The following is a 100,749-nucleotide window of genomic DNA, read 5'->3' as shown; positions in this document are numbered from 1 at the left end:
CCAGCGACAATCACGATGATACCGTCGCCGACGATCGCGACACCAGAATCTCATCCAGATTGTCGCGCTGATCTCATCCAGATTGTCGCCCTACAGCCGTTCTCGTATCTACAATCGTGGTAAGGAATCCCTGGGTAGAGCTTTAGGTCTGTTGCGGGACCAGCGCACTTTCCGTCTTCAAAGTATCGGGGTTTGGAAAGCATCCGTATCAAGTATTTCTCCAAGCCCGCTCGGGGGTTCGTCCCCGAGCTTGCTTGAGTTACCTGCTTAGCTATGATCGCCTCGCAACTGGCCGCGTGGCCTTGTCCGGCCAGGCAAAACCAGATTGCGATGGCACCGGCAGAGACCTTGAACATATCTGTCTCACTTCTTTTCCGGCGATATGGCAGCTTCCCGCCCAGCATTCTGGCCAGTCGCGGCGAAAGCAGTGAATTGTGCTTGGTTTCCGAAGAAGACATTGTAGTCGATCGGCTTCTCGAACCCGTCGATCTTCCCCTGTTTGGTGATTTGCCAGATCGTCCAGGGATTGTCGCCGGGATAGCCAGGTGCATCGTCGTGTGTCCTCTCCGCATACCAGAGAGGATATTGGCTGAAATCAGATTGCAGGACGTCGCCAATCCCCTGCCGGGATGCATAGATGAGTGGTTGTTTTCCGTAAGCTTCTTGCACGCGACCCAAGAGATCCTTCAGATTGGCCCGCACGCCATCACGGTCAGTTGCGCACGCGTCGAGGGTTGGTGACCCTGTCACCTTGTACCATTCGAGATCGATGGCTACCGGCAGCAAAGCCTTGTCGGGCGGAGCGACGTCAAGGAGGTTCTTTATCTGACTTTCAGCCGGGCTGCAGTCAAACACATGGATTGCCCCGAACGGCAGTTCGGCCTTGTTCGCATCAGCACGATACCGCGAAAAACGGTCGTCTCTTTGATCCGAGCCGACGCTTGCCCGCTCATAAAGAAACTTGAGCATGCCACTTTTTGCGGCGGCGTCGATATCCGGAATTCCATCAAACGAGCTGAAATCTGCACCCCTTATCAAGTAGTCTTCCGGCAGCGAGAAAACTTTGACACTGGGTTGCCCGATGATCGCCGACCCGGTGGTCTGGAAATCCAGTTCTTGCGGCGGCAGCTCGTCCCCTTTTGTGCTCGCCTGCTTCTCTGCTTCCACCGGGGCAAGGAAGAAGAAGGCACCATTGAAGGAATCATCGGATACTAAGGACCCCACACGCAGCTGTGGACCATATTCGGTCGGATTGGTGTCGGGAATCTCAAGATCCTCCAACGCCATGTCCATTGCTTCCACGACCTGCCCCAGACGAACAATGGTCGTGCCCAAGACCTTTTGAGGTGGACCTGCTTGAGCGGATATGAACTGGGCTCCGTTTGGATCGATTGCACTCTTGTTGATCGCATTCAGGAGTTCTTCGAAAAATACGGTCCCCTTACCATCGGGTGCCCCGCGTGCAAGCTCGTGAGCCTTCGCCGCAGTAACAGCGTGCGAGCCGGGCTCTCTCGGATAACTGAAGTTCGCGCCCTTGCTGGTGATGATCGGGAAAATTCCGCCTGAGTAGCAGGAGCCGATAAGGGCGAGGGTATGATAGGCTTGGTTGGATATTTTCCGAAGGCGGCTCTGCAGATCATCCAGCGAGTAGCTATGCGACGGATCCATATCTGCATCGCCTGTTGTCAGAGCCAGAGCCAGCGCACCAGCGTCATTCTGAGACTGTCCTTCCGCACCATGGCCATCGTACATGAAGAGGAAGCGCGCCCGACGATGGTAATCCGTCACCTGGGGCAGGAAATACTGTTCCAGAAAGAAGTTGATCGCATCCTTCGTTGCTTCCTCGTCCTTGAGGACGATGACCTCATCGAAGTCCTGGGTCTTCAGAAACTCCGTGATGTTCGGCAGGTCTGATTGCACAGATTTCAGGACGCGCTCGTTCGGGTCCGAAAAGCTCGGATATTGGGAAACCGACACCAGGAAAGCGAAGCTTCTGACATCGAGATCGCTGCTGTCGTTCCGGATATAGGCCTTTATCCGCTTGTCGACTGGCGACCCCGGAGGCTTGTAGACGATAAACTTGTCGCAATAGGGGGTGTTCGCCAGAGACTTCGGACAATTTGCGGCCATCGCATCTGTAGAATACGCGAGAAAAAGTCCGACCACCGTGGCGGCACAAAGCTTCAGCAAGAGTGCGGGTGTGGGCCGCATCGTCAGTTAACACCGAACGTCTCGCGGAACTTCGCGTCCGAGCCGTAGAAAATCGAACTGTCAAAGCCCGCCGTCGATAATCCCGGGATCTTGGCACGATCGGTAAATTGCCAAATCACTGTGGTTGAGCCGGGGAGGACGGCAGGCGTTTCGTCGAATTTTCGCTTGGGATTATAGTCTGCAATCCAGATCGGATAGTCTTTAAACTCACCGACTCGTGACAAAGGAATGGTTTTGGAAGAGAACCAGGCCTTCGCGGTGTAAATGATCGGGCGCCGGCCAGTGCGAGCCTCAATCTGCTTGAGGCAATCCAGTGTCTTTGCAATGATTTCATCGGCTGAATGGCCTACCCAGCGGTCAGGATTGGTCTTTGAAACATCCCATTCGAGATCGACGACGGGCGGGAGATCTCCAGTTTTAAGGCCACCATGGAGATTGAGGTAGTCGACAAACGCGTTTGCTTGCTCCTCGCCAGAGGCGTCAGAGGCAGACGAGAGAAAATGATAGGCTCCGCGAGGAACCGCGATACTCGCAGGCAAATTCCCAGCATCCGCCCAGAACTTCTTGAACAGTTTGTCCTTCGACAAGACGCCTTGGGTTGCTTTAATATATATGAATTTGACGTCCTTCTGTTTCAGAAGGGTCATGTCGAGATCGGGGCTCGTGTAGTGGCTGATGTCGATGCCGAAAATGCTGTTCGCCCGAGGCTTATTGTCTTTCAGACGGTCTGTTCTCGCGTCTCTCGGGAACGCGAAATCTGGCGGGATCGCCAATGTCTCATTCTTCGTTTCCGGGGCGTTTGGGTTGTAGGCAGGGATCTCGTACTCTGCGAATAGCTTCGCTCTGGAGGCGTCTTCCGATTGGTCGTCGGGAAGATCTGTCCAACTGCTTTCAGTCCTGGTCTCCTCCGCCAGAAGGCAGTGAAATGGAGCAGTTGCAGTAAAAAAGGATACAATAATCAGGGCAAGTTTCAGTCGCGACCGTCTGATCATGCTTCCCTCCGAGATTTAAATCGTTTTAGGCACGCCTCCGCGATCGCTGAATCGCAGCTCTTCTGAACCGGTTGATAGAGATCTATTTCGCTTTATTTTTGTGATTTTCATTGAACTATAATACAACTATATCGATAGTAAAGAGGAATTAATTTCCTCGTATAAATATTTCATGCGACTAGGGAAAACCATTGATTTGTCAGTGATGTTAGGCTTTCATCCGTTTGGTATTGCAAACCGATAGGATCGGTATTTGCGCGCGATAAGCTTCGATCAATCTACATCAGCGATGTGGAGGTTGGCATGCAACGTTTTCATGCTTTCTGTATCGCTTTGGCGTGGTGCATATTGGTTGCAGCGAGCCAAGCAGCAGCAGAAACCTGCAGAGCTCCCGACAAGGTCACGAGGTCCCCTCCGAACCCCGTGGATCTGTCTATTCCAGACAAGGATGGGCTGAAATTCACGATCTACGACCACAGCTATGCCTTGTTAATCGGCGAGTCCAAGTACAAGCAGAACCGGTTGGATAACGTCCCGGGCGAGCTCGATTCGCTCAAGGCCGCACTGGAAAGCCAATTTTTCGACGTCTCCCTATACCTCGATCTCGACAGCGGGGATTTTTCGCAAACCATTGACTGTTTCATTCGTAAAGTCGCCGGCGACCGGAAGGCGCGGGTTTTCGTCTATGTGAGTGCTCATGGAGCAACGCGCACAGTCACCTTCAAGAACGTCCCCAGGAAAATTGGCTACATCCTCCCGATCGACGCCCCCCTGAAATCGAATGATCCCGACTTTCTCTCAACTGCGCTTCCCAGCAGCCAATTCCTCGAATGGGCAAGATGGCTGGAGGTCAAGCATGCCCTGTTCGTCTTCGACGCCTGTTTCGGTGGAGCAATCTTCGAGAGCAAGGGCGAGAACGGGGACAATAATGTCGCGCCCGACTACATCTATTCCGATTCAGCTCAGTCGCCAGTGCGGGTCTTTTTAACAGCCGGTAGCGAAGATCAGGAGGTTCCCAGTCAAAGCCGGTTCCTAAAACTTCTGATGAGTGCAATTCTGGGCCAGAGCGATGAGGCCGATTCCAATCACGACGGATACGTGACGGCCGACGAGTTAAATGTTTTCCTCGCGAACAACGCATCGGAAAGTCAAACGCCTTCGTCCGGCACGCTGGACGATCCCGATTTCAAGAGCGGCAAGTTTTTGTTCAAGCTCCCGTCCAAGGCAACACCGCTGACCGTGCCAGCTAAGACCGAAACAGCCGCGGTTACGTTTTCTCCGATCTTTGTAAGCGCAGATGGAAACGGAAGAAAAGCTCAACGTTACCAGGTCGAGAAGCTTGTCAGCACGAAAAAGGGTGCCTGCAACGAGAACTGCAGCAACGGGAACGAGTACTCGATTTCCATATCAGTTCCGGAGGAGCTTCCTCCGGCAGCTCTTTTCGACGATCTTGAGCTCACTTGCGTCGATGGATGTAAACAATATCCCGAACTTATCGAGGGCCCCGGCCTTTCCGCCGATAAGCGAACTGGTAGCGTGAGGTTCCGGTCCAATGAAGACTCGGCGCTGTGGAGGCTTAGGGCGACGGTTGCGGTCAAGGACGAAAAGGCCGACCAAGTGATCGTCGTCAATGCTACCAACAATCAGGTCATCTCTGTCGATCCCAATCAGCTTTCCGTCGCCGCCACTCCGGCCCCTATACAGGCCGAGATCGCCGACAAAGTGCATAAGATTGTTCTCGATCTCCAATCGGACGATACAAAAACCCGACGCGGTGCTCGCGTGGAGTTGGCGAAGGTACTTCAGGATGATGATGGCACGCTGGTCGCTCAGCTGATTCGCGGTACCACGACCGGGACCTACCGGTATCAAGTTGGTATCGCTGAAGCCCTCGCGAATATGAAGGATGGCTGGAAATCGGCGGAGTCGGCTTCCAAGGATATTCTCCTCGGCGTAAAACAGCGAGTGAAGGACCCCACGCTAAACGCTTCGATCGATCGGGCGATCAAGAATTTCCGCTCATCCGTCTTTTACGAGGTCGGTCCGGATGGCTGGCTTACAAAGGCGAACCAGTTGCATCCTGCCAAGATGTCATCCGGACCTCTACCCTCATTCGATAGCTTACAACCCGGACAGATCCTGAAGGCGGACTCAGAGATTTATCTTCGTGCCGGCCCTGGCGTGACTTACGGAACATTCGGCGTCTTGCAGACCGGCGCCTGCGTTCGGATCGTCGCCAAGACGGCGGGCGCCAAAACTCCTGGGTGGTTGGACGTCGTTTCCGCGAAATGTGGTTGATCGGCAGTGGCAATGGGGGCGTTTTTCGATTGGCTTAATGAAATGCTTGTCGCCACCGCGATGGGCCTTGCCATTGGAGCCGTTTACTGGCGTCTGCATAGAGGATTTACCTACTCCTTCACCTTCGTGCAGACTTGCGTCCTAACGGTCATCCTTTGCACCGTCATCTCTCGGATCGTCTCGAACGCTTCGTCAAGTTCGATGGCGATCGCATTCGCCTTGGTGGGCATGCTCGGTCTTATTCGGTTCCGTACCGTGGTACGAGATACCAGAGAACTCACGTTTCTTTTTCTCGCAATCACCGCAGGGATCGCGATCGGCAGCGGAAGTACTGTTTCAGGGGTTGGTGGCTGCATAGTTGCGTTGGTCGTGCTGTATGTCCTGGCCAAGGCCGGATTTGGCGTCACGGACACATCCGCGTTTCGCATCAAGGTCAAGTCTAGCTCCGATGAGACCGACTATATCGTCGCACAGCTTACAGACATTACCGAGAGCCTTGATCTAATCTCAACGAAGGTCGACGAAGAAGGCATCTTCGCATGCTCATTCGATGTAGTGACCAACCTCAAGCAAACTCCCTCATTTCTCATGCAAAGGCTCACGGGTGGAACAAAAAAAATCGACGTATCGGTAACTCGACAGGGTCGCAATCGCTCGATTAATGATAAGGACGATGATTGAGTGACAGCGGCTCGCACGATGGCATATTGCGGCTTGAGGCGCTCGGGAACACTGCGACCCTATTCTGATGTTCCGGATTGAAATCAGCGCGTCGGCCCTCGCGGGCGGACGATCCTTTTGCCTCTGCAGACGATCTCTGGCGCCGGGCCGGCGAGCCAGCGACTCACTCGTCGAGCTCGCCGAAGACGACGCCTTCCCTCATTACGGCTCGGAGCGCGCTACTCCACCGCGTGGGTGGACTTGCTCTGCGGCAAAAGCTTTCGCCGGCTGCAGCTCAGGCGCAGCAGGAATGTAAGCCTCACTATCGATATGGTATTCGACGAGGGTGCGGCGCGAACCATTCACCTACCTCTATGTATTTATCTCGCAATGTATAGAATAATAGTTCCTATTTACAGATATATATAAACGTGTAATTCTTATATTTGAGCACGCGTGAATGTTTATCCATCTGGCGTTCCCTAGAAGATGACATGCATAATGGGGACTGATATTGCCTGCTGTTGTAATTGCTACTTTGGCAGCTTGGGGGGCCAAGTCGAACGACTGGATGCCGCTGCAAGCAGTCCGAATGAATTGCGGCCTTTGTAGAAACGAGAAATGGTCGACGTGGATTGGACGGCGTTGTTGGTACGCAGTGTGGCTGGGAGTCCTACGCCAGTCGCGCGCAAATTCGCGCAGTTGCCCTTATCTCGAATGCAGACCGGGAGGGAATCCATGCATTTGTCTCGCGAAACTGCGTCGTCCATCTGGTACGGTCCACTGCGCAACGCCAGGGTTGCGTCCCGATGTCTTCTTTCGTTTATCCTCGTTTCTGCGTCGCCGGCACCAGCGCTCGCGAACTCGCCTTTGAAGAATCAAGTTTTCAAGACAGTGCTCGAACAGGGCTGGTCTGACAACGCCGACGATAACGGAAAGAATGAGCGTCTACCCGGCGCAGCCGTTGTCGAGGTGATACGGGCATACAAGTTGGCGCGCCGCACCGCTCACGACATGGCCGCCACGTGTGCGGTGCGGGACCGCCCGTCCGAGTGCAACACGGCGGATGCGGCCATCGCCGACGCGACTGATGCCTTAGGTGAGCTGACATTAGCGATATCTGTTGCCGAATGGGGTGTCGCATGGGACGGCCCCGCGCCGAAGGATCCCGCTGGGCGAGATTGGGCGGGGCCGAAAGACATCACTGTCGGCAAGCATGTGATGAGCTACGCGCTTGGCGGACTCGGACTGCCGCACCTCGACACGGGCATGGCACAAGATCTTTTCGATGAGATAGTGCAACGCGTTCCGGCCTCAGCGGGCGACCTGAAGCAGTTTCGACAGAGCTTCCGATACGACTCGGTTAGAGCCAGAGGCGGACCATGCTCAGGACGTTCTGCCGTGATCATGACCGATTTGAATGGGGAGCCCTTCCGGCACGATGCCGTTATGTGGGGTGGCCAGAAGTACTGCCATGACCACAACCCGACCAACGAACTTGATCCAGAACGGTGGCAGGTCCTTCGCACTTGGGCCCGCGCGGGGCTTCGAGACAGAGAGGTCCAGCAGTGGATTGTGGATTACTGGCTGCGGAAAGTGTGGCACCCGACGCTCGAACGCCTAGCCTTCGAGAAAAACGTGGACCCGACCAACGAGGCGTTTGTCGTCGCGCGAATCTGGAGCACCTCGAAAGGCGCGGCGGATGCTGCAGTCAAGGCGGCTGGTACCCAAGCCGACCCACGAAAACGTATCGCCAGTGAGCTCGCAAGCTACGGCCACGAGCGCCGACATCAATTAATGCTGCGTCTGGGCACGGTCTACGACAGCATCCAACCGGGAAATTGAGCGCCCGCGCTACTCGATAAACGAAAACTGAGTTTGGCAGGAGAACAACATGCACCCCGCCACCGGGACAGCCTAGCGGGAACAGCTTGCCGTTGAACTTAAATGATCAGGATCGGGACACTCACAGATGAAACGCTACACTATGCTTCTGTTGCTCTGCTTGACGGCGACTTCGTGCAACACCACGGAACAGCAACACGCCAGAGAGATGGCAGATCTCAACTCGACGCTCACGGCCCTAGGCTACGACACGGTTGCACTCCCCTCTACGGCGTTCGGTCCGGGCTCGCTAGTGACGATCGCGAAGGGAACGGGGTTTTCTCTGCCCCTGAAACTCACCTATCTGTGCCGCCCCGACTTCACGCACGCTCCTCCACCAATCGTGGACCCTGCAGCGACGCAGACCGCCTCGCGCTCGCTGAGCACTTCCTTATCGCTCGATCCGGGAACGCTGACGAAGATGGGCCTCGGGGCCAGCCTGAACTACGTCGACTCGGTCACGCTAGAACTGACGGATGTAACCGTCGAGCAACTCGCCCTGGATGATCTTCATCATATTCGAAGCACACTCGGCCCCGACTGCCAGGCGATACTGACGGATTTCTCCTCGAGATCATTGGCCTACCAAACCCAACAGGCAATACGCGCCGACGTGACTTATTCGATCCAGATGAAGAGGGGCGCGTCGGCCGAAGCGAAGGGACTGGTGCTTAAGGCGCTGCTGGCGGCGTTCGGCGGCTCGATCCAGAGCAATCAGGAGCTTAGCGCCTCTGGCAAAGGCCTATTTTACGGATTGGTCCTTACAAAGGTATGAGCCGCGGGGACGGCCAGAGCGTCTTACCGCGACTTTATGTGCTCGCCCTTCGCGGCTAGAGCGCGTCCGTTTTATTCCGGGTCATATCCGCAGGATTTAGCTGTTGCCCTGATGTTCACGTTCTGGGCTAAAATGATCGCATAACGTATCTAACGGAACTAGCCCCATGGCGAACAAAGAAGCTAAGCGTTAACAGGCGCATAGCTATTCGCGCAGCGCGTTTGCGGTTCGAATCCGTTCAAGAGCGTCACAAGGGGAATTGAAGGGTTTTCAGGTTCTATTTTCGTCCGTCGGCCATGTTGTACTCCGAGGCGGCTACTCTGCGAGGCGCACCCCTCTGCCACCGTTCGGCGTAGCTCCCTCATCCAGAAATATGATGCCGCGTTCCTGATAGACTCGCTTGATCGCTTCAATCGTTACCGGCTGCGGACCGCGTGGCCCCATATCGTCCTGTTCGACGCGGCTCACCGTATTGGCCGTGACCTTCGCCAACTCGGCTACCTCCCGGACGCCAAGCTTCAACATTGCACGTGCAGCTCTAGCTTGAGCAGGATTCACGGAGACCTCATATTTATTTCGATACAGGGTATTGACGTACGCTTCGTATTGTTATAGATACACTGTATTCATGGTTCCATCAATGATCCTGGAGTTAACTGGGCGTATTGCGCCCGGTTTGCTGATTTGTGCCCATTAGACGCCATCGGAGTGAATTGCATGGAACTACGCCAGCTATCCTATTTCGTTGCGGTGGCCGAGGAGCTGCATTTCGGCAGAGCCGCAGCCAAGGTGCATATCGCCCAGCCGGCTCTGTCGAACCAGGTGATGGCATTGGAGAAGGAACTCGGCGTGCAGCTGTTCCTCCGCTCGACACGCCGGGTGGAACTGACAAGGGCAGGGGCGGCGTTCTATGAGCGATCGGTGCGGATCCTGAGTGAAGTGGATCTGTCGAGGGAGATCGCAAGATCGGTGGCCGGCAAGGCGGCGAGGAGGATTGCCATCGGCACCGTCTATCCCGCCACGATCGGCGTGCTGCCATCCTTCCTGTCGCGCATTGGCCGCAAATATCCCGATATCCGCATGCATATCGAAAGCGGCACCACCGATGACATCATCCGCCATATCGAGGCAGGCCGCATCAACCTCGGCTTCATCCGGCCGGTGGAGAATATCGGCTCGCTGCGCTTCTTCTCGATTGCCCATGAGCGCTACCTGCTGGCGGTGGCCAAAGAGAGCCCGCTGTCATTGAAGAGCGAGATCGATCTTGAGGATCTGCGCTCCGAGAAGATCATCTCGTTTTCCCGCCAGAACCTCTCCTACAGCGAGCGCTATTTTGCCGAAAAGTTCGAGGAGCACGATCTGACCGACAATGTCACTTACACCTGTGACGACACCTTCTCGCTGGTGTCGCTGGTCTCTGCCGGACTTGGCATCGGCTTCGTGCCGGAATGGACGCAGGATCTGCCGAACCGCGGGTTTGAATTGAAGAAGGTGAAGGGGATCGATTTCAAGATCGGGCTCGGTGTCGCCTGGAACCGGGAAGACCCGACTGCCGGCCGCGACGACATCATCGATATTGCGAGATCATTGGCGCGACCGGGCAGGTGAGCCGGTCCACTTGAAAATTTATAATCCGGACGGATCAGGAGCGGATGTCTGCGACGCTGTCCCGTTCCACCAGTTCCGGGGTGATCGTCACCATCACTGGTTTGACTTCATTGCGTTCAATCATGTCGAGGAGCGCGCGGCAGGCCGCCTGTCCCCATCCTCGTCTAGGCAGCCGAATTGTCGTCAAGGCGGGCGTGACGGCCTTCGAATATTGCATGTCGTCAAAACCGACGACCGATATGTCTTTAGGGACCCTCACACCTAGCCTGCCAAGGCCATGCAAAACTCCAAGCGCCACCTCGTCATTATGCGCGAAGACCGCAGTTGGCCTCGGTCTCATCAGCGCGATTGCCTCTGCGGCGCGCATGCCGAACTCCATTGTCAGGTCTTCGCTCAAGACCAGATTATCGTCGAGGAGCACGCCAGCAGCGACCAAGGCATCGTTGAATCCCTTGTGGCGCTGAAGGATGCCACTGGAACGCAGCGGACCACAAAGCTGAGCGATTCTCCTGTGTCCCCTTGCGAGAAGACACTCAGCTGCAAGTCGTCCCCCCTCGGCGAAGTCTATCGTTACGGTCGGCAGGTCAGCGTTCGGAAATGGATTGCAGCTTATCATCCTCATACCGATGGCCGGCTCGATGCTCTGAAAGTAGCCTACGTTCAGAATAAGCCCGTCGGCCCGGCCCTTCCGTATCATGTCGAAATAGGTTGTTTCGGTCCACGTGCCGCCGCCCGTGTCACCCATCAGGACAATGTAGTCCTTTGATCTTGCCTCCTCCTCGATCCCTTTGAAGAAATCCGCGAAGAACGCGTTGCTGATATCGGATACGAGGACAACGATGGTTCTCGTGGATCCTCTTCGAAAATCGACGGCTAACTGGTTGAATTGGTAACCGACATCTCTCGCGATCGCGAGAATCCGGTCCCTCGTCTGTGGCGTCACCTCACCCGGTTTGGCAAAAGTCCGCGATACGGTCGCCACTGAGACGTTCGCAATCCGGGCTACGTCCCGGAGAGTTGGCCGTCGATTCTCGATTTCAGTCAAGCTGTGCTCACTCTTTACCTTGCCTCCATTCTCCTTCCGCTCACATCGAAGAAGTGGAGATGTTGCTCGTCTGGCTTGAGGCCGATGTCCTCGCCGACGACATAGTCTCTTTGACCGTCCAAATTTGCAACCAATGAACCGATGCCGGGCACTCTCACGTGCATGATCGTGTTGCTTCCTAATCTCTCTATCACTGAAACGGTGCCTTTCCAGGTAGGTTCATTGTTTGAGACCATGATGTGCTCCGGGCGGATGCCGATTGTCTGTGAGCCGAACCGCTGAGCCCATGGGCCGTCAACAAGGTTCATCTTCGGAGACCCAATGAAGGTAGCGACGAATGTATTGGTGGGCCTATTGTATAGGTCCATCGGCGACCCGACCTGCTCGATCCTACCCTTGTTCAATACAACGATTTTATCGGCCATCGTCATGGCTTCGACCTGATCATGCGTCACGTAGATCATCGTAGTGCCGAGCCGGTGATGCAGTTCGCTGAGTTCGACGCGTGTCTCGGATCGCAATGCCGCGTCGAGATTGGAGAGGGGCTCGTCCAGCAGGAAGACTTGAGGGTTTCTGACGATCGCACGTCCGATGGCCACGCGCTGGCGCTGCCCGCCCGACAGTTGAGAAGGACGGCGGTCCAATAGTTCGGTTAGCTTCAAAGTTGCCGCGGCTTCATTGACCTTGGCGCTGACCTCCGACTTTGGCCGCTTCTCCAAGGTGAGGCTGAAACCCATGTTTTCAGCGACCGTCATCTGCGGGTACAAAGCATAGCTTTGGAAGACCATCGCGATGTTGCGTTCCTTGGGCGACAGGTTGTTAGCCACCCGGCCGCCGATCAGCACTTGCCCGGCGCTTATTTCTTCGAGGCCGGCAATCATCCGAAGGAGCGTGGATTTACCGCATCCCGACGGACCTACAAAGACGACGAATTTGCCATCGCCGACAGTCAGATTCACACCGTGAATGACCGGATGGGCGCCGTATGTCTTGACGACATCGACGAGTGCAAGAGCTGCCATATTCTCCTCCTATGCGCGCTTTTGCGCAGCGACGATGTGTTCGACATATCCCGGCCGCGCTCTCTGAAGGCGCGTCGGCTCCGTTCCGGCAAGCATGGCCGCAATATCGTCAACTACCATCTCACCGATAAGATGCCGTCCGCCCCAGACGGCCGCCGCGCGATGGGGAGACAGGATCGAATTCGGCAAGGTTCGAACCGGATGGTCGCTTGCAACCGGCTCACTCGGGAAGACGTCGATGGCGACGCGAATATGCTTGTCGCGCGCCGCCTGCATAAGAGCCTCGAAATCGACCAGATGAGCACGACTGATCAATACGACCAGTGTGCCGCGTTTCATTCGCCTTATCGCGCGTTCATCGATGAGACCCTTGTTTTGATCGGTCGGCGTCGCTGCAACCACGATACAACGGCTGGTATCGATCAGATCGTCCAGTTCCTTGAGCTCGATGCCCGGAACAGCAATCTTCTCGTTGACAAGCCAAGGATCATAAGCGGCGACTTTCGGAGAGAAAGGCTGGAGCAGACGGGTCACTTCACGAGCGATTTGTCCGTAGCCGATAAACCCGACGGATTGATTATAAAGCGAAAAGTCGGTCGCAAGATTATCAGCCAACCAATGCTCATATCCGGCTTGAAATGCCAGATGTTCTTCAATGATGCCGCGGGCTCCAGCGATCATCATGCCAAGAGCCATTTCGGCGACGGAATTTCGAAAGCCCGGGGCGCAGCTCAATACGTGGATTCCGCGTTCGAAGCAGGCGTCGTAGTCGACGCCCCGGCCGAATGTGCCGGACACCTCGATTATGGCCTGAAGGTTCTTTGCGCGCTCAAGGCGTGATCGGTCCATCGACGGACGCGACGCGACGAGAAAGCGCATGTTTTCCAGATTGGCGTCGAGAATGTCCTGCGGCATCGCCCAGTTCGTGCCTCCGATGACCTCGCAGGCTTCAGTCAGTCTGCGAAAGTCAGAAGGGGCGAAAAGTTCTTCAAGCTGGCGCCAGTATTGATCGAGTACGAGAGTTGGTTTCATGTTGGTTCCTATTTGACTGCGCCTTGGGTCATGCCTCGAACGAAGTGGCCCTGGAAAATGAGGAAGAGCGCCACGACAGGAAGGGCCATGATGACCGTACCTGCCGACAGGCCGGCGATGTCGCGTGTTTGCGATCCCTGGAAGAACAACAACCCGACGGCCAGCGTACGATTGGAATCCTGCGGAAGCAGAAGGAGACGCAGCAGGAGGTCGTTCCAGCTCCAGACAAATTCAAGAAGTGCGGTCGTGATGATGACGGGTGTCGACGCCGGCATCACTATCCTTCGATAGATTTGCCACTCACTTGCACCATCGACCTTCGCGGCTTCATGAAGGGCCATCGGGATCTTCTTGAAGTAGGATTCGAAAAGGAAAACGAACACCGGAAGGGCAAGGGCGACGTCGCATAGGATGACACCCAGATGAGTGTTAACAAGACCGAAGGTGCGTACTGTGGTGTAGAGAGGCAACACGATCGCCGAGGCAGGTACCATCATGCCAAGCAGCAGCCAGAGGCCAAGCACGGTCTTGTACCTCAGCTTCAGGAATTGCAGTGCGTAGGCTACCATGGAGGCAAGCACGATCATAACGATCGCGTCCACGACCGATATTACAAGAGTGTTGAGGAAGTAGCGACTGAAGCCGCCAGCGGTCCAGACCCGAATAAAGTTGCCAAATGTCGGATCCATAGGAGGAAGCCAGGCCGAACGGCCCTGCTCCGATGCACGCTTGAAGGATGCGAGGACCGTCAGAATCGATGGGGCAGTCATCAAAGCGGCGAAAATGACCAGGAGGAGGCGGACGATGGGACCCATCTCAACGCTCCCTGCGCTCTTGGAAATTCATGTAGAACGCGGTGACGGCCGTAACGATCAGAAGAAGCGCAACGCTGATGGCGGAACCATACCCATATTCATTTTGGAGGGCGCCGCGCTTATACATGTAGGTCGCGAGGATCTCGCTCGATCTGATTGGCCCTCCCTGTGTCGTCGACCAGACTAGGTCGAACGACTTGAAGGCGCTGGTGAGTGTAAGGATGAAGACGACCGCAGTAATCGGCTTCAGCGCTGGTAGCGTGACGTAACGGAACAGCTGATATCGATTGGCGCCGTCAATGCGGGCGGCATCGTAAAGATCCTCGTCTACGGCCTGAAGGCCGGCAATAAAAATCATCACGCTGAGGCCGATGCTCGACCAGCAGTGCGCCAACGCGAGAGCAGGAAGGACAAGGGCGGGCGATCCAAGCCAAGGTGCCGCGATCGAGTTGAGCCCGATGTCGCGGAGGAGTTCGTTTATTACGCCGTAGGGCTGGTACATCCAGCGCCAGATCACCGCCACCGTCACCGGTGCAAGTACAATCGGAACTGTGATGGCCGTCTGGATGAGGGCGCGACCTCGACCAACGCGTGACAATAAAGCCGCCAGTACCAGGCCAAAGCCGACATTGACGACGACGATGATAGCCGCCCACCAGCACGTGTTCCGGAACGACTCCCAGAAAATGGAATCGGAAAAGAGTTGCCTATAATTTTGAAATCCGATCCAGGTCTTCGCCGGGCTGATTCCGTCCCAGTTCGTGAATGAGTAGCGGATTACCGATAGGGTCGGCATGAATGAAAAGACCAGGTAGAGAATGCAAGCGGGTAACAGAAAGATCATCGGCGTCAGCCAGTCTGGTCGACGCCTTCCTCCTGCCAGGGTCGCAGCCGAAGCAGTCATCTGAAGTTTCCTTGAAGGTGATTAGGGCATCCACCGATCGATACGAGGGTCGGTGGACAGCGGCGTGGGGCGACCTACTTGTTGATGCCGCCGGGTGCGAGAATGTTTCCCGCCTTCTTCGCGGTTTCCCATTCCTTCTCGATCGCTTCCACGAACTGCCGCGGCGTCATGGAATTCAGGAGCAATGCCTGCAGGCCGTCATATGTAACGTTCGTGACGTTTGCCGGCATGATGGTATCGAGGTAGGCGGGGATGGTTCCGTTAGACCTGACCTCGCCAATGCTTTGGTTCATGGCCTGGAGCAGCGACGGAATCTTTGCTTCCATTGACTCTTCTTCGAGAGGGCCAATCGGGACGGTGCCGTCGTTGAGGAGCGTAACTCGGCCTTCCTTACTGAAGAACATGTAGTTGAGGAAGTCGGCCGCCTGATCCTGCTTTTTTGATGTTTTTCGAATGTACCAGCCCGATCCGATTGCTTCGGTGGGGTAGACCTTCTGCCCATCCTCCAATGGCGGCATCTGGAAGACACCGAAACTGGATAGCCGATCCCCCGCCGATTGCACCGCTTGGCCGATGACAAAGGAGCCAGTATACATCATAGGGATCTGACCAGCCCAGAAGGCGTCGAGCGTTTCGGCCTGACCTGTGCCGACCGGATAGGGACCGAAATAGCCGTCTGCAGCCATCTTCTGAAGTTTTTCGGTCGCCTTCAGAAACGGCTCATCCGTCCATGAGCCATCGCCGAAAATCACTTTCTCAATGCCGTCCGGACCGGCGTATCGTCCAAAGAGCATCGATTGGATATGTGAAATCGGCCATTTGTCTGCGCCGCCAAGGCCAATTGGAGTGTCGTAGCCGGCATCTTTCAATTTCTTGACCGCCGCTTCGAAGCTTTCCCAGTTCTTGGGAATCTCGATCCCGGCTTTGGAGAAGATGTCCTTGTTATAGAAGACGGCGGTCGACTCGACCTCGTTGCCGACCGCCCATAGCTTGCCGTTGGACGAGGTCACATTCTCTATCGATTCCGAGATGTTTTTTCCCCAGCCGAATTTCTTGTAATAGGGGGTCAGGTCGGCGACGAGACCTCCTTGGATCAGGGATGCGGGCTGTCCAGGGCCCGTGCCAAACGTGAAGAGATCCGGACCTTCACCCGCCGACAACGCCGGGACAAGTGCAGGATTGAAGATATCCGAGCTGTTCTTGACGATTGAAACATTCACGCCCGGGTGCTGCGAGTTGTAGCTCTCAGCAAGCTTGTCATAGACGTTGGTCGATCCGGGTTCGCCAGCAACCCAAACCAATAGTTCCTCCTGCGCGAGTGCCGGCGTCATCAGTGCAATAGACGCGACAAATCCCAATGCGCAAGCTTTGAAAGCCGTCATCTTATCCTCCCCGATTTTGGCTGCTCCCCGCAGCTAAATCGCAATGTAACCGGTATCATTTGCAAAACAAGAGGGGATAACAAACTTTTTAGCGCATGAAGATATTGGCAGAAGGGCACGATCCTACGGATCGTTCCCTACCTGCAAGTTTCGAGGAGAATCACGCGATCGAATTTTCCAATCGAAGGAGGAACCCCGAAACGCCTCCCTTTAATGTCCATCCGGGAAGCTTTGCTCAAGCGGATCTGTCGCCCGGTCAGTGGCCGGCAAGGCAGCGCGCAGAATTGCCATTGGCACCGTCTATCCCGCCACGATCGGCGTGCTGCCGTCCTTCCTGTCGCGCATCGGCCGCAAATATCCCGACATCCGCATGCATATCGAAAGCGGCACCACCGATGACATCATCCGCCATATCGAGGCAGGCCGCATCAACCTCGGCTTCATCCGGCCGGTGGAGAATATCGGCTCGTTGCGCTTCTTCGCGATCGCCCATGAGCGCTACCTGCTGGCAGTTTCCAAGCAGAGCCCACTGTCCTTGAAGAGCGAGATCGAACTTGCGGATCTGGGCTCCGAGAAGATCATCTCGTTTTCCCGGCAGAACCTCTCCTACAGCGAACGCTATTTCGCCGAAAAGTTCGAGGAGCACGATCTGACCGACAATGTCGCTTACATCCTTGTCGATGAACGGATAGTCGCGGCCGCTCGTCGTCTGACTGATTTTCCCGCGAGCGGTCGTGTTGGCAGAATTGCTGGCACGCGCGAACTGTAATCAACGGCACGCCGTATGTCGTGGCATACGCGGCAACGGAGGCATCTGTTCGTATTCTTCGTCCTTAATGGCGCGCAGGAATGGCCCGACACTTTGCCAACTAGCTAGACTTATAGCTTGATGCCGGAAAACAACGGGTCGGCGGTTCGAACTGGTTCAAGGCGCCCATTGGGCTGTCGGCGCGCTTGCGCGTTGATCCAATCCTTAGGATTTTTTCAGCAGCTCCACTGCGTCCACTTCCAAGACGGAGGCAAGTCGATCTACCACTTCGATCGTCGGGCTGTAAACGCTGCGCTCCAATGAACTGATGTAGGTTCGGTCGAGGTCTGCTCGATGCGCAAGCTCTTCTTGGGACAGGCCTTTGGCCTGTCGAAGCAACCTAAGATTCCGAGCAAACGCTTCGCGTATATCCATAAGCTGAGCCAAGCAGCTTGTAGAGTATCCAACTACGGAGTATACTCTACAAACGGTCAGGGCCTGCTCTTCCGACCGCATCCTGCTGATGGTTCAGAAGGCGCACGCATGGAACTACGCCAGCTATCCTATTTCGTTGCGGTGGCCGAGGAGCTGCATTTCGGCAGAGCCGCAGCCAAGGTGCATATCGCCCAGCCGGCGCTGTCGAACCAGGTCATGGCATTGGAGAAGGAACTCGGCGTGCAGCTCTTCATCCGCTCGACACGCCGGGTGGAACTGACAAGGGCAGGGGCGGCGTTCTATGAGCGATCGGTTCGGATCCTGAGCGAAGTCGATCTGTCGAGGGAGATCGCGAGGTCGGTGGCCGGCAAGGCGGCGCGGAGGATTGTGATCGGTACCGTCTATCCCGCCACGATCGGTGTGCTGCCGTCCTTCCTGTCGCGCATCGGCCGCAAGTATCCCGACATTCGCATGCATATCGAAAGCGGCACCACCGATGACATCATCCGCCATATCGAGGCAGGCCGCATCAACCTCGGCTTCATCCGGCCGGTGGAGAATATCGGCTCCTTACGCTTCTTCTCGATTGCCCATGAGCGCTATCTGCTGGCGGTCGCCAAAGAGAGCCCGCTGTCATTGAAGAGCGAGATCGATCTTCAGGATCTGCGTTCCGAGAAGATCATCTCGTTTTCCCGTCAGAACCTCTCCTACAGCGAGCGCTATTTCGCCGAAAAGTTCGAGGAGCACGATCTGACCGGCAATGTCACTTACACCTGTGACGACACCTTCTCGCTGGTGTCGCTGGTCTCTGCCGGGCTTGGCATCGGCTTTGTGCCGGAATGGACGCAGGATCTGCCGAACCGCGGCTTTGAACTGAAGAAGGTAAGGGGGATCGATTTCAAGATCGGGCTCGGTGTCGCCTGGAACAGGGAGGATCCGACTGCCGGCCGTGACGATATCATCGATATTGCGCGGTCATTGGCGCGGCCGGGCAGGTGAGGGGGGAGAGGGGTCGGTCGTTGATCTGAAACGGCGGCAGCCGCAAGCACGATCTGGCGTCGAAGGGCGCGAGAAAACACCAATAGGTGCCGGTCAAGTCTCGCGGGCACCCAGCGAGCACAGTGCACGCCGTCACTCTCCAAAAGTTGAGTTAAGGACTGGCAGCAGCGTTGTGAATGTTCAATGTCGCCATGCTTCGTATCAGCTGTTGCGAGCCGCCTATCAGGCCGACTCTTAACCCGTTGTTTTCGGGTATTTGAGGGAGGTTAGTCGCTAGACTGATAGCTGGATTCATCAGCGGGAGGATGGCAGCGACTAAGTTACTTCCGTCTCACCGGTTCGGAACGGCCCTGTCCGCCTTCGTGTCGCGTCGAATCGCCATTGGAGTGATCAATACTGTGTCCCGAAAAGCCTTGCCTTCCCACCCGGAAAATTAAAGCTATTAGCTACTTCCACAGGGTGGCATTGTGAGTGAGATGGAGATCAATCCAGTCTTCCCGGTGAGGCTAATACTCTGGATCAAAGGCTTATTCAGAACCCGTCTGTACGTTGTCAAAAATTTTTGGAGAAATGTAATCCGAATTATTTCCGAACTTCCTTGACAAATGATCCGCTTGCCAATAATTCACCGTTAAGTTGCATTTTCTAGCAGGAAATTACGCCGCGGTCGAAGACCTAAACACTTCTTAGCCTTCGAGCGATCTCTGCTGAGCGCCATATTTGCGACCGGCCGAAGGTGGTAGGCCGCGAGGATTCGGATTCTGTCGGAACAGATAATTCTTTGTCAGGAAAAACTAATGCCCTCACCGGCGAGCGTAGATGAAAAGGACGAGGTATCGGACAGAGACATGCGACGGCAACTCTGGACGCTTCTCGCCGCGATGCTAGTAGCGTTTCTCATCGCAGTTCTGGCGTACAGTTTCTTTTTACTGAACGCTGAGGTGGCGTGCTATTTTGCATCCAACAAAATATATATGGGAATTTGGCCGCCGAACCTACGGGATGCCGACGTTCTGCTAAACGCAGGTTACCCGGCGCAAGACAGCTGCATATTACTTTCCACCCGGTCCATGATCGGCGCAGTTATGTTGCTCTATATTGTCTACCTATTTATCAGCCAGGTATGGGTCAGGGATAGGAGATATATTCCTAAGCTCATTCCAATATCGGCATTTCTGATTTTTGGATACATGTACGTATCGACAAAGGCGATTTCTACGGGGCCAGCAACTTTCTATTCTATTAGCACATCCTCGGGTGTCGCAGTAAACATTATAAAGAGTTATGTGAAGATTTGTGGATTGTACTTGGGGGTTTCATTATTGGTTCAACGTATTTTTGCGTTACTTCGCTTGAAATATAACTTAGGCAGGGGGTTTAAATGACGGCTTTGAATAAAGATACTCGCACCGCTCTCAACTACAGACTTGACGGTATATCGACGGTATTTGGGAGGGCTTTGGCTGGAATTGATTCCTTTCATGCTTTAATTTCGCCATCGCTCCACATCGATGATGCGGCAAAATTCTTGAAAGCCGGCGGATTTATTACGGCTGGAATCGGCACTGCCGCTACAATAGCGATAGAAGGTGCGAGATCTGGCTGGTATGGCGTTGGCAAAGGTGTAGTTAGTTCCGGCGTTGGTTTTGTGGCGGGAGCCTACGCCGGCGCTGCTGTAGGCACGGCTATTGGCGGGCCTGTAGGCTTAGCTGTCGGAGGTGTCGTCGGCGCAGCAGTCGGTTTGGTAGCCGGCGAAGTAAGTGGAGATTTATATGACTACTCAGCTGGGTTGTTGAATGAGTATGACCGAGCACCCTTTTCGTATCCGCAATATTCGTGGCGGGCGATCGGTCAGCCGACTGCAATTGATTATGCACTCGAAGATAACGGTTACACTGTAAATGATCCGAACGTCGGTCAACTTTGGAGCGGGTACACCGGGCTCAACACCGGATACGCCACTCCTGCTGAGCTGAACGCTGCTTCTCGTCCAACACCAGCGGCAACGTTTCAATTTGACTTCAGCAGATTAGGCTTGTCACCCAAAACCGAAAGGTTGGATCAGTTTGACAACGCGAGGTTCGGCGAATTCGACAAAGGGAGATTTGGGCCAGCGCCTGTCGTGCCCACGGCGCTCCAGCAGTCAGCCCCGTTCTTTGTGGCCTCGTCAGGAGCTCCATCCCCCGTACCGATTTCAATTTCCGCTCCGGTTATGCGGCCGTCATACGACGTTCCTTTCGCGATGAAGCCGTATACTTCGATTGACGTCAATTCTTCTCAATCATTTCCAGTTCGCAACAACTTCACGGTAGCCGACTATTTCTACAAGTCGTGGGGTAGCTCGGACCAAGGCGGTTCCAGTTGGTCTGGCAGCTCTCGAACCAGTGGGGGACTCTCACCAACTGAACGGGACGAGCGCAATGCGGCCGCGAGGGCTCAATACTCGCCAAATCCTAACAGCATTAGTACCAGCAGGGGGCCAACTTACGCTGCCGATCATTCGAGTCCAAAAAGCTCAAAATCTTCCTCGGGGCCACTACGCGACAATCAGAATACTGCGAGCTACGGAGGCTCCTGGGGACAACGCCGTCCGGTACTCCTTGATTTGAACGGCAATGGGTTGAGCGTCGAAACCCTGTCGACCTCTTCGAAATTCCTGGACCTCGACGGCGACGGCTACCAGCATCAAACCGCGTGGGCCGCCCAGGGCACCGGCGTGCTTGTCATCGACGCAGATGGGGACGGCAAGATCAGCCGGTCGAGCGAATTCGCCTTCACCGAATGGGATTCTGCGGCGACTGGCGATCTCGAGGCGCTGAAGCACATCTTCGACACCAACGCCAACGGCAAGCTCGATGCGGGCGATGCTCAATGGTCGAAATTCAGGGTGGAGGTGAATGGCCAATTGGTCACCCTTGACAGCCTCGGCATCACCTCGATCGACCTGACGCCCAGGGGCAGCGGCCAGACCTTCGAAGACGGATCCGCGATCACGGGTACGACCACCTTTACCCGCACCGACGGCACGACGGGAACGGTCGGCGACGCCAAGCTGGCAAACGATGACGACGCATATATCGTCAAGACGACCAGCGTGACGAAGGCCGACAACTCGGTCGAGAAGACGATTCTTGCCTACAATGCCGACGGCAGCCTTGCCTTCCGCAATGTGGTGACTACCAGCACCGACGGGCGCAGCGTCCAGACACAGTTCGACGATGACGGCAACGGCACATTCGACCGTTCGCAGACGAATGTCCTTGTTGTCGATGCCTCCGGCGTCCAGACGAAGACCGTGTCTAACTTCAACGCGGACGGATCCCTGAAGGACCGCACCACGACGGTCACCAGCGCCGATCATCTGACGGTGACGACGACGGTCGACCAGGACGGCGACGGTATCATCGACCAGCGCCAGACCTTTGTCCTGAATGCTGACGGCTCGACGACAACGACGACGCAGGCGCTCAGCATAAACGGGACAGTGCTGACGACGACGAAGGTGGATTCGTCCGCTGACGGCCTGATCAAGACGACCCGTTACGACGTCGACGGTAACGGCGTTTACGAGCATAGCGCCACCGCGACCACCACGATCGCAGCCGATGGCAAACGCACCACGCAGACCATCGATCGAGCCTCGAACAATACAATCCTCAACGCCGTCGACCAGACGATCAGCGGTGACGGCCGCACCATCACCGTAGGGGTCGACACCGACGGTAACGGCCCCCGCGAAACCAAGACTGTCACAGCGTCCTCGACGGCAGCGAACGGCGACGTAACGCTGGTGAGCTCGGTCTACAACACCAACGCGTCCTCTATCCTTCGTTCGAAGACGACGACGGTCACCACCGCAAACGGCTTGTCCAAGACCACGACGAGCGACGTGGACGGTAATAACACCATCGATTTCACCGATACCGATGTTACCGTCATCGACGCGACCAACCGGACGCAGACGGTTCAGCATCGCACGAAGACGGGGACGACCGGTACGCTGCTGTCGAAGACGGTTACGACGACCAGCCTCGACGGCAAGTCGATCATCATCGTTGAGGACCAGAATGGCGACACCAAAACCGACCAACTGACCACAATCGTGGTCGGCGCCGACGGGACGACGACCAATACGGTCAGCAATCTCAACGCCGACGGCTCGCTGGTCAGCAAGACGGTCAGCGTCTCATCGGTGGACGGCCTGTCGAAGACGACGAGCAGCGATCTCAATGGCGATGGCGTCAACGATCTTGTCGTGACTGACGTCATCACCGGCAATTCCTCTGGCATGCGCTTCGAAGCCGTGACCGCCAAGAGCGCCGACGGAACGCTGATCTCCAAGACATACACGACCACTACGGCCGACAGCCTGACCCAGACCGTCACGACGGATGCCGACGGCGATGGCGTGGTCGACGATACGACGAAGAGCTACATCATTCTCGACGCCACCGGCAAGCGAACGCAGACGGTGAGGAGCACGAGCGCCGACGGAACGCTCAAGTCCCAGGTCGTCACCGAAGTCAGCGCCGATCGCCACAACACCACCATCGTGACCGATGCGGATGGCGACGGCCAGACCGATACCCGACACGTCGAGACGACCACGGCCAATGGCGATGTGACGACGTGGGAGCGGCAATACGCTGCGGATCTATCGACGATCAGCACGACCACGGGCACGGTCAGCGGCAATGGCCTGACGAAGAGCGTATCGGCCGATTTGAATCACGATGGCGTTGCCGATCGGATCACGACCGACCAGACGGTGCTCAATGCCGACGGAAGCAAAACCCAGACGATCTCTCTGACGAGCAGCGATGCCACACGCCTCGAGAAGAAGACCATCGTCACCAGCGGCAGCGGCAAGTCGATCACGACGAACGAGTACATCAACGCCGACGAGGTGGTCGACACGAAGACGACCGATGTGACGACGTTCGACACCTATGGGCTGCAGTTCCAGACCATATCGAATTTTAAGGGAACGACGCTTGCAAATTCGACGAAGGTGACGACCAATCTCAATGGTCTCAACGGCCAGACCGATTACGATCTGGACGGCGACGGGACGGTCGACAAGACTTCCTCGTGGAAGAAAACGCTCGACCCGGCCGGACCAGTCACCACCACGCAAACGGTCAAGGCAGCCGATACCACGCTGATCTCGCAGACGATCACCACGGCCAGCGCCGACCAGAAAACCACCACGATAAGCTCCAAGATCGACAGCGACGCGGTTGTCGATCGGCTGGAAACAATTACAATCGACAGCGCCGGAACGCAGAAGGACGACATCAAGCAGTACAATGCATCCGGCGCCCTCGAAAGCCAGGCCATCGTCATCACCTCGGATGACGGGCTGTCGGAGACGTCAAGCACTGATCTTGACGGCAACGGCATTTTTGAACTGGTCACGACCGATGTCACGGTGCTGAATGCCGACGGCAGCCGCACCGAAACGATCACCAAAAAAGGCGTCGGCGACGCGCTGATCTCGCGGACGACCGCCAATGTCAACGCCAACGGGTTGAGCAAGACGACGAGCTGGGCCGATGCCAGCGGTGCGACCATTCGCTCGATGAGCGATGTCACCGTTCTCAACGCCGACGGTGGCACGACGGAAACATTGTCCTACTTCAAGGCGGGCGGGACTCTGGAAAGCAAGACCGTTACGGCGGTCGCCGACCATGGGCTGACCACCACAGTAACCGTCGATGTCGACGGTGATGGCAATATTGACAAGAAATCGGTCACGGCAAAGCAGACCAGTGGTTCGACGATCCAAACTTTCAGCGATTTCGGTGCCGGTAATGTGCTGAAGGATTCGAAAACCGTCACAACCACTGCCGACGGCCTGACGCAGACCATCGGATATGACAACGACGGCAATGGCACGGTCGACAAGACGACGACCAGCACCACCGTTTTAAAGGCCAATGGCAACAAGGCGACCACGACGAAGGATGTCGTCGCAGGCGTCACCAAGAGCATCACGTTGACCGAAGTATCGGGAGACGGCCTGACCGTGACTACCAAGTGGGACACCGCCGGCACCGGAGGCGGCACGACGTTCGACAAGAGCCGGACTGATGTCACGGTCCTCAACGCCAATGGTTCGAAGACCCAGACGATCAGCTATTTGACCGGCACGACGCTGACCAGCCGCACTCTTGTCACCACGAGCGCCAACGGACTGTCCGTCACCACTCAGATTGATCCGACGGGCGCCGGCTCCTATAGCCAGACGGCAACCGATGTCACGGTCTTGAATGCCAATGGCACGAAGACGAGGACGGTGGAAAGCAAGAAGGTCGATGGTACGCTGATCTCCAGGACCATCACCACCACCAGTGCCAACGGCCTAATAGTGACGTCCAGCCAGGAGCGACCGGGCTTTGGCAACCAGACCGTCACCGATACGACCACGGTACTGGCCGACGGCGCCGTTCGCGAAACCGTCGCAACGACCGACAGCGCCGGAACGCTGATCGGGAAGATTGTCACGCTCACCAGCGCCGATAAGTCGACTGTCACCATCGACCGGGACGGTAACGGCGACGGAGTTGTCGACCAGCATCAGGAGATGGTCATGGCCAATTCCGGCATGCAGACATCGGTAACGACGGACTTCAATGCCGATGGAACGGTCAAGGAAAAGTCAACTGTCGTCATATCCGCCGACGGGCGGCAGACGACGACCACCTGGGATCTCGACGGCAACGGCACGATCGATCGCCAACGGGTGACGAACGTGACTGCCAATGCGGATGGAAGCAGCATCATCGTGATGTCGGATACCGATTTGCCGGCCGGCACCTTGGCTGCGAAGACGACGATCCAGACGTCGGCCGACGGCAGGCTGAAGACGACGTCCAAGGATATCAACGGCGACGGAACGGTCGATCAGGTCGAAACCATTACCGTCGATCCGACAGGCGCCTCGGTGTCCGTGGTCACCAACAATGCGACGGCGCAAAAGGTCTCCAATCTGACGGCGGGCGCCGTATATTGGAGCCAGGCGATTGCCGCCAGGATCGAAACCACGACGTCGGCCGATGGTCGGTCGAAGGTCGCCAAATACGATTATGACGGCAATGGTGTCTTCGAGACCATCATGCAGTCGACAATCCAGGTGGACGGCTCCGTCGTTACGACGGTGACCGAAACCAATGCCAACGGAACGGTCAAGGCAAAGGGAACGATCTCGACAAGCGCCGACGGGGTGGTCACGATGCTGTCGAAGGATACCGACAATAACGGTACCTATGATCACACCGAGACGTCGGTGACGCATGCGGATGGCTCGATCACGCTGACGAAGGTCGATCTGAACTCGAGCGGCGCGCTGACGAAGACGACGGTGGATCAGGTTAACGCTTTCGGCTCGTTGTCATCCAGCATCACCACGGATTCGCTTGGCCGCAAAACCGCACAGACAGTCGTCGCGGCAGACGGTAGCTCTGTGACCACGACCTACGATGGGGCCAGCGGCCAGCAGCTCAGCGTCACGAACGTAACCAAGGGCGGGTTGCTGACATCAGCCACGTTCTACGATCCGCTCAATGCGCAGACGTATAGCAAGGTCGAGCAGCAGTATGACACAGCGGGGCGGTTGAAGTCCGTCAATCAGACCAATGATAACGGCACCCGCTATTCCGTGAGTTATGATCCGGCAAACGCCACCGAATGGACCAATATTCAGTATTCCTATGATACTGCCGGTCGTCTCACGAACCAGACCATTCAATACGACAACGGGTATACGCGGTTCTACGTCTATGACGTAACGAACGCTGCGTCGTGGTCCTATTACCTGGTCATTCAGGACGGCGCGGGCAGGACTCAGCAACAAAGCAATTACTACGACGACGGATCCAGGACAGATATCGCTTACGATTACACCGGATCGTATAACTGGAGTAGTATGGAATACTATTATACTGCATCAGGCAATCTTTCCCTGACATGGCAGTGGATGGATGACACAAGTAAATGGCACAAGATCTACAACGACTATAATAACCAGGAGATATGGACGACAGCGAGTTTGAACTACGACAGGAACGGAAGGCTTACCAGTCGCAATGACACCAACGACGATGGCGGCAGAACGGAGTATGAATACGACTCCAACTCCCCTTACTCGCCTCTGCAATGGTGGAAGCGTTGGGATAAGAACGGGCACGTTATTGCCTCCTACGAAGCTTCCGGCGGCCATAACTCTAGCTCACCCGTCCTCCTGGACCTCAACGGCGACAGTCACATCGATCTTCGTCCCCTTGATCAGCTCGGGATACCGGAAACCTCCTCGGTGGGCTTTGACTGGGACGGCGATGGGCTGACCGAAAAGACCGCATGGGTTGGCCCTAATGATGGCTTCCTGGCGATCGATCTCGGTGCTGACGGCTCTGCCGGGCCTGACGGGATCATCGATCAGGCACGCGAGTTGGCGTTCGCACTGTGGCCTGAGAATGATGGCGCGTCCGACATCTCCGACCTCGACGGCCTCCGTCTTGTCTTCGACACGAACCACGACAATGTTCTCGATGCCAATGATGCCCGCTGGAGCGAGTTCCGGATCTGGCGCGACAGCAATCAGAACGGCGTGAGCGATGCCGGCGAACTCCTAACCATGTCGGAGGCGGGTATTAAGCTCGTCAACCTGATCCCGAACCCGGCCGGAGGCCAGGCCTTCGACGACGGTTCGGCGATCACGGGCACGAGCAGCTACGAGACCACGAACGGTCAGACCCATCTGGTGGCGGACGCAAGCCTCTCCTGGCAGAAGAACACCAACGGTGTCGCTGCGTGAGACTTATGAGGATCGTTTACATGATGGCGACGCACGTCCGATCGATGTGCATCGTCTTGCCTAAAGGCACGCAGGACGGCATCCGTGATCATCACCGCTGATCCCGCCGTTCCCGAAACATCCAAACCCGCAGAACATGAACCCACTGTCGAAGTCGTCGACAGTGGGCTTGCGGCTCTTTGTGCCATTGCGGGCTATTTCCGCATTGCCGCGCAACCGGCCACGATTGCCCGGGATCTGGCCGTAACAGGCTCTTCTGGATCGAACGATCTGCTGCGCGCCGCCAAGAGCCTCGGCCTCAAGGCCCGCGTCGTGCAGGCCCGCGATGGCGGCAAGCTCGCTAACCTTCCCGCGCCATCCATTGCCATGCTCGCAGACGGTTCCTTTGCCGTCTTCGGCGGCCCAATGGGAGATGGGACATTTCGGCTTGTCGATCCGGTTGCCTTCTCGGCACGAACTGTTTCGGCCGAAGAGTTGCTGGCCCAGACTAATGGCCGCTTCATTCTCGTCCAGCGTCGGTTCTCTGGGCCAGGCGCCTCTCCGAAAAGCTTCGGTCTGCGCTGGTTTCTGCCAGCCATCTGGCGTTACCGGCACGCTTTCGGTCACGTGCTGATCGCCTCATTGGTCGTGCAGATCTTTGCGCTGATCACGCCGCTGTTCTTCCAGGTCGTCGTCGACAAGGTGCTTGCCCATCGCAGCTATTCGACCCTGATCGTGCTCGTCGTCGGACTGGCGGCCGTCGGTCTCTTCGACGTCGTGCTGCAATATCTCAGAACCTATGCGCTGTCGCATACGACGAACAGGATCGACGTCGAGCTCGGGCGACGGCTGTTTCGTCATCTGCTCAATCTGCCTTTGAGCTACTTTGAGACCAGGGCGACCGGACAGACGATCGCTCGCGTGCGCGAGCTGGAGACGATCCGAGCCTTCCTTACTGGCCAGGGCCTGTTTTCCGGGCTCGACCTCATCTTCACCATCGTCTTCATTGCGGTCCTGTTTTCCTATTCGTCGAAGCTCGCGTGGATCGTCGTGGCCTCGATCCCTGTCTATATCGCCATCGGCGTGCTGATCCGTCCGCTCCTGAAGGACCGCATCGACGAAAAGTTCGAGCGCGGCGCCTATAGCCAGCAGATGCTGGTCGAAACGGTGGTCGGCATCCAGACCATGAAAGCTGCCGCAGTCGAACCGGTCGTGGCCGCGCAATGGGAAGAGCGGCTCGCCGCGTATGTCCAGTCCTCCTTCGCCGCGACCATGCTTGCGGCCAAGGGGCAGAACGCCATCCAGTACGTCAACAAGATCACCTCGGCCGCACTTCTCTTCCTCGGCGCGCAGGCCGTCATCGATGGCGAGCTGACGGTTGGTGCGCTCGTCGCTTTCAACATGATCGCCGGCCAGGTTTCCCAGCCGATCCTGCGGCTGTCGCAGCTCTGGCAGGACGTCCAGCAGGTGCAGGTCTCGATCGATCGGCTGTCGGATATTTTGAATGCACCGGCCGAACCGCGCCCTGCCGTCGCAATCAGCCTGCCGAAGCCGAGAGGCGCCATTGCCTTCAAGGGCGTGAACTTCCGCTATACGCCCGAGGGACAGGATGTCCTGAAGAACATCAATTTTGCGGTCCGCCCCGGCGAGGTGATCGGCATCGTGGGGCCGTCGGGATCGGGCAAATCGACGCTGACCAAGCTGGTGCAGCGCTTCTATATCCCGAACAGCGGCCAGGTCTTCGTCGACGGCCAGGATATCGCTCAGGTCGACCCCGCCTGGCTTCGCTCCAATATTGGCGTTGTCCTGCAGGAAAACATGCTGTTCAACCGGACGATCCACGACAATATCTGCCTGGTCAATCCGGCAATGTCGCGGGCGGCCGCCATGCAGATGGCCCGGCTTTCCGGTGCCGACGAATTCATCTCGAAGCTGCCGCGTGGTTATGACACCATCATCGAGGAGCGTGGCGCCAACCTCTCCGGTGGTCAGCGCCAACGGCTGGCGATCGCGAGAGCCCTTGCCTCCAATCCGCCGATCCTCATTCTCGATGAGGCGACCAGCGCGCTCGATTACGAGAGCGAACGGATCATCCTTGCCAATATGCGTGAGATCGTCCGCGGGCGCACCGTGATCATCATCGCCCACCGGCTGGCGACGGTGCGCCATTGCGATCGTATCATCGGCATGAAGGATGGCCGTATCGTCGAGGAAGGCACGCATGAGACGTTGCTTGTCCGCGAAAACGGCCTCTATGCGCATCTCTGGCAATTGCAGACGGCGCCGGTCCAGCCATGAACCAGGCCGTCCGTCCGCCAAAGGTGCCGAAGAAGCCGCCGCGCAAGGTGCGCGATCATACGGAGTTCCTGCCGGCCGCGCTCGAAATCCTCGAAACGCCGGCCTCGCCGATCCGGGCGGCGCTGATCTGGTTCATATCCGTCTTCGTGATCCTGGCGATCGTCTGGAGTTATTTTGGCCGGTTTGACATCGTCGCGACCGCGCAGGGGAAGCTGCAGCCGACAGGGCGCGTAAAGGTCATTCAGTCGCTGGAAACGGGAAAGACCGCCTCGATCCCGGTCGCCAACGGTTCGAAGGTCAAGGCCGGCGACGTCGTTGTCGAACTCGATCCGACGGAGGCAAGGGCAGAGGTCGACGCATTGCTCGCAAGCTTGCGATCGCTTCGTGCGGAGGTCGTCAGGCGAATCGCCGCGAGAGCGCAGGTCGAAGCGTGGCAGAGCACCGGTATCTGGAACAGTCCTACTGCTATCTCGATGCCGCTCGACTTCGACGACGATATCCCCGAGCCGATCAGGCACCGCGAGGAGGTGCAGTTTCGCTCATTTCTGGAACAGTTGGCCTCGTCGCTTGCCAATCTCTCCTCGCAAAGAGAACAGCAGCTCGCCTCGCTTGGCCGGTTCAATCGGATGGTCGCTGCCCAGAAGAACCTGATCGCGACGATGGATGATCGTGTGACGATGCGCTCCCAACTCATGGAGTCAAGCGCTGGTCCGCGCGCCGGCGTGATCGATGCGATCGAGTCCAAACAGCGTGCAGAGGCGGATCTCGCCGAGCAGATCGGTCAGGCCGACGAGGCGGCGGCTGCCCTTGCCGTTGCGACCAGCGAGGGTGAGAAAGCGATCAAGACCTTCATTGCCGAAAACGTCGAAAAGCAGACGGAGGCCGCGCGGCAGATCGACGACCAGGAACAGCAGCTCATCCGGGCCCAGAAGAAACTGGACGCCATGACGATCAAAAGCCCGATCAACGGGACGGTTCAGACATCCGCCATCACGACCGTCGGCCAGGTGGTCACGGCGGGCTCGGAACTGATGCGGGTCGTGCCGGAAAACGCTGTGCTGGAAATCGAGGCCTACCTGCCCAACCAGGACATCGGCTTTGTCGCGCCCGGCCAACCGGCGGTGATCAAGGTTCAGGCCTTTCCGTTCACGCGCTATGGGGTGATCGAAGGCAAGGTCACGCGGGTTGCAACCGATGCGATCCCGGAGCCGGATGCACAACAACTTGAGGGTCAGCCAGACAAGCAGTTGCAGAGCGCAATGCCGATCGGCAACGCTCAGCGGGTCCAGAACCTCGTGTTTCCCATCACGGTGATGCCGAACGCTGACAGGATCAATGTCGATGGCACTGCGGTGCCACTGTCCCCCGGCATGGCGGTTTCTGTCGAGATCAAGACGGGAAGCCGGCGCATTCTGGAGTACCTGTTTTCGCCGATTGCGGAAGTCTCATCCGAGGCCTTGAAGGAGCGATGACGCAAAGCCGATGGCAGCATTGGCTGACCGACACACCGCGGATCGGCGGCTATGTCACTGCTCGACGCGCGAACGCAGGCCGCTTCAACACTTGTTGCAGAATTCAATCGGAAAACGTCGTAGGGACTCGTCGCGTCGTCGCCGCGCACTTTTACCCTTTCTGATCGAAACCGTTTCGAGCACTTGCGACCAACGCGCGACTATGGCTTTCTTTTGCCGTCGTTAGGGTTCGCCGCATGTCTGTCCGCTTTCCGGTCGCGTTGATCGCAATTTCCATCTGTTTTGCTGCCGCGAGCACCGAGGCAAAGCTTGCTTATGATGTGCATCAGACGGACACCGGCAGCAAATTTGCCATCATCTCCGGCGCGTTTGAATACTCCGACGATCTCTCGCAGTTTCGAGACCTAGCCGCCCGCGAACACCTGTTTGCAGTTGGGTTCGACAGCCCTGGCGGCAACGTCGCGAAGGCTATAGAGCTAGGGAGACTGATCCGATCACTCGGACTCTCGACGGTTCAGTCTCGCAAGTTCGAATGCGCTTCAGCCTGCTCGCTCGCCTTTCTCGGTGGCGCAAGCCGCTTTGCCGAGCCCGGATCGATAGGTGTTCACAAATCCTCCTTCAGCGACAGCACCGGCGTCCAGGTCGAGGACGCGGTCTCGGCCGTGCAACAGACGACGGCGGAGATAATCGGCTATATGTCCGAGATGGGCGTCGATCCTGGTCTCCTCCAGCTATCGCTTTCGTATGACAGCAACGACATCCGCTACCTGTCCGGCAGCGAGATGGCCAAATTCAGGGTTACTACGCCGAACGCAGCGCGGTTGGCCGCGTCGGAAGCTATTCCTGACAGCCCAAGCGCAGCGCCACAGACGCCCTCCGGCGTGCAAGCGAAGGCGGAGCCTTCGCTGGAGGTCCCAATCGCCCGCGACGGTTGGGTTCGTCATCCGAAGGGGCGGGCGCCGATCAAGATAATGGGAAATCCGGACGCAAAGGACGTCGGTGAGGCGCGCAACGGCGCCGCGGTACAAATCCTCGAAGTACGTGGTGATTGGTACCGGGTCGCGGTCGCGGGCAGAGTTGGCTTCATGCATTATACCTGGGTTCACGTAGCGCAGTTCGAGGAAGATGCTGGTGAGGGCAGGTATGTCCAGGTAGGGAGCTTCAGCTCGCTTCCGGAGGCGGAAGCTTTCGTCAGGAAGTCGCCGGTTCCGCTATCCGCCCATCTTGCCGCTAACGGCTGGTTTGCCGTTACCTTGAAGGACGTCTACGCCGAACAGGACGCCAAGGATGTTTCCACAGCTCTTGAAGGTCATGGCCTTATTGCCAAGGACTCGATGGTGACGATCGGCAATACCTATGTGCGGAAAGTGTGCTGTGAGTGATCGTAGGTTTGAACACCGCTCAAGAATTTAGATGAGTTATGCTGCTAAATTGAATTGTCTGAAAAGCGTAATGACAGGGTCTTTACGGCTCTTGTAAAGATGATGTCGTTACGCTATATGGGGTGCAAACAGGAGTTTGCCATGCCGACCTCACATCCGAACAAAAGCTCGGACGCAAGCGTACCATTGAATATGCGCATCAAGCCTGCGACCCGCAACTTGATCGATCGCGCCGCTGAGTTGCTTGGTAAGACGCGAACGGATTTCATGCTGGAGGCGTCCGAGCGTCGAGCAGAGGAAGTGCTGCTCGACCGCACTATCTTCACGGTAAGCCCCGAAATCTATGCTGAATATCTTGCCCGGCTCGATGCACCCACGCAACCCAATGAGCGTCTGGCGCGCACCATGTCGACCAAAGCACCGTGGGATGAGGCGTGACCCTCAGCGCACCGGCACCCCTGGCCGATCATCATCAGCTAGCCGAGTTTAATTCCGGCGCCCGTGAACTGGACGACTGGCTGCGACGCCGCGCCCGCTCCAATCAAGCGAGCGGAGCATCACGAACTTTTGTGGTGTGCGAGGAGAGCCGCGTCATCGCCTATTACGCGCTCGCCTCCGGCGCCGTCAAACAACCGGAAGCGCCTGGCCGTTTCCGGCGCAATATGCCAGATCCAATTCCGGTCGCTGTGCTTGGTCGCCTCGCGATTGATCAATCCTACCAAGGGCGCGGTATCGGCAGAGCATTGGTGCGCGACGCGGGCCTGCGCCTGCTCAATGCCGCTGAGGTACTTGGCATTCGAGGCATGCTCGTTCATGCGATTTCAGATGACGCACGAGCCTTCTATGAGGCCGTCGGCTTCCTGTCTTCTCCTTCCGATCCCATGATGCTGATGGTCTCATTGCATGACCTCAATAACGCGCTGAACCCATAGGCGGAACTCATCAATAATTTCGGTTGAATGCATTCGATCTCGCTCCTAACTTGCTGAATTTTCCGCAGAAGGTCTCGACCTCAAATAGGGCCGCGAGTTCAATTCCGTTCAAGAGCTTAAATTATCGCCGACGGCAGGAGAGTGGGGGCTGTTTCACGCAAAGGCTAAGTTCAAAGTGCTATGAAAAGTTCTCCAGCACAGCCATAAACGTGTGCCGATCGCCTTGTCCCTCAGTCAGCCGCACCCGTCCCTCGATGTCGGCAAGATGGTGATCCATCAGGTCCTGTGCCTTCCTGAGGTCCTTCGCCTTCAGTGCCTTCACGATCATGCGGTGGTGATCGGCGCCGCAGTCGTCCTTGCGGTCCTCCTCATAGAGAGCCATGACGAGTGAAAGGCGCGCGACGATCTTGGAGAGCATTTCCGTCAGCACCGGGTTGCCGGCGAGATCGGCGAGGACGATGTGGAATTTCCCCGATAGAACAGTCTTCGACTTCTCGTCACCGTGGTGATGGATGTGTTCTTCCTCGTCCGTCAACCGCTCCAGCGCATCCAGTTCGTCGGATGTGGCGCGGAGGATGACGAGTTCGAGCAGCATACTTTCCAATTTGCGGCGCGCCTCGAAGAGGTTCTTGGCCTGCTCGATGCTCGGTTCGGCGACAAAGGTGCCGCGGTTCCGCTTGCGTTCCAGCAGATGGTCGCTTTCGAGCACGCCGAGCGCGCCGCGGACGACGGTACGGCTCACGCCGAAATGCTCGGCGATCGCCTCTTCAAGGATCTTGGTGCCCGGCTTCAGCGCGCCTTCTCCGATCGCCGCCGCCAGTGTATTACGGATGCGCTCGGAGACATCGTCATGATCGGCAGTATCGGCCGTGCCATTGGTGGCAGGGGCAGCTTTCAAGTTTTGTCGACGCGTTTTCTTCATAATACCCTCTAGGAGTTCGCGCCCTCGCAAACCGCATTGATCGGATCGATAACGGCATGCTGTAATTTTTTCCATAAGAAAGTTCGTGCGCAACTCGATGTTGCTAGATCCAAGCGTGACGCTGGCGGCCGGACGCCGCCAGCGTCACGCTCACGGCTAGGCAGCCTTGCGGTTCGTTGCCACCGGGGTCAGGGCAATCCCATTGTTCTTGCAGATCGTCTCGATGTGTCGTGCCGACTGTTTGATGAAGGCGATTGCCTGGTCGAAGCCGTAGGACTGGTACTCGTAGGTCGGATAGCCGTACTGGCTGGCTTCGTAGGTCTCCCAGTCCGGGATTTCGCCGGATGCGACGCGCGTCTCATAGGCATCCACCAGGGCCATGTACGCGTCGAGTTCTTCGGCCGTGAGATCGGGATGGCCGGCGCGCCAGATCGGGTCGTCGATTTCGATGCACTGTCGCGGGTTGGCCTTGCGCGGCTTGTCGGCGACGGAGGCTGCGACCTCCAGCGAGAGGTTGAGCGCGGGGTTTGCTTCGGCAAGGATCGGCAGGATCGTTTCGAAATCGACGATGCCGCCGCCAACGGGGCGGGTCTGGAAGTCGAGGCCGCCGGGAGCGCGGCCGACATAGGCGTCCTTGATATGCGTCTGGCGGACATAGGGGGCGAGGCGTTTGGCTGCAAAGACCGGATGCTCGGCGCGTTGCAGGCCATTAGCGGTGTCGAAGACAGCGCCGACGCAGTCAGCGCCGACCTTCTCGATCACCCTGAGGATCTCGAAGGAGGTGATCTCGTCATGGGTCTCGATGTTCAGGTGCGCGCCATGGGCGCGGGCGACGGGCGCAAGCTTCTGCAGCACCTTCTCGATGCCGATCAGCTGGTCTTCCCAGGTAATGTCGGTGCGGAAGCGGTCGTTGGCGAGACGGCCACGATATTCGGACTTGAAGTTGCCGGGCGCGACCCAGAGTTCGAAGCAACCGATGGCGGCGCTCGCCTCGATCATCCGCGTGAAGCCGGCGATGATGTCGCCATCGCCGGCGGCGCGAAGGGCAGGTTCCTCGGCGCTGCAGTAGGGGTTGATCTTGCCGACGCCGCTTTCGAGATAGAGGCCGAGCTCGTCGGCCTTCGCCCGGATGTCGCGCAACTCGCCGATGTCGAGCGTCGGGCTCATGTCCAGCGCGGTGGAGAAGAAGATGCCGGAAAGGCCGAGCTCCTTGACGAGGTCCAGGCTGCCGAGAGGACCGCGCTTCCTCGATTCTGGCAGTTTGATATTGTCGATGCCAAGCTTCACGTCATGCTCCTTGTGGTTTCCTTGCAGGCCTCGCTGCTCTGGCGAGGCCCTTGGTTATTGGTTGGCGCTCAGGCGCGTTTCGTGGTGCGGGACTTGTCGGCGCCGTTGCGGCATTTCGGCTGGAGGCTCTTCTCGAGGTAATGCTGGCCGATCGACGCCACTGTGGTGATCGCGAGGTACCAGACGGAGGCGACGAACAGCAGTTCGATCACCAGGAAGTTGCGGGCGTAGATGACCTGCGCCTGTGTCAGCAGATCCTGCATACCGATGACGGAGACGATGGCGCTGGCTTTCAGCATGCCGATCGCCTGGTTGCCGGTCGGGGGCAAGATCAGGCGTGCCGCCTGCGGCAGGATGACGGTGCGGAATGTCTGCCGGGGCTTCAATCCGAGTGCCGTCGCCGCCTCGCGCTGCCCGCGGTCGATGGCAAGAAGCCCGCTGCGGATGATCTCCGACATGTTGGCGGCTTCATGCAGCCCGAGCGCCAGGAAGCCCGCCAGCGCAGGTGTAACGAGATCGTTGATCGAGATGCTGTAGTGGCCCACCCCGACCTGCGGGATGAAGAGCGCGATGTTGAACCAGAGGAAGATCTGGACGATCAGCGGCACGCCGCGAAACCACCAGACGAAGCCTGCGGCAATCGCTTTCAGAACGATGTTTGTCGACGTTGCCATCACGGCAAGAAGGCAGCCGAGCCCAATGCCGAAGACCATGGCGCCAGCCGTCAGTTCCAGGGTCAGCAGCACGCCGCGCAGGATCTGGGGGTGCACGAGATAGCGCGGGATTTCCGACCACTGCACGCTCTGGCTTTGCGCGAGGACGCTGCCGAGGAGCACCAGCGCGAGGATCGCGCTGGCACCGGTTGCGAACTGTCCCCACTTGATCGACCGCATGGCCGGTGGCGGCAGGCTCATTGTCGTTGTCTGTGCGGAGAACAGTGCCATGAGGTTTACTCCGCGGGCATGCTTGCGGCGTCGTTGACCTTGACGGTCTTCACCGCGAGCGGGCCGAGGCTCCACTTTTTCATGATCGTCTCGTAGGCGCCGCTGTCCACCATCTGCTGCAGGGCGGCGACGACGGTGTCACGGAGCTCCGGATTGTCCTTAGATATCAGCATGCCGAGATAGCCGACGGCGAGACGGATTTTCGGAAGCGCCTGCAGCCCCTTGCCGTTGCCGGTCTGGTGTTCGGTCGTGTAAACGCTGGTCGCATAGCCGTTGACGGTGGCATCGGCGCGACCGGTGCGCACCGCCTGCAGCACATCAGGCATCTTCGGGATCGCCATGATGTCGATCGGTGTCTTGCATTTTGCAGAGGCGGCCTCAACCATCTTGCCCTGGAAGGTGCCGACGGGAACGGCGACCTTCTTGCCGCAGAGGTCTTCCATGCTCTTGATGCCGAGCGGATTGTCCTTGATCGTCATGATCGTGGTGGCGTCATACATGTAGTCGATGACATCGACCTGCTTTTCCAGTTTCACGTCGTCGTTGATGCCGGAGATCGTCATGTCGAAGCGTTTGGACAGGATGGCGGGAACGATGGCCGCGCCGGCGCCGACATCCGTCATCTGGACATTGAGCCCCAGGATGATACCGAGAGCTGCGGCGATATCGGCGTCGATGCCGACAAGCTTGCCGTCATCGTCGTGGAAGCTGATCGGCGGGGTCAGGTCGGTCGCGACCTTCAGTATGCCTGATGCCTTGATGGTAGCCGGAAGGCTGTCCGCCAGCTTCTGCGTCAGCGCCACGCCGGGGAGTTTGGAAACCTCAGCCCCTTCCATCTTCTCTGCAGCGCCTTCTGCGGCATGGGCGGACAGCGCCATGAGAGTAACGAGCGCGGTGGCGATGCCGGCCTTCAGGATTGTCTGCACGTTCTTCATGGGATCCCCTTTTTCGATTTCGCATGCATGAATTTTCTGGGATCTTCCAAGCAATCGCCGTGCCAGTTCCACCTTCGCGGCATCAAGCAATTGAATGTGAACGAATAAATCATTCTGGCGTTTCTCCGAACAAAGTTTCGCATATTATTTCGCATATTCATTCGAAATAAGGATGATTAAAAAAACGCCCTTGCGTCGATTTTCTGGGCGACAACCGCCTCAAGCCTCGCCTTTTTCCTCCTCTCTGTTCTTTTCCTGATGGATCATGGCCGGCGAGATCGCTTGCATCCCGCCTGGCGAGGCGGCCATCAGGTCGATAAGTGAGCAGAATTCTGCACGACATCAAACCTCTATGGCAAAACTTTAGACAAACAAAATTCCGAAACTAAAGTCGAAAGTTCGTAATAAGAAAGCTACGAAACTTTATAAATCGTAAAAATCGTCATATAATCAGTTACTTGAATTTTTCTCTGTTGCCATCATTCGAGTCTGGCACGGCCCTTGCAATTCCCTTTCGATGAACATGCTCCGGCGTCGGAGCGCTCATTGCCACCACGCAAGATCAGGGAAGCCACATGCTGGACATCGCAAAGACTACCGATCGCAAGCGGCTCAGTGTTCGGGGCGTTACCCATAGCTATGGCGGCCAGAATGCCGTTAGCGACATATCCTTCGATATCGAGGCCGGCGAGATCGTTGCGCTCCTGGGACCGAGCGGCTGCGGCAAGTCGACGGTGCTGAGGGCGGTCGCCGGCCTCATTCAGCCGAAGGCGGGCCGCATCGTGCTCGGCGACGACGACCTCGCCAATGTCTCCGCCCGCGCACGCGGCATCGGAATGGTCTTCCAGAACTATGCCCTGTTCCCGCATCTGACAGTTGCGGAAAACATCGCCTATCCGCTCGCCTGCCAGAAAGTACCGCGTGCGGAGCGAAACGCGCGGGTCGAGGAGATGCTCTCGCTCGTCCGGCTCGATGGCTATGGTAACCGCCTGCCGCGCGAACTCTCGGGTGGGCAGCAGCAGCGCGTCGCCGTCGCTCGCGCTATCGCGGGCCGCCCGTCGCTGCTGCTTCTCGACGAACCCTTCGGCGCTCTTGACCGGGCGTTGCGCTTCGATCTGCAGGTCGAGCTCCTTCATCTGCAGAAGACGCTGGGCATCACCACGCTGATTGTCACCCACGACCAGGAGGAGGCCCAGAGCCTCGCCAGCCGCCTGGTGCTGATGAACAAGGGTAATGTCGAGCAGATTGACACGCCGATGGCAGTCTACGACAGGCCGAAGACCCTGTTCGTCAACACCTTCATCGGCCAGACCAATGTTCTCCATGGCACTGTTGCCGAACTCGGCGAAGGCAGCACGGTCATCGCTCTGAAGAGTGGCGAAAACCTTGTCCTGCCGCGCCGCCTGAGCTTCACCACGGGCTCGGATGTCACCATCACCTTCCGGCCCGAAGAGGTCCGCCTGATGACGCAGCCGGGCGTGAACGCGCTTGCCGCGCGTGTCACCGTTTCCGTGCCGCTCGGTCCGACGCTGATCCACGACCTCGTGCTTGATGACGGCACGGGTCTGCGCGCCTCCGAGGTTCGCGGTCCCGGCACGGCGATTCCCGATATCGGCGCCCAGCTCTTTGCAGAGATCGACACCCGCAGGTGTCACGCATTTCCGGCTGAACCGGAAAGCATCCAGTGAATGCCAACAACGGAATGACATCAACAACAACCAACAGAGGTGACAGCATGAACGACTTCAAAATGACCCGCCGCCATTTCGGCCTTCTCGCTGCCGGCGTCGCCGCAGCCTCCGCAATGCCCTTCGCTGCCCGTGCAGCGGCAGGCGAAACCGCGATTGCCGCGACCTTTCCGGGCAACTGGGAAGACGGCTATCGCAGCGTTCTCGGCCCGCTCGTCAAGGAAGCCGGCTACGGCCTGACGATCGCCCCGTCGATGGCGCAGGATCAGCTGGCCAAAGTCATGGCGAGCCCCGGCAACCCGCCTTACGACACGCTGCTGATGTCGCCCGGTCAGATGGCCGTCGCCATCGACAACGACATCATCCAGAAGATCGATCCGAGCCGCCTGAAGAACTGGGGTATGCTCGATCCGGCCTTCCAGGGTGAATACGGCCCGACGGTTACCATCGAGGTCAACGGCATCGCCTACAATCCCGACCTCGTGCCGCGCCCGAAGGGCTATCGCGATCTGTTCGAGAACAAGGCCTATAGCGGCCTCGTCTCCTGGACCGGCTTCGGCTCCAACACGGCCGTCATGGCCTATACGGAAATGGCGAAGATCTTCGGCTCCGGCCCGAACGACATGGACGCGGTCTTCAAGCTGTTCAAGGATCATCCTGAACATCTGAAGGGCGTCGTCGATAGCACCAACCACCAGATGACGCTGTTCCAGCAGGGTGAAATCGCCGTCTTCATGTGCTCGACCGGCAACGTCGCCCGCCTGAAGTCGATGGGTCTCAAGGCCGAATATGTCGCTCCGGAAACCGGCGCTCCGGCCGCTCCGGTCAACATCCACCTGACCAAGGGCGCGAAGAACCTCGACGCCGCCTATGCCTATATGGACGCCGCCATCTCCAAGGCTGCGCAGGACAAGCTGAAGCTGCCGCCGACCGAGATGTTCCCGACCAACAAGGACGTCGCCCTGACGCCCGAGATCGAAGCCTGTGTGACGCGCGAGCAGCTCGGCAACATGGTCTATCCGGACTGGGTTGCCATCAACAAGAACCGCGCCGACTGGATCCGCCAGTTCGACGCGCTCGTCGCGGGCTGAGGCCGAGCCGATGAAGGCGGGCGGTTTTCCATACGTTATCCCGATGCTGCTGCTGTCGGTGGCGTTCTTTGCGACGCCGCTCGCCGTTCTCGTCGGCTATAGCTTTACCGGCTCGGCAGGGCCGACACTGGCCAATTATGGTCAGTTCTTCGGGGACGCGTTCAATTTTCGCGTTCTCGTCAACACGGCGCGACTGGGGCTAGAGACGGTTTTCGCCACGACGCTGCTCGGCGTGCCGATCGCGCTGCTCTACTGGCACAGCGGCAAGACGGCACGGCAGGTGATCATCTTCCTGACGCTTGTTCCGATGCTGACCAGCAATGTCGTGCGCACCTTCGCCTGGATTGTTATCCTCGGGCGGCAGGGACCGATCAGCGTGGCGCTTATGGGGCTCGGCCTGACCGGTAGCCCGATCAGCTTGATGTTCACCGAACTCGGTCTCGTCATGGCCATGTGCCAGATCGATCTACCGCTGATCATCCTACCGCTGGTCGCCATCCTGTCGCGTACGCCGGTGCAATATACAGAGGCGGCGCAGGTCTCCGGTGCCGGTCCGTGGCGCATCTTCGTGACCGTGCTGATCCCGCTGATGCTGCCAGGCCTTTTGGCCGGCTGGATTCTGGTCTTTGCCAGCACCAGCAGTTCCTTCGTCACGCAGGCCGTCATCGGCGGCGCGCGCAACGTCTATGTTCCGCAGCTCATCTATCGCGAGGTCGGCACGCTGTTCGACTGGCCGCTGGCATCGGCGATCGCCGTCGTGCTGCTTCTGTCCACCGGTTGCCTGCTCGTCGCGATGACCATGATTTCCCGTCACAGGAGACTTGTCGGCCATGGCTGATAGACGCAAAAACCCCATCCCCGGACTGCTCTACAAGCTCTTCGTCTTCGGTTTCGGCACTTTCGCCGTGATCTATCTGGTGGCGCCGATCGTCATTGCTCTGACAATGTCCTTCACCTCGGGCCAGACCCTGAAATACCCACCCGACGGCTTCTCGCTTCGCTGGTACGAGGCACTGCTCGATCCTGTTCGCTCCGCGACGGAACATGCGGCGGCCTTCAACTCGCTGAAGATCGCCGGTCTCGCGGTTCTCGGTTCGCTGCTCTTTGCAGTGCCCGCTACGATCGGCATGAGCCGGATGCGCAAAGGGGCCGTCGGCGCAATCGAGCCGCTGCTTCTGTCGCCGCTGGTGCTGCCAAGCCTGGTCTACGGTCTGGCGGCGCTGATCGTCGCCAACTTCGTCGGGCTGCAACCCTCGCTCTGGCTGACAGTCGCCGGCCATGTCGTCGTCTTCGGGCCGCTAATGTACCGCGCCGCCTCCGTCGTCGCGCAAGGACTCAATCCTTCGCTCGCCGAGGCATCAACCGTCATGGGCGCGTCCCGGTTCACCACGCTTCGTCGGGTAACGCTGCCGCTGCTGATGCCGGGCATTCTCGCCGGCGCCTTCCTGGTCTTCATCCAGTCGCTGGACAATGTCTCGATCTCGCTCTTCCTCGCCGATGCCGAGACCACCGTTCTGCCGCTGCGCATGTTCGCGCTGATCGAGGAATCGCTCGACGTTCGCGTCGCCGCGATCTCGGGCATTCTCATCGGCCTCACCCTGATCGTCATGCTCGTCGCAAGGCGCGTTCTCGCGCCGCGGCAGGCCTGACCAATTTTGATAATCGGGAAGGAAAACACCTATGAATATTAGTTCGAGCCAGTCAGGCTCCTATCGCGTCGGATCGCTGCTCGCCGATTTCCAGCCGGATTTCGATTTCGATGCGCCGCTGCCCCTGCCGACCGAGGAATTCGAGGATCGCCTGCGCCGCATCCGCCGGCAGGCCGTGGAAGCCGGGCATGATGCGCTGATCGTCCATACCGGCAGCGTCGGCTGGTTCCATGCCTCCAACCATTATCTGCGCTACATCTGCGACTGGATACGCGAAGGTGTGCTGATCATCCCCACAGACAGCGACAAGCCGCTGACGCTTCTGTCCTTCTTCACCCAATCCGTCCTTCTGCCGCCCGGCGGTGAACCTGTTCTGGTCGAGGATATCTGGCAGATCGGCCCGATCGGTCGCGAATATGCCGACCGCCCGGGCGACAGCGTCGTCAAGACGGCCGAGAAATGCGCCGAACTTCTGGCCAGCATGGGGCTCGCGAAAGTCCAGGTCGGCCGCATCGGCGACCGGACGTCGCTGACCTTCTGGGCGGCACTCGATGAACTGATGCCGAAGACCAAGTTCGTCGCCGACAATGCCATTCTCGACCGGATGCAGAAGGTCCGCTCGCCGCGCGAAATCACCATATTCCGGGCCGCCGCCCAGCTCATCAGCATCGCCACCCAGGCGGCCTATCATGTGGCAAAACCCGGCGTGACCGACCATGAAATCTATGCCGCTTTCACGCAGGCGCAGCTCACCTATGGTGGCGAAACCGGCGACGGCTACCAGATCGGCATCAACGAGTTCGGCACCCATTGCGGCAAGCCATACGGCCATGTCGTGCGGCCCGGCGACTTGATCAATCTTTACGTCTCCAACGTCACCTATCGTGGATATACCGCCCAGACCGCCCGCATGATCGCCGTCGGTGGGATCACCAAGCGACAGGAAGAGGTGCTTGAAGCCTGCACCGAAGGCGTCAAGCGCGCCGAGAAGCTGATCCGCCCCGGCGCCCTGGTGCGTGACGTCAACAACGCTGCCTTCGAGCCGATGATCGAGCGCGGCATGCTGATCTCGCCGGAAGCACGCAGCATGCCCTACAACTGGGCGCCGATGGACGACGGGAGCGCCCGCCTCATCCCGCGCCAATATGTGAAGAACATCGACTGGGAGGCACAGGGCCGCAAGCTGATGCATGTCTACCCGGCGACCCATGGGCCGCATAACCCCAATCTCGGCCACTCGGTGGGCATGGCCGGCGGCCAGAACAGCTTCAACATTTCCTCCCACAATTACGACCGGATGGAGGAGGGCATGGTCTTCGTGCTCCATACGCAATGGCTGGAGCCGCTGTCGGCCGGCTGCAATGTCGGCGACATGTATGTCGTCACCAAGGACGGGTTCGAGAACCTCTCCCGCCACACCCCGCTTGAAACCCACCGCATCGCTGCCGAGGCCTGATATGTACGATCATACCCATTTCGACTTTTCCAGCCTCAATGAGCGCGAGCGCTACAAGATCCTGATCGGCACGGTGATCCCGCGGCCGATCGCGTTGGTGACGACGATCAACAGGCAAGGCCAGCCGAACGCCGGCCCATTCAGCTTCTTCAACGTCCTCACCCACGATCCCGCGATCGTTGCCATCGGCGTCGAGAACTATTCGGACATGCGCTTCAAGGACACGGCACGCAACATCCGCGAGACCGGCGAATTCACCGTCCATATCTGCGACAATGCGCTCGTCGACCAGATGGAGGTCTGCGCCATCAAGTTCGGCCCCGAAGTCGATGAGATGGAGGAGGCAGGCCTCGCAACCGTGCCCGGCCAGATGGTGCGCAGCCCGCGCATCCTGGCAGCCCCGGCCGCCTTGGAATGCCGCCGCCACACGACCCTGCAGGTCGGCCCGGCCCGCGAGATCATCCTCGGCGAGGTCGTCGGCGTCTTTGTCCGCAGCGATGCGGTGAATGCTTCGAACCTGCATATCGACCAGCAGATGATGGATGCCGTCGGCCGCATGGGCGGGCACACCTATGCCCGCACACGTGACCAGTTCGATATCAAGACGCTGACGCCACAAGAGTGGGAAGGCCGGAAGAACGTGTCTAAAGCGGCTGCCGAATAAGAGGACACTTGCCGCTGAGTTCATAGACTTAAGCTTCGCGGGGCGGCTAATTGCAGGGGTCGAAGGTTCACATCCCATCAAGAGCCTAAGCCCAGAGCCTTAACGTGAATATTGACCAGAACGATGACGCCGTGCGACCTTGGGGTGGTGATCGAGATGACGCCGAGGCCGGCAAGCGAGGAGTGATCGACGCCTGCATCTCTAGGCGCGGCGCCTCTGGTTCCCACTGAACATGCCACCTCGGTAAACCTCCGCCGCAGGATCCATCGAGAACAGCAAGACGTCTGATTCAGCCCATGCGGTAAGATCGTCATATGCACCGGTCGAAAATACGCTTTGCCCTTCCGATATAACCTCGCCCGCGATGGCGACCTTTCCACTGTAGACGTAGAGTAAGGTGTTTCTTCCAGTTTCCTCGGCTGGCAGCCGCAGATGGACCCCTTCAGCGATACGGGCGTCAAAGACGCGGACGTCAGATCTGACCTTCAACGGTGCAGCGCTCGGTCCGGCGATGAGCCGCCAGCTATCGACGCTGTCTTCCTCCGGGAACTCATGGAACTGTACCATCGGCTCCAGATCGGGAGCGTTCGGTCGCAGAAATATCTGCAGCGCGCGCACCGGACGATCACCGAGCATCAGCTCTTCATGCTGAAAGGTATGCCCGGCGTTCATCATCATGAAGTGGGTCTTGCCGAGCGTCTTTTCGTTTCCCACCGTGTCGCGATGGAGCATCTCGCCGCCGCGAATATAGGTCAGGATTTCGTCGTCCTTGTGCGGGTGCATGCCATGAGATGACCCGGCTGCATCTCGGCGCGATCGATCCTGCCGATCGGGCCGATACCACTGTCGTCCGAAGTCAGCGCCAGCCCCGGATATAGGATCTCGACGCCGAAGCCTTGACTGAAGTCGCCGCGTACGCGGCCGGCGGCAATCTTGGTAATGGTCATTGTTGTGCTCCTTTCATTCGTGCGCGGGCTCTATTGCCCGCGCCGAACGCGCTTGTCGTGCTCAATGGTAGTTCAGGATGCCGACCAGCTTCTGACCGAGCGGGCTCGTCCAGTCGACGGCAAGCTCGGAAATGATCTGGTCAACGGTTGTAATGATTGCGCCGGCCTTCTCCATGCGGCGCAATGCAATGTCGTCGCCGTATTTGGTGTAGGAAGCCGACGCGTCTGCCGAGACCTGGACCTCGTAACCTTCGTCGAGCATCTGCAGGACCGGAAAGGTGACGCAGATCTCAGTCGTCACGCCGGCAACGAACAGCTTCTTGCGACCGGTCGCTTTGACCGCCTTATTGAAGCCGTCGTGGTGCATGGCGTTGACGATGCCGGGACGCTTGATGCGGGCTTCGAACGCTTCGGGCAGGATTGCTTCGAGTTCCGGCAGCAGCGGGCCTTGGATCTGGTCTTCCATGCTGGAGGTGAGAATCGTCGGGATATTGGCGGCCTTGGCGATGCGAGCAAGTTTCAGCGCGTTCTGCTTGACCAGGTTGATGTCGTGCGAGTGCGTCCAGGCCATGGTGCCGATCTGGTGGTCGATCAGCAGCATTGCTGAATTCTCGGGGGTAAATACGTCCTTATGCATTTTCGTGTTCCTTTTCTTTGCTCGGCGGCTGTTGGTGAAGTTGGTTTCGATCCGCTCGATGACTGGAATTTAGCGTTGCGATCATCGGCACAGTAGCTCTACGATGAGCCACTCTATAGAACGAAAAATGGAACACCGGGATGATCAGCTTCGAGGACATGCAGACCTTCGTGGAGGTGGCGGACGGGGGCGGCATCACGGTGGCCGCTCGGCGTCTCGGCCTGCCGAAGTCGATCGTCAGTCGACGGCTTGTCCGGCTTGAAAGCGAGCTTGGCGTCCAGCTTCTGGCGCGCACCACCAGAGGTGCATCCCTCACCGAAGCTGGGGTCTCCTTCCGAGAGCACGCCGCCCGCATGTGTCTGGAAATGGACGTGGCGCGCGAGGAGATGCTTCCAACCGGAGAGCTGCGAGGACGCCTTCGCGTGGCGGTCCCCTCGTCCTTCGGTCCTGGGCACTTCGCCCCGGCACTGGCCGAGCTCGCCCGCCTGCATCCGCTCCTGCAGCTCCACGCGCATTACAGCGACCGCTACGTCGATCTGGTGGCGGAAGGCTTCGACTGCGGCATCCGCGTCGGCTACCTGCAGGATTCGAACCTGACCGCGCGCAAGATTGGCACCTTTGCGGCAGGCCTTTTTGCAAACCCGGAGTATCTGCGTGTCCACGGCGTTCCACAGAAGCCGTCAGATCTTCTCGACCATCAGGCCATCTTGCAGGGGACCGAAAGCTGGAGGGTTTCCGACGGCACCCGGACCGTGGTCGTCAGCGCTCAGGGACGGTTCAAGGCCGACAGCGCTGCGGGCATCGCCGAAGGGACGGCGGCGGGGCTGGGCGTGGCAGCGCTACCCGTGGTGATCGCTCAGAATTACCTGGAAGCCGGAACCCTTGTGCCGATCATGACGGACTACAGCCTGCCGAAAATTGGGGTCTACATCGTGCGCCCGCCTGGGTCACACGTGTCGCGGAAGGTCCGGGTTCTGATCGACTTCTTCGTCGAGAGGTTCTCCGCAAACGCGGTGGCTGGCTAGAGCAACGAAGGCTAGTATTACGTGGCCGAGCGCCGCTCCTGGAACGCGACGCCCCAGTCGCGCATGGCTATCAGCACGGGTGCCAGAGTCTGCCCGAAGGGCGTCAGAGAGTATTCAACGCGCGGCGGAACCTCTGCGAAGACTTCGCGGGCGACGATCCCGTCGGCTTCGAGTTCGCGGAGCTGCATCGTCAGCGAACGCTGGCTCGGGTCACCGACAAGCCGGCGCAACTCGCCGAACCGTCGCGGCCCGTCCAGCAGCCGGTAAATGATCATTGGCTTCCATTTTCCCCCCGTAACGTCGACGGTGGTTTCGACAGGGCACTTCTGGCCAGAAGTCATTACATGCTCCAATAGTGTATTTTCTATACCTATAGGCAAAATTGTTGCCTACTTGCAAGTTCGCCTGTGTCGCGTCAGTTGGAAGCAGTATATTCAGAGGTGCGTCATGCGAGCTGCTTTCTACGACCGACAAGGCCCTGCAAAGGAGGTGCTCGCCGTCGGCGAGCTCCCCGATCCGCAGCCGGGAGCGGGAGAGGTCCGGGTGAGGGTGGTCGCGTCAGGCATCAATCCCTCCGACATCAAGACGAGAACCGGATTTGGCGGCAAGGCCATGCCGTTTCCACGGATCGTGCCGCATCAGGACGGCGCGGGCGTCATCGACGCCGTCGGTCCCGGCGTGCATCTGTCGCGCGTCGGCGAGCGCGTCTGGATCTACATGGGCCAATGGGGTCGTGCGTTCGGTACTGCGGCGGAATTTGTCGTCGTGCCCTCCGTGCAGGCCGTCAGGCTGGCCGACAACGCATCCTTCGAGATCGCAGCGGCGCTCGGCGTTCCAGCGATGACAGCGCATCGCTGCCTCTTCGCCGACGGAGACCTGCGCGGCAAGCGAGTCCTCGTCCAAGGAGGAGCAGGCGCCGTCGGCAATGCAGCGATCCTTCTTGCGAAGTGGGCGGGGGCATGGGTGGCGGCGACGGTGAGCCGTGAGCAGCAAGCGGAGGTCGCGCGTGCGGCGGGCGCCGATCTTGTCGTCAACAGGCGCGAGGAAAATGTCGCTGCGGCCGTCCGATCAGCCACCGGCGGCAATGGCGTCGATCGCATCGTAGACGTCGATATCTCCGCCAACATCGACGTAGCAATCGCCTCTCTCGCCCGCGACGGTGTCGTGTCGGCCTATTCGACGGAATCGCCAGATGCGAAGCTGACGATTCCGTTCTTCCCGGCGCTGCTGGGCGGCTTCTCGTTCCGTTTCGTCTATGTCTACACCATGCCGGAATCCGCGATGAGGCAGGCAGCCGATGAGGTTTCGGCCTGTGCCGCATCGGGGGTATATGCTCCGCTGATCGCGAAGACATATGCGCTTGACGAAGTGGCCGAGGCACACGAGTTGCAGGAGAGCGGGAAAGCTGTCGGTAAGATTCTCCTCCGAATCCAGAACGCGTGATGCGATCCCATCAAGCTAGCTTATGAGGCGATGACGGCTTTCGGCTCCAGGAACGCCTCGAGGCCGAACACGCCATACTCGCGACCGATACCCGACTGCTTGAACCCACCAAAAGGAGCGAGAGGTTCATGGGGGGCGCCGTTGACGACGACGCGGCCGGACTCCAGGCGATCCGCAAGCGCCTGCATGCGCGCGACATCGGTGCCATGCAGGTAGGCCTGAAGTCCATACGGCGTGTCGTTGGCGATGGACACGGCTTGGTCCTCGTCTCGATAACTGATTACCGACAGGACCGGCCCGAATATCTCCTCGCGCGCGATACGCATCTGGTTGTTGACGTGAGTGAATATGGTTGGCTTCGTGAACCAGCCTCGCTCCAATCCGGCAGGCCGTCCGAGACCACCCGTCAGGAGGCAGGCGCCCTGTCGTGTCCCCAGCTCGATATAGGACTGGACCCGGTCGTACTGCTTTTGACTAACCATCGGTCCGATCATTGCGTCCGGATCGTCGGGGGCGCCGATCTTGAATGTCTCGATCTCTTGCTTCAGCCTGGCCAAAACGTCGTCGAGCCGATGGCTGGGAACCAGAATTCGGGTGCCGGCAATGCAGGCCTGGCCGCTGTTGATGAACCCCATCCGCAGTACGGCGGGAATAGTCGCGTCCAGGCCGGTATCGTCGAGAATGATGTTCGGGCCTTTGCCGCCGAGTTCCAGCGTCACGCGCTTGAAGGTGTCGGCCGCGTTGCGCATGATTTCCCTGCCAACCGCGGTAGAGCCGGTGAACGTCACCTTCGCGATATCAGGATGCCGGCTGAGCTCTGCGCCGACGACATTGCCGAGCCCGTTGACGATGTTGAATACACCCTTCGGCAAACCCGCTTCATGAAGGCACTCGGTGAGGATCTGCGTCTGTATCGCGCTCATCTCGCTGGGCTTGATGACGATGGTCGTGCCGGCGGCGATGGCGGTCGCAAGCTTTGAGGTTATGAAGCCGATATTGCTGTTCCAAGGCGTGATGGCGGCGGCAACGCCAGAGGGCTGCATGAGGACGCGGGCGCGGCCCATCTGTCGCTCGAATTCATAATCCTCCAGAACCTTCGCCATGGTCAGAAAGCTTGAAGCAGCGTGGGGAATAGCGAACCGGGTAACGGTCTGAGGAGCACCATATTCGAGTGCCATCGCTTCCGTTAGGTCGGAGGTGTGCGCCGCGACGGCTGCGTTCAAACGCTTAAGCATCTCGATACGCTCGGCCTTCGTCGTCCGTGAGAACGCCGGGAAGGCACGTTTCGCGGCGGCGACAGCCTCACGTGCATCTTCGATGCCGCCAAGCCGGACTGTGCCGATCTTCTCCTCTGTCGACGGATTGTAAAGATTGGCGGTCTCCGATCCCTTCGGTGTGACGAAGCCTCCGTCGATATAAATCTTGTCGATGATGGGCATCTCAAACTCCTTTTGCTGTTCTGTCATATCTGGCACTTCGACCCTGTCCTGATAAGGAGGTCAAATATGCCCAGCCTGATAGGAGATTACGGACAATGATGCGCGGCTCACTTGCTGAACTTGAGGCTGTCCTTGCCGTCTCGTCTCGAGGCGGGTTCCGGGCCGCGGCGCGGGAGCTCGGAATATCGTCGTCGTCGCTGAGCCAGCAGATCGCTGCGCTGGAGACCCGCATGGGCGTCAGGCTTTTCAACCGCTCGACCCGGAGCGTGGTCCTTTCAGCCGCGGGAGAGCAGTTCGTCGCAAGCGTCGGACCGGCGCTAGAGGCGATCCGCAACGCCGTCGAGCATATCGATGAACATCGGGCAGAAGCCACGGGCACCTTGCGGATCAATACATCCGTCGGCGCAACGCGGATGATCCTGACACCGTTGATCCTGGAGTACATGCGCCGGAACCCGCAGATGGGGGTGGAGATCGTCACGGAGGGTGCGCTGGTCGATGTCAACGCAAAGGGTTTTGACGCCGGGATCAGGATCCGAGAAGCCGTTCCTCCCGACATGGTGGTCGTCCCGATCGGCGACAGCATCCGACCGGCCATTGTCGGGTCGACCGATTACTTCCGCCGCTATGGAAAGCCGGAGGTCCCGGCAGAGCTCCAAAACCACTTGTGCATTCGTGCACGAATGGCGAGCGGAACCATCTATCGCTGGGAGTTCGAGCGGCGAGGCGAGAGCTTCGCGCTCGACGTTCCCGGCAGGCTCGTGCTCGACGATAGCGATCTGATGCTCCGGGCCGCGCGTGAGGGGGCGGGGCTAGCCTACCTGAGTGAGTGGCAGGTCGAAGATGATCTTGCTGCCGGTAAGCTGGAGCAGGTTCTTGCTGACTGGACCCCGCCTTATCCCGGCTTATGTCTCTACTACCCCGGAAGGCGCAATCTGCCGGCGAAGCTTCGCCAGCTCGTCGACTTGATAAAGGAACTGCGGACAACCGGAACGATGTGAGCCGCTGTTCAGCTTGGGAGATCGCCCGACGGGATGGATGCGAAGTTCACCTTTCATCCTGGCGCTACCGAACTATTCCGCTCAGCGTAACAGTCCAGTGCCGAACATGAGTATTCAGCCGCGCGGTTGCGCATTGCATCCTGTGTTCACGGATCGGGAACGAGCCCGGCCTTCAATCAGGAGCGATCACATGAAACTTTATCACCACCCGCTGTCAGGTCACGCGCACCGCGCCCGGCTCTTCCTTTCTCTGGTCGGGCTCCCCCACGAGCTGGTCGAAGTCGATCTGAAATCTGGCGCCCACAAGCAGCCCGACTTCCTTAAGATGAACCCCTTCGGGCAGGTCCCGGTGCTGGCGGATGGCGATGTCTTCATTTCCGATTCCAACGCGATCCTGGTCTACCTCGCCAAGAAGTCGGGCAAGACGGAATGGCTCCCGGAAGATGCAAAAGGGGCCGCCGACGTTCAGCGCTGGCTCTCGGTTGCAGCCGGTGAAATTGCTTACGGTCCGGCAGCTGCGCGTCTGGTGACGGTCTTCGGCGCCAAGTTCAACCCAGAAGAAGTTATCGGCCGGGCACATACCATCCTTGGCCGGATCGAGAGCCATCTGCAAGGGCGCGAATGGCTGGTGGGCAACCGTCCGACCATCGCCGACGTCGCGGTCTACAGCTATGTCGCACGGGCCCCAGAGGGCAACGTCGACCTCAGCGCCTATCCGTCCGTGAATGCCCTGCTGCGCCGGGTCGAGCAACTTCCGGGCTTCGTCGATTTCGTCAAAACGCCGGCCGGTCTTGCCGCCTGAGCCTGGACAGGGCGTGCGGCACCTCGCACGCTCTTCGCCTCTTTTTCTGGAGAACAGAGATGTCCGTGAAGCTTACAAGATTGCCGACGTGGCATGAAGGCGAGACCTTTATTCAGGAAAAGCTCGGCGTAAAGGAACGCATGGCCTCCGTCGGCCAGCGTGTCGTTCGCGATTTCATGCCGGACCAGCACCGTGACTTCTACGCCCAACTCCCCTTCATCGTTCTCGGGAGCGTCGATCAAGCAGGTGACGCCTGGGCGACCGTTATCGAAGGCCAGCCGGGGTTCATGTCGTCGCCTTCGCCTGCCATCCTAGACATCCTCGCAAGCCGAGATCCCAGCGACCCGGCAAGCGAAGGACTGGCGGACGGCTTGCCGATCGGTCTTCTCGGGATCGAGATGCACACACGCCGCCGCAACCGTATGAACGGCTTTGTCTCGACGATCGATGGCGGTTTCCGCGTCGATGTCGACCAGAGCTTTGGAAATTGTCCGCGTTACATTCAGCTGCGCGACTTTACATTCGAACGCCAGCCCGAGACTTCGTTTCAAGGTGAGGTTGAGGAACTGCCCGCCCTCGATGACGAGGCGCGCGCGATCATTCGGGAAGCCGACGCCTTCTTTGTCGCGTCCTACGTTGATCGCGAGGACCGGCGCCAGGTGGATGTGTCCCACCGGGGCGGCAATGCGGGGTTTGTCCGCGTTGGTGACGATGGCGTCATGACGATCCCGGATTTCGATGGCAATCTCTTCTTTGCAACGTTGGGCAACATCCTGATGAACGGAAAGGCAGGACTTCTGTTCGTGGATTTCAACACCGGCGATATGCTGCAGATGACGGGCAAAGCCGAAGTCATATTCGACTCCCCCGAGATCGCCGCTTTCCAGGGGGCAGAGCGGTTCTGGACATTCAAGTCGACACGGATCGTACGTCGCCGCAATGCACTGGCGTTGAGATGGGCTTTTCAGAAGGACGGCTGGTCGCCGAGTTCCCTGATGACAGGCAGCTGGAGCCAAGCGGCCGACCGTCTCCGCGCCGCAGAGTTTGCCAAGAGCTGGCGGCCAATGACCGTCACCGCGATCGTTGATGAAAGCGCGACGATCAAGTCTTTCCACCTCCAGCCAGGCGATGGCGCAGGGCTACTCCCGCACGCGGCCGGTCAGCATCTGCCCATCCGCATAAAGCTGCCCGGCGAAAATAAGGCGGTCATTCGCACCTACACGCTCTCGGTCGCGCCGTCCGACGGGATCTACCGCATCAGCGTCAAGCGCGATGGTCAGGTATCTCAGTTCCTCCATGATCGCATCGCCGTTGGCGATGTCATCGAGGCGCGCGCGCCGGCCGGCCACTTCAGCATAGACGCGCGTTCAACCCGTCCGGCGGTGCTTCTTGCAGGCGGCGTCGGCATTACGCCGATGCTCGCGATGCTCCGTCATATCGTTTACGAGGGGCTCCGCAAGCAGCGCGTCCGCCCGGTGACGTTATTCCATGCGTCCCGTTCCAAGGCCGATAGGCCGTTCGATCAGGAGATCGGGGAACTGGTCGGTGCGGCCAAGGGCGCCGTGCGGCTGGTCAGGATCCTCAGTGACACCACGGATGCCGAAGAGGGCAGGGATTTCGATGCCGCAGGGCGGATCGATATGGCGATGCTGACGCGGTTCCTTCCCTTCAACGACTACGATTTCTATCTCTGCGGGCCTCCCCAGTTCACACAAGGCCTCTATGACGGACTGAGGGCTCTCAACATTGCTGACGATCGCATTCAGGCTGAAGCCTTCGGTCCGTCGTCGCTGGTCCGCACAGGGCAACCCACACCAGCCCTGATGTCTCCTGTCGCGCAGCCGTCCGAAAAACCTGTGCCCGTCGTGTTCACGAATTCCCTGAAAGAGGCACGGTGGACACCTGGTTCCGGCACTCTCCTGGAACTTGCCGAAGCGCGTGGCCTCGACCCCGAATTCAGCTGCCGCGAAGGCAACTGCGGCACGTGCCGGACCAAGCTCGTCAAGGGTGCCGTCGCTTACGTCAAGCAGCCCACCGCGAAGATCGACGCGGATGAAGTGCTTCTCTGCTGCGCTGTTCCCGCAGACCAGAACGGCGGCCTGCAGCTCGCTGTCTAAGGGCCGATTGCTGCGTCCGACGTAATGGACCCTTGTTCCCTTTCGATGTTCAGCAAGCCGCCCCACCAGGTCATATTCAATCCCAAGGGAGCGACGTCTCCCTCAACCAAAAAAGGAGAATACAATGTCACGCATTCCTACCCCGGCAACGATCGACGACGCTCCGGAAGCCTCTCGTCCGATCCTCGAGACCATCCAGAAGCAGATCGGCTCCGTCCCCAACATCTTTCGTCTGGTTTCCAACAGCCCCGCAGCGCTGTCGGGCTTGACGTCGCTCCAGGGCGCACTTGGCAAGGGAAAGTTGCCGCCGGCCACCCGCGAACGCATCGCCCTCGCCATGGCTGAAGCAAACGGCTGTGACTATTGCTTGTCCGCCCACACCTTCACCGGCAGGAAGTTCGCCAAGCTCGACGAAAGTGAAATCGTTGCCAACCGAAACGGCACATCCAACGATCCTAAGGCAGCGGCCGCTGTCGAGTTCGCCCGGGCTCTGACGGTCGCTCGCGGGTCCGTCGCGCCAGCCGAAATCGCCAAGGTTCGCGATGCCGGCTACAGCGATGCCGAGATCGTCGAGATCATCGCCCATGTGGCCCTCAACACCTTTACGAACTACGTGAACGAGGCCCTCGACACCGAGATCGACTTCCCCCGCATTGACACTGCTGCCTAAGGCCAAGCCTGGAGGCGGCGCAAGACTTACCGCCTCCCGCCCCGCGGTCAGAAATCATCCCGAGAGGAATTTTACCATGTCCCGTCCACCGCTTCCCCCATTCACCAGAGAGAGCGCGATTGAAAAGGTCCGTCTTGCAGAGGATGGCTGGAACAGCCGCGATCCCGCCAAAGTGGCGCTTGCCTATACGCTCGATACCCGTTGGCGCAATCGCGCCGAGTTCGCGAAGAACCGGGCCGAGGCCGAGGCTTTCCTGACCCGCAAGTGGAATAAGGAGCTCGACTACCGCCTGATCAAGGAACTCTGGGCCTTCACCGGCAATCGTATTGCCGTCCGATACGCCTACGAATATCGCGATGACAGCGGCCAGTGGTTCCGTGCCTATGGCAACGAGAACTGGGAGTTTGCCGAGGATGGCCTTATGCGGGAACGTCATGCAAGCATCAACGAACACCCGATCGCTGAAGTCGATCGCAAGTTTCGTTGGCCGCTGGGCCGCCGCCCGGACGACCATCCTGGCCTGAGTGATTTCGGCTTTTAGACGGCTGAGCCAGGAGATGGAAAAATGGCCGGCTCGTCAATCGGTGCTCGCATAAGGCTTTCAATAGAGCTTGCTCTCACGGGAGCCAACGCGAGCAAATCGCTGCTGGCGAAACAAGAAGAAGCCGGTCGTGCCCTTGGCATGACAGGCGCAGAGATGGATGTTGCCAGGCAAGGTTCCAGCTTCGATTTCGAGACTTCGGTCGCGGTCTCGCTTGCTTTGAATGCCTGTCGGGAGACGCACCAGCGCGCCCTGCGCGCCGGTCTTTCCGAGGAAGCCTGCGCGGAGATAGAATTCATCTCGCAGGCTTGCCGTTCTCAATCGGATGATCCCGTGCCTCTTGAGGCTTCGTTTTTAAGCCCCTAAGGTCTTGGAATTTCGACCGGTTCGGGGGAATGGATGGATCGCTGGCAAGCAATGAGGATCTTTGTAAAGGTCGCCGAAACCGAAAGTTTCGCGGACACCGCACGCCAGATGTTCATGAGCGCACCGGCTGTCACACGTGCCGTTGCCTCGCTCGAAGATCTTATTGGTGCGCGCCTACTCGTGCGAACCACCCGCTCGGTGAAGATGACCGAAGCAGGCGTTCGCTATTTTGAAGATTGTCGCCGGATCCTCGCCGATATCGCAGAAGCAGAGGCGGCTGCCGGCGGTTCCTACGCCACGCCGACAGGGACTCTCTCCATAACCGCGTCCGCGCTGTTCGGCCAGATGTACGTTCTTCCGATCGTGACAAGCTATCTCGACACCTATTCGACCATGAGAGCGAAGACGCTATTCATCGATCGACCGGTCAACATCGTCGAGGAAGGGATCGACGTCGCGGTGCGTATCGGTCATCTTCCGGATTCCAATCTCTCGGCCGTCAAGGTCGGAAGTGTTCGTCGCGTCATGTGCGGTTCTCCGAAGTACTTCGAGCGCTACGGCGTTCCGAACTCGCCAACCGATCTGAAGGACCACCGCATCGCAGCATCGACCGCAGCCTGGGCTTCACCTGAGTGGAAGTTTCGCGACGATCTGCGAGTATCCGTGGATGCAGCTTTACAATGCAACACCAACGAAGCGGCGATACAGTCTGCGCGCGAGGGATGGGGCCTGACCAGGGTTCTCAACTACCAGATTGGCCCAGCGCTCGTTGCTGGAGAGCTACAGATCATCCTCAGTGAATTCGAAGAACCACCTTTACCCATACACATCCTTCATCCGGAGGGTCGGCACGCTCCAGCAAAGGTTCGCACTTTCGTCGATATGGCTGCAGCAAGGCTGCGCGAGAACCGCCTTTTCAATTAGCCCTTCAATATCACCGAGCTAGGCCTAAGCTCGTGGAGCGAACTGCGTCCGCCCGCCGTCTCTTTGCGCGGGATTGCCGTTTGACCAGACAACATCCGTGGCCAAGAAGCGCAATAGTCGTACCGTAAGTCGATCCCTAGCTGCGATCCGTCGGTGGGCGTTAAACAACGCCGATACTACCGTAGCGATTCATCCAAATGGCCGACCGCCTAGCCACACTCATACCATCAGATGTAATAATCCCTTGTCGAATACGAACGTTCTCCTTCCAGGCCGAACGAGCGATGTTGGCTGCGGGCAACAAGCCGCCCACAACCACTCCTGAGGAGAGCTACAATGTCTCGCACTCTTGCCGCCCTGCTTTTCGCATCCGCCAGCATCTTTGTTACAACCCCCGCAAGCATGGTGTTCGCCGAAACGCCGGCGATTTCCCAGCAGGCATCTGCAACGGTTCACTATCGCTCCGTGAAAATCGACGGCGTCAACGTGTTCTATCGCGAAGCCGGTCCGGCCGACGGCGCCGTCGTCGTCCTGCTTCACGGCTTCCCGACATCGTCGCACATGTTCCGCAACCTGATCCCGCTGCTCGCTGACCGCTACCGCGTCATCGCTCCTGACTATCCGGGCTTCGGTCAGAGCGATGCGCCCGATCACACCAAGTTCGAGTATTCCTTCGGCCACTATGCCGATATCATCGATACGCTGCTGACCAAGCTCGGTGCTACCAAATATTCGATGTATCTCATGGATTATGGCGCACCCGTTGGCTACCGGCTGGCGCTCAAGCATCCGGATCGCATCACCGGAATGATCGTCCAGAACGGCAATGCTTATGACGAAGGCATCCGGGATTTCTGGAACCCGATCCGCGCCTACTGGAAATCAGGGGCAACCAAGGACCGGGAAGCGCTCTCGGTGCTCGTTGCACCGGAGACAACCAAGTTTCAATATACCGATGGCGTCAAGGATCTGACGCGCATCAGCCCCGATAACTGGGTCCACGACCAGGCACTGCTCGACCGGCCAGGGAACAAGGATATCCAGCTCGATCTGTTCTACGATTACCGCACCAACCTGCCGCTCTATCCGCAGTTCCAGGCATTCTTCCGCGACCGTAAGCCGCCGACGCTGATCGTCTGGGGCAAGAACGACAAGATCTTCCCGGAAGAGGGCGCGCATCCCTATCTTCGCGATCTTCCCGAAGCAGAGTTCCATCTCCTTGATACAGGCCACTTTGCGCTTGAAGACAAGCTAGACGAGATGGCTCCGCTGATCAGGAGCTTCCTGGATCGCAAGATTGCAAAGTGAAAACGGAGTGAGGCTCCCGCACCGGCTGAGAACAGTTCGGGAAGCCTCCTCCACAAGCCTCTCTTCATGGGCAGCCATTTGTTCTATACGCTTGCCGCATCTCTCCTCCCGCGGCAGGCGTTTTGGTTTGCCTTGAGATGGAAATATTGGTCATCATTACCGTCGGCTCTGGTTTGGCGATCGCAGGGACAGGTCGTCGGTTCAGATCCCATCAAGCGCGCTGGGACCGACTAAAATGCGGGTGGCGCCACCACGATGCGGTGCTTGTTGGGTATACGTCTGCCGCAGGACAGAGCAGGTAGCGGGCGTGAGACAACCAACAGAGTTTTGAAAGTAACTTCTCAAAGTCGACCGTCGTTGTATTCGATCAGATCCCAGAGATTGCCATAAAGGTCCTTGAACACGGCCACGACGCCGTAATCTGCTTGTGCCGGCTCGCGCACAAATTGAACGCCCTTCGCGGTGAATGCGCGATAGTCCCGCCAAAAATCGTCGGTTCTTAGGAACAGGAAGACGCGGCCGCCTGCCTGGTTGCCGAGCCACTGCGTCTGATGAACGTTCGATGCGCGAGCGAGCAAGATCGAGCATCCCTGGGCTCCAGCCGGTCGAACGACCACCCAGCGTTTGTCCTGCGCCGGCTGATACGTGTCTTCGACAAGATCAAAGCCAAGCTTCCCTACGAAGAAGGCGATTGCCTCGTCGTATTCTCGAACGAGTAAAGCGACATGCGTGAGGGACTGGGACATGAGGTTCTGGTAATAAGTGGAAGTGGCACTTCTCCGCCGGCGCTTATCTCCGCTGGGTGTCATCGCATTCCTGCCTCTGCAACGCCTTTCGGAAGGAATACGAGACACACGAGCCCAAGAGTAGCTGACAGGAAGCTCGCCAAGGCGAGCGGCCACCACCCCGAGTTAAGGAAGGGTGCAGCAGCGGCAGTGCCTGCCGCTGTAAATCCCAGGATACTCGCCACGACCAGCGCGGCGCCTCGCGAGTGATCGCCCTTCGACGCGATGATCGCTTGATGGAAGCCGATCGGACCTCGGATGCCGAAGCCAGCATTCGTGATCACCCAGACAGGTATGATGACGCCAAGGCTCCTCCCACCAAATCCGACGTAGGCCAGGATCAGCGCGAAACCCGCGAACAGGCCTGTCGTTCCGATGAAGATCATGCGCTCCACTCCGAACCTGCCGGCCAGCTTACTCGAGAGATTGGAGGCGAGGATGAAGTTCGCAATCCCACAAACCTGCAAGAGAATGAAATCCCCGATGTTGCCGCCCATAACCTCAGTCATGATTACGGGGGCGCCGAAGACGAAGACGAGGATCGCCGCTAGCGAGAAGGCCTGGCTTAAGGCGTGCCGGAGAAAGGCCGCCTCGCGCATGATAGACGCGTAGGTGCGATGGCTCTCTAGGGCTTCTGCCCGATCCGGAAGCAGGTGTCCGTACGCGATGCTGGCGGCGGCACAGAGGGTCGCCAAAATGGCGAGGACGACAAAGGACATCTCCCACCCGCCAGCTTCGAGCAGGAAAACGCCTGCTATGGGGGCGAGCGCCGGAGTGAGGGATTCAATCGAGCCCAGTCGCCCGAACATGCCGGCTGCCTTCTCGCCAGTGAAAAGGCCCTGGATGAAGCCCGGCGCGAAGACTGCCGGACCGGAGCCGAACGCGCCCTGGGCGAACCGAAGCGCAACGAGCCACTCCAAGGACTGCACCATCACCGATGTGATCGACGTGATTGCAAACAGCGCCAGCGACCAGATTAGGAGTTTGCGAGCCGAATACCTTGCGCCGAGTTCGCCAAAGGTCAGCAACCCGACAAGCGTCCCCGCCGCATAGGCGGCAAGCACCATCTGAGCGAGGGCTGGGGTTCCGCCGAGCTCCCGCGGCATTATCGGGACGGCTGGTAGAACGAGGTCGGTCCCGGCGATGCCAAGTATCGTGCCGCAGGCGACGAGAGTGAACATGAAGGCGGGAGATGCAGATCGGGTCATGGCCGCAGATACCATTCGGGCATGATCAAAACCATCACGCCACGTTTATAACGGTCTTCAAATTCGTTGATGGATGCAGACGATAGGGCCCGCCCAGTGCCCCAACGTTCGGATGCCCTGGGCGTCAATCGTCTTAGACGACGTCCTTGGCGCATGACATCCTGGCGTCCTGTCGGCCGTGAACTAGGCCGACAAGACGTTTCTCGGCCAGCAAGGTGCCATCAGGCCTTTGCCGCCACCGGAAGACGAAACGGCGCCCCGAGGCGATTGAACGCGTTCATCGCAGCGATCGTAATCGTCAGATCGACGAGATCCTTCGGTTCGAAAGCGGCGGCAGCGGCGGCATAGGCCTCGTCGGAGGCATGGGTCTGGCTGACATTCGTGACTTCTTCAGCCCAGGCCAGTGCTGCTCGCTCCTGCTCGCCGAACAGGTGAGGCACCTCGTCCCACACCGGAACAAGCGTGATCTTATCGACGGACATCGTCTTGCGCAGATCGCGACCATGCATGTCGATGCAATGGGCGCAGCCGTTGATCTGCGACACGCGCAGGAAGACGAGATGAACCAGCTCTTCAGGCAGGTTCGTCTTCTTGGTGACGTAGTGATGGACGCCGAAGAGCGCCTTGGCACCCTCGGGGGCGACTTCGGACCAGTTCATGCGGGACATATCGTTTTCCTTTCTCGTGGACACGGTTCTCCGTTCGCCGGAGAAACCGTCGTTGCTTGTGCAGTAGGGGAGGGTGTAGGTCTGGTAGGTAGCGCTACGGCTTGCGCGGTGTCGTCAGGGCGGTGTCATCGGTATCGACGACGAAGACGGCGAGCAGTTTCGCCGGCTCGGTCTTGCTGGCGTTAGCGCTGACGTCGTGGCGGTCGCCCGGCAGCTCGGTGAAGTTTTGACCGGCGATGAAGGTCTTCGTCTCGCCACCGTTCACGGCGCTTTGGATGGCGCCTTCGAGAACCGTCGCGTAGATCAGCGCGGACTTCGCATGCGTATGGGCTGAACTATAACCGCCGGGTCCGTACTCCACGAGCACGCCCTTGACGCTCTTGCCGGGAACGTCCGGAAGAGGATGCTCGTAGACCAGAGTCACCTTGGCGTCTTTCGTGTCGTATGCGAGTCCCGGCTTTGCGACGTCGTGAGCGGAAGCCGTGGTCAGCGAGGCAGAGAGTGCCGCGGCGGCATAGAGGATTGTCTTCATAATCGTTCTCCTTGTGCTGTGGGAGCTCACGCCCGAAGCCATTCGGCTAGCGTGATCGCGCCCTTGATGTAGTCTCCGCCGGGAACCAGTGAGCCGGTGACAACGGGGGCGCCGAAGTAGTCGACAGCCGCGTCGGCGTTGACCGGACGAGCGTCGCTCTTGGCATCGAGATAGGTCCGGATGAAGGATTCGAACGGTCCCCGTTCAGGCCCGGCAAGATCAACGGATCCGTTCTTCGGCTCGCTGAGCGCGGCTTCCACCAAAGCAGCGGCGACGTCGTCGGCCGCGATCGACTGGAAGTCGATATCCGGCACTTTCACCGCGCCGTCGGCCGAGTAGGCGTCCACCAGCGTCTCCATGAACTCGTGGAACTGTGTCGCACGCACGATGGTGTAGGCCTGGCCCGATGCTGCGACGGCCTCTTCTTGGGCGAGTTTGCCGGCCATGTATGGGTTAGCGGCGAGGCGTTCCGCGTTGACGATTGAGAGGACGACGTGATGACGCACGCCCGCGGCCCGTTCGGCGCTCGTCAGGTTCCGGCTCGACGTGCCGAAGAAGTCGTTGATGACGGCCTTGTCGAAGGACAGCATGTTCGACACGTCGATGACGGCGTCAGCGCCCACGAGGGCTTCGGCTAGTCCTTCGCCCGTGTAGGCGTTGATGCCGTTGCGGGAGCTTGCGACGACGGCTTCGTGACCGGCGTCCTGCAGCAGTTTCACTGCCTTCGAGCCGATCAGGCCCGTGCCGCCGATAACGACGACCTTCTTCATCTTGGTCATGGTGCTTTCTCCTATGACGAGGCGCGATTGCCCGTCCTGCGTTCGTGGAGTTCGAGGAAGGCGCATCCGCGGGCGGCGATACCGCCGTCGTCGTCTGCACCAAGGTTCGCCAGAAGGTCTGCGACGGACACCTTGGCGAGTTCTGCGCGATAGGCCTTCTCGGCCTTCAGCATCGCGGCGTTAATCTGGCAGGGCTTTGTAAAGTAGCGCTGCGGCAGAGGGTTCGGCCCCCGCTGGCGGATCTCGGCGCACCGGAAGGCGGGCGCCGGACCTTCAACCGCGAGGACGATGTCCAGGAGACTGATGTCCTTCGGCGTCTTGGCCAGACGGTAGCCACCTTTCGGTCCAGGCGTCGTCACGACGATCCCGGCGCCGGAAAGCGCCTGCAGGTGCTTAAGGAGGTAGCTCGTCGAAACGCCGTGGAGTTCGGCCAGTGCTGCTGCAGACAGTACGCCGTCGTCCGAAAGGCCCGCCAGGAAAGCCGTGCAGTGAATGGCTTGCTCCACGCCTTCGCTTAGTTTCATGTTGCATCTCCTAATCGTGGATATAAAATATCTATGATTAGGCTGGTGTCAATCCCCGATCACGTCGTGTGCTCACAATTCATAAAATGAGATCACAAAACGGGTTTTGGGTGCGGGTGCCTCGCCATAGTCAGGATGCTCGTATTTCCCATCTGCTGACGGGATATTCATACTGCGCCAAGAAGGATGAGGCAGGCGCGATGCCTCTGTTGCAAATATTTCAGACGGCAGCGAAGAAGCTTTCTCGGGTGCGATCATACGGGTTTGGCGTCGAAGTTCTGTTCGAGCATTGCCGCCACCTCGGGTAGCGTTTGGATCAGCCCCTAAGGCCCGTTGAACGATTTAAGCCCCTCCACGAATGCGCCGATTATGCCGTAGCAATCGGTACGGAGAACACTGCGAGGCCGCGCGGCCTGCGGGGCGAAGATCGGTAAAAAGGGGCGCAGACGCCCCTTTTTATTTTCGATCGGCCACAAACGGCCGTGGCATGGTTCATCCACGCCGGATTCGGATCAGCCCTTGATAAAAGCCAGCAGATCCTCGTTCAGCACGTCGGCGTTGACGGTAAGCATGCCATGCGAGAAGCCCGGATAGGTCTTGATCTGGCCGTTCGGCAGAAGCTTGATCGACTTCCTGGCAGCATCGGCAATCGGCACGATCTGGTCGTCTTCGCCATGGAGGACGAGTGTCGGGACGGTGATCGCCTTCAGGTCCTCAGTCTGGTCCGTTTCGGAGAAGGCCTTGATGCCGTCATAATGAGCCTTCGCGCCGCCCATCATGCCCTGACGCCACCAGTTCTGGATCACGCCTTCCTGAACCTTGGCGCCGTCACGGTTAAAACCGTAGAATGGGCCGGCCGGAACATCGCGGAAGAACTGCGCACGGTTGGCGGCAAGCGCTGAACGGAAGCCGTCGAAGACTTCGATCGGCAGGCCTTCAGGATTGGCGGCGGTCTTGACCATCAGCGGTGGGACCGCGGAGACGAGGACAGCCTTGGCAACAAGGCCGGCCTTCTGGCCGAACTTTGCGACATAGCGGGCAACTTCACCGCCGCCGGTGGATGGCCGATATGGATGGCATTCTTCAGGTCGAGTGCCTGGACGACGGCGAAAGCGTCGGCTGCGTAGTGATCCATGTCGTGACCATCGGCGACCTGGGCAGATCGGCCGTGGCCGCGCCGGTCGTGAGCGACGACGCGATACCCCTTGGAGAGGAAGAACAGCATCTGCGCGTCCCAGTCATCCGACGACAGCGGCCAGCCGTGGTGGAAGACGATCGGCTGTGCGTCCTTGCGCCCCCAGTCCTTGTAGAAGATTTCAGTGCCGTCCTTGGTTGTTACAAAGCCCATGTCGATATCTCCTTGCGATGAATTGTTAGTCGAAGAGTTGTGTGAGAAGGCGAGCGCCGGGATGCTCACGCCGGCAAGCGCGATGCTTCCGATCAGTACGCTGCGCCTCGACACGAAAAACCGATCTTTATCGGATGCCATTGCTTTCTCCTGTCGCGCTGTGTTTACGAATTCCGTATTTGACAAAGAGAAAGTATCGCCATCTTCTGGCAGAAACACGTGGCGGAAATGACTTTATCCGAGGCAAAAGTGGCAAAATGCGAAAAGCCTGATTTCATAGAAGTGGGGTTGCTGATCTACCCGGATTGTCAGTTGGCCGCTGTCTATGGACTGACCGACCTGTTTCGCGTCGCGAGCGACTGGTCGACGGATCTACAAGTGCCGACAAGCCTTCGCACCATCCGCGTCAGCTACTGGAAGATGGAGGACGGTGATGTGTCCTGTACATGGGACTCACGCTCGGGAATTCCGCATTCGCTGAGCTACGTTATTGCGCCACCGAGCATCATCATGCCGGAGAAAATGCAGAGCATGAGTCCCGCCTCGCGATGGCTCGCTTCCCAGCATGCGCGTGGGGTCACCGTCTGTTCAATCTGTGCCGGAGCGTTCGTTCTAGCCGAAACCGGGCTCATCGACGGTCGGCGCGCCACGACCCACTGGGCTTTTGCCGAAAGGCTTGCCGAGCAGTTTCCCAATATCAACGTCTCACCGGACAATATGATCATCGATGATGGTGATGTAATCACCGCCGGCGGTATTCTCGCCTGGGCGGATCTCGGCCTGCTGCTTGTCGAGAAGCTGCTCGGACAGGCCGTGATGCTGGAGACGGCACGCTTTCTCGTCGTAGATCCACCGCGTCGCAGTCAGAGCCAGTACAAGGCTTTTCTTCCGCGCTTCGATCACGGCGATATGGAGGTCCTGCAGGTCCAGCATCAGTTTCATGCAACACCGGAGCTACAGAAATCGATTGGCGAGTTGGCGGAGAGCGTGCATCTTTCAGAGAGGACGCTCCAGCGACGATTCTACCGTGCGACGCGGCTTAAGCTAACCGAATATCTGCAGAATGTGCGCATCATGAAGGCGCGGCAATTGCTTGAGACGACAAACGCTTCGGTCGAGAGCATCGCATATACAGTCGGTTATGCAGATCCAGCCGCATTTCGGAAGATATTTGGCCGGCTGACGGGCGCCAAGCCAAACGTCTACCGCGGCGATGCGCGATTCTAATCATCGGCAAATTGATGCCTTTCCAGGTGATCGACGGGCCGCCAGTTTCTTATTGGCAGCTCGCGCCGTGCGCGGGCACCGGCGCGAATGGACCAGGACGGAGCGCGGCGCGTAGAAGCCGAAATCGTTGAGCGACGAATAAGAAACGGGAGTTAAGTGTCTTCTGAGGCCGCCAGTCTTAAGACAAGCGCGATCGAATGTAACGGTCGAGGGTTCGGCTCTCATCAAGGCGAAGACGCTGATCGGCCATGGCGTCCGCAGCACCGGCGGCTTGCGCCCGACAACGGGTAACCCGGCGTTTAACGCGCTTTCCCTTATGCTCCCAAACCAGCTCATGCCTTTCGCACTCGCAGTTGAGCCAGGGCCAAGAGAGCCAGTGCGGTACAAGTCACTCAAGCTCGTGTGGCCGGCGGACCTGCAGTCAGCAGCTGTCCCTTCATTGCCAAACGAATTGTTGCCATCGCAATGATCAGCACGACTAGATTGGCAGAGATAAAGAGCACAGGTGCGATAACGATGGTAGCGCCGTGATCGCCTTTGACAGCCAGCAGCATGCTGGCGGCGGCCAGCGCCGTCGACCCAAAGGTGAAGGCCCAGAACGATGGTGAGAAACCTTCTTCCATAATCCACGGTAGCATCCGCACGAGTAAGATCGCCTGCAGCATCGCATAGCCGAGCAACGCGTGCGCGAAGATGTCTGGAAGACCGCCGCCGACGGAAAGGTAGGCAACAGCGCCAACGGCTGGAGGTGCTAGTTGGATCCCCAGTGTGGCACGAACACTGGCTGGCATCATCGGTCCAGAATAAAGGCGATGGAGTAGGACCGATTCGATTGCGAGCCACGAAAACAAGGCGGCGCCGAAGGCTAGCTGACCCCAATCTGGTGCACCAAACAGGGCTGCCGTGGTTCCGGTCACGAAACCTCCTGCGACCGCCGGCAGGTAGAGCACTGGCGTTGTTGCTCCGATATCCCGCTCGCCTCTTAACAAGAGCCCGGTGCGCCAGATAGCGAACGCTAACGTATAGGTCGCACCTAAAGCAAATAGCCCGGTGGCGAATGCTCTTGAATAAGGTAGCATCCCTTGCGCGACGAGCATGGTGGCAACCCCGCCAAGACCTATGAAACAGCATTGGACTGGATGCGCCGCCTCAGCTTTGGCCATGGCCGGTCGAAGAACCCATTTTGCCATATAGAGGATGGAGACCAATAGCCAGGTGGCGGCTGCTGCGAACGTTAAGAGCTCGCCGATCAACTCCGGCAGACCCCACAGGTTGTGCGCAAGCCGCCATGTATTGGCAAGGCCTGCTAATCCGAGAACCATGCCAAAGAAAGATGCAGGGATTAGCGGCAATTTGCTAAGCTCCATCACGATTTTACCCTCTTCTACGCTTTGGGGACATCAGCTTGGTTACATGCATCTGCCCAGCATATCGACTTAATCTCTAGCCTCCCGTGAGGCTGCGAGCGCTAAGGATCCGTGTATGTTTGCAGGTGCGTTCAGTTGCTGAGCGATCTGGGTCATTTCGGCGCGACGCTTGCCCTAGCCACCAAAACCACACGCTCACGACGTAGACTAGTCCAGTGGCAAAAGCAGGTGTGACGTCGTCTTCGTGTTGGACTGCCTGACGCGGATACTGATTGTCGCCAATATCCGCTCGAGTTTTGTGCTAAGTCAGGTGGAATATACAAGACGCTACCGACATGACATCTGCGGTAGCGCCGGTGTCTAACCTGTCATGCGGATGGAGGCGGATCAATTGTTGTAGCTTTCCAGATCTTGTCGAGAGCCAAGGCTACCAGTTCCATCACTGCGGCAGCCGCACCGATCATCCAGACATCACCCAATGCGATGATCCCCGCGCCGATTGCGCTACCGATGGAAAAGCCGAGATACATGGTGGACGTGTTGAGGGAGAGCGCGACCGAGGCTTGGCCCTGGCCGCCCGCAACGATCAGACGGGCCATCTGGGCGGGAGAGAAGGACCAGACGCTGAAGCCCCATCCGGCGACGGCGAGAAGTGCCAGAGAGACGGCAGCCTCCGGCAATGCTGTGGCTACCGCCAAAGCTGCGAAAGAGAGGGCGAGCACGACAAGCGAGATGCTCGCGACCTTGAGCGATCCGAAGCGATCGTTCAATGCGCCGCCGGTGAAAACGCCGAGTGCCGCGAATATGCCCCAGAGCGTGACGGTTGCCGCAATGCCCCTGTCGGCGAAGCCCAGCGTCTGGGAGAGATAGGGGGCGATATAGGGATAGGCCGTGTAGGCGCCCATCGACCAGAACAGTGTCACCGAGAGGAGTTTCAGAACGGGAGCCTGGCGGATGACGCCGATACGGTCAGCAATGCTTACGATGGCCATATGCGCACCGGCATTGCGTCCAACGCCTGTCAGGATGCCGATGATCGCAATGGCTCCCATGGCGGCAACCATAAGAAATGTCGAGCGCCAGCCGAATGCATGGCCAATGATCGAACCGAGTGGCAGGCCGAGCGCAATCGCAATGGTCATGCCGCCGCTGACGATGGCAAGCGCACGCCCCCGTTTTTCTGTCGGTACAATCATGCCGGCAAGAGCATTGGCGTTCGGCGCATAGAGACCGGCGGCGACAGCCATCAGGATACGGGCACACATCAGCGTGCCGAACCCGGGCGCGAAGGCCGCAATCAGATTGCCGACTGTGAATATCGTCATGGCAAGCAGCAACGTGTCCCGCCGGCGCAGCCCGCCGGTAATGACCGTTGCGATAGGAGAGCTGAGCGCTAGCACGAGGGTAAAGACAACGACAAGCATGGCCGTCGCGGAAAGGCTCATGCCCAGATCGGCAGCGATGGTCGGCAACAAGGGAGCTATCATAAAACCCTCGGTACCGATTGCGAAAGTACCGAGTGCCAGGACCCATGCCGGCAGCATGGATGGCTCGGGCTGCCCCGAATGCTCGCCCTTCAAGGGAATGGCGGATTTCAGATCATGTTTCTGCAGCAAGGTAACCTCCTGCCGAATGCCCGGCTGCCCGTTCGGCAACCGGGTGGCGGCCTGTCTCTGTCAAACGGGGATCGGGTTGGCAGCGAGAGCCTCGTTGAAGGCGTTGAAGAGCGCGTGCTCCCCGCTGCCCGGATTGTCGCGGATGGCCTTGATTTCCTCGACATAGATTTCTTCGGATTCCGTGCCGAGGCCCTTCATGGTCTTCTCGATGAAAATGTCGAGCGGCATGGCGCGAGGATCGCCGCTCTTCTTGACGAGGTCGGTATCGACCCACGGCGGCGCGATTTCCTGGACGCTGACATTGGTGCCGCGCAGCTGGAAGCGTTGCGATAGCGCATAAGAATGCAACGCTGCCTTTGTGGCGGAATAGACTGCGGTGGAAGCGAGCGGCAGATAGGCCAGAACCGACGTGTTATGGATGATCGTGGCCTTCGACTGAGCCTTGAGATGGTCGATAAGAGCCGAAGTCAGGCGGATCGGACCAAGCAGGTTCGTGTCGATAATCCGACGTGACTGAGCGTCATCAATCTTTGCGCCCGCGTCATCAAAGGGCATGATGCCGGCATTGTTGACGAGGACATTGAGCCTCGGGTAGTCGCGGATCAGCAGCGTTGCGACGCGATCGATATCGGCCGGATCGGCAATGTCGAGCTCTATGCCTTCCATGCCCGGATTGGCTGCGGTCACCTCATCGAGCAACGCCTTGCGGCGGCCGGCGATGATGACCTTGTTGCCAAGGCGATGGAAGGATTCCGCCAATGCGCGGCCGATGCCGGATGTGCCGCCAGTGATGAAGATCGTGTTGTTTTCGAGTTGCATGGGTCTCTCCTTTGAACCGAGCGGCTGAAGGCCGCGCTTCGATGGAGAGATCTTGCATCAAGTCATCTATGTCTGAAATGACGCATAAACGTCAATTCAGGACATTACGCTGATCGACTGCTCGGCGTCTCCATGGCAATCGTCTCGCGCGGATCCATCCCGCGTGGTTTGCCATAGAGACTGATATTGGCGTCACCCCAATATTTAAGGGCGAGCAGGATCGGTTCCATGCTGCGGCCGAGCTCTGACAGCTTGTACTCTACCTTTGGCGGCACCTGAGCATAGACTTTGCGTTCGATCAGGCCGTCGTCCTCAAGCTCGCGCAACTGGTTCGTTAACATGCGGGGGGTCACGTTGACGATGTGTTTGCGCAGTTCGTTGAACCGCAGTGTCCCTGAAAGCAGGTGAAAGAGCACGACCGATTTCCATTTTCCGTCAATGAGGCCAACGGCAGCCTCAACCGAGCAACCGGGAGAACAATCGAAGCGCGAATGGCGAACTTTGGCCATAACAGTATCCTTTTTGATACTACGTGTGTGATTTGTGCGTATTGCGTGCTTTCGATAATAGCCCATTTTAGCTCCATATCAATCGACACGGCAGTCGATCATCAAAGGAGCACATCATGAAGGCCATCGGTTATAAGGCACCGGGAGCTATCGAGCGCGAAGACGCATTGCAGGACATCGAGCTTCCCCGGCCGGTTCCGGCAAACCGGGACCTTCTCGTTGAGGTGAAGGCCATTTCGGTCAATCCGGTCGATACCAAGATCCGCAAGGGCGCAAGTCCGGAAGCTGGACAGTGGAAGGTGCTTGGCTGGGATGCTGCCGGCACTGTCGTGGAGACCGGACCCGCAGCGAAGGATTTCAAGATCGGCGACGAGGTATTCTATGCCGGCTCTTTGATCCGCCCCGGAGCCAACAGCCAGTTTCACCTGGTCGATGAACGAATTGTCGGGTTAAAGCCGAAATCGGTTTCCGATGCTCAGGCCGCGGCCCTGCCGTTGACGGCCATCACGGCCTGGGAAATGCTGTTCGACCGGCTGGATATCCGCAAAAGCGTGCCGGGTGCGGCAAACGCCATCGTGATCATTGGTGGTGCTGGCGGGGTGGGCTCGATCGCCATTCAGCTCGTGCGGGCGCTGACCGATGTCACCGTCATTGCCACAGCCTCGCGGCCTGAAACGCAGGACTGGGTGAAGACGCTTGGCGCCCATCATGTGATCGATCATTCCAAGCCGATCGCCGAGCAGGTGGCAGCTCTGGGCATTGGCGCCCCGGCCTTTGTATTCTCGACAACCGAAACCCATCGCCATCTCAAAGAAATCATCGAGCTCATCGCGCCGCAGGGCCGGTTCGGGCTGATCGATGATCCGGAAAGCCTCGACGTGCTTGGCTTCAAGCGCAAGGCTGTTTCCACTCATTGGGAGCTGATGTTCACACGCTCGATCTTCGAGACCGCCGATATGGCCGAACAGGGCAAGCTGCTGAACGAGGTGTCTCGTCTGATCGATGCTGGCAGTATCCGCACGACCGTGACCGAAGTCTTGTCGCCCATCAATGCCGCAAATCTGCGCAAGGCGCATGCCGCCATCGAAAGTGGGCGAACAAAGGGCAAGGTGGTGCTCGAAGGGTTTTCCGACTGAGGCAGCCGGATCTTGAGGCGGTGATCGCTCACAGTCGTTCACCGCCTGAGCTACTTGCAGTGACTTTCAACGAAAAAGGATGACCGTCATGAGTGCTCAGCCCTCTGACCAAATTGAACTTATTGCGCTTTTGCGCGCGAAGCCGGACAAACGCGTAGCCTTGTTCAGTGCACTGGCTGCCATCGTGCCTGACGTCCGCAAGGAAGATGGATGCCTACGATACGATCTTCACGTCGATCGCGACAATCCGGAAATGGCGGTCATGATCGAGAGCTGGCGGGATGAGGCCGCTCTCGCTGCCCACGCCGCCGGCGCGCCGTTTCAATCACTGGCCTTGCGTCTGGATGAGCTGCTTGCCGAACCTCTGCGTTTGCAACGCCTCCAGCATCTAGCCTGACAGCGCAAATTCACACCTGAAGGGAAAGGAAAAGGTTTATGACTTTGCTCAAAGATCAACGCGTCCTGGTGATCGGCGGCAGCTCCGGTATCGGACTTGCGGTCGCCGAAGCCGCAGTCGCCGCAGGCGCGCATGTCACCATTGCCTCTCGCTCACAAGATAAACTGCTCGCCGCCATTGAGAAGCTGGGACCTGGGACCGATAGCGCGGTATTGGATACCACGGATGAGCCGTCGCTTCAGAGCTTCTTCGTGTCACGGAAGGCTTTCGACCACGTCGTGGTCTCAGCGGCACAGACGCCGACTGGTCCACTGCGCAAGCTAGCTCTTGCCGATGCCCAGGCGGCAATGGAGAGCAAGTTCTGGGGCGCCTATCGGGTTGCGCGTGCGGCCCGCATCGCGGAGCGGGGCTCGCTGACATTGATCTCCGGCTATCTGAGCGAACGGCCATCCGCGTCCTCGGTTCTGCAAGGAGCGATCAATGCAGCGCTTGAAGGTCTGGCGCGTGGTCTTGCGCTCGAATTTTCGCCGGTGCGTGTCAACACCGTGTCACCCGGACTGATCGATACGCCGCTGTGGTCGAAGATGGCCGACGATGCCAAGGCGGCGATGTTCTCTCGCGTGTCGGAAAACCTGCCGGCAAAGACCATCGGCAAGCCTGAGCACATCGCCAAAGCGGTGCTGTTCCTCATGACCACGCCATTCGCCACCGGGTCGAACGTGCGGGTTGATGGCGGCGGTGCGATCGCCTGAGCGTGGTCGGATACTTTGTAGAGGCGAAGCAAAGATAGGGAAGATCACCATGTCTGATCAAAGCACTGCAACATCCGCCCGTTTCGACATCCTGGCGATCATGAATGAGTTTCCGCAAACAGCGGAGACGTTGCTGGTGGATACGTATCTGCGCGATACGCCTGCGGCAAGCTCAAGGGTGTTTCGCGTCTACAAGGGGACGCCGCCGCATTACCACCGCGGCAGCGATGAGTATCTTTATGTCCTCTCCGGGCGGGGCACCTTCTGGATGGAAGACCCTGCAACGGCGGCCGAGTTCGAGCCCGGACAACTCCTGTTCTTCGAACGGGGCACCGTTCATGCTCTGCCCACCATCCTTGAGGAACCGGTTGTCTTCCTTTCGGTCGATACGCCACGGCGCGACCCAACAGACATTGTCTTCGTGAACAGTGCAGACGGATCGCCCGAAACCTTTATCGCCTCAAAGCACGGTTGAGCGAGGATTTCCGCTCGTAAGCCAATCAAGGAAACGTAACCCGTGGTACGAACCTGGTTTATTACCGGCGTCAGCAGCGGCTTTGGTCGCGAGATGACCGAGCCGCCAGCCGCTCGGGGATCCGATCAAAGTAGTTCAGGCCATGATTGTCTCGGTTGATCAATCGCCGGCGCCCCGTCGGCTGGTGCTCGCAGTGATGCCTATGGCGCGATCACATGGGCGCTCAACGAACGGCTGGCCGAGGTGGAGCTGCAGAGGATAGCGCCGCCGCCACGGACATCGTTTAACCGAGAGGAGGGAGGGGAATGCCGGTGCCGACCATTCCCCTCCATGATGCTTATCAAGCCGTCTGGCTATGCGCGGAGTATCTGCCTGCCGGTCGGGCACTGGACAGATGCGGAAGCATGGCTGCCCTGGCGGCCTCCCAGTCATCCCATTCGGCTGGATCCATGAGGGAAGGAATGGTAGCGAACTCGCCGCGGTCAAGGCCGACGAGCGCAGCATCGACGAGATCCTCAGCCGACATGACCCATTCGGTCGGCAGGTTGCTCGCGGGAAGCCCGGCAATGTCCCAGAACTCTGTTCCCGTTGCCCCGGGGAGCACGACTTGAACATTGACCCCTGTCTCATGCAGCTCCTTGCGCAGAGATTGGCTGAAGGCCAGCACGAAGGATTTGGTGCCGCCGTAGACACCGTTGAGGATCTCCGGTCCAATGGCGACAATGGAGGAGATATTGATAATGGTGCCCTTGCCGCGCTGCCTGAAGAGCGGAACGATGGCGTAGGTGAGACGCATCGGTGCCGTGACATTGATTGCAACCATGGCCTGCATTTCCGTGACTGCGGCAGTCTCCAAAGGTGCGGCACTACCGAAGCCTGCATTGTTGACGAGATGCGTAATGGTTTCGTCCTGTGCAATAACCGTTTCCACCGCAGCCAGGCCGTCTTCCGTGCCAAGATCCGCGGCAAGTGTCCTGATCGACACGCCGTAACGCTCCGTCAATGCGGCGGCGACATCCTTCAAGCGGGCGAGATTGCGCGCCACCAGAATGAGATCATGGCCGCGCCGGGCAAAGCGGTCGGCATAGACGGCGCCGATCCCGGATGATGCACCTGTTATCAGAACGGTGCCGTGTGTGTTGCTCATTTTTCGCTCCTTTGATGATGGATTGGAACGTCCAATCCATGTTTCGATGGAGGGACATTAGCCGTAGACAGTTATGGCTGAAATGACATAGAAACAGCAAAACAGGACAGGGGAAGTAACATGCGCCACATTGGCTTCATTATGGAGAATGGGTTCCAGGTGATGGGTATGGCCGCATTAAGCGCCTTTGAATTCGCCAACGAGACCCTCGGCAGCGAGGTATACCGGCTGACCGTCATGTCTGAGAACGGTGGTTCAATTCGGTCGTCGCTTGGCATCGGCATTGAAACACAGCCGCTCATGGATTTCCCGGATACGTTGATGGTCGTCGGCGAATTGCTTCCTAAGCCTGTCTCTCCGGTTTTGAGGGATTACATCGCCCGCGCGGGGCGTGAGAGCCGGAGGGTGGCCGGCGTCTGCACCGGCGCATTTTTGCTGGCCGAGGCTGGTCTTCTGGATGGAAAAAGCGCCACCACCCACTGGGCTCACGCGCGCAGCCTGCAGGAACGGTTTCCCAATGTCCATGTCGATGACGACCGCATCTTCATCCAGGACGGCTCGATCTGGACGTCGGCGGGCATGAGTTCCGCTATCGATCTGACGCTGGCACTGATAGAGGACGATCATGGTGCCGAGCTTTCGCGATCCATTGCGCGCAAGCTGGTGGTGTACCACCGGCGGCCAGGAGGGCAGTCGCAGTTTTCGGCGCTCCTGGAGCTGGAGCCGCGCTCGGACCGGGTGCGGCGTGCGCTTGTCTATGCCAAGGAACATCTTCGAAATCCGCTAACGGTGGAGGAACTGGCGGAAGCCGCAAGCCTCAGCCCGCGCCAGTTTAGTCGCCTGTTTCGCGAGGAGACGGGGCAGTCGCCTGCTAAGGCCGTGGAGCGCCTGCGGCTCGAGGCGGCAAAAGTGATGCTCGAAGACGGTCGTCATCCCCTCGACATCGTTGCCCGCGATACCGGCTTTGCTGACCGCGACCGGATGCGTCGAGCATTCTTACGCTTTTTCGGCCAGCCGCCGCAGGGCCTGCGCCGCAGCCTGAAGCTGATAGAGGGCGTCGAAGACCCTGATCTGGTGCATTGACGCCCGCGTCCTGAATTGACGGTTCTATGTCATTCAAGACGAGGCCGACCAGATCTATTTTCTTTCATCAGGAGACCTCACAGCGGGTGATGAAAGGAAAACCTCATGTTCTCTTCCAGATACAATGATGGAATCGAGACCAGCCATGGCCGGCTCGCCATCCGCCTCGACGGACCGCAAGGAGGCATCCCGCTCCTTCTCCTGCAGCGCTTTCGAGGCACCATGGATGATTGGGATCCGGCTTTCATTGCAGCGATTGCCAAGGATCGCCGCATCATTCGCTTCGACAGCGCCGGCGTTGGACGATCGAACGGCACCGTGCCGGCGACCATCGGCGGGATGGCAGCCATCGCTGCCGACGTCGTGGCAGTGCTCGGGTTGTCTCAGGTTGATGTCCTCGGCTGGTCGTTGGGTGGAGCGGTTGGCCTGGAGTTTGCACTGAACTTCCCACATCTGGTCCGCCGGCTGATCGTCGCGGGCTCAAGTCCCGGACCCGTTGCAGAAGGTCCGCAGCAACATCCACGCGTGCCGCACGTCATGACGAAGAGCGAGAATGACGAGGACGACTTTCTTTTCCTGTTCTATCCATCAAGCGAATGCGCCACCGCCGCAGGCCGCTCCTCTCTCGCCCGTATCCGGTTACAGCCCGATTGTGGACCGGCAACGTCACCGCTAGCACTGATGATGCAGGTGAAGGCGATCTCTTCCTGGCCCGGCATATTGCACCGGGCGAGCGAACTCAGGCTGCCCATACTGGTCACCAATGGCGCGCATGACGTGATGATCCCGGCCTTTCGCTCTTACGTGCTGTCGCAGCAAGCACCCGATGCCAAGCTCATACTCTATCCGGATTCGGGTCATGCATTCCTGTTCCAGGAAATTGAAAGCTTCTCGCGCGACGTCGAGCAGTTCCTGGAAGGCTGAATTAGAAAACTCGTCACAAACCGACCAATCCACGATCCCACCAAGGAGAATGATCATGTCTGCCATTACCACTCTTTCCGATGAAGACGTCACGCCGCATGTTGCCGAAGTCTTTGCCGGCGCGAAGGCCTCCATGGGCAAGGTGCCAAATCTATTCCGCGTTCTCGCGCATGCTCCGGCCGCGCTGGATGTGTACACCGGCAGCAAGCGCCTTCTGCATGATGGTGTGCTGAGCCCGCAGGCTCAGGAGCAGATCGCCATCGCTATTGCGGCTGCCAATGGCTGCGACTACTGCCTTGCCGCCCACACCGGTGCGGCACGTGCAGTCGGTGTTTCCGCAGAGGACCGCGCCTCAGCACAGAGTGGCCACACCTCGGACGCGAAAATCCAAGTCGTCCTCGACCTGGCACTTGCCATCAACGCGACACATGGACAGGCTTCGGCGCCAGCTCTTGAAACGGCGCGCTCCTATGGATTGTCGGATGCTGAGATCCTGGAAACTGTAGCGCATGTCGCAATCAATATCCTGACCAATAGCGTCAACAACATCGTCGGAACGACGCTTGATTTCCCGAAGGTCGAACGCGTCTAGATCCTAGCGCGACACGATTAATAAGGCGAATGGCGGCCGAAGTGGTGCGGCCGCCAACTGTCGTCTTTCGCTCTCTAACAGGGTCGGCAGTCCTGCTCCCATCAACTGCCACACCGTAGGCCCCAGTTGCTGTGGTCAAGCCCGCGTTTCAAGAACAAGAAAGCTCCAACGGATGTCGGGGCGACCGAGCATATCGTCTCTTTCCATAACATTGATCGCGTGGAGGTCGTGAGATGCAGCAAGCTTGATCGTTTCCTCGGCCGAAACATCAAACATCCTCCGCCCCGCGGGAACGGGGCCGTGGCGTAAGGACATGCTGATCCTACCATCGGCATGGAGCAGCCCCGCCACAGATCTCATAGCCAAGCGCCGCTCCTCAGCGTCCAGATGCATCCAAACCGCCGTCAGCAGGATGAGGTTGAAGCGGCTTTGAGCCGCATGTAGCTGCCGCAGATCAGGAAGGTGGTCGGCACCCATTCGATCGGCTGTCCGGCATGTAGGCGCATTCCTTCGTGTCGAAGCTCATCAGTTGGCTCTACCGCGACGACTTCATGACCAAGCGCAGCGAGTGCTGCGGCGTCCCGTCCTGTGCCAGCGCCAATGTCGAGGACACGCGCTGACTGTCGCGGGAAGAGGTGGATCACGTCACGGTGCACTTCATCGAAGGTGATACTCTCATATTGATGTGCCAACGCCTTTGCATCCCTGCCGTACCCCAGCGTTCCTTTTATCATGCCCTTACCTCAAGGTCCGGTGAACCACTGAAAGTATCGTCCGCTCTCTCCTGCGCTTCATTTTCTCTCAGGATCAAATCAAGTTCCTCAATCTGCTTCTGGCTGAAGACAGCGATGCCTGCTTGCTTCAGAAAGCTCGCGGTCACGCCATTGCCGGAGATGGTGTTGCCTTGGAAGGAACCGTCATAAACAAAGGAACTCCCACAGGAAGGACTGCCATCGGTAAGGACGGCGTATTTGCATCCATGTGACAGAGCCAGTTCAAGAGCGGCGGCCGCGCCGTCGATGTAGAGACTGGTCACGTCCCTCCCGGTTTGTTCGAGTACAGATCCTTTGCCTCGCAGCACATCTTCGCCGGATCCTGTCGTCAACTCAGCAGACGGTCGCGGTGTTGGGAAGCCAACCGTGAGCTCGGGACATATAGACACGATGCGGCCCTCGCTCTGCCACCGGTCCAGTACCGGATGCTCGGCAAGCTTGTAGCTTCCGTCGTAGCGGACGTTCCGGCCCAGCAGGCACGACGAGACGAGAACTTTTCGGATCATCGAGGCGTCCGGTGACGGAGTGCAGAGGGTCCTTTGCCTTGCGTTCCAAATGGGTTCAGAGGCTTCTGTAGCAGTTGTGGCTTGCCCGTTGCTACCTCGACGAAACCCGCGGCGGTGTAAAATCGATAAGCTGTTCTGGTGCTACTGACGCGGAGCGCGCTTATTGTAGTCCTCCTCGCAGCGTTCTCCATCTCGCAGAGCATCATCTTGCTAACACCGCGGAAGCGAAAGTCTGGGTGGACGTAGTTCAGCAGGATCTCGCCGGCGGAGCTCATCAAGCAGACGCCAGCAAGCAGGTCGCGGTCCTCGACGATGTAGAAGAAGGGCTGTGTCTCCAGCCAGCTCATCCACGATCTAGATGTCTTGTTCGCCGTCCAGGCGTCTATAGCTGACGCGTCGCCTCCATGATCCATGCTGCATAGATCCGTGATCGAGCGGCGAAGGAGGGTGGCACCTTCCTCGGCGTCCAATGCCGTAGCGGGTCTTATCCTCATGCGCGATCCTCCAGCACGTCGTGGCGATCGCACCGGCTAGTGGGCGACGAGACCACCAGGAACACAACGTCGTTCTCACTATTGTTGCGCACCTGATGCGGCTTGCGCGCTGCGACCTCAACCCCTTTATGCGACAGGAGCTCGTAAGTCTGCCCGTCCACTTCCAGCGAGAGCGCGCCGGAAAGAACGTAGAAGAACTGTCGCGCGTGGACGTGATAGTGCCGAGTCTCGGCAGTGCCTGGCGGCATCCGCTCCTCAACGACGAGGAGATCCTCTCCTTGAACGAGCGGCCAGCCGTCGCACCTGTCTCCCCAGGTATAGTGGGGTGCAGTCTCTCTCCCTATAATCATGCTTCCCTCAGATCGCGCCCTCGAGCGCCACCAAAGCTGCGCCTCCCATCCCGTTCACGAGGATGTGCCGATGATCTGCACGGGAGCTCGGCGAAGCGGGCTGAGCAGGTCCGCCGGGCACTTCCTGCTGACGACAAGCACATCGACCTCATCGAGGCCGACAACGCTGTAGGCGGATACGGCACCGAGCTTTTCCCGTGAGCCAAGCACGATGGTCTCCGCAGCCTGGCGGCAGATCGCCCGCTTCACCGCTGCTTCCTCACGGTCTCCAGTTGTCAGGCCGTGCTCCGGATGGATGCCGGTCACGCCCATGAAGTACAGGTCCGTGCGGATCTGGCCGATGGCTTCGATGGCAACTGTGCCGACAGAGACGTTTGAATGCTTGAAGATGCGACCGCCGATCAACTCCACGTCCACGCCCGGATGATCAAGAAGCGCGGTTGCGACGTCGGGGCTGTGGGTCACAATGGTGGCCTTCAGGGCCTTCGGCAGGGCGCGTGCGAGCCTGATCGTCGTCGTGCCACCGTCCAGGAAGACGATTTGTCCCTCTTTGACCATACCGGCGGCGATCTTGGCGATCTCCGCCTTGTCGTCGGCGGAAACATTACGGCGTGTCGGAAGATCTGCGAGCGCCTTGGAGGCTGGAAGAGCGCCGCCGTGCACGCGTTGAAGCAGTCCTTCGCCTGCCAACTCCCGAAGGTCGCGGCGGATGGTGTCTTCGGAAAGCCCCAGCTTCTGGCTGAACTCCTTCGCAATGATCCGGCCTTCCTTGCCGAGACTGTCGAGGAGCAGCGCCTTGCGCTCAGTGGTCAGCATGTGGAGCTTCCTTTTGAAATGAATTCTTCGGGGACCTTTGCAATCTCCATTGCACCTGGCTCCAGTCCGCAGTGGCTCGTCAGTTTAGCCTCCCGATTGACTGCAGGAATTCCTGAATATGGAACCTCGCCGCGGAGCGCCCCTTGTCCGCGATGTAGAACCCGTGATCGCACCCGCGTAGGACGATGTGCCGAACAGCAGTTCCAGTTGCCCAGTCTTTACTCGGTGCAAAAGGATCGTGCTCCCCTGTCACAACAAGAGTTGGGACCTGTATATTTTTCGGATCCTCGTAACGTAGCCTTGTCGAGCCAATGCATATCAGAGCCTCGACTTGCATGCCCAAGCGAACAGCCTTCCATAGCAGCGTGCCGCCGGCACTGTAGCCCGTTCCTATAGCCACTTGGGGATACGTCTGGGCAAGCCTTGATGCAGCAAAGCCATATCCACCGTCCACAAGTGCTTGATGAATACCCTCTTCGCATTTTGAAGGGATTAGCAGGTCGCGGATATCCACGCGCCGAACGGGCTGCGTTGCCGTTAGTTGACGCAGACACTGACCAGGGGCGGGTGCATAGTGGATGTCGCCAATGATTATTTCGTTCCAGTTCATTGTTGAGGCTTCCGGCCGTTCCACCATTCCTGCTGATTGTTCTCTTCATGTTGCACGAATCGAAAAAGCATGCAATATCGCGCACTCGATGAGGGAGAGCGTGAATGTCTGTTGCAGATCGAGTTAGGGTCGAGCAGGTGACCACCCTGTCGGACGACTGGTATGTCCTGAAGAAGACGATCTTAAGCTTCCGACGGACGGACGGACAGTGGCAGAGGCAGAGCAGAGAGACTTACGACCGCGGCAATGGCGCGACGATCCTGCTCTACGATTTGCAGCATCGGAAGGTCTTACTCACGCGGCAGTTCCGCTACCCTGCTTTCGTCAACGGGCATGATGATCTCCTGATCGAAACACCCGCCGGACTTCTGGACAAGGCAACTCCGGAAGAGCGGATCCAGGCGGAGGTGGAGGAGGAAACCGGGTACCGCGTCAGCGATGTGAGGCAGGTGTTCGATGCGTTCATGAGCCCTGGCTCGGTGACGGAGCGCCTGCACTTCTTTGTGGCGGCCTATTCGGCCGCTGATGAAGTCTCCGAGGGCGGGGGCAACGCAGATGAAGGGGAAGACATCGAACGTCTAGAGCCGACAATCGAAGAGGCGCTGGCGATGATCGCCGATGGCCGCATCCGTGACGGCAAGACCATCATGCTTCTTCAGTATGCGGCGCTGCACATTTTCAAGGAGGCCGCATGTTCACCCTGAGAGCGGCAAAAGGCGAAGATCTAGCGCGCAACTTCGAGATCTGGCGCACTTCGGTTCAGGCGACGCACGACTTCCTCTTGCCGAAGGACTTCGCGGAGATCGCTGAGCTTGTCGAGAAGTCGTATTTGCCATCGGGCAACTTCACAATCGCGGTTGACGCCGACGACCTAGCCCACGGGTTCATCGGCGTGACCGGAGATCATGTCGATGCCTTGTTCGTCCACGCCGGAAGCAGGGGAAAGGGCGTGGGCCGCCTTCTTCTTGAGACGTTCTCGTCGGATCGCGACGAGGTGACAGTCGATGTGAACGAGCAGAATAGCTCTGGCAGGATGTTCTACGAGAAGATGGGCTTTCAGATCACGGGCCGTTCCGACTTCGACGATGCGGGTCGCCCGTACCCGCTCCTGCATATGCGGTGGAGGCGGACATGACGGATCTCGTACCGCTTGATCGGGAGAGGGATGCAGAGGCTGTTCTTCAGGTGTTTCGGTCTGCCACGGATTACGTGCTTCTTGAAACCGGCTCGTTGCCGACGATGGAGAATGTGTGGGAGTTCCTCGATGATGCACCGCCTGGCCAAGCCTCGGATGACGTACTCAAGCTCGGGATCGTTGGTGCAGGAAAGCTGATGGGTGTAGCGGATCTGGCTTTCGGTTATCCGAGTTCCGAAGACGCATATATCGGCCTGATGCTCATCGACAACACGGATCGCGGAAAGGGTTTCGGACGAGCCGCCCTTGCGCAGCTAGAGTTGCTGGCAAAGGAGAGAAAGGCAACAAGGCTGCTTCTGGCGGTTCTTGAAGACAATGTGACGGCGGCGCGGTTCTGGGAAGGGAACGGCTTCAGCCTGGAGCTGCGCACCGAGCCCGTTGTTCTCGGGAAAAAGACGTGTGTCCGTCTGAGATACGTGAAGCAGCTCTCCCAAGTGAACTTTTCCATCCGTATGTACCGTCCGCAGGATCTGGACAGCGTGATCGATGTCTTCATCCGCGCGATCCGCGAAACTGCCGCCAGGGACTATTCGCCCGCGCAGGTTGATGCATGGGCACAGGCCGATCGGCAGCTATGGTCACAGCGCCGGATGAGCAGGCCTACATGGGTCGCAGACGTTGATGGGAAGCCCATAGGCTTCATTGATCTGGAGCCTGATGGTCACATCGACATGATGTATGTCGATCCTCGATATCTGGGGCAGGGGGTGGCGAAACAACTCCTGCAGACGGTGGAAGCACAAGCTCGCACGGGCAGCCTGCAGAGACTGTACTCAGAGGTCAGTCTGACCGCACGTTCATTCTTCGAAAAAAATGGCTTCCAGGTGGTCGAGCCAGAAACTGTGTTTCGAAGCGGCGAGTACTTCGATCGGTTCAAGATGGCGAAGGACTTGACGTGAAGCGGAAAGCGGCGTTTCCGCCGATCCTGCCCGTCAGTCAATCTGGACTTGTCGGGGGCTCTGCGGACGTTTCGATTAGGAGCGAATTCATGAAACGGCTTGCAGGCAAGCACTGCGTCATCACAGGAGCTGCGCGAAGCATCGGGCTGGCTATCGCGGAAAGGTTCAGTGCTGAAGTGAGCAGGTAATCCTGCGCGACAGCACAGTCTGGGATGGAGCGGCAGCGGCGCAACGTCTTGGGTGCGAGTTCCTGGAGCTTGATGTTCGCGATGAGGAAGATTGGGCTCGCTTGGAGAAGCACGTTCCGGAACTCGATGTCATGGTGATCAATGCTGGAGTACGGGCTTCGATGAGGCGTACGGGACGGTTACGCTCAAGGATGACGTGGTCGCGACAGAGGAGGCAATCGCCAAGGCGAAGCATCCAGTGATCCTGGTCGGCCATTCATACGGCGGCTCGGTCATTACCCAAGCTGGCAATGACCCAAAGGTCCGCAGCCTTGTTTATCTGGCCGCCTTCGCTCCGGATGAGGGCGAGTCCGTCGCCAAACTGGCAGAGAAGAAAGTGCCGGGCGAGCCAAGCGCACCGCTCCTGCCGCCTAAGGATGGCTTTCTGATCGTTGATCCTGCCAAGTTTGCTACCGCGTTTGCCGGCGACGTGGATGCCAAGACGACGGCATTCATGGCCAATGCTCAGCTTCCTTGGGGATTGGGCGCCGTTGGCGGCGTCATCACCAAGCCTGCCTGGAAGGGCAAGCCCAGCTACTTCCTTGTGGCGACCAATGACCGGATGGTGCCGCCTACGGCCCAACGGGACATGGCGAAACGTGCTGGCGCCACGGTGAAGGAAATCGCGAGCAGCCACGCCGTGATGATGTCTCACCCGGACGTAGTAACTGCCTTCATTGAAGGTGCGGACGGGGCGTCAAAATAGGTGGACGCAATGCTTGGGCGTCCAGACAATCGAGCTGCCGACACCCCTTTCTGGATCCTCAATCACGCATAGAAAAGCCCGCCCGATCACGAGTGACCGGGCGGGCGCTATAGAATGAACGCTGCGATAGCGCACTGCCAGCCCGATTAGCACAAGGTGAAACGGGTTGAGGAAGGAAAGCAGCGTCGCTTGCCTGTTGTCAGACACGCTTGACTATAAATGCATCATCCGGTACCAAGGCGGCCGAGACCTAACTCTGTCTCCGTAGGCGTTACCGTCATCCAACGCGTCCTTTGTCGAGGGGTTCCCAGCAGGGAAAACTCGGCGATCTCAACAGGACGCTTATCATGACCTTAACACGAAGTGACGCATTAACTCCGCCTGCCGTTTCCACATTCTCCGCTCTTTCTCCAATTGTTGTCGCGGTCTTCCTGGGCTTTCTTGCCTTCAGTGTTCCCCTCGGCGCCTTGTCTCTCGAGATTGGCCATCGACTTGGCTTCGACGCGGTCGTTGTCGGTGCAGTGATTGGGCTGCAGTCCCTGGCGACCCTTGTGACGCGCCACAAGGCGGGCGGACTCGCTGATCATCGTGGGCCGCGTTTTGCAGTCCTCTGGGGGCTGCCGATCACAGCCAGTTCCGGCCTATTATATGACCTCTCGACGCTTCCCCTCGGCGCCGACGGAAGTCTCGCGCTCTTGGTGTTGGGACAGTTGATCATGGGCCTCGGTCAAAGCCTCTTTCTCACAGGATTGATGAGCTGGGGCATTGCCCGAATGGGTGAAAGCCGCACCGGAAAGGTGATGTCTTGGACGGGCATTGCCATCTATGCGTCCCTGGCCGTCGGCGCACCAGTAGGCCTTGCCGTCCAAGCTGCATACGGTTTTGCCGTTGTCGGAGCTGTAGTTTTGATCGCGCCTGCTGTCGCATTCACCTTATCCCTGTTCCTGCCCCCGACGCCTGCATCCGGAACTCATCGCGTTCCTTTCCACCGCGTTATCGGCTTGATCTGGAAGCCCGGCCTTGTGCTTGCCCTTGCAACCGTTCCGTTCGCGGTGATGGAAGCCTTCCTACCGCTCTACTACACGGCATCCGGCTGGTCAGAGCCCGGCGTCGCCCTATTTGCTTTCGGCGCCGCCTACATTGTTGTTCGCCTGATCGGCTCAGGTTTCGCGGATCGTTTCGGTGCATCTCCTGTCGCGATATGTTCTCTGTGCCTCGAAGCCGTTGGGCAGGCATTGCTGTGGCTGGCTCCTGTTTCAGTCGTTGCCGTGGCTGGCGCTGCGCTCACAGGTGCCGGGTTTTCGCTGATCTTTCCATCAATGGGAGTTCTTGCGACCCGATCCGTTCCGCCGGCGCAGCGCGGGCGTGCAGTGGGTAACTTTATCGCCTTCTCAGACATGGCGCTCGGAGTGACGGCTCCCGCCGTTGGATTGCTCTCCCAATCATCCGGCATCGCAAGCGCTTTCCTCGTTGGGACGTGCGCCACATGCGCTGCCGTTGTTCTGCTTCCATCGGTGCGGGCCCAAAGCCAAGCCTGAACCACGAAATGAGCGGCTGCTTACGCAGTTCTTCAATCACATGCCAGAGCAAGATCCGCGCCTTCGTGGCCTACAGCGGCTTGCGCTATTCTCTCAACAAAACATCTGGAGCCAACAACATGAACATCACAGGCAATACCATCCTTATCACAGGCGGTACGAGCGGCATTGGACGGGCTCTTGCTGAGGCATTTCATCGCCTCGGCAACCGCGTCATCATTGCTGGTCGCCGGCAGCCCCTGATCGATGAAATCACCGCCAAGCATGAAGGCATGGTCGGTCTTCAGCTCGACGTAGACGACCCAGCCTCCCTGTCATCGGCGGTCGCACATATCCGTTCCCGATTTCCTGAACTCAACGTCCTCATTGCCAATGCCGGGATCTCGAGATCCGAGGATCTGGCCGCCGACCATTGGACTGCATCTGACGCAGAGGCAATTGTGCGCACCAACATCCTGGGTGTGCTGCACTTGACTGCGGCATTTCTTCCCTTGTTGAAAAGGAACCCGGATGCCACCATTATAGCGACAAGTTCCGCGCTTGCTTTCGTGCCCCGGGCCGACTTCCCGACCTATTGCGCGAGCAAGGCATTCCTTCACTCCTGGCTAACCTCTCTGCGCCACCAGCTGCGCAAGATACCTGTCGAAGTGCTCGAACTTTCCCCTCCTTACGTGCAGACGGAACTCACCGGAGCCGCGCAAGCCTCGGATCCACGCGCCATGCCGCTCGATGCATTCATTGAAGAGGTGATCGAGATGTTGAGGCAAGGTGATCACCCTGGCGGGGAGATCCTGCTGGCGCGGGATCAGCCGAGGCGGCGAGCGGAGCGTGACGGTACCTACGATAGCATCTTCGCCGCCATGAACCCTAGCTAAAGGCAGACAAGATGCTTCTCAAGTCAATCTTCTTCGCCGCGGCATGTGCCGTGGCGGCCCTTCCAATGCCTGGTTCCTGTTCCGACGGCCAAACCGTCGATGACCGTCTTGCCAAGCGCCTAGAGAGTGGGCGGCGAGGTCTGAACCGAAACAAGGCCCGCAGCCTGTCCCCCGGTCGCAGCAAGGAGCGAAGTGCCGGGACGGCAACTATGCGCCAACTGCACTCATTGCTTTGACGACATAAATCTTTATGGTGACCGCGACACCATCCACGGCCAAGGTTCCGTTCGCAGGGAATTTTCGCCTAAGCGTTCCACAAACAAATCCACGACAACTCCCGCGTCCCTGTGCCGAATGCAAGCATTCGGACGGACGTTTATATTTCACGGGTGCATCAATGAGCAAACTCGTACTTCTCTCCGGCTGCTCAGGCGGAGGTAAATCGACACTTCTCGCAGAACTTGCCAAGCGAGGTTTTGCCGTCACGGAGGAACCGGGGCGTCGCATCGTCAAACAGCAACTCGAAAGCGCCGGCGACGCCTTGCCATGGGTCAACATGGCCGGGTTTGCTCAACGTGCAATTGGGATGGCCGTCCAGGACTTGCAGAATGCTCAAAAACAATCTCGCTTGACCTTTTTTGATCGAGGGCTCATCGATGCCGTCGCCGCTCTGCACCATGCAACGGGGGAGGCAATTTCGAACGATCTGGTCGCTCAGAACCGCTACCATGACGAAGTCTTCATGACCCCTCCATGGCCTGAAATCTATCACGCCGATGCAGAGCGACGTCTCAAAATAGAGGACGCAATTGCCGAATACGAGCGCCTCAGACAGGTATTCCCAGCGCTCGGCTATAGAGTCCGGGTGTTACCTAAATTGGCTGTCGAGCAACGCGCGGATTTCGTTTTAAGGCATTTGCCTCGGGAGCTGTTCTTATGAGATCGGCTTCCTGTTGATGTCCGCCGTGCACCAAGACCGACTATGGAAGGAGTGTCGTATCCGAAGATCGGCTTGGGTGGTGATCATAAACTCCGGTCGAATCGTCCCTCCCGGCAACCAAGGTTCTTTGCTTACCAGTCTGAGTTCTCATAGCGAAAGGAGCGGGTCGTCGGTTCGATTCCTCTCAAGAGCTGCATTATTTCCGTTGTTAAAAGCTGGTGGGCTCGAGGGTGCGATGGCCTCTCGCCTACCTCATATCGCTATCTAGCATGCCACCGACTTTTGTTGTTTCAATCGGCCGCCACGGGAATTTCAATTGGTCAAGGCTTGACTTTCAATTGGTCATCACCGTAGTTTCAAGCGGTCACCAATGGAATGAAGCTATGGTGCTGTATCCAAGGCTCGTTGAGCAACGCGTTGCCGACGCCATGTCAGACACGCGAGTCGTTCTGATCGTAGGTCCCCGACAATCAGGCAAAACGACGTTGGCCAGGAAGATGGCCAACGAGGGGATGGAGTATTACACGCTGGACAACGGGACGACCCTGGAGGCAGCACAACAGGATCCAGTTGGCTTTGTAAGGGGTATGGACCGCGCCATTATCGATGAGATTCAGCGCGCTCCCGAGCTGTTGTTGGCGATCAAGGAGAGTGTGGACACCGACCAGCGCCCAGGGCGTTTCCTCCTGACCGGTTCAGCCAATCTTATGACGCTGCCACGCGTGGCAGACTCGCTCGCAGGGCGCATGGAGGTCGTTCGATTGCTGCCGCTTGCGCAAAGCGAGATCAGAAGGTCCGGCAGCAGCTTCCTGCGTGACGCCTTTCAAAACGAAGCAAAGGCCGGAGAACCAATCGTCGGAGACGACCTGATGGCTGCGGTTCTGGCCGGTGGATATCCCGAGGCATTGGGCCGCAAAACCTTGAGCCGCAGACAGGACTGGTATGCGGATTACATCCAGGCGATCGTTCAACGCGATGTTCGCGATGTTGCGCAAATCGAGCAGATTGCTCAAATGCCGCGACTGCTACGCATTCTGGCAGAGCATTCGGGCCAGCTCGTGAACTATTCCGGGATCGGGGCTGCAATCGGGATGAACCACATCACAACGCAAAAATACGTCGGAATCTTCGAGAGCCTGTTCCTCGCTCGAACCGTGCAACCTTGGTTTTCCAATAAACTGAAACGCCTGACCAAGACACCCAAAATACATTTCCTCGATTCTGGTCTTCTCGCATCCCTTCGTGACCTCTCTCTTGAGCGCCTCCGCGACGACAGGGGCCAGTTCGGGGCGTTGCTGGAGACTTTCGTTTTTGGGGAGATCCTCAAACTCGCCAGCGGTGGGCAAACTCGCTTCGAGTTTTCGCACTTTCGGGACAAGCAGCAGAACGAAGTCGATATCGTCATCGAAGACAGAAGAGGGCGGATCGTCGGTATTGAGATAAAAGCGGCGGCAACCGTCTCGAATTCCGATTTTTCGGGGTTGCGAATTTTGGCCGAAGCGTCCGGAGAAAAGTTTGTTTCGGGTATCGTCTTGTACGACCATGACAGGGTGATCCCTTTCGGGGAACGTTTGTCCGCTGTTCCAATATCGGCATTGTGGCGTTAGCGCGTAAGAATTTCGCTTCAGTCTCCAGACTCGAGCATTGAAGCTTCGACGGGTTTCGATAACAACTTGGCCTTATGTTCGATTCCCATCAAGGCGACCATCGTTTGCGCACGTTGTAAAGCAAGTTGCTTATATTTGCTTTGGCTTTCGTCCTGCTCTCATCGGTTTCGGCCGATCCCCGGTGGGAGGCTCAGAGAAGAATTCAGAAATATCCGCAACCAGAGCGAGGGCTAATCTATCGAGGAGATCGACCGAAGCGTTGTGCTTTCCTCTCTCCAGATCACTGATAACGGTTCGGTCCACCTGAGCGTCGACAGCAAGATTCTCCTGGGTGATGTTCCGCAGGGAGCGAAGATTTCGCAGATTCCAAGCTATGCGCGCACGAGTGTCCATAGCCCATGGGCACCATCTTGCATTGCATTAATCCATGGGATATAACCGACATATTATCACAACGTCGTCGCTTGTGCGTCGCGATGGTCACTGTCTGCGAGGGCAGGTGGGGCAAACCTATGGAATTACGCCAGCTATCCTACTTCGTTGCGGTGGCCGAGGAGCTGCATTTCGGCAGAGCTGCAGCCAAGGTGCACATCGCCCAGCCAGCTCTGTCGAACCAGGTCATGGCGCTGGAGAAGGAACTCGGCGTGCAGCTCTTCATCCGCTCGACCAGGCGGGTGGAGCTGACAAGGGCAGGGGCGGCGTTCTATGAGCGATCGGTGCGGATCTTAAGTGAGATCGATCTGTCGAGGGAGATCGCGAGGTCGGTGGCCGGCAAGGCGGCGAGGAAGATTGCCATCGGCACCGTCTATCCCGCCACCATCGGCGTGCTGCCGTCCTTCCTGTCGCGCATCGGCCGCAAATATCCCGATATCCGCATGCATATCGAAAGCGGCACCACCGATGACATCATCCGCCATATCGAGGCAGGCCGCATCAACCTCGGCTTCATTAGGCCGGTGGAGAATATCGGTTCGTTGCGCTTCTTCTCGATCGCCCATGAGCGCTACCTGCTGGCGGTCGCCAAAGAGAGCCCGCTGTCATTGAAGAGCGAGATCGATCTTGAGGATCTGCGCTCCGAAAAGATCATCTCGTTTTCCCGTCAGAACCTCTCCTACAGCGAGCGCTATTTCGCCGAAAAGTTCGAGGAGCACGATCTGACTGATAATGTCACCTACACCTGCGACGACACCTTCTCGCTGGTGTCGCTGGTCTCGGCCGGCCTTGGCATCGGCTTCGTGCCGGAATGGACGCAGGATCTGCCCAACCGCGGCTTTGAATTGAAGAAGGTGAGGGGGATCGATTTCAAGATCGGCCTTGGTGTCGCCTGGAACCGGGAGGATCCGACTGCCGGCCGTGACGACATCATCGATATTGCGCGGTCGCTGGTGCGGCCGGGGAGGTGAGGGGAGGCACCGCCGGCCACAGATCGTGATGGGACTACCGAGGTAACGATGTATCAACCTTAACGTTGCTAAATTTAGACCTGAGCCATTCCGCGATAATATCCGCTCGATCGGGGCAGCTAATGCGGTCACCGGAAACAACTTTCGGGGCACGGTTGTAGAGAATTATACCATGCGCAGAAAGTTCGACTTCATATTCCAATATCAGGTCATCCTCCTCGTATCTTACTGTATGACGATGAGGCATTGAAATCTTATGATCAGTCATTCTAGAATCCTTGGATCATCTTCACGCCATCATTCAATGATGTCCCATTTCCTATCGTTACTTGCTGTCCGCTCGTTGAACGGATTGTCACTCAGAGCTGGCTCGGGAATCTGTACAACTAGGATAAGTGGAATTTCTGCCTGAATTCGGCTTAGATACCAGGAACAAGACGAGCGCGCCGGAACCATAGCCCGGCTTTCAAGGCGAAGGTGGCACTTGCCGCCATCAGAGGTGAGCTTACGCTGGTGGAGTAGTCCCAGCAGTTCGATGTGCACGCCAACCAGATCAAGCAATGGAAAGACCAGCTCCTTAAGGGTTTACAGGAGTTTTTGGCGATGAAACCAAGGCCGAACCGGCCGGTCCAACCGTCGATGTCAAACGCTTCATGCCAAGATCGGCGAACTGACACTGGAGAACGATTTTTTATCCGGTGCGCTCGGCAAGGCGGGATTGCTGGGCGGAAAGAAAATGATGAACCGCGAGTTTCTCGGCTTCAGCCGTGGGAGCGTCTATTATCTACCGCGTCCATTGTCCGACGGTGATCTGGCCTTGATGCGTCGACGAACTGCATCTGGACTACCCGTTTGCCGGAAGTCGAATGTTTCAAGGGCTCTTGAGGGGAGAAGGGCTGGAAACTGGGCGGCTGCACATCGCCACGCTGATGAAGAAGATGGGCATCGAAGCGATCTACCGTCGGCCGAACACCTCCAAACCAGCACCTGGGCACAAAATCTATCCCTATCTTCTGCGCAAGTTGGCGGTTACCCGACCCAACCAGGTGTGGGCAATGGACCTGACATCTATTCCGATGGCACGGCTTTGTCTATCTCTGCGCCGTCGTAGATTGGTTCAGTCGCCGTGTGCTCTCATGGCGGCTGTCGATCACGATGGAAGCGGCCTTCTGTATCGCAGCAGTCGAGGAAGCTTTGGTCCGTTGGCAAACCCGGCATCTTCAATACGGACCAGGGATCGCAGTTTACCTTTGTCGACTTCATGGCGGTGCTGAAGAAGGCGGAAATCCCCATCTCGATGGATGGCAAGGGTGCGTGGGGGGACAACGTGTTCGTCGAACGGCTCTGGCGTTCGATCAAATAGGAAGTCTACCTCCACGCCTACAAGACCGTGTCCGAAGCCCGCATCGGCATTGGCCGATATCTGACCTTTTAAAATAGCCGACGCCCACATTCATCCCTTGACCGGCATACACCGGATCAGGCCTACTTCAACGCGCTGGCACCAATGACGGTGGCGGCATAATCGAGGCGGAAATCCACTTAGCGAAACGCCCGAAACTGTTCAGACAAACTGAGCCACCTCTGACACCCCGCTGCACGCGTTGGCGCTCCTGGACGCCGCTGCCGAGATCATCGAAAAGATGCTCGACGAGTCGCCGGCCTAAACAACCAGCCATTCGAGCTTCTCGTATTCGGTTGGTCCTAAACCGATAGATTTCATGAAGTCGTTTAAATAACAATAGTGACCGGCCCCAGGAACCTCTGACCAATGAGCGGGTCCGATTTCACTTTCCTTTAGCCATGTCTCTTCAGATTCCTCGCATACGAAAATAATCTCACCGGTCGTTTTTACACGCACAGGAATGACCCAGCCTTGATTGCAGTTGGGACACCAATGTTTTGTCATGGCCATGGATATGCTGACCTTATCTCTGAACCGTCAACGTTCATCACAACAATGCAGATATTTGTCTCCGACGACGGATGCGTATAAACGCGCTGCGTTGTGCGGTCCAGACACAGTGGGTTCGAGGGAAGGTAACCACGCTTGGTTACCTTCCCTCGTGCTTACTGGCGCTTTTTGCGCCAGGGCGCATTCTTCTGCCAGTCGCCCGCCATGATGCTTCCGTACGGGATCACTTCGTCGACCACCTCGGCAAGGCCGAAGTGGTCGATCTGTGCCCGCACATTGGCAGCGCTCTTATAGGCGCTCGGCAGTTCCGACACGTCGGCAAAGCCGGAGAAGAAGCGGACGTCGAGGCCGCTTGTTTCCTTATCCAGGATGGCTGCGATGTTATTCGGACTGAGACCACGTGAATCTGCCCCATACTCCGCCGACAACTGCCGCATATGCGCGCTGCGCGAGACGTTACGGCCGGCGCCATGCGGCGAGAAGCCGAGGCCATGAGCGGCATTCGTTCCGCGAACGATCAGCACCGGCTCCGCCATGTTGAGCGGAATGATGGTGAGATCCGTGGCATCGTGCGCCCAGTTATCAAACGCCGGCGTCGCTCCCTTTCCATGATAGAACAGTCCATCCGACTTCCGGAAAACAAAATTATGTTCATTCCAGAAGCGATCCGAAATCTTGGACGAGAGCTTTTCCGCCGCCATGTCGTGCAGGACATAGTGGTTTTCCTTCGTCCACTGACGGATCGTCTGCAAAGCTGACCAGTAGAGGTCGCCTTCCTCGGTATCCGCCGGAATCCAGGCGTTCTCGCGATGGGTCTCGGGCGAGATCTGCTCGCGGAAGCGGTTGGCAACCTTCATGCCCCTATCGTAGAGCCGTGCACCCGGAGCGCGCGATCCGTGATGGGTGACGAGCGCGGTTTCACCGGTCGACTTCATCGTGCCGACATAGGCGAAATGATTGCCGTCACCTTGGGTCGCAAAGTGCTCGATGCCGGCGCTCAGCGCTCCATCGCGCAAATACGGGTTCTGCTCGAAAGCCGATAGCGTCGCCCCCGAAGGCTTGAACTGCGCGCCGCGCGGACGGCCGCCGGGGCCGAAATGCGTCACGGCCTGCACGGCGTCCATCAGCGATTTCGGATGGACGCCTGAAAAGATCGAGATTGCCATCGAGCAACAGATATCGGCCGAATGCATGCCGGGATGAATTGCTTCGGAAGCGACGACACCACCGACCGGAATCGTGCCGATTGGACCCGCCGGGCAGGCGTCCGGCATGATTGCCGCGGCACGGACGACTGGCGTGCGCACCAGAGCGCGCATCGTCGCGTTGACCTTCTCGACATTATCCTGCTCAAAAGCGTTCTCGGCGCGGATGTTGGAATAGATCGCGATATCGTTATCGGCCCTGAGAGCCAACGTCGGTCCGGGCTGGAATGCCTTTGCCACCTCCAGCGCGTCCGCCATCGAGCCGCCGTTCCCCAAAACTGCATTGGCCGCGTCGAGCGCCTGACGAAACCATTTTCCCTGGCTCATGCAGGCATCGATCAAATCCTGTCCGCTCATTACCGTTGTCATTGTCTTTTCTGCGTCTGCAGTCCTTCTGTTACGTTGCTTCCTTTCACACCCCTTGGGCGACGAACTTTCGAGGACCGTTACCGTCGCTCTCAGCTGGTTCGTGCCAGAGACGTTTCAAGCGCCGTGCCAGTTTGATCGTATGAGGGGGAGAAACGCGGCGAATTTTCATTATAGATTTGTTTTTATTGACGAAAAATTTCGGATCCTCGCTTTTTAATCTCAGGTTGCGAAAATTGCTCTCCGCAGAATATTATTGTTTCCTATAAACTCATTATAAATTTGGATAAGCCATGAAGCGACGGGTCGCCATCAGCATATTGGGAACGACCCTGGATGCGGGAAAATGGGACAATCGCTGGAGCCGTTGGCGCCCCACCGTAGCCCTTTGTCAACAGCCAGGACTGTTCATCGACCGGCTGGAGCTGATCCACGACAATCATGCTCAGCCTCTGTGCCAGCGTATCGTCTCGGACATTGGCACGGTTTCGCCGGCGACGGAGGTGCGCAGCAATGTCATCAATTTCCGCGATCCGTGGGATTTTTCCGAGGTTTATACCAGCCTCAGGGACTTTGCCCGCGGCTACAGTTTTGATCCTGATACGGAAGATTATCTCGTCAACATAACCACAGGCACGCATGTGGCGCAGATCTGCTGGTTCCTGCTGACCGAGGCGCGCATCATTCCCGGCAGGCTGCTGCAGCTCTCGCCGCCACGCGATCGCGAGGCCGAGCCCGACATTATCGGCACGCACCGGATTATCGACTTGGATCTTTCCCGTTACGACGAGATCGCCAAGCGCTTCGCGTCGGAACGGGAGGATGCAGCCTCGTTCTTGAAGTCCGGCATATCGACGCGCAATGCCGCCTTTAACCGTATGATCGACGAGATCGAGAGAGTAGCTATCCGATCGACTGCACCCGTTCTCCTGACCGGCCCGACAGGTGCCGGCAAGTCGCAGCTTGCTCGCCGGATTTACGAGCTGAAGAAGGCTGAGCGGAAAATCAATGGCCCGTTCGTCGAAGTCAACTGTGCGACGCTGCGTGGCGACCAAGCCATGTCTACGCTATTCGGCCATGTGAAGGGTGCCTTTACGGGTGCAGCCGGCGAGCGTGCGGGCCTTCTGAAATCTGCGGACAAGGGCGTGTTGTTCCTTGATGAGATTGGCGAACTCGGTCTTGACGAGCAGGCTATGTGCCTGCGTGCAATCGAAGAAAAAAGATTTTTGCCTGTCGGCGCCGATCGCGAGGTCGCCGCAGACTTCCAACTGCTCGCAGGCACCAATCGCGATCTGGGCGAAGACGTTCGCAATGGGCGGTTCCGCGAGGACCTCTATGCCCGGCTCAATCTCTGGACTTTTCAGCTGCCGGCACTGCGCGAGCGCAAGGAGGACATTGGACCGAACCTCGACTTCGAACTCAGGCGCTATCTGGAGCGGGAAGGCGAAAACGTCACCTTCAATAGGGAGGCGCGTGAACGCTATTTGACATTCGCGACCGGCCCGCAGGCCGTCTGGAATGCTAATTTTCGCGACCTGTCGGCCTCGGTAACTCGCATGGCGACGCTTGCGCCACACGGGCGTATCACGACCGACGTCGTTGACGACGAAATCAAGCGTCTCAAGGCGTTTTGGCGCCGCACAACCGATGATGATGGAACCATTGCAATCATTGAGGATGTGTTGGGTGCAGAAGCTGCCGCTCGCCTCGATCGATTTGACGCGGTGCAGCTTGCGGCGGTTCTTCATACCTGCCGCGGCCACGCAACGGCGAGCTCTGCCGGCAGAGCCTTGTTTGCGGTCTCGCGATTGGAAAAGAAAAGCAACAATGACGCAGATCGTCTGACGAAATATCTCGCGCGCTTCGGCATAAGATTTGAGGACGTCACACGCCGGTGATAGCAAGCTATCTGCGCCTTGGCGTCCGCGTCGTTCCCGGACATCTCGACCGCCGCGCGGCGCTGTCGGCTGCAATTCAGGCGGCGACGACGTCCGACGACTGCGCTGCAAAGGTCAGAAAACCACGGTTCCTCGGTTCCCAATCCCTTCAGTTGCAAAAGCGTGTAATAACAGGGGCGGCGGTTCGGATACCTTCAATTGCCCGATAGCCGAATTACGCTGCCGGCGGTTCGATTCCCTTCAAGACCTTCACCCTGCGATAGATTCTGATTTGGAGCTGATTAGCTCGCGCATCCGCCGGACCAGATCGTCCAAGATGGTGATACGCTGTCCGCCTGATGGCCGAATTGCGAAGTAGGAGACGTCGATCCTTGGCTCGAAGGGGATCGCGACAATATCGGCTCCCGCGGCGCGAAGACTTGTATAGTCGACGACGCCTATTCCCATTCCGGATGCCGCAAAATGGCAGCAATTCAGCATGGACGTTTCCATCGTGCTTGCCGGTGGATACTCCGCACTGGCAAAGGCGCGATCCAGAGCGAGCCTCAGCGGTGAATTCTTGCCGGGGATCAGGACGCGTTCGTCCTGAAAATCGGCCGGTGTGATTATCCGTCGCGATGCCAATCTATGACCCGGAGCCATGGCGGCGACAGCAGGCGCGCTGTGTAGCAGGACTGCATTCTTGTCGCTCATGCGGGGGGAGCTGAAGACGAAACCGAGATCGTAGCGGTTCTTTTCGACCATGTCCCAGATATGACGGCTGTTTTCGACATCGATCACCAGCGGAATGTCCAGACGATTGCCGATGACGTCGATGATCGCCTGCTGCAGGTAAGGGCGAACCAGCGAGGTGACGCTGCCGATCCTGAGCACAATATTTTTGTGTCGGCGGATATCGTCGGCTGCCTGGGCAATCTGGTCCAGTCCGAGATAAAGCCGCTCGACCTCCCGAAAAAGCTGTGTCGCCTCGGCTGTCGGCACCAGCCGCGCGCCCACCCGTTCGAAGAGGGTGATCCGGACGATCTCCTCCAGGTCGCGAATGAGGCGGCTGACCGCGGGCTGCGTCACGTTCATTGCCTCTGCGGCGGCGGTAATGCCGCCCGTCATCATCACGCTTCTGAAGGCTTCGACCTGTCGTGGTTTCAATCGCATTGCTCAAACACTCCCATAACATTAGGGCATGGACTGAACACCAAATGCAATTTTTCTTTTCTTTGTGGACGTTTTATTTGCGTCTCCAATCCGCAGGGAGAGCGCGGATATCGGAAACTCGGAGGAGCTCCATCATGAAATTCCACGCGATCGCAGCCACATTGGCAGCGTCTGTTTTTGCCGTACCCCTCACAGGCTACGCCAGGGATCTGACTGTCGGGCTTGCTGCATCGACCACGTCCATGGATCCGCAGTTCTATGTCGTCGGCCCCAATAGCGCCATGGCGCGCAATATGTTTGACGGCCTCGTCAACCAGGATGCCAAGCAGCAGATCCAGCCGGCGCTCGCAGTCTCCTGGAAGACAATCGACGACGCGACCTGGGAATTCAAGCTGCGCCCGAACGTCAAGTTCCACGACGGAAGCGATTTTACCGCTGAAGACGTCGTCGCCAGCATCAAGCGCGTCCCCCTGGCCTCGAAGAATAGCCCGAGCTCGTTTGCAGCCTATGTGAAGGCAATTACCGAGGTCACTGCCGTCGATCCGCTGACGGTGCGCATCAAAACGGACGGCCCGACGCCGCTCTTGCTCAACAATCTGAGCCGCATCGCCATCCTGCCGGCCGAGATGGAAAATACGACAACGGAAGAGATGAATTCTGGCAAGGGTGTCATCGGCACCGGTCCGTTCAAGTTTGTTTCCTGGACGCCGGACGACAATGTCGTCGTCGCTCGCAACGACGATTACTGGGATAAGAAGGCCGCCTGGGACAAGGTGATGTTCCGGGTGTTCAAGAACAGCAGCGCCCGCGTCGCCGCCATCCTGTCCGGCGATGTCGACATGATCGAGAGCATCCCAACTGCCGACACGCGCAAGCTCCAGGCGTCCGACAAGCTCAAGGTCGTCAATGTGGCGGGCAACCGGATCATGTACCTTCACATGGACCAGGGCCGCGAGGAATCGCCCTTTGCAAAGGGGCCCGACGGCAAGAACCCGCTGTTGAAGCCGGAAGTGCGTCGCGCGCTTTCGCTTTCGATCAACCGCGAAGCACTCGTCGACCGCATCATGGACGGTCAAGGTGTGCCGGCCGGTCAGGTCGTCCCCGAAGGCTATTTCGGTTACGATCCGAACATCAAGGTCGATCCTTACGACCCGAACAAGGCCAAGGAGCTTTTGGCCGGTGCCGGATATCCGAATGGCTTCTCGCTGACCTTCCATGCCTCGAACGACCGTTATCCGAACGACTCCAAGGTCGCACAGGCGATCGGCCAGTTCTTCAGCCGCATCGGCATCAAGACTCAGGTGGTGACGCTGCCAGGCAGCGTCTACTTCACTCGTGCGTCCAATCTGGAGTTCAGCTTCATCATGGGCGGAGCGGCCGTCGAGACCGGCGAAGCTTCCGGTGTGCTCGGCCCGATTCTCGAGACCTATGGCGAGAAGGCGGGGCAGGGCAATCGCGGCCGCTACTCCAATCCGGCGTTCGACAAGGCGCTGAGCGAAGCCCGCGGCACGCTGGATGACGCCAGCCGCGAGGAGCTTCTGAAGAAGGCGACCGAGATCGCCATGACAGATCTCGGCGTCATCCCGGTCTTCTATCTGGCCAACACCTGGGCGATCAAAAACGACCTTTCCTACGAAGGCCGTTCGGATGCCTACACGCTTCCTTATTACGTGAAGCCGAACTGATCCGGAAAGCGGTAGTCCATCATGTCTTTCAGCGGTGTATTTCCCTACCTCGTTTCGCCGGTCGATCAGTCGGGTGCGGTCATGGAAACCGTGCTGACCGACCTGGTGGATCACCTGATCGCCGAGGGCGTCCACGGCCTGACGCCGCTCGGCAGCACCGGCGAATTCGCCTATCTCTCCCAAGAGCAGCGGCGCCACGTCGTCGACACGGTGATTTCGGCCAATCGCGGCCGCGTGCCCGTTGTCGCCGGCGTGGCGTCTACGTCGACCAGCGATGCAGTCGCACAGACAGAGTATATGGTCGAGGCGGGAGCGGATGGCATTTTGGCCATCCTCGAGGCGTATTTCCCGATCAGCGATGAAGGTGTCGAGGCCTATTTCACCGCGATCGCCAAGGCTGCCCGTGGTCGCCCGATCGTGCTTTATACCAATCCGCAGTTCCAGCGCTCGGACCTCACCTTGCCGGTCATCGAGCGGCTGAGCCGTATCGAGAACATCCGGTACATCAAGGATGCCTCGACCAATACGGGACGTCTTCTCTCCATCATCGAGCGCACCCGCGGCCGGATCGAGGTGTTTGCCGCCTCCGCACACATTCCGGTCTGCGTGATGATGATTGGCGGGGTCGGCTGGATGGCCGGTCCCGCCTGCATTGTGCCGCGCCAGAGCATCGCCCTTTATGAAGCCGCGAAGGCAGGGAACTGGGCAAAAGCGATGGAACTGCAGCGACCGCTTTGGCGCGTCAACGAGATCTTCGCGAAATATTCGATCGCCGCCTGCATCAAGACGGCGCTCGAACTTCAAGGTTTTCCGGTCGGCGTGCCGATGGCGCCACAGATGCCGCTCGGCGAGGCTGCCCGTGCCGAGATCCGTGCGGTTCTGGGCGATGTCGGCGCGCTCTGAGCCCCAGCCGTCTGACCAACAATCCAAAGGCGATTTTGAAATGAACCTAATTCCGATCATTGTTGACTGCGATCCGGGGATCGATGACACAATCGCGCTCTTGACCGCTTTCGTTTCGCCGGAACTCGAGATACTGGGCATCACGCCTGTTTGCGGCAACCAGCCGCTTGAACGCACCGTTCGGAATGCCCTGCAGATCTGTGAACTCGGCCGCAGGACGGATATTCCGGTCTATGCCGGATGCTTCCGGCCGATGCTGCGGGAGCCGATCTACGGTCAGTTCCACGGCAAGACCGGGCTCGGCAATACGGTGCTGCCGGATCCAGTGAAGACGGTGGAGAACAAGTCTGCCGTAGACTTCCTCATCGACACGCTGGCTGCCGCGGCTGCTTCGCAGAGGCGCATCACCATCTGTTGCCTCGGTCCTATGACCAACGTAGCGGTGGCGCTGCGGATGACCCCGCAGATCGCCGAGGGGATCGAGCGTATCGTGATGATGGGCGGTGCCTATCGCGAGCCTGGCAATCGTACGATGACAGCGGAATTCAACGTACTGGCCGATCCCCATGCGGCGCATGTGGTCTTTTCGAGCGGCATCCCGATCGTCGCGCTGGCACTCGATGCGACGCACCAGGTCATGCTGAAACCGGAGCATGTCGCGCAGTTTTCGAGCGTCAGCGGCCGTATTTCGCAAACGCTTGCCGAACTGATGGCCTTCTGGGACCGTAACGACGTGCGCCGTTACGGATCGCGTGGCGGTCCCCTCCACGATCCGCTGGTGATCGCCTATCTGCTGGCGCCGCATCTTTTCGAAACGCAACGCGTCCGCGTGTTCGTCGAACACGAGAGCGAACTGTGCATGGGGCAGACGGTCGCCGACTGGTATGGTAAGAGCGGTCTCGAGCCCAATGCGGACATCGTGATCAGCGTCGATGTCGAAGGGATCATCGGCCTCTTTCTCGATCGCCTTTCCCGCTATGCCGAAAAGGTCGTCGCATGAACCGTCACCGGATCATCATCGATGCGGACCCGGGTGTCGACGATGCGGCCGCCATCCTCATGGCACTGGCGTCGCCCGAAATCGACGTGCTCGGCTTGTCGGTCGTCGCCGGAAACGTGCCGTTGAAAGATACTCTCACCAACGTCTGCAAGATCGTCGGTGTGTCAGGACGCGCGGATGTCCCCGTTCATGCCGGGGCGCCGGGTCCTCTCGTCAGGGAACAGGTCTTCGGCAAATATGCCAGGATCGGCTCGTTCGGCGATGAACTGATCGCCCGAGGCGGCATCGTGCCCGCTGAGGAGCACGCCGTTCGCTTCATCGTCCGCTCGGCGCGCGCGGCAGCGGAAGCCGGCGATCCGATCACCATCTGCGCCATCGGGCCGATGACCAATATCGCGCTCGCCCTCATCCAGCATCCCGACGTGACGCGCGGTATCCGCCAGATCGTCTCCATGGGAGGCGCGTTCACTGCGCTGGGCCACCGCACCCCATGGGCGGAATTCAATATCTATGCGGACCCGCACGCAGCCGAGATTGTCTATCGTTCCGGCGTTCCGATCGTGGTCATGCCGCTCGACATGACCTTCCAGGCGCTGTTCACGGCGGAACACTTCAAGTGTTTCGGCGATCGCGGGGGTGCAGCCGGCGGCGCGCTCTACAATCTCTTTTCGACCTTCGATCGCAGCGACATCGCGCGCTTCAAACGGCCCGGCGGGCCGATCCACGATGCGACGACGATCGCGTGGCTGATCAGGCCCGAACTTTTCACCAGCCGCAAGGCGACCGTCGGCACGCAGGTAACAGGACTCACGATGGGCTATACCTATGCTGATTTCTACCAAAAGATGGACCGCGTGCCGAATGCCACTGTGGTTACCGACGTCGACGAAGCTGGATTCATCAATCTGTTGGTCGAGCGCATCTCGCTTTACGGAAGCGCTGCGTCCGGTCCGACAACACCGGGAGGCATGAATCTATGAGCGGATATCTCCTGAGCCGATCGATCCAGACCGTTCTGACCCTATTCGTGATGTCGGTCCTGGTCTTTGCGGGCCTCTATCTCGTCGGCAACCCGGTCGACGTGCTGCTGAGCCCGACGGCGACGCCGGCCGAGCGCCTGCAGGTCATCCAGTCCTTCGGCCTCGACAAGCCGGTCTGGGAACAATACTGGCTGTTTCTCACCAGGGCGCTTTCGGGCGACCTCGGCAATTCCTTCGTCTTCAACCAGCCGGCATTGACGCTGATCCTCAACCGCATGCCGGCGACGCTGGAGCTCGCCTTCGTGGCGCTGGTGATCGGTCTCGTTTTCGGAATTCCGCTCGGCGTCTATGCGGGCCTGAAGCCGAAGAGCCTCGTCTCCAAATCGGTCATGACCTTTTCCATCCTCGGCTTCAGCCTACCGACGTTCTGGATCGGCCTGGTGATGATCATGCTGTTCAGCGTGCATTTCGGCTGGCTGCCGGCATCCGGACGGGGTGAGACGGTGCCCGTTTTCGGCGTGCCGATCAGTCTCTTCACCCTGGATGGCCTGTCGCACCTTCTCCTGCCGGCCCTCAATCTGGCACTGTTTAAAATCTCCCTCATCATCCGCCTGACAAGGGCCGGCGTGCTTGAAACGATGCAGCTCGATTTCGTGCGTTTCGCCCGTGCGAAGGGTCTGCCCGAGCGCCGGATCGTCATCGTGCACGTGCTGAAGAACACGCTCATTCCGCTGATCACCGTGATCGGTCTGGAGCTCGGTTCGCTGATCGCGTTTGCCGTCGTGACGGAGACGATTTTCGCCTGGCCGGGCATGGGCAAACTCATCATCGACGCCATCGCCGTCCTCGATCGTCCCGTCATCCTCGCCTACCTCATGATCACGGTCGTGATGTTCAGCGTCATCAATCTCCTCGTCGACCTCCTCTATTCGATCGTCGACCCGCGCGTTCGTCTTGAAGGGAATTCGTGATGAGCCAGGAAAAGAATGCCGCAATCTCGGTCCATGCCCGCAGCGCATCTGGCGAGGCGCGTTCTCGCTCTCCATTCCGTCAGGTGATCTCCGCCCTCCTGCATGACAAGCTCGCGCTTGTCGGCATCCTGCTGGTGCTGGCCTTTGTTCTGGCCGCCCTATTCGCGCCTTTGATCGCGCCGCAGAATCCTTACGACCTGTCGCAGCTCGACATCCTTGATGGCCGCCTCCCGCCCGGCTCGCAGAGTATGGGCGGCATGGTCTACCTGATCGGCACGGACGACCAGGGGCGCGATCTTATGA

Annotated in this window: 91 protein-coding genes and 4 pseudogenes (1 of these 95 cut by a window edge); 54 read left to right on the top strand and 41 right to left on the bottom strand. The window is 58.5% G+C overall.

From position 1 onward, the window contains the following. Positions 1 to 363 precede the first annotated feature (363 nt). Together EV281_RS27325 and EV281_RS27320 are read right to left on the bottom strand one after the other, a co-directional pair. Entirely contained in the window at positions 364 to 2,211 is a 1,848-nt protein-coding gene (locus tag EV281_RS27325; RefSeq protein WP_132657538.1) for a GH25 family lysozyme, read from the bottom strand. A gap of 2 nt (positions 2,212 to 2,213) precedes the next feature. Continuing rightward, the gene (locus EV281_RS27320; protein ID WP_132657536.1) at positions 2,214 to 3,203 is read right to left on the bottom strand and encodes a GH25 family lysozyme; all 990 of its coding nucleotides are present in this window, start codon (positions 3,201 to 3,203) and stop codon (positions 2,214 to 2,216) included. A 303-nt stretch (positions 3,204 to 3,506) separates the two neighbouring features. On the opposite strand from EV281_RS27320, the gene EV281_RS27315 reads away from it, so the two are divergent. From EV281_RS27315 to EV281_RS27300, 4 genes are all read left to right on the top strand, one after another. Then, on the top strand, positions 3,507 to 5,501 hold the full coding sequence (locus tag EV281_RS27315; protein ID WP_132657534.1) for a caspase family protein: 1,995 nt from the start codon (positions 3,507 to 3,509) through the stop codon (positions 5,499 to 5,501). 12 nt (positions 5,502 to 5,513) lie between these two features. Further along, the gene (locus tag EV281_RS27310; RefSeq protein ID WP_132657532.1) at positions 5,514 to 6,182 is read left to right on the top strand and encodes a DUF4956 domain-containing protein; all 669 of its coding nucleotides are present in this window, start codon (positions 5,514 to 5,516) and stop codon (positions 6,180 to 6,182) included. 717 nt (positions 6,183 to 6,899) lie between these two features. After that, a complete protein-coding gene (locus tag EV281_RS27305) occupies positions 6,900 to 8,006 on the top strand; it encodes a hypothetical protein (RefSeq protein WP_132657531.1) in 1,107 nt (368 codons plus the stop codon). Between the two features lie 127 nt (positions 8,007 to 8,133). Further along, positions 8,134 to 8,820, top strand: a complete 687-nt coding sequence (locus tag EV281_RS27300; protein ID WP_132657529.1) for a hypothetical protein — start codon at positions 8,134 to 8,136, stop codon at positions 8,818 to 8,820. A 315-nt stretch (positions 8,821 to 9,135) separates the two neighbouring features. On the opposite strand, the gene EV281_RS27295 is transcribed toward EV281_RS27300, so the two are convergent. After that, on the bottom strand, positions 9,136 to 9,312 hold the full coding sequence (locus EV281_RS27295) for an XRE family transcriptional regulator (protein WP_245508372.1): 177 nt from the start codon (positions 9,310 to 9,312) through the stop codon (positions 9,136 to 9,138). Between the two features lie 225 nt (positions 9,313 to 9,537). Between EV281_RS27295 and EV281_RS27290 the strand changes: the two genes are divergently transcribed. Continuing rightward, positions 9,538 to 10,428, top strand: a complete 891-nt coding sequence (locus tag EV281_RS27290) for a LysR family transcriptional regulator (RefSeq protein WP_132657525.1) — start codon at positions 9,538 to 9,540, stop codon at positions 10,426 to 10,428. Between the two features lie 34 nt (positions 10,429 to 10,462). Here the strand turns inward: EV281_RS27290 and EV281_RS27285 are convergent, their stop codons facing one another. The 6 genes from EV281_RS27285 to EV281_RS27260 form a co-directional block, all read right to left on the bottom strand. Further along, the gene (locus EV281_RS27285; RefSeq protein WP_132657524.1) at positions 10,463 to 11,473 is read right to left on the bottom strand and encodes a LacI family DNA-binding transcriptional regulator; all 1,011 of its coding nucleotides are present in this window, start codon (positions 11,471 to 11,473) and stop codon (positions 10,463 to 10,465) included. 14 nt (positions 11,474 to 11,487) lie between these two features. Next, positions 11,488 to 12,495 (bottom strand): ATP-binding cassette domain-containing protein, encoded by a 1,008-nt coding sequence (locus EV281_RS27280; protein ID WP_132657522.1) that lies wholly within the window; start codon positions 12,493 to 12,495, stop codon positions 11,488 to 11,490. A gap of 9 nt (positions 12,496 to 12,504) precedes the next feature. Then, on the bottom strand, positions 12,505 to 13,527 hold the full coding sequence (locus EV281_RS27275) for an NAD(P)-dependent oxidoreductase (RefSeq protein WP_132657520.1): 1,023 nt from the start codon (positions 13,525 to 13,527) through the stop codon (positions 12,505 to 12,507). Between the two features lie 8 nt (positions 13,528 to 13,535). Then, positions 13,536 to 14,129: a carbohydrate ABC transporter permease gene (locus EV281_RS27270; RefSeq protein WP_207896901.1), complete on the bottom strand. Its 594-nt coding sequence runs from the start codon at positions 14,127 to 14,129 to the stop codon at positions 13,536 to 13,538. Between the two features lie 214 nt (positions 14,130 to 14,343). Next, positions 14,344 to 15,246 carry a sugar ABC transporter permease gene (locus EV281_RS27265; RefSeq protein ID WP_207896900.1) on the bottom strand — a complete coding sequence of 301 codons (903 nt, stop codon included), beginning with the start codon at positions 15,244 to 15,246 and terminating at the stop codon, positions 14,344 to 14,346. A 74-nt stretch (positions 15,247 to 15,320) separates the two neighbouring features. Then, complete coding sequence (locus EV281_RS27260; protein WP_132657517.1) at positions 15,321 to 16,628, bottom strand: extracellular solute-binding protein; 1,308 nt, start codon at positions 16,626 to 16,628, stop codon at positions 15,321 to 15,323. A gap of 247 nt (positions 16,629 to 16,875) precedes the next feature. On the opposite strand from EV281_RS27260, the pseudogene EV281_RS27255 reads away from it, so the two are divergent. Beyond that, a pseudogene (locus EV281_RS27255) lies at positions 16,876 to 17,298 on the top strand (LysR family substrate-binding domain-containing protein); the annotation flags it as partial. Continuing rightward, a pseudogene (locus tag EV281_RS31865) lies at positions 17,293 to 17,505 on the top strand (type II toxin-antitoxin system RelE/ParE family toxin); the annotation flags it as partial. The pseudogenes EV281_RS27255 and EV281_RS31865, both read left to right, overlap by 6 nt. A 96-nt stretch (positions 17,506 to 17,601) precedes the next feature. Here EV281_RS31865 and EV281_RS27250 read toward each other — a convergent pair. Continuing rightward, positions 17,602 to 17,811 carry a helix-turn-helix transcriptional regulator gene (locus tag EV281_RS27250; protein WP_132657515.1) on the bottom strand — a complete coding sequence of 70 codons (210 nt, stop codon included), beginning with the start codon at positions 17,809 to 17,811 and terminating at the stop codon, positions 17,602 to 17,604. 108 nt (positions 17,812 to 17,919) lie between these two features. Here EV281_RS27250 and EV281_RS27245 point away from each other — a divergent pair, with 108 nt between their 5' ends. The 7 genes from EV281_RS27245 to EV281_RS27210 all read left to right on the top strand — a co-directional run bounded on the left by EV281_RS27245 (position 17,920) and on the right by EV281_RS27210 (position 33,688). Beyond that, complete coding sequence (locus tag EV281_RS27245) at positions 17,920 to 18,810, top strand: LysR family transcriptional regulator (RefSeq protein ID WP_132657513.1); 891 nt, start codon at positions 17,920 to 17,922, stop codon at positions 18,808 to 18,810. A 2,620-nt stretch (positions 18,811 to 21,430) separates the two neighbouring features. Continuing rightward, on the top strand, positions 21,431 to 27,625 hold the full coding sequence (locus EV281_RS27235; protein WP_245508371.1) for a hypothetical protein: 6,195 nt from the start codon (positions 21,431 to 21,433) through the stop codon (positions 27,623 to 27,625). Between the two features lie 84 nt (positions 27,626 to 27,709). Beyond that, on the top strand, positions 27,710 to 29,902 hold the full coding sequence (locus EV281_RS27230; RefSeq protein WP_281027636.1) for a type I secretion system permease/ATPase: 2,193 nt from the start codon (positions 27,710 to 27,712) through the stop codon (positions 29,900 to 29,902). Then, positions 29,899 to 31,374 (top strand): HlyD family type I secretion periplasmic adaptor subunit, encoded by a 1,476-nt coding sequence (locus EV281_RS27225; RefSeq protein WP_132657509.1) that lies wholly within the window; start codon positions 29,899 to 29,901, stop codon positions 31,372 to 31,374. Before EV281_RS27230 ends, EV281_RS27225 begins: the two co-directional genes overlap by 4 nt. 236 nt (positions 31,375 to 31,610) lie before the next feature. Beyond that, positions 31,611 to 32,756 (top strand): hypothetical protein, encoded by a 1,146-nt coding sequence (locus tag EV281_RS27220; protein ID WP_132657507.1) that lies wholly within the window; start codon positions 31,611 to 31,613, stop codon positions 32,754 to 32,756. Between the two features lie 141 nt (positions 32,757 to 32,897). Further along, the gene (locus EV281_RS27215; RefSeq protein ID WP_132657505.1) at positions 32,898 to 33,194 is read left to right on the top strand and encodes a DUF1778 domain-containing protein; all 297 of its coding nucleotides are present in this window, start codon (positions 32,898 to 32,900) and stop codon (positions 33,192 to 33,194) included. After that, positions 33,191 to 33,688, top strand: a complete 498-nt coding sequence (locus EV281_RS27210) for a GNAT family N-acetyltransferase (RefSeq protein ID WP_132657504.1) — start codon at positions 33,191 to 33,193, stop codon at positions 33,686 to 33,688. The genes EV281_RS27215 and EV281_RS27210 overlap by 4 nt, the downstream gene beginning before the upstream one ends. Positions 33,689 to 33,866: 178 nt before the next feature. Here the strand turns inward: EV281_RS27210 and EV281_RS27205 are convergent, their stop codons facing one another. The 4 genes from EV281_RS27205 to EV281_RS27190 form a co-directional block, all read right to left on the bottom strand. After that, positions 33,867 to 34,610: a GntR family transcriptional regulator gene (locus EV281_RS27205; RefSeq protein ID WP_132657502.1), complete on the bottom strand. Its 744-nt coding sequence runs from the start codon at positions 34,608 to 34,610 to the stop codon at positions 33,867 to 33,869. A gap of 156 nt (positions 34,611 to 34,766) precedes the next feature. Then, complete coding sequence (locus EV281_RS27200; protein ID WP_132657500.1) at positions 34,767 to 35,897, bottom strand: sugar phosphate isomerase/epimerase family protein; 1,131 nt, start codon at positions 35,895 to 35,897, stop codon at positions 34,767 to 34,769. Between the two features lie 68 nt (positions 35,898 to 35,965). Continuing rightward, complete coding sequence (locus EV281_RS27195; protein WP_132657498.1) at positions 35,966 to 36,841, bottom strand: amino acid ABC transporter permease; 876 nt, start codon at positions 36,839 to 36,841, stop codon at positions 35,966 to 35,968. Between the two features lie 5 nt (positions 36,842 to 36,846). Then, positions 36,847 to 37,776, bottom strand: coding sequence for an ABC transporter substrate-binding protein (locus EV281_RS27190; protein WP_132657496.1), 930 nt, complete (start codon positions 37,774 to 37,776; stop codon positions 36,847 to 36,849). Between the two features lie 575 nt (positions 37,777 to 38,351). On the opposite strand from EV281_RS27190, the gene EV281_RS27185 reads away from it, so the two are divergent. From EV281_RS27185 to EV281_RS27160, 6 genes are read left to right on the top strand one after another with little or no spacing between them, the layout of a single operon-like run. Beyond that, positions 38,352 to 39,464 carry an ABC transporter ATP-binding protein gene (locus EV281_RS27185; protein WP_132657494.1) on the top strand — a complete coding sequence of 371 codons (1,113 nt, stop codon included), beginning with the start codon at positions 38,352 to 38,354 and terminating at the stop codon, positions 39,462 to 39,464. 47 nt (positions 39,465 to 39,511) lie between these two features. Next, entirely contained in the window at positions 39,512 to 40,555 is a 1,044-nt protein-coding gene (locus EV281_RS27180; RefSeq protein ID WP_132657493.1) for an extracellular solute-binding protein, read from the top strand. A 10-nt stretch (positions 40,556 to 40,565) separates the two neighbouring features. Further along, complete coding sequence (locus EV281_RS27175) at positions 40,566 to 41,393, top strand: ABC transporter permease (RefSeq protein ID WP_132657491.1); 828 nt, start codon at positions 40,566 to 40,568, stop codon at positions 41,391 to 41,393. After that, the gene (locus tag EV281_RS27170; protein ID WP_132657489.1) at positions 41,386 to 42,204 is read left to right on the top strand and encodes an ABC transporter permease; all 819 of its coding nucleotides are present in this window, start codon (positions 41,386 to 41,388) and stop codon (positions 42,202 to 42,204) included. The genes EV281_RS27175 and EV281_RS27170 overlap by 8 nt, the downstream gene beginning before the upstream one ends. Positions 42,205 to 42,235: 31 nt before the next feature. Next, positions 42,236 to 43,660: a Xaa-Pro peptidase family protein gene (locus EV281_RS27165; protein WP_132657487.1), complete on the top strand. Its 1,425-nt coding sequence runs from the start codon at positions 42,236 to 42,238 to the stop codon at positions 43,658 to 43,660. 1 nt (position 43,661) lies between these two features. Then, the gene (locus tag EV281_RS27160) at positions 43,662 to 44,324 is read left to right on the top strand and encodes a flavin reductase family protein (protein WP_165911966.1); all 663 of its coding nucleotides are present in this window, start codon (positions 43,662 to 43,664) and stop codon (positions 44,322 to 44,324) included. Between the two features lie 201 nt (positions 44,325 to 44,525). Here EV281_RS27160 and EV281_RS27155 read toward each other — a convergent pair whose 3' ends face one another. From EV281_RS27155 to EV281_RS27150, 3 genes are all read right to left on the bottom strand, one after another. Then, a complete protein-coding gene (locus EV281_RS27155) occupies positions 44,526 to 45,107 on the bottom strand; it encodes a pirin family protein (protein ID WP_245508370.1) in 582 nt (193 codons plus the stop codon). After that, complete coding sequence (locus EV281_RS31860) at positions 45,077 to 45,271, bottom strand: hypothetical protein (protein WP_245508369.1); 195 nt, start codon at positions 45,269 to 45,271, stop codon at positions 45,077 to 45,079. Before EV281_RS31860 ends, EV281_RS27155 begins: the two co-directional genes overlap by 31 nt. A 61-nt stretch (positions 45,272 to 45,332) precedes the next feature. After that, positions 45,333 to 45,908, bottom strand: coding sequence for an isochorismatase family protein (locus tag EV281_RS27150; protein ID WP_132657484.1), 576 nt, complete (start codon positions 45,906 to 45,908; stop codon positions 45,333 to 45,335). Between the two features lie 140 nt (positions 45,909 to 46,048). Between EV281_RS27150 and EV281_RS27145 the strand changes: the two genes are divergently transcribed. Continuing rightward, complete coding sequence (locus EV281_RS27145) at positions 46,049 to 46,933, top strand: LysR family transcriptional regulator (RefSeq protein WP_132657482.1); 885 nt, start codon at positions 46,049 to 46,051, stop codon at positions 46,931 to 46,933. 17 nt (positions 46,934 to 46,950) lie between these two features. Here EV281_RS27145 and EV281_RS27140 read toward each other — a convergent pair whose 3' ends face one another. Beyond that, a complete protein-coding gene (locus EV281_RS27140) occupies positions 46,951 to 47,274 on the bottom strand; it encodes a helix-turn-helix domain-containing protein (RefSeq protein WP_117195553.1) in 324 nt (107 codons plus the stop codon). A 106-nt stretch (positions 47,275 to 47,380) separates the two neighbouring features. On the opposite strand from EV281_RS27140, the gene EV281_RS27135 reads away from it, so the two are divergent. Further along, positions 47,381 to 48,376, top strand: coding sequence for an NADPH:quinone reductase (locus EV281_RS27135; RefSeq protein ID WP_117195552.1), 996 nt, complete (start codon positions 47,381 to 47,383; stop codon positions 48,374 to 48,376). A gap of 20 nt (positions 48,377 to 48,396) precedes the next feature. Here EV281_RS27135 and EV281_RS27130 read toward each other — a convergent pair whose 3' ends face one another. After that, complete coding sequence (locus tag EV281_RS27130; RefSeq protein WP_132657481.1) at positions 48,397 to 49,815, bottom strand: aldehyde dehydrogenase family protein; 1,419 nt, start codon at positions 49,813 to 49,815, stop codon at positions 48,397 to 48,399. A gap of 98 nt (positions 49,816 to 49,913) precedes the next feature. Here EV281_RS27130 and EV281_RS27125 point away from each other — a divergent pair, with 98 nt between their 5' ends. The 5 genes from EV281_RS27125 (at position 49,914) to EV281_RS27105 (ending at position 54,946) form a co-directional block, all read left to right on the top strand. Then, positions 49,914 to 50,816, top strand: a complete 903-nt coding sequence (locus tag EV281_RS27125; RefSeq protein WP_207896903.1) for a LysR family transcriptional regulator — start codon at positions 49,914 to 49,916, stop codon at positions 50,814 to 50,816. Positions 50,817 to 51,006: 190 nt separating this feature from the next. After that, complete coding sequence (locus EV281_RS27120) at positions 51,007 to 51,618, top strand: glutathione S-transferase (protein WP_117195549.1); 612 nt, start codon at positions 51,007 to 51,009, stop codon at positions 51,616 to 51,618. 59 nt (positions 51,619 to 51,677) lie between these two features. After that, the gene (locus tag EV281_RS27115; protein WP_132657477.1) at positions 51,678 to 53,735 is read left to right on the top strand and encodes a pyridoxamine 5'-phosphate oxidase family protein; all 2,058 of its coding nucleotides are present in this window, start codon (positions 51,678 to 51,680) and stop codon (positions 53,733 to 53,735) included. A 124-nt stretch (positions 53,736 to 53,859) separates the two neighbouring features. Beyond that, positions 53,860 to 54,405, top strand: coding sequence for a peroxidase-related enzyme (locus EV281_RS27110; protein WP_132657475.1), 546 nt, complete (start codon positions 53,860 to 53,862; stop codon positions 54,403 to 54,405). A 76-nt stretch (positions 54,406 to 54,481) separates the two neighbouring features. Further along, the gene (locus EV281_RS27105) at positions 54,482 to 54,946 is read left to right on the top strand and encodes a DUF1348 family protein (protein WP_117195546.1); all 465 of its coding nucleotides are present in this window, start codon (positions 54,482 to 54,484) and stop codon (positions 54,944 to 54,946) included. Between the two features lie 60 nt (positions 54,947 to 55,006). Here the strand turns inward: EV281_RS27105 and EV281_RS31295 are convergent, their stop codons facing one another. After that, the gene (locus tag EV281_RS31295; protein WP_165911965.1) at positions 55,007 to 55,267 is read right to left on the bottom strand and encodes a hypothetical protein; all 261 of its coding nucleotides are present in this window, start codon (positions 55,265 to 55,267) and stop codon (positions 55,007 to 55,009) included. 78 nt (positions 55,268 to 55,345) lie between these two features. Here EV281_RS31295 and EV281_RS27095 point away from each other — a divergent pair, with 78 nt between their 5' ends. After that, complete coding sequence (locus tag EV281_RS27095) at positions 55,346 to 56,236, top strand: LysR family transcriptional regulator (protein WP_132657473.1); 891 nt, start codon at positions 55,346 to 55,348, stop codon at positions 56,234 to 56,236. A 336-nt stretch (positions 56,237 to 56,572) separates the two neighbouring features. Then, a complete protein-coding gene (locus EV281_RS27090) occupies positions 56,573 to 57,544 on the top strand; it encodes an alpha/beta hydrolase (RefSeq protein ID WP_117195543.1) in 972 nt (323 codons plus the stop codon). Positions 57,545 to 57,885: 341 nt separating this feature from the next. Here the strand turns inward: EV281_RS27090 and EV281_RS27085 are convergent, their stop codons facing one another. The 7 genes and pseudogenes from EV281_RS27085 to EV281_RS27055 all read right to left on the bottom strand — a co-directional run bounded on the left by EV281_RS27085 (position 57,886) and on the right by EV281_RS27055 (position 63,388). Next, positions 57,886 to 58,290: a VOC family protein gene (locus EV281_RS27085; protein WP_117195542.1), complete on the bottom strand. Its 405-nt coding sequence runs from the start codon at positions 58,288 to 58,290 to the stop codon at positions 57,886 to 57,888. A gap of 59 nt (positions 58,291 to 58,349) precedes the next feature. After that, complete coding sequence (locus EV281_RS27080) at positions 58,350 to 59,552, bottom strand: MFS transporter (protein ID WP_165911964.1); 1,203 nt, start codon at positions 59,550 to 59,552, stop codon at positions 58,350 to 58,352. A gap of 206 nt (positions 59,553 to 59,758) precedes the next feature. Next, entirely contained in the window at positions 59,759 to 60,205 is a 447-nt protein-coding gene (locus tag EV281_RS27075; protein WP_132657470.1) for a carboxymuconolactone decarboxylase family protein, read from the bottom strand. A gap of 94 nt (positions 60,206 to 60,299) precedes the next feature. Continuing rightward, entirely contained in the window at positions 60,300 to 60,737 is a 438-nt protein-coding gene (locus tag EV281_RS27070; protein WP_112435184.1) for a cupin domain-containing protein, read from the bottom strand. Between the two features lie 26 nt (positions 60,738 to 60,763). Further along, the gene (locus EV281_RS27065; protein ID WP_117195539.1) at positions 60,764 to 61,516 is read right to left on the bottom strand and encodes an NAD(P)H-binding protein; all 753 of its coding nucleotides are present in this window, start codon (positions 61,514 to 61,516) and stop codon (positions 60,764 to 60,766) included. Between the two features lie 11 nt (positions 61,517 to 61,527). Beyond that, complete coding sequence (locus EV281_RS27060; RefSeq protein WP_112435186.1) at positions 61,528 to 62,040, bottom strand: Rrf2 family transcriptional regulator; 513 nt, start codon at positions 62,038 to 62,040, stop codon at positions 61,528 to 61,530. 512 nt (positions 62,041 to 62,552) lie between these two features. Then, positions 62,553 to 63,388, bottom strand: a pseudogene (locus EV281_RS27055) (alpha/beta hydrolase). Between the two features lie 249 nt (positions 63,389 to 63,637). Between EV281_RS27055 and EV281_RS27050 the strand changes: the two are divergent. Beyond that, positions 63,638 to 64,615 carry a GlxA family transcriptional regulator gene (locus EV281_RS27050; protein WP_312862194.1) on the top strand — a complete coding sequence of 326 codons (978 nt, stop codon included), beginning with the start codon at positions 63,638 to 63,640 and terminating at the stop codon, positions 64,613 to 64,615. A gap of 392 nt (positions 64,616 to 65,007) precedes the next feature. On the opposite strand, the gene tehA is transcribed toward EV281_RS27050, so the two are convergent. The 4 genes from tehA to EV281_RS27030 form a co-directional block, all read right to left on the bottom strand. Continuing rightward, a complete protein-coding gene (gene tehA / locus EV281_RS27045; RefSeq protein WP_132657570.1) occupies positions 65,008 to 65,982 on the bottom strand; it encodes a dicarboxylate transporter/tellurite-resistance protein TehA in 975 nt (324 codons plus the stop codon). A 368-nt stretch (positions 65,983 to 66,350) separates the two neighbouring features. Continuing rightward, entirely contained in the window at positions 66,351 to 67,598 is a 1,248-nt protein-coding gene (locus EV281_RS27040) for an MFS transporter (protein WP_207896899.1), read from the bottom strand. A gap of 60 nt (positions 67,599 to 67,658) precedes the next feature. Next, the gene (locus EV281_RS27035; protein WP_132657466.1) at positions 67,659 to 68,417 is read right to left on the bottom strand and encodes an SDR family NAD(P)-dependent oxidoreductase; all 759 of its coding nucleotides are present in this window, start codon (positions 68,415 to 68,417) and stop codon (positions 67,659 to 67,661) included. Between the two features lie 104 nt (positions 68,418 to 68,521). Beyond that, positions 68,522 to 68,926 (bottom strand): helix-turn-helix domain-containing protein, encoded by a 405-nt coding sequence (locus EV281_RS27030; RefSeq protein ID WP_132657465.1) that lies wholly within the window; start codon positions 68,924 to 68,926, stop codon positions 68,522 to 68,524. Positions 68,927 to 69,042: 116 nt separating this feature from the next. Between EV281_RS27030 and EV281_RS27025 the strand changes: the two genes are divergently transcribed. The 4 genes from EV281_RS27025 to EV281_RS27010 all read left to right on the top strand — a co-directional run bounded on the left by EV281_RS27025 (position 69,043) and on the right by EV281_RS27010 (position 71,686). Beyond that, complete coding sequence (locus tag EV281_RS27025; RefSeq protein ID WP_132657463.1) at positions 69,043 to 70,062, top strand: zinc-binding alcohol dehydrogenase family protein; 1,020 nt, start codon at positions 69,043 to 69,045, stop codon at positions 70,060 to 70,062. A gap of 88 nt (positions 70,063 to 70,150) precedes the next feature. Then, positions 70,151 to 70,459, top strand: coding sequence for a putative quinol monooxygenase (locus EV281_RS27020; protein ID WP_132657461.1), 309 nt, complete (start codon positions 70,151 to 70,153; stop codon positions 70,457 to 70,459). Between the two features lie 38 nt (positions 70,460 to 70,497). Beyond that, positions 70,498 to 71,211 (top strand): SDR family oxidoreductase, encoded by a 714-nt coding sequence (locus tag EV281_RS27015; RefSeq protein WP_132657459.1) that lies wholly within the window; start codon positions 70,498 to 70,500, stop codon positions 71,209 to 71,211. A gap of 49 nt (positions 71,212 to 71,260) precedes the next feature. Next, positions 71,261 to 71,686 carry a cupin domain-containing protein gene (locus tag EV281_RS27010; RefSeq protein WP_132657457.1) on the top strand — a complete coding sequence of 142 codons (426 nt, stop codon included), beginning with the start codon at positions 71,261 to 71,263 and terminating at the stop codon, positions 71,684 to 71,686. A gap of 340 nt (positions 71,687 to 72,026) precedes the next feature. Here EV281_RS27010 and EV281_RS27005 read toward each other — a convergent pair whose 3' ends face one another. Next, the gene (locus EV281_RS27005) at positions 72,027 to 72,833 is read right to left on the bottom strand and encodes an SDR family oxidoreductase (protein ID WP_132657455.1); all 807 of its coding nucleotides are present in this window, start codon (positions 72,831 to 72,833) and stop codon (positions 72,027 to 72,029) included. Positions 72,834 to 72,953: 120 nt separating this feature from the next. Between EV281_RS27005 and EV281_RS27000 the strand changes: the two genes are divergently transcribed. From EV281_RS27000 to EV281_RS26990, 3 genes are all read left to right on the top strand, one after another. Continuing rightward, positions 72,954 to 73,916, top strand: coding sequence for a GlxA family transcriptional regulator (locus EV281_RS27000; RefSeq protein WP_132657453.1), 963 nt, complete (start codon positions 72,954 to 72,956; stop codon positions 73,914 to 73,916). A gap of 105 nt (positions 73,917 to 74,021) precedes the next feature. Beyond that, a complete protein-coding gene (locus EV281_RS26995) occupies positions 74,022 to 74,840 on the top strand; it encodes an alpha/beta hydrolase (RefSeq protein WP_132657452.1) in 819 nt (272 codons plus the stop codon). Positions 74,841 to 74,895: 55 nt separating this feature from the next. After that, positions 74,896 to 75,432 carry a carboxymuconolactone decarboxylase family protein gene (locus EV281_RS26990; protein WP_132657450.1) on the top strand — a complete coding sequence of 179 codons (537 nt, stop codon included), beginning with the start codon at positions 74,896 to 74,898 and terminating at the stop codon, positions 75,430 to 75,432. A 404-nt stretch (positions 75,433 to 75,836) separates the two neighbouring features. Here EV281_RS26990 and EV281_RS31485 read toward each other — a convergent pair whose 3' ends face one another. The 6 genes from EV281_RS31485 to EV281_RS26960 all read right to left on the bottom strand — a co-directional run bounded on the left by EV281_RS31485 (position 75,837) and on the right by EV281_RS26960 (position 78,981). After that, entirely contained in the window at positions 75,837 to 76,166 is a 330-nt protein-coding gene (locus EV281_RS31485; protein WP_207896898.1) for a methyltransferase domain-containing protein, read from the bottom strand. Then, complete coding sequence (locus EV281_RS26980) at positions 76,163 to 76,711, bottom strand: DUF523 domain-containing protein (RefSeq protein WP_132657448.1); 549 nt, start codon at positions 76,709 to 76,711, stop codon at positions 76,163 to 76,165. Before EV281_RS26980 ends, EV281_RS31485 begins: the two co-directional genes overlap by 4 nt. Continuing rightward, the gene (locus EV281_RS26975; RefSeq protein WP_132657446.1) at positions 76,708 to 77,205 is read right to left on the bottom strand and encodes a GNAT family N-acetyltransferase; all 498 of its coding nucleotides are present in this window, start codon (positions 77,203 to 77,205) and stop codon (positions 76,708 to 76,710) included. The genes EV281_RS26980 and EV281_RS26975 overlap by 4 nt, the downstream gene beginning before the upstream one ends. After that, the gene (locus tag EV281_RS26970) at positions 77,202 to 77,555 is read right to left on the bottom strand and encodes a cupin domain-containing protein (protein ID WP_132657444.1); all 354 of its coding nucleotides are present in this window, start codon (positions 77,553 to 77,555) and stop codon (positions 77,202 to 77,204) included. The genes EV281_RS26975 and EV281_RS26970 overlap by 4 nt, the downstream gene beginning before the upstream one ends. 54 nt (positions 77,556 to 77,609) lie before the next feature. Further along, complete coding sequence (locus EV281_RS26965) at positions 77,610 to 78,371, bottom strand: DeoR/GlpR family DNA-binding transcription regulator (RefSeq protein WP_132657443.1); 762 nt, start codon at positions 78,369 to 78,371, stop codon at positions 77,610 to 77,612. 79 nt (positions 78,372 to 78,450) lie between these two features. Then, a complete protein-coding gene (locus tag EV281_RS26960) occupies positions 78,451 to 78,981 on the bottom strand; it encodes an alpha/beta hydrolase (protein WP_132657441.1) in 531 nt (176 codons plus the stop codon). A gap of 104 nt (positions 78,982 to 79,085) precedes the next feature. Here EV281_RS26960 and EV281_RS26955 point away from each other — a divergent pair, with 104 nt between their 5' ends. The 8 genes from EV281_RS26955 (at position 79,086) to EV281_RS26915 (ending at position 86,968) form a co-directional block, all read left to right on the top strand. After that, entirely contained in the window at positions 79,086 to 79,685 is a 600-nt protein-coding gene (locus tag EV281_RS26955) for an NUDIX domain-containing protein (protein ID WP_132657440.1), read from the top strand. Next, complete coding sequence (locus EV281_RS26950; protein WP_132657438.1) at positions 79,673 to 80,116, top strand: acetyltransferase; 444 nt, start codon at positions 79,673 to 79,675, stop codon at positions 80,114 to 80,116. The genes EV281_RS26955 and EV281_RS26950 overlap by 13 nt, the downstream gene beginning before the upstream one ends. Then, positions 80,113 to 81,075 (top strand): GNAT family N-acetyltransferase, encoded by a 963-nt coding sequence (locus tag EV281_RS26945; protein ID WP_132657436.1) that lies wholly within the window; start codon positions 80,113 to 80,115, stop codon positions 81,073 to 81,075. The genes EV281_RS26950 and EV281_RS26945 overlap by 4 nt, the downstream gene beginning before the upstream one ends. A 279-nt stretch (positions 81,076 to 81,354) precedes the next feature. Then, a complete protein-coding gene (locus tag EV281_RS26935; RefSeq protein ID WP_132657434.1) occupies positions 81,355 to 82,008 on the top strand; it encodes an alpha/beta hydrolase in 654 nt (217 codons plus the stop codon). A 347-nt stretch (positions 82,009 to 82,355) separates the two neighbouring features. Beyond that, positions 82,356 to 83,546 (top strand): MFS transporter, encoded by a 1,191-nt coding sequence (locus tag EV281_RS26930; protein ID WP_207896897.1) that lies wholly within the window; start codon positions 82,356 to 82,358, stop codon positions 83,544 to 83,546. A 65-nt stretch (positions 83,547 to 83,611) separates the two neighbouring features. Next, on the top strand, positions 83,612 to 84,421 hold the full coding sequence (locus EV281_RS26925; RefSeq protein ID WP_245508368.1) for an SDR family NAD(P)-dependent oxidoreductase: 810 nt from the start codon (positions 83,612 to 83,614) through the stop codon (positions 84,419 to 84,421). A 397-nt stretch (positions 84,422 to 84,818) separates the two neighbouring features. Then, positions 84,819 to 85,361, top strand: coding sequence for an AAA family ATPase (locus EV281_RS26920; protein WP_132657432.1), 543 nt, complete (start codon positions 84,819 to 84,821; stop codon positions 85,359 to 85,361). Positions 85,362 to 85,744: 383 nt separating this feature from the next. After that, positions 85,745 to 86,968, top strand: coding sequence for an ATP-binding protein (locus EV281_RS26915; RefSeq protein ID WP_132657564.1), 1,224 nt, complete (start codon positions 85,745 to 85,747; stop codon positions 86,966 to 86,968). Positions 86,969 to 87,097: 129 nt separating this feature from the next. Here EV281_RS26915 and EV281_RS26910 read toward each other — a convergent pair whose 3' ends face one another. Next, on the bottom strand, positions 87,098 to 87,361 hold the full coding sequence (locus tag EV281_RS26910; RefSeq protein ID WP_132657430.1) for a helix-turn-helix transcriptional regulator: 264 nt from the start codon (positions 87,359 to 87,361) through the stop codon (positions 87,098 to 87,100). Positions 87,362 to 87,480: 119 nt separating this feature from the next. Between EV281_RS26910 and EV281_RS26905 the strand changes: the two genes are divergently transcribed. After that, positions 87,481 to 88,371 carry a LysR family transcriptional regulator gene (locus EV281_RS26905; protein WP_132657429.1) on the top strand — a complete coding sequence of 297 codons (891 nt, stop codon included), beginning with the start codon at positions 87,481 to 87,483 and terminating at the stop codon, positions 88,369 to 88,371. 423 nt (positions 88,372 to 88,794) lie between these two features. Next, positions 88,795 to 89,896 (top strand): annotated as a pseudogene (locus EV281_RS26900) (IS3 family transposase). 545 nt (positions 89,897 to 90,441) lie between these two features. Here EV281_RS26900 and EV281_RS26890 read toward each other — a convergent pair. Further along, positions 90,442 to 91,848: an RtcB family protein gene (locus EV281_RS26890; RefSeq protein ID WP_132657562.1), complete on the bottom strand. Its 1,407-nt coding sequence runs from the start codon at positions 91,846 to 91,848 to the stop codon at positions 90,442 to 90,444. 302 nt (positions 91,849 to 92,150) lie between these two features. Here EV281_RS26890 and rtcR point away from each other — a divergent pair, with 302 nt between their 5' ends. Next, a complete protein-coding gene (gene rtcR / locus EV281_RS26885) occupies positions 92,151 to 93,755 on the top strand; it encodes an RNA repair transcriptional activator RtcR (RefSeq protein ID WP_132657427.1) in 1,605 nt (534 codons plus the stop codon). Between the two features lie 249 nt (positions 93,756 to 94,004). Here the strand turns inward: rtcR and EV281_RS26880 are convergent, their stop codons facing one another. Beyond that, positions 94,005 to 94,907 (bottom strand): LysR substrate-binding domain-containing protein, encoded by a 903-nt coding sequence (locus tag EV281_RS26880; protein ID WP_132657425.1) that lies wholly within the window; start codon positions 94,905 to 94,907, stop codon positions 94,005 to 94,007. A 134-nt stretch (positions 94,908 to 95,041) separates the two neighbouring features. Between EV281_RS26880 and EV281_RS26875 the strand changes: the two genes are divergently transcribed. The 6 genes in view from EV281_RS26875 to EV281_RS26850 are tightly spaced (at most 40 nt apart) and all read left to right on the top strand, a layout consistent with a single transcriptional unit that may run on beyond the window. Next, complete coding sequence (locus EV281_RS26875) at positions 95,042 to 96,592, top strand: ABC transporter substrate-binding protein (RefSeq protein ID WP_132657423.1); 1,551 nt, start codon at positions 95,042 to 95,044, stop codon at positions 96,590 to 96,592. A 21-nt stretch (positions 96,593 to 96,613) separates the two neighbouring features. Next, on the top strand, positions 96,614 to 97,495 hold the full coding sequence (locus EV281_RS26870) for a dihydrodipicolinate synthase family protein (RefSeq protein WP_132657421.1): 882 nt from the start codon (positions 96,614 to 96,616) through the stop codon (positions 97,493 to 97,495). A gap of 40 nt (positions 97,496 to 97,535) precedes the next feature. Next, positions 97,536 to 98,495: a nucleoside hydrolase gene (locus EV281_RS26865; protein ID WP_132657420.1), complete on the top strand. Its 960-nt coding sequence runs from the start codon at positions 97,536 to 97,538 to the stop codon at positions 98,493 to 98,495. After that, the gene (locus EV281_RS26860) at positions 98,492 to 99,475 is read left to right on the top strand and encodes a nucleoside hydrolase (RefSeq protein ID WP_132657418.1); all 984 of its coding nucleotides are present in this window, start codon (positions 98,492 to 98,494) and stop codon (positions 99,473 to 99,475) included. The genes EV281_RS26865 and EV281_RS26860 overlap by 4 nt, the downstream gene beginning before the upstream one ends. Beyond that, positions 99,472 to 100,446: an ABC transporter permease gene (locus EV281_RS26855; RefSeq protein WP_132657417.1), complete on the top strand. Its 975-nt coding sequence runs from the start codon at positions 99,472 to 99,474 to the stop codon at positions 100,444 to 100,446. The genes EV281_RS26860 and EV281_RS26855 overlap by 4 nt, the downstream gene beginning before the upstream one ends. Next, positions 100,446 to 100,749, top strand: partial view of an ABC transporter permease gene (locus tag EV281_RS26850; protein ID WP_207896896.1) — the 5' end (the start) only. The gene runs 632 nt beyond the window's last position; only the first 304 of its 936 coding nucleotides appear in the window; its start codon is at positions 100,446 to 100,448; its stop codon lies off the right edge, out of view. The genes EV281_RS26855 and EV281_RS26850 overlap by 1 nt, the downstream gene beginning before the upstream one ends.

This window comes from Rhizobium sp. BK418 (genome assembly GCF_004341105.1).
Taxonomy (GTDB): Bacteria; Pseudomonadota; Alphaproteobacteria; order Rhizobiales; family Rhizobiaceae; genus Rhizobium.
Note: the sequence above shows the minus strand (reverse complement) of the source record. Positions and strands in the feature narration are given on the sequence as shown.

Bases quoted from the DNA above. Each gene is read 5' to 3' on its own strand.
- EV281_RS27205 (WP_132657502.1), bottom strand. From the start codon at position 34,610: ATGAAGAAAACGCGTCGACAAAACTTGAAAGCTGCCCCTGCCACCAAT.
- EV281_RS26975 (WP_132657446.1), bottom strand. From the start codon at position 77,205: ATGAGGATAAGACCCGCTACGGCATTGGACGCCGAGGAAGGTGCCACC.
- EV281_RS27325 (WP_132657538.1), bottom strand. From the start codon at position 2,211: ATGCGGCCCACACCCGCACTCTTGCTGAAGCTTTGTGCCGCCACGGTG.
- EV281_RS27155 (WP_245508370.1), bottom strand. From the start codon at position 45,107: ATGCACCCGCACAAGGACGACGAAATCCTGACCTATATTCGCGGCGGC.
- EV281_RS27170 (WP_132657489.1), top strand. From the start codon at position 41,386: ATGGCTGATAGACGCAAAAACCCCATCCCCGGACTGCTCTACAAGCTC.
- EV281_RS26860 (WP_132657418.1), top strand. From the start codon at position 98,492: ATGAACCGTCACCGGATCATCATCGATGCGGACCCGGGTGTCGACGAT.
- EV281_RS26905 (WP_132657429.1), top strand. From the start codon at position 87,481: ATGGAATTACGCCAGCTATCCTACTTCGTTGCGGTGGCCGAGGAGCTG.
- rtcR (WP_132657427.1), top strand. From the start codon at position 92,151: ATGAAGCGACGGGTCGCCATCAGCATATTGGGAACGACCCTGGATGCG.
- EV281_RS26875 (WP_132657423.1), top strand. From the start codon at position 95,042: ATGAAATTCCACGCGATCGCAGCCACATTGGCAGCGTCTGTTTTTGCC.
- EV281_RS26970 (WP_132657444.1), bottom strand. From the start codon at position 77,555: ATGATTATAGGGAGAGAGACTGCACCCCACTATACCTGGGGAGACAGG.
- EV281_RS27160 (WP_165911966.1), top strand. From the start codon at position 43,662: ATGTACGATCATACCCATTTCGACTTTTCCAGCCTCAATGAGCGCGAG.
- EV281_RS27120 (WP_117195549.1), top strand. From the start codon at position 51,007: ATGAAACTTTATCACCACCCGCTGTCAGGTCACGCGCACCGCGCCCGG.
- EV281_RS27125 (WP_207896903.1), top strand. From the start codon at position 49,914: ATGCGCGGCTCACTTGCTGAACTTGAGGCTGTCCTTGCCGTCTCGTCT.
- EV281_RS26880 (WP_132657425.1), bottom strand. From the start codon at position 94,907: ATGCGATTGAAACCACGACAGGTCGAAGCCTTCAGAAGCGTGATGATG.
- EV281_RS27290 (WP_132657525.1), top strand. From the start codon at position 9,538: ATGGAACTACGCCAGCTATCCTATTTCGTTGCGGTGGCCGAGGAGCTG.
- EV281_RS27190 (WP_132657496.1), bottom strand. From the start codon at position 37,776: ATGAAGAACGTGCAGACAATCCTGAAGGCCGGCATCGCCACCGCGCTC.
- EV281_RS27135 (WP_117195552.1), top strand. From the start codon at position 47,381: ATGCGAGCTGCTTTCTACGACCGACAAGGCCCTGCAAAGGAGGTGCTC.
- EV281_RS27115 (WP_132657477.1), top strand. From the start codon at position 51,678: ATGTCCGTGAAGCTTACAAGATTGCCGACGTGGCATGAAGGCGAGACC.
- EV281_RS26965 (WP_132657443.1), bottom strand. From the start codon at position 78,371: ATGCTGACCACTGAGCGCAAGGCGCTGCTCCTCGACAGTCTCGGCAAG.
- EV281_RS27300 (WP_132657529.1), top strand. From the start codon at position 8,134: ATGAAACGCTACACTATGCTTCTGTTGCTCTGCTTGACGGCGACTTCG.
- EV281_RS27025 (WP_132657463.1), top strand. From the start codon at position 69,043: ATGAAGGCCATCGGTTATAAGGCACCGGGAGCTATCGAGCGCGAAGAC.
- EV281_RS26995 (WP_132657452.1), top strand. From the start codon at position 74,022: ATGTTCTCTTCCAGATACAATGATGGAATCGAGACCAGCCATGGCCGG.
- EV281_RS27265 (WP_207896900.1), bottom strand. From the start codon at position 15,246: ATGACTGCTTCGGCTGCGACCCTGGCAGGAGGAAGGCGTCGACCAGAC.
- EV281_RS26910 (WP_132657430.1), bottom strand. From the start codon at position 87,361: ATGGACACTCGTGCGCGCATAGCTTGGAATCTGCGAAATCTTCGCTCC.
- EV281_RS27215 (WP_132657505.1), top strand. From the start codon at position 32,898: ATGCCGACCTCACATCCGAACAAAAGCTCGGACGCAAGCGTACCATTG.
- EV281_RS27095 (WP_132657473.1), top strand. From the start codon at position 55,346: ATGGATCGCTGGCAAGCAATGAGGATCTTTGTAAAGGTCGCCGAAACC.
- EV281_RS27070 (WP_112435184.1), bottom strand. From the start codon at position 60,737: ATGAAGACAATCCTCTATGCCGCCGCGGCACTCTCTGCCTCGCTGACC.
- EV281_RS26950 (WP_132657438.1), top strand. From the start codon at position 79,673: ATGTTCACCCTGAGAGCGGCAAAAGGCGAAGATCTAGCGCGCAACTTC.
- EV281_RS27220 (WP_132657507.1), top strand. From the start codon at position 31,611: ATGTCTGTCCGCTTTCCGGTCGCGTTGATCGCAATTTCCATCTGTTTT.
- EV281_RS27150 (WP_132657484.1), bottom strand. From the start codon at position 45,908: ATGCATAAGGACGTATTTACCCCCGAGAATTCAGCAATGCTGCTGATC.
- EV281_RS26930 (WP_207896897.1), top strand. From the start codon at position 82,356: ATGACCTTAACACGAAGTGACGCATTAACTCCGCCTGCCGTTTCCACA.
- EV281_RS27180 (WP_132657493.1), top strand. From the start codon at position 39,512: ATGAACGACTTCAAAATGACCCGCCGCCATTTCGGCCTTCTCGCTGCC.
- EV281_RS27035 (WP_132657466.1), bottom strand. From the start codon at position 68,417: ATGCAACTCGAAAACAACACGATCTTCATCACTGGCGGCACATCCGGC.
- EV281_RS27085 (WP_117195542.1), bottom strand. From the start codon at position 58,290: ATGTCCCAGTCCCTCACGCATGTCGCTTTACTCGTTCGAGAATACGAC.
- EV281_RS27305 (WP_132657531.1), top strand. From the start codon at position 6,900: ATGCATTTGTCTCGCGAAACTGCGTCGTCCATCTGGTACGGTCCACTG.
- EV281_RS26945 (WP_132657436.1), top strand. From the start codon at position 80,113: ATGACGGATCTCGTACCGCTTGATCGGGAGAGGGATGCAGAGGCTGTT.
- EV281_RS27105 (WP_117195546.1), top strand. From the start codon at position 54,482: ATGTCCCGTCCACCGCTTCCCCCATTCACCAGAGAGAGCGCGATTGAA.
- EV281_RS27245 (WP_132657513.1), top strand. From the start codon at position 17,920: ATGGAACTACGCCAGCTATCCTATTTCGTTGCGGTGGCCGAGGAGCTG.
- EV281_RS27010 (WP_132657457.1), top strand. From the start codon at position 71,261: ATGTCTGATCAAAGCACTGCAACATCCGCCCGTTTCGACATCCTGGCG.
- EV281_RS27015 (WP_132657459.1), top strand. From the start codon at position 70,498: ATGACTTTGCTCAAAGATCAACGCGTCCTGGTGATCGGCGGCAGCTCC.
- EV281_RS26890 (WP_132657562.1), bottom strand. From the start codon at position 91,848: ATGAGCGGACAGGATTTGATCGATGCCTGCATGAGCCAGGGAAAATGG.
- EV281_RS27090 (WP_117195543.1), top strand. From the start codon at position 56,573: ATGTCTCGCACTCTTGCCGCCCTGCTTTTCGCATCCGCCAGCATCTTT.
- EV281_RS27225 (WP_132657509.1), top strand. From the start codon at position 29,899: ATGAACCAGGCCGTCCGTCCGCCAAAGGTGCCGAAGAAGCCGCCGCGC.
- tehA (WP_132657570.1), bottom strand. From the start codon at position 65,982: ATGGAGCTTAGCAAATTGCCGCTAATCCCTGCATCTTTCTTTGGCATG.
- EV281_RS27275 (WP_132657520.1), bottom strand. From the start codon at position 13,527: ATGAAACCAACTCTCGTACTCGATCAATACTGGCGCCAGCTTGAAGAA.
- EV281_RS27165 (WP_132657487.1), top strand. From the start codon at position 42,236: ATGAATATTAGTTCGAGCCAGTCAGGCTCCTATCGCGTCGGATCGCTG.
- EV281_RS26865 (WP_132657420.1), top strand. From the start codon at position 97,536: ATGAACCTAATTCCGATCATTGTTGACTGCGATCCGGGGATCGATGAC.
- EV281_RS26915 (WP_132657564.1), top strand. From the start codon at position 85,745: ATGGTGCTGTATCCAAGGCTCGTTGAGCAACGCGTTGCCGACGCCATG.
- EV281_RS27000 (WP_132657453.1), top strand. From the start codon at position 72,954: ATGCGCCACATTGGCTTCATTATGGAGAATGGGTTCCAGGTGATGGGT.
- EV281_RS27060 (WP_112435186.1), bottom strand. From the start codon at position 62,040: ATGAAACTAAGCGAAGGCGTGGAGCAAGCCATTCACTGCACGGCTTTC.
- EV281_RS27250 (WP_132657515.1), bottom strand. From the start codon at position 17,811: ATGGATATACGCGAAGCGTTTGCTCGGAATCTTAGGTTGCTTCGACAG.
- EV281_RS27175 (WP_132657491.1), top strand. From the start codon at position 40,566: ATGAAGGCGGGCGGTTTTCCATACGTTATCCCGATGCTGCTGCTGTCG.
- EV281_RS27280 (WP_132657522.1), bottom strand. From the start codon at position 12,495: ATGGCAGCTCTTGCACTCGTCGATGTCGTCAAGACATACGGCGCCCAT.
- EV281_RS27185 (WP_132657494.1), top strand. From the start codon at position 38,352: ATGCTGGACATCGCAAAGACTACCGATCGCAAGCGGCTCAGTGTTCGG.
- EV281_RS27260 (WP_132657517.1), bottom strand. From the start codon at position 16,628: ATGACGGCTTTCAAAGCTTGCGCATTGGGATTTGTCGCGTCTATTGCA.
- EV281_RS31860 (WP_245508369.1), bottom strand. From the start codon at position 45,271: ATGACCATTACCAAGATTGCCGCCGGCCGCGTACGCGGCGACTTCAGT.
- EV281_RS27110 (WP_132657475.1), top strand. From the start codon at position 53,860: ATGTCACGCATTCCTACCCCGGCAACGATCGACGACGCTCCGGAAGCC.
- EV281_RS27140 (WP_117195553.1), bottom strand. From the start codon at position 47,274: ATGACTTCTGGCCAGAAGTGCCCTGTCGAAACCACCGTCGACGTTACG.
- EV281_RS27315 (WP_132657534.1), top strand. From the start codon at position 3,507: ATGCAACGTTTTCATGCTTTCTGTATCGCTTTGGCGTGGTGCATATTG.
- EV281_RS27310 (WP_132657532.1), top strand. From the start codon at position 5,514: ATGGGGGCGTTTTTCGATTGGCTTAATGAAATGCTTGTCGCCACCGCG.
- EV281_RS27030 (WP_132657465.1), bottom strand. From the start codon at position 68,926: ATGGCCAAAGTTCGCCATTCGCGCTTCGATTGTTCTCCCGGTTGCTCG.
- EV281_RS27080 (WP_165911964.1), bottom strand. From the start codon at position 59,552: ATGGTATCTGCGGCCATGACCCGATCTGCATCTCCCGCCTTCATGTTC.
- EV281_RS27145 (WP_132657482.1), top strand. From the start codon at position 46,049: ATGATCAGCTTCGAGGACATGCAGACCTTCGTGGAGGTGGCGGACGGG.
- EV281_RS26960 (WP_132657441.1), bottom strand. From the start codon at position 78,981: ATGAACTGGAACGAAATAATCATTGGCGACATCCACTATGCACCCGCC.
- EV281_RS26920 (WP_132657432.1), top strand. From the start codon at position 84,819: ATGAGCAAACTCGTACTTCTCTCCGGCTGCTCAGGCGGAGGTAAATCG.
- EV281_RS27320 (WP_132657536.1), bottom strand. From the start codon at position 3,203: ATGATCAGACGGTCGCGACTGAAACTTGCCCTGATTATTGTATCCTTT.
- EV281_RS27130 (WP_132657481.1), bottom strand. From the start codon at position 49,815: ATGCCCATCATCGACAAGATTTATATCGACGGAGGCTTCGTCACACCG.
- EV281_RS26955 (WP_132657440.1), top strand. From the start codon at position 79,086: ATGTCTGTTGCAGATCGAGTTAGGGTCGAGCAGGTGACCACCCTGTCG.
- EV281_RS27005 (WP_132657455.1), bottom strand. From the start codon at position 72,833: ATGAGCAACACACACGGCACCGTTCTGATAACAGGTGCATCATCCGGG.
- EV281_RS27065 (WP_117195539.1), bottom strand. From the start codon at position 61,516: ATGACCAAGATGAAGAAGGTCGTCGTTATCGGCGGCACGGGCCTGATC.
- EV281_RS27075 (WP_132657470.1), bottom strand. From the start codon at position 60,205: ATGTCCCGCATGAACTGGTCCGAAGTCGCCCCCGAGGGTGCCAAGGCG.
- EV281_RS26980 (WP_132657448.1), bottom strand. From the start codon at position 76,711: ATGATCCGAAAAGTTCTCGTCTCGTCGTGCCTGCTGGGCCGGAACGTC.
- EV281_RS26870 (WP_132657421.1), top strand. From the start codon at position 96,614: ATGTCTTTCAGCGGTGTATTTCCCTACCTCGTTTCGCCGGTCGATCAG.
- EV281_RS26855 (WP_132657417.1), top strand. From the start codon at position 99,472: ATGAGCGGATATCTCCTGAGCCGATCGATCCAGACCGTTCTGACCCTA.
- EV281_RS27195 (WP_132657498.1), bottom strand. From the start codon at position 36,841: ATGGCACTGTTCTCCGCACAGACAACGACAATGAGCCTGCCGCCACCG.
- EV281_RS26990 (WP_132657450.1), top strand. From the start codon at position 74,896: ATGTCTGCCATTACCACTCTTTCCGATGAAGACGTCACGCCGCATGTT.
- EV281_RS27020 (WP_132657461.1), top strand. From the start codon at position 70,151: ATGAGTGCTCAGCCCTCTGACCAAATTGAACTTATTGCGCTTTTGCGC.
- EV281_RS31485 (WP_207896898.1), bottom strand. From the start codon at position 76,166: ATGATAAAAGGAACGCTGGGGTACGGCAGGGATGCAAAGGCGTTGGCA.